Below are 111,454 nucleotides of genomic sequence, written 5' to 3'. Positions count from 1 at the left end.
CTATTCGGACAAGGACGTGTTCCTGCGCGAGCTCGTGTCCAATGCGGCCGATGCCTGCGAGAAGCTGCGCTACGAGGCCATCGCCTCCCCGGCCCTGCTCGGCGACGACCCGCAACCGCGGATCACGCTGGCCCTCGATCCCGACAATCGCCGCCTGACGGTCGAGGACAACGGCATCGGCATGAGCCTTGCCGACATGGTGGAAGCGCTCGGCACCATCGCCCGCTCGGGCACCAAGGCCTTCATGGAACGCATCGAGGCCAGCAAGAGCGGCGACGGCGCGCAGCTGATCGGACAGTTCGGCGTCGGCTTCTATTCGGTCTTCATGGTGGCCGACAAGGTGGACGTCGTCTCGCGCCGGGCCGGCACGGAGGAAGCCGCCATCTGGTCGTCGGACGGCAAGGGCTCCTATACGGTCGGCCATGTCGATCTCGCGGAGGCACCCGCCCGCGGCACCCGGGTCGTGCTGCACCTGATGGAGGACGCCAAGGCCTATGCCGAGCGGGCGACGCTGGAGCGCATCGTCAAGGCGCAGTCCGGCCACGTGCCGGTGCCGATCTCCATCCTGGACAAGCCGGGCGCGGAACCGGCCGAGATCGCCGACGGCGCCGCGCTCTGGACCAAGCCGAAGTCCGAGATCAGCGAAGACGACTATGCCGATTTCTACCGCAGCGTCGCCGGCCAGTTCGACAAGCCGGCCCTGACGCTGCACTACCGTGCCGAAGGCCGGCACGAATATTCCGTGCTCGCCTTCGTGCCCGGCTCCAAGCCGTTCGATCTCTTCGACCCCGACCGGCATGGCCGGATGAAGCTCTACGTGAAGCGCGTCTTCATCACCGACGAGGCCGAACTTCTGCCGCGCTACCTGCGCTTCGTGCGCGGCCTGGTGGATTCGGCCGATCTGCCGCTCAACGTCTCGCGCGAGATGATCCAGGAAAGCGCCATTCTCGGCGCGATCAAGAAAGGCGTCACGCATCGTGTCCTGTCGGAACTCGACAAGCTCGCCAGCAACGACGCGGACAGCTATGCCACGATCTGGGAGACGTTCGGTCCGGTCCTGAAGGAGGGCCTCTACGAGGATTTCGAGCGCCGCGAGACGCTGCTCGGCCTCGCCCGCTTCAAGACCACCGCCGCCGGCGGCGGCTGGCGTTCGCTGAAGGACTATGTCGAGGCGCTGAAGCAGAACCAGACCGCGATCTACTACGTCACCGGCTCCGATCTCGAGCGGCTGGCCGCCTCGCCGCAACTCGAAGGCTTCCGCGCGCGCGGCATCGAGGTGCTGCTGCTGCCCGACCAGGTCGACAGCTTCTGGGTGACCGCCGGCATCGACTATCAGGGCAAGCCCTTCAAGTCGGTCACCCAGGGCGCAACCGACCTTCAGCTGATCCCGCTCGCGGAGGGTGAGACCGCGCCGTCCCCGCAGGCGAGCGAGGCGGTCACCGCCTTCATCGCCTTCGTCAAGCAGACGCTGGGCGACGAGGTCTCCGATGTCCGGGCCTCCGACCGCCTGACCGAGAGCGCGGTCTGCCTGGTGGCGCCCGATCACGGCATGGACCGGCAGCTGGAAAAGCTGCTGGCTGGAGCGGGCCGGATCCCTTCCGCCGCCAAGCCGGTGCTCGAGATCAATCCGGGCCACGATCTCGTGGTCAGGCTCGCGGCGCTCGGCGAGGACGAGGCGGCCTTCCGCGAGGACGCAGCGCGCCTGCTGCTCGACGAGGCCCAGATTCTCGACGGCGAGCGGCCGATCGACGCCAAGGCCTTTTCCGGCCGCCTCGGACGCCTCATCGCCCGCGGCCTCAAGCCCTCGGCCTGACGCCCGGGCCAGTGGCCTGATCCAGGATCAGGCCGGCCCGATCATGCGGTACTTGGCGATGCCGGAGGGCAATTGCTCGGCGACGAACAGATTGCCCTCCCCGTCGCCCCACAGGCCGTGGGGATAGACCGAAAAGGCCCGCATCGCGCCTTTCACCCGCCCGTTGCCGTCGAGCCTGACGATGCGCGGCGTCTGGTCGGAGACGAAGAGGTCGCCGCCGGCGCTGCCCCAGATGTCCATCGGCTTGGTGAAGCCGGTCCAGACCGCCAGGAGATCGCCGCCGCGGCCGAACACCTGGATGCGGCTGTTGTCGCGGTCGAGCACCAGAACCCTGTCGTCTGCGGTGACCCAGATGCCGTGCGGACAGGCGAACTCGCCCGGCGCGGCTCCCGGCGCGCCCCAGCTCGCGATCAGCGCGCCGTCGGGCGTGAAACGATGCACCCGGGCATTGCCGTACCCATCGGTGACGTAGATTTCGCCGTCGGACGCGACCGCGATATCCGTCGGATGGTTGAACGGAGCGCCCCAGGAGGGATGATCGAACCGGCCGAGCTCCAGCGTGATCCCGCCCTGCGCGTCGAAGCGCAGCACCTGATGAGCGTCGAACGAGGTGATGAACAGATTGCCGTCGGCATCCAGCGCGACGCCATGCACGCTCGGCAATTGCGGATGGTGCCATGACGTCTCGAGCCGGCCGTCCGGAGCGAAGACCAGGACCGCCGGCGCGCTGCGCTGGACGACCACCACCCGGCCGTCGCGCCGCACGGCGAGCTGACTGATCGGCCCGAATTCGGCCCCGGCGGGCAGCTTCGCCCAATCGCGCTCGACGGCATAGCGAACGACACCGTCGGTCGTCATCAGGATCCGCGTCATCGCGCTGCCTCCGGCGGGTCGACGTCCAGCGGCCCTCCCCCGCGCGCGGGAAAGGGCCTTTTTGCATTCCGGAACCGGCGCCGCACCCTATTCGCTGAGATGCGCCCGATAGGTCTCGCGGGCCACGGCCAGCATCGTCAGGGTAATGGCGAGCGCCGCCACGACATAGAGCGAAATGGCCGTGGTCGTGCCGTAGCGCTGGAACAGCGTCGCGATGATCAGCGGCGCGAAGCCGCCGCCGACGACACCGGCGAAGGTATAGGCGAGCGAGGCGCCGCTATAGCGGACATGGGTTGGGAACTGCTCGACGATGAAGGCCGCCTGCGGACCGTACATCGCCGCGTGGAAGAGGAGGCCGACCGTCGCGCCGAGCACGATCATCAGCGGCTCGCGGGTGTCGAGCAGCACGAAGAAGGCGAAGGCCCAGACGACGCCGCCCAGCGCACCGAAGGCATAGACCGGACGCCGGCCGATCTTGTCGGACAGCAGCCCGAACAGCGGCACGGCCAGGGCGTTGAAGCCGGCCCCGACCAGCACGGCGGTCAGCGCCAGCGAGCGCGGCAGGTTCAGCACCTGGGTGACATAGGTCAGGATGAACACGACGACGAGCGCATAGAGCACGTCCGAGCCGATGCGCACGCCGCCGGCCACGACGAGCCGGCGCCAGTGCTGGCCCAGCACCTCGCCGATCGGCGCCTCGGCCTTGGTATTGTGCTCCTCCATCTCCTTGAACATCGGCGTCTCCTCGACACCGCGCCGGATCCAGAGGCCGAAAATGACGAGCACGACGCTCAGGATGAAGGGAATGCGCCAGCCCCAGGCCAGGAAGTCCTGATCCGACAGCGACAGCGTCACCAGCGCGATGACGGCGGTGGCGATCAGCGTGCCCGCCGACGGGCCCATCTGCGTGAACGAGGCGTTGAGGCCGCGCCGGTCCTGGCGGCCGTGCTCCACCGACAGCAGCACGGCGCCGGCCCATTCGCCGCCGAGCGCGACGCCCTGAACGAAGCGCAGCAGCACGAGCAGGATCGGGCTGGCGATGCCGATGGTCTCATAGGTCGGCAGCAGGCCCATGAGCAGCGTGGTCACGCCCATCAGGACGAGGGTCGCGACCAGCACGAAACGGCGGCCGAGCTTGTCGCCGAGATGGCCGAACAGCACGCCGCCGAAGGGGCGCGAGACATAGCCGACGGCATAGGTGGAAAAGGCCAGGATGATGCCGACCAGCGGGTCGAACGAGGGAAAGAAGACCTTGTTGAAGATAAGAGCCGCCATCGTGTTGTAGATGGTGAACTCGTACCATTCGAGCGTGGTGCCGATCAGGCTGGCCGACGCCAGCTTGCGCATGTCGGGACTTTCGGCGGGCGTATGGCTGGCGGTCGTGGCCGTCATCTGGTTTTTCCCCTTGCTGGATTGGCGCAATGCCTGTTGAACGCCCGGGCCGGGACGGCGGCGCCGTCGCGGCCCGATATCTGTCGAAGAACCGCCCGTCAGCGCGCCAGCGCGGCTTCGACCGCGGCGGCGATGGCGAGAAGGCTGCGGTCGGAGCCGCGCCGCCCCATCAGCATCAGCCCGGCCGGCAGGCCACCGGTCGCCATCGGCAGCGAGATCGCGGGGCAGTCGAAGAGATTGGCGACGCGCGGATTGCGCAGGACGAGGCCGTTCACGCGGTGGAAGGCGGTATCGTCGAGCACCTCCGCGATCGGCGGGGCCGTCACCGGCACCGTCGGCAGCACGAAGACCGTGCCGGCGGCCATGCCGGCGGCAACATCGCCGACCAGGCGCTCGCGCAGCCTGACCATGCGGACATAGTCAGGAGCGGCCTTGCCGGCGCCGGCCTCGATCCGGGCCCGGGTCTTCGGGTCGACGCGATCGAGGCTGCCGACGCCCCGTTCGCGCAAGGTCGCGGCCAGTTCGATCGCGGTGAAGGCGCCGATCGCATCGATCTCCGCCAGGCGGTCGAGCTCGGCTTCGAGCCCGCCCTCCGCGATCGTCATGCCGGCCGCGCGCAGGCGGCTGAGCGCCGTCTCGAAGGCCTCCGCGACCACCGGCTCCGTGTCGGCGAACAGCCGGCCGCGCGGCACGACGAGCCGCACCGCCGCGGCCGGAACCGGGGCCAGTCCATATGCGCTCTCACCCGCGAGAACGGCGTCGGCCAGGGCGCAATCGGCCACATTGCCGGCGATCGCGCCGACCACGTCGAGCGTCGACGACAGGGAAAACGCGCCCGACGTCGGCACGCGGCCGGCGGTGGGCTTGAAGCCGACCGCTCCGGACAGCGCCGCGGGAATGCGCAGCGAGCCGCCGGTATCGGAGCCGATCGCGATGTCGCTCGTGCCATCGACCACGGAGACCACGGCACCGGTGGACGAGCCGCCCGCAACGCGCCCCGGAGCGCGCGGGTTGTCGACATTGCCGTCATGCGGATTGAGGCCGACGGCCGAGAAGGCGAACTCCGTCATCACGGTCTTGCCGACGATGACGGCGCCGGCCTGTTTCAGCCGCGCGATCACCGGAGCGTCGGCCGCGGCCGGCGGCTGATCCCTCAGGACGGCAGAGCCGGCCGCGGTCGTCTCGCCGGCAATGTCGAAGAGATCCTTGACCGACAGGATGCGACCGTCGAGCGGGCCGAGCCCCGCCCCTTCGGCCCGGCGCCGATCGCTGGCAAGGGCCGCGGCCCGCGCCGCGTCCGGATAGAGGCGGGTGAAGGCCGAGACCTTGTCCCGCCCACCGGCTGCGATGCGGTCAAGGACCTGATCGAGCCGCGACGCGGCGGCCGGACGGGTGGTGGCAGGCGCGGAAGCGGTCGACGTCATGGCACCTCGCCTCAGGCCGCACGCTGCGGAATTTCGCTCGATTGCAGGCGCCACATCATCTGCAGCGTCGCGATCTCGCCGGCCGCGATGCCGAGTTCGCCGGCGACCGCCTCCGCGGCGGCCGTCACCGCAGCCTCCGACGTGCCCTCGACGAGCAGCATGGGATCGAGCAGGCGGTTCTCGGCCGGCTCGGCCGGCAGCGGCGTCGAGAGCGCGGCGTCGGGCTCCAGGAGGCGCGTGGCGATGACGCCGTCCCGGCCGGCAGCGGTGCGGCCGAGATCGGCAAGCGTCGCGAGATCAGCGCCCTGCGGCAGGCGGCCGAGCCTGATGATGGCGAGCCAGGTACCGGCGCCGATGCCGCTTTCGACCGTGATCGCGCAGACGCGACGCATGGCATCGCTCATGCGGCCGAAATTGGTCACCGACCAGGGCGTCTGGTGGGCGAAGGCCTGCTTGTATTCCGGGCTGGTGAACACGCCGAGATCGTCGGTACGGTAGAGGCCGAGATATTTGCGCGGCGCCTTGCTGGCAATATAGCGCGCGCCGACCACAAATCCCTTGATCGCAATACGTTCCTCGACGTGTTCGCGGTCGTACCACTTGTTGAAGTCGGCCTCGTGCAACGGATCGATATTGGTCCAGACGAACAGAAGCCCCGGGCAATTCGACTGATCGGCCATTCCCATCCTCGCTAGACTGGCAAAGTTGGGCCGTCATATCGATGTCACGGCAGCCAGCGGTCAAACGGGTTATTTTGATGGCCGGCGATAGATTTTTCTGCGTCAGCCCCCCGTCGGCGGCACCGCCATCGGCGCGCCGACGCGCTCGGCGAAAGCCAGCGCCGTCTCGTAGGCGAGCGCGGCGACCACCTCCGAAGCGCGGTTGGTCGGGTCGATCCGGTGGCTCACCACCAGCCGCAGCGGCCCGAGATTGGCCGAACAGGGGATGATCGCCAGGCGCCCATCGGCAAGTTCCTCGCGGATCGCAGCGAGCGGCAGCACGGCAGCGCCGAAGCCGGCCGTCGCGAGGCGGATGATCGCGGCGATCGAGCTAATGCAATGGATCGTCTTGGGCGTCACGTCTTCGCGCCGGCAGGTGTCGAGCAGCGCAAGATGCGGCTGCGACCCGCGCGTCATGGCGATCAGCGGCTGCTCGGCCAGCTCGGCCAGCGTCAGGACGCGACGGCCGGCCTGTCCGCCGCCCGGGCCGACCCAGCCCATCGGCATCAGGCCGATCTCGCGGTTGCGCACGGATTCGTCCAGGATCGCATCGGTCTGGATCGCGACGTCGGTCTGGCCGCGCCGCAGATCCTCGTGCAGCCGATGGGTCGGCTCGGCCGTGAGCTGGATCTCCAGGCCGCCATGCCGGCGCTTCAGCTCGTCGAGGAAATCGATCAGCCAGGTATGGACGATGGTCTCGACCACCCCGATGCGCAGCGTGCCCGTGAGCTCCGATCCCGTCCGCACCGCCGTCTGCATGTCCCGGCCGATTTCCAGCATGCGCTCGGCATAGGGCAGCAGCACCCGCCCGGCGGCGGTCAGCTTCAGCTCGCGCGGATCACGATCGAACAGCTTCTGGCCGAAATCCTCCTCGAGCGAGGCGATGCGGCTCGAAATCGCCGCCTGCGTCAGGTTCAGCCGATCGGCCGCTCCGCGAAAGCTGCCAAGCCGCGCCACCCAGACGAAGGCTTCGAGAAAGCGTGTGTTCAATGATCGGCCTCTCCGCCCTGCCCCAATGCTCCAAGTCCCCTCAACGTCGCGCGCACGGCCTCGTCGAGCGGCGTCCGCGGTTCGTCGCCGAGCAATGCCCTGAGCCGCGCATTGTCCAGGCGCACCGGCTCCTGCCAGAGATAGCGCATTTCGCGCAACTCGCGGAACAGCGGCACGACCGGCGATGCGAGCGCCGCCAGCCACCAGGGGAAGGCCGAGACGCGCGGAGCCGGGACGCCGGCGGCCCGCCCGATCGCCGCCACCATGGCGCGCCCGTCGGCATCCCAATGACCATCCATATGGTAGCAGGCGAAATCGGCAAGCTCCGCCTCGCGCTCGACCAGCCGGATCATCGTTTCCGCGACATCGGGCAGATAGGCCCATTGATGGCCGGTGCCGGGCCGGCCCGGATAGGTGATGCGGGTCACGCGGCGGCCGGGCTTCACCAGACCCTGCGAGAACCAATTGTTGGCCGCACGCGGCCCGAAGAAGTCGCCAGCCCGCACGACCAGCGTCCTGACGCCGTCGCCGGCGGCCACCTTCAGGCGCCGCTCCATCTCCACCCGCACCCTGCCCTTGCGCGTTAGCGGATTCTGCGGCGCGTCCTCGGCGATGGGCCGGCGATAGGCGTCGGCACCGTAGTTGTAGACCGTACCCGGCAGCAGGATGCGAGCGCCCGAGGCGCGCGCCGCGGCGATGCTGCTGTCCAGCATCGGCAGGACCAGTTCCTCCCAGCGCCGATAGCCCGGCGGATTGACCGCATGAACGATCAGGGCGGCGCCTTCGGCGGCGGCGATCACGTCGGCGGGCCGCATCGCGTCGCCCTGCACCCAGGCAAGGCCCGGCTCGGCCTGGCGCGCCGCGCTGCGATTGAGCGCCTTCACCTGCCAGCCGCGCGCGGCGAGTCGGCGCGCGACTTCGCCGCCGATGCCGCCGGTCGCGCCGAGAACCAGTGCCGTCTCTGTCCGCGTCATGTCGATCTCCTTGGTCAAGCACGGTCGGAGGATCGATCGCCACGGGTCAAAAGAAAATTGGCTAAATGAGTGCAGACGATATACATGAATGTATGACTACGACCGCCCCCGACTGGGATCTCTACCGGAGCCTGCTCGCCGTGCTGGACGAAGGCTCCCTCTCCGGCGCAGCCCGCGCACTGGGCCTGACGCAGCCAACCATCGGCCGGCACGTCGACGCCCTCGAAACCGCGCTCGGGCTCGAACTGTTCACCCGTTCCCAGCAGGGCTTGCAGCCGACCGATGCGGCGCTGCAGCTGCGGCCCTATGCCGAAAGCCTCGCCGCCACGGCAGCGGCGCTGGTGCGCGCCGCCTCAGGCGAGCGCGAGGCCGTGCGCGGCGTCGTCCGGATCGCGGCGAGCGAAATGATCGGAATCGAGGTTCTGCCCGCCATCCTGACACCCTTGCGCGAGCGCCATCCCGAACTCGTCTTCGAGCTCGCCCTGTCGAGCGCGGTCGAGGACCTGATCCGCCGCGAGGCCGATATCGCCGTGCGCATGGTCGGGCCGACGCAGGAGGCACTGGTCGCCAGGCGGATCGGCGAGATCAAGGTCGGGCTGCATGCCAGCCGCCATTACATTGCGCGGGCCGGACGGCCCGAACGGATCGAGGATCTCGCGCGGCACACGCTCATCGGCTTCGACAGGGAGACGCCGGCGATCCGCAGCATGCGCCGGCGCGTCAGCGGCTTCGACCGGATGATGTTCGCGCTGCGCGCCGACAGCGACCTCGCCCAGCTCGCCATGATCCGCGCCGGCTACGGCATCGGCGGCTGCCAGATCGGCATAGCCCGGCGTGATCCGGATCTCGTGCCGCTGCTGCCGGATGCCTTCATGCTCGGCCTCGACACATGGGTGGCCATGCACGAGGACCTGCGATCGAGCCGACGCTGCCGGATCGTGTTCGACGCCCTGGTCGATGGCCTGAACGCCTATCTCGCCTGGCAGAATGCCTCATGAGGCTGCCTCGAGACGCCGCCGCAGCTCCGCCTTGGCGATCTTCTCGAGCGTTGCGCGCGGCATGTCGTCGACAAGATGAACCTCGCGCGGCACCTTGAAGTCGGCGAGCACCGCCCGGCAGGCCGCCAGCACCTCGTCGGCAAAGCCGGGGCGTGCCGCCGCGGCGCCGCCCTGCGGGATGATGAAGACGACGGGCACCTCGTCCAGCATCGGGTGCTTCTTGGCGACGACGGCGGTCTCGACCACCCCCGGCACGGTCATCACCACCTGCTCGATCTCGGAGGCCGCGACATTCTCGCCGCCGACCTTGAGCATGTCCTTGTCGCGATCGGCGAAGCGGATGAAACCGTTCTCGAGCCGGGTCACCCGGTCGCCGGTGATGAAATAGCCGGCCTCATCGAAGCTTTCGCGCATCGCCTTGGCGTTGTGCAGATATTCGGCGAACAGCGAGAGCCCGCGAATGCCACGGATCAGGAGGTGGCCGGTCTCCCCGACCGCCGTCGGCGCACCACCGTCGTCGACGATCCGGATCTGATATTCGGGGGCCGGCCGGCCGATGGCCATCGGCGTGTTGGGCTGGTGCAACTCGCCGACGATGCCGTGGGTGATGGTTTCGGTCATGCCCCACCAGCCGATGGTGCGCACACCGAACAGCGCGTCGGTGGGCGGCGAGGAGACGGCGCTGCCCCACAGCCGGAAGCTGTGGCGCTCGGGGATGTCCCGCTCCATCAGCGCGCGGACGCAGAACGGCACCACCGAGGTCCAGGTGCAGCGATGGGCCGCCGCCACGCTCCAGAACCGGCTTGCCGAGAAGCGCGGCTGGATCACGGCGGTCGCCCCGACCCAGAGTGCGGCCAGCACCGAATAGGCCTGGGCATTGGTATGGAACAGCGGCAGATGGACGAGATGCACGTCGTCCGGCCGCAGGTCCTCGTGCGCGGCATTGATCTTGGCGCCCCAGAGCGCATTGGCATGCGTCCACAACACCGCCTTCGGGCGCGCCGTCGTGCCCGACGTGTACTGGACGCTGCAGGGGTGCAGCGGGTCGGCCGGCCGCCGCGGCCGGTCGGCCGGGTCGGCGAACAACGCCTCAAGGCGCTCGCCGCGCGCCGCGCCCTGGCCGGCCGCCGGCGCGACGCCGCCATCGTGGCCGGTGACCGCGATCCAGCGCAGCCCCGGACAGGCCGAGGCGACGAGCCCTGCATAGGCGGGCTGCGTGATGGCCGCGACCGCCTGCGAATGTTCGGCGAAATAGGCGACTTCCGCGGGCGCCGAGCGGGTGTTGGTCGTCACCGCCACCGCGCCGAGCTCGACGAGCGCATACCAGGCGAGCAGCGCCTCGATGCAATTGTCGAGATGAATGAGCACGAAGTCGCCCGGGCGGACGCCGCGGCGCGCGAGGCCCGCGGCGAGCGCGCCGACCCGGTCGTGAAACTCACCATAGCTCCAGGATCGGGCCGGAGCGTCAAAGGGCGCCCAGATCAGGAACGGATGATCCCGTCGTGTCTCCGCGCGCATGCGCAGCAGCCAGGGCACGTCGAGGCCGGCAAACGGAATCACCTGACCTGTCACCATGTCCGGGGCTGGCATTGTGGACGCTCCTCTCGCAGTGCCGGCGTCGGGCGCGCCGGCTTCCTGGGCGAAGTTTCGCGCGTGGCGGCGGCCTTGCAAAGACCGCCAGTCCGCCGATCGCCCGACGCCGCCGACAAGCACGCCGACGCCGCCTTGCCGTAACGGCAGAGCGGCCTGCCTCGCCCCGCAGGGCTGGCGACTTGATCGTGGCGATGACGGACGCCATCTCTTTAGCCGGGCTAGCGGAATTGGGGTTGGAACAAGCCGATCATGACCGAGCGCATCCATGACAATGTCGAGGCGAAACGCTTCGAGCTCCATGTCGGCGGCGACATCGTCTTCGCCAATTACCGGCGCGATCCGGGATCGATCGTCATCCTGCATGTCGAGGCCCCCGTGCCTCTGCGCGGCACCGGCGCCGCCGGTCGCCTGATGGAAGGCATCGTCGCCCTCGCCGCGGCCGAAGGGCGCGACGTGGTTCCGCTCTGCTCCTATGCCTCGGCCTGGATGCGGCGCCATCGACCTGGCTGACTGCGTTGAAATGCCGCTGCCGCGCGGAGGGGCTTGCCGGCGCGGCCCGGTTCGGCCATGCAGCGCTCGCTGAGGCTGCGATTTCCGCTCCGTCCGCGCGCGGGCCTTGGGCCTTGGAGGCGCCCATCCGGGCCCCGCTCCCTGGGGCCGTGCCACCGGCGCCGGGCGAATGTCGGGTTCACGACCCGAGGCATGATCGCCGTCCGTGCCCGAGGAGCCCGCGCCCTGGCCAAGAGTCCCGAGAAACAGAACATTTCGCTCGGCATCATCATGATGCTGACCGGGTTCTTCCTGTTCGCCGCCAATGACACGCTGGGCAAATGGCTGCTCGGCACGTTCACGGTCGGGCAGATCATGCTCGCCCGGTCGGTGGTCGGCCTCGCCATCATCCTGCCGCTGATCGTCCGCGGCGGCCTGCTGCCGCTGCGCACCCAGCCCAAGCCCTGGCTGCAGGTCCTGCGCGGCGTCCTGGCGATGCTGGAGGCCTCGCTGTTCTTCTGGGCCTTGACCGACCTGCCGCTGGCCAGCGTCATGACCTATTACCTCGCCGGGCCGATCTACGTGACGGCGCTGTCGCCCTGGCTGCTCGGCGAACATGTCGGCTGGCGCCGCTGGAGCGCGGTCGGCGTCGGCTTTTTCGGCGTGGTCCTGGCGCTGTCTCCCACCGATGCGAGCCTGTCCTTCGGCGCGCTCTGCGCTCTCGCCGGCAGCTTCAGCTATGCCTGCTTCATGGTCGCCACGCGCAAGCTCGCGGGGACGAGCAACGCGGTGCTGATGGGCTGGCAACTGGTCGCAGCCCTGGGCTTCGGCGTGACCATGGTGGCCTGGCAGGGCTGGACGCCGCCCGGCCCCTTCGATGCGACGTTGCTCGTCGTGCTCGGCCTCGGCTCGCTGGCCGGCAACCTCTGCGTCAACCTCGCCCTGAAGCTCGCGCCCGCATCGGTTGTCGTTCCCTATCAATATACACTGATAGTCTGGGGCATTCTGTTCGGTTATCTGGTCTTCGGCGAGGTTTCCGACATGAAGACGCTGGCCGGAGCCGCGATCATCGTCGGCGCCGGCCTGTTCATCTTCTTGCGCGAGCAGCAATTACAGCGCCAGAAGAGGGCAGAAGCGGCTCGCGAACATTGCTGATATCGCGGAGAGAGTGCGACGTCTTGATGACGGTCGGAAGAATCGGGTTCACAATCTCACCCCGATGAGCTAGAGACTCCGCCGTCCATCTCGTAGCGGCGTCGTGTCATGGGTTTTGCCAACAACCAGATCACCGGGCCCGCCATGCTTGTCTGGGGCGGCTTCATCGTAGCCTTGATGGCATCCTTGTGGATGTGGGCCTGAGTCCGGCCCTGATCGGCCCGGCTCAAGGCCGCGCCATCTGAAACAGCCCCCCGGGGCGCGAATACCAGCCACTGCCATGCATGCGGCCGATAAGGCCGAGCGAGGGCGTGTCGATATGGCCGCGCGCGGCGTCGAGCACGAGCCGATCGGCAACATGCGCGCACAGGACCTGCCCGATGACGGTCATCTGCCGCGGGCCAGTCACGACGGAGGCCAGATTGCGGCATTCGAGCGCAACCGGGCTGTCGGCGATGCGAGGAGGCCGCACCTGCGCCGATGGAACCGTGCCGAGGCCGGCCAGTGCCAGCTCGTCGACCTCCGGGTCGAGATCCGCGCAGGTTGCGTTCATCGCCTCCGCCATGCTCTCGGGCACGAGCTGAACCACGAACTCGCCAGTCGCCAGGATATTTGCGGCGGTGTCCTTCAGGCCGCGCCGCGGATGGCGCAGCAGGCCGAGGGCGACCGTCGGCGGCTCGTGCCCCATGACATTGAAGAAGCTGAACGGCGCCGCATTGGCGATGCCGTCGGGCGAGCAGGTGGTGACCCAGGCGATCGGCCGCGGCGTCACCGTGGCGGTCAGGATCTTGTAGCCGATCTCGGCCGGGAGTTCCGTCAGGTCGAACAGCATGGACGCAGTCAGCTCCCGGCTTGCGGATCGCCGAGCGTCGAGACCGCCGGCCTCGGCCTGTCGTCGACGGTCAGGCTGAAGATGTCAGGCCGGGCATAGTGGCCGACCACGTCGAAATCGAACTTGCCGCGCGCGACCTCGCCAAGGTCGATATCGGCGTAGAGGATGGTCTCGCCGGTGAAATCGGGTCCGGCCAGCACGCCGCCGAGCGGATCGACGATGGCGCTGCCGCCGCGCATCAGAACGGTGTCAGGATCATCGCCGAGCGCGCATTCGTGCCCGGCGGGGAAGGCGCCGCGGCGGATGTGCTGGCAGGCGGTCAGCACGAAGCAGCGGCCCTCCAGGGCGATGTGGCGCATCGACGGCAGCCAGGTGTCGCGGTCGTCGGCGGTCGGCGCGCAATAGATGCTGATGCCCTGGCTGAACATGTGCATGCGCAGCATGGGCATGTAGTTCTCCCAGCAGATCACCGCGCCAATCCGGCCGAGCGAGGTTTTGAAAACGGGCATGGTCGAACCGTCTCCGAACCCCCAGATCAGCCGTTCGCCGGCGGTCGGCATCAGTTTGCGGTGCTTGCCGATCAGGCCTGCCGCGCCATCGAAAAACAGGACGGTGCAGTGAAGCGTGCCGCCGTCGCGCTCGATGCAGCCGATGACGGCGAACAGGCCGGTGGTGGCGGTGGCCGCGGCGATCGCCGCGACTTCCGGCCCGTCGAGGTCGATCGCCTGCTCGAAATAGCGGCGGAACGCATCCCGCCCCTCGGGCTTGCGCATGCCGATCGGCGCGCCGAACGAGGCGCCCTTCGGATAACCACCAAGGAAGGCTTCCGGAAAGACGATCAGTCGCGCACCCGCCCCCGCCGCCTCTTCGATCAGCCGCGCGGCCTTGGTTGCGGACGCCATGGCATCGTCGGGGCAGGACGCTGCCTGGGCCACCGCCGCCTTGTAGCGGACAACGCTCACGGTCATCCCTCCCGGTCCAGCTGCGGGCGGTTCGGCAGGACGAGCGTGCCGATGATCAGGGTGACCGATGTGATCACGACCGGGTACCAGAGGCCGGCAAAGACATCGCCGACCGCCAGCGACAGATAGGTTGCGAAGAACGGCAGGAAGCCACCGAAAATCCCGGCGCCGATATGATAGGGGAAGGATAGCGCGGTGTAGCGGATATTGGCCGGGAAGACTTCGACCAGGAACGAGGCGACCGGACCATAGACCATGGCGGCAATGACGGTCATCGCCACCAGGAGCAGCACGATGAGGGTGGATGAAACCCGTGCCGGATCCGCCGCCGCCGGATAGCCCGCCTCGGCGAGAGCCTTGCGGTAGCCAGCGGGATCGAAGCCTGCGACCGTCTTGCCCTGCACCGAAATCGCCACGGCTTCGCCGGCCAGCGGCGGCCCGTAGCTGAAATTGATGCCGCTGGCGATCAGCAGCTTCTTGGCCTGGACGCAGGGCTTGGCGTGATCGCGGTGCGTGTTGAGCAGAGAGGCGGCCAGCCCGAAGCTGCAGGCGTCGCTGCGGCTGTCGGCATGCACGGTGACGGGGGCGCCGGAGGTCGCGGCGACGAGCTGCGGATTGCCCGCCTCCATGAGCATGGCGAACATCGGCCGGTAGCACAGCGCGGCCAGCAGCAGGCCCGCCATCATCAGCCATTTCCGGCCGAGCCGGTCCGAGAGCCAGCCGAAGAAGATGAAGCTGGGCGCGCCGATCAGGAGGCCCACCGCCATCAGCAGATAGGACGTCTGCAGATCGATCTTCACCACCTGCTGCATGAAGATCATCACGTAGAACTGGCCGGTGAAATAGGACGCGCCCATGCCGGCGGTGACGCCGAACAGCGCGATCAGGATCAGGCGCAGACTGGACCAGCGGCCGAACGTGTCGGCGATCGGACTCTTCGACAGCCGCCGCTCGGCCTTCATCCGCGCGAAGACCGGCGATTCGTGCAGCTTCGCCCGCACATAGATCGAGAAAGCCAACATGGCGATCGAAACGATGAACGGGATGCGCCAGCCCCAGGCCTTGAACGCGCTCTCCGACATGAGGGCCTGCGTGCACAGGATCACGACGATCGACAGCGCCAGCCCGATCGAGGAGGTGATCTGGATCCAGCCGGTCAGGAGACCGCGGCGGTCGGGACGCGAATGCTCGGCCACATAGATGACGGCACCGCCATATTCGCCGCCGACGGCAAGTCCCTGCACCAGCCGGAGGATCAGGAGCGAGATCCAGGCGGCATGGCCGACGGAGGCATAGCTCGGCAGGAAGCCGATCAGCGCCGTGCTGCCTCCCATCATCACGATGGTGATGAGGAAGGTGTATTTGCGGCCGACCATGTCGCCGATCCGGCCGAACAGGATCGCGCCGATCGGCCGGATGACGAAGCCCGCGGCGAGCGCGCCGAGCGAGGCGAGCAGCGCAGCGGTCGGATTGTCGGGCGGGAACAGCACCGAGCTCATGAACACGGCCAGCGAGCCGTAGATGAAGAAATCATACCACTCGAAAACGGTACCGAGCGTCGAGGCCAGAACGACCTGCCGCTCCTCCGAGCGCGTGAAATCCTGCGCCGTTGCCGGCCTGATCGTGGCGTCCATCGGCCATCCCCTCGTTGCGGCTCAAGCGTGCGTGTCGGCGCGAGAGCTCGTCATTCTCTATGATCAAAAACATATGATATTGTCAAATTCACTGCCGCTTGAAATCGACGCGGCGAATGCCCAAGCTCGCGGCAGCGTCGCAGCGGCGGCATGAAGCACTTGATTCCAAAGGACATTCGGTGAACGCTTCTGGTAAGGATGCAAGTCGCGGCAGGCCTCCCCGGCAGGCCGCTGCCCAGGCTGAAAGCCCGCCGGCTGCCCGCGCGACCGCCAAGGCGGCGCCTGCGGACCGGCCGGGCCGGCGCGGCATCCAGTCGATCGAGATCGGCTTCAGGATTCTGGACTACCTGCTCACGGCGCTGCGTCCGGTGCCGCTCAAGATGATCGCCGCGGGGACCGGCATGTCGGCCGCCAATGTCCACTATTATCTCGTGAGCTTTCAGGCCGTCGGCATCGTGCGGCAGGAAACCGATACCGGCTGCTATGCCCTTGGCCCCTACGCGCTCAAGCTCGGCATGGCGGCGATCGAACAGTTCGACGTGTTCACCGCCGCCCGGCCGGTCATGGCGGAGCTCGCGACGTCCATCGGTCACACGGTCTTTCTCGGGGTCTGGGGCAATCGCGGCCCGACCATCGTCTACCGCGTCGAAGGTGGCGCCAGCCGGCCGATCATCGAGCTGCGCGTCGGCAGCGTGCTGACTCTGCTGCGCTCCGCTCTCGGCCGCAATTTCCTGGCCCATCTGCCGCCCGACCTCACCCGCCCGATGCTGGCGCAGGAACTCGCCGAAGGCCCCCCCAATGGGCGCGGGCCGAAGGCCGACGACACGCCCGACAGCCCGGCAGAGGTGGCGGAGATGACGGCCGCCATCCGGCGCAACGGCATCAGCCGCTGCCGCGACGCGCTCCTGGCCAACTTCACCTCGCTTTCGGCTCCGATCTTCGACCAGACCGGCTTCATGATCGCCGCGATCACGCTGATGGGGCCGATCGGCGTGCTCGACGACGACCTCGCCGGATCGACCGCGCAGGCCCTGCGCGATCAGGCGCGCGCCATCTCGGCCATAGCCGGCTGGACGCCTGGCTAGGCGCGCGCCGGGCAAGGCATCCCTCGCCGTCCCGCCGGATCGAGGGCGAAGCGGGGCGCTGCGCCGCCAGCCGCATGGACGGCGCGGTCAGGCGGCCGGCGCCAGGCCTGCCTCCGGCCGGCTCGCGGCCTTCAGACCAAACAAGGGCCTCAGCCGGGCGCTGCGGCGCGCAATCTCGTAGGTCAGCACGCAGGCGACCACCGTGGCTGAGACGATGATCGCGGCCTCGGCGGCCGCCGGCAGCCGCCACGACGCGACGGCATAAGCGACGGCGATGATCACGGTCTGGTGGATGATGTAATAGGGGAAGACCGCTTCGGTCAGATAGCGCCGCGCGGCCGAATCCCGCCGGGGCAGCCAGCGTCGCCCGAAACCGAGCACCGCCACGATCGCGCACCATTGCTGGATTCCGAAAGCCGCCCGCTGGCCGGCCGGCAGCCAGTCGGACGCGAGGCCGTTCTGGCGGGCGAGATAGGCTCCGACATAAAGGCCGTAGCCGAGCATCGCGACGGTCAGTGCGCGCCAACGCCAGTCCTCGATCGCCTGCCAGAGGAACACCGAGCGTGCGATCAGGAACCCCACCAGGAACAGCGCAAAATAGGCTGCGTGCGCATACCAGTCGTCGAACAGCGCATGCGTCTCCGGAAACCGAGGAAACAGCACGATCCGGCAGAGCGCGAGCAGCAGGGCCGGCCAGACGAGAAGGCCAATGCCCGACATAGCTCGCTCCAGAAGCGGCTGCAGGCGCTCGACCAGCCGGGGAACCAGCGCGAGGATGGCGGCGAGCAGCATGGTGTAGGTCCACAGATAGAGCACGAACCAAAGGTGGTTCCAGGTCGGCAGGATGATGCACCGGCGCTGGTCGGTCAGCGCGCAGAACGGGTGCGGCAGGCCGAGATAGTCGGCGACATAGAAGTCCCAGAAACTGCCGCGATAACCGAAACTGTCGACGACCTGCAGATAGGACTGGGGCGGCACGACGACCAGCATGCCGAAGGCGAGCGGCACGAGCAGGCGCCACGACCTCAGCCGGGCGAGCCGGCCGGGCGTCAGGCGGCCGATCATGAAGGCGGTCGCGCAGCCGGAGACGAGAAAGAGCAGGCCGAGCCGCCAGGGGTTGAGCGCCAGCATCAGCGGCTCGATCGACGGCACGATCGACGGGCTCTTCACATGGAAGCCCCAGCTCACGTAGAGCATGCCGACATGATAGAGGATGAGGAGGCCGAAGGCCGCGATGCGGATCCAGTCGAGATCGATGCGCCGCTCCGCCGGCGCTGCTGTCGTTGCAGCCATGATGCCTGATCCTGTTGTCGCCGCGGAGCTCGAACCGCCCGCCTGCGGCCATGCCGCCGCATCGCCGCGCCATCGTCCAGATGGCGCGGGATCGATGGCCTTTGCCGCGGGACGGATGGAAGCGCGCAGGGATGAGCGGGGGTGATGGCGTGACGAACGGCAATGTCGAGCCGCCTCCGCCCGCGACGGCCCCGCGCCTCGCGCCCTGGAAGATCTACACGCTGATCGGCGCCGTTCTCGCGGGGGTCGCCATGGTCAACGGGCTCTCGGCCGTCGCCGATGCCGCACGTGTCGGCGGGCGGACCACGCCGCTGCCGGTCGTGCTGTTCTGGGAATTGTCCAGCGTCGCCGTCGTCTTCGCGCTCGCGCCGCTGATCCGCCGGGGCGCCGCGCAGGTCCGCGGCAGCGGCACCGCGCTGCTCGGCGGACTGGCGGTCAATCTTGCGCTGATCCTTCTGTTCTCGGCCCTGCACATTGCCGGCATGGTTCTGCTGCGCAAGCTCGGCCATGCCGCGGCCGGCCTCGGCCCCTACGGCTTCGACGCATCGTTCGCGACGCTCGTCTACGAGGTCCGCAAGGACGCGCTGACCTATCTGCTGCTCGCAGCGACCTTCTGGCTCAACGACAATGCGCCGGCACCGCCGCCCTCGCCGCCCCTGGCGGTGGCCGAACCGGGCCCTGCGGCCGACCCCGGCTTCTGGCTGCGCGACGGCGCCTCGGCGACGCGGATCGATCCCGCCGCGATCGTCTGGGTGCAGTCGGCCGGGAACTACGTGGAATATTGCCTTGCCGACGGCCGGCGGCACCTGATCCGCGCGACCCTGCGTGCCGAGGAGCAGCGGCTCCTGCCCTACGGCATCGTCCGGGTTCATCGCACGCGCCTGGTCAACCCCGCGCGGGTCGCCCGCATCGAGATGCGCCCGTCAGGCGATGCCGAGCTGACCCTTGATACCGGCGAGACCATTGCCGCGAGCCGCCGTTTCGGCATCGGCGACAGCCTGAGACAGGCGGCGCAGGGCGGTCGGGAAGGCTGATCCGCGCTGCGGCATTCCGCCACTTGACCTTACGTCACCTGTGTGCAGGATCCGCCACGGCGACATCAACCTTTGGAATGAGCGGCGGCGACGTCCGGCTGCGAGGATTTCATCATGGCATCAGGGTCTATTGTGCGGGCCGGTCTGCTGGCCACCCTGGCCTGTCTTGCGACAGTGCCGGCATTCGCTCAATCCGGCATCAAGACCTTCGGGGATTGGGTCGTCGGCTGCGACAACACCAAATCCTGCCGCGCGATCGGCACGCTCGCAGGCGAGAGCGAGGTCGGCTCCTACCTGGTGATCGACCGGTCCGCCGGCCCCGACGCAGCGCCGCGGCTGCGCTTCGTTCTCGACAATACGCCCGTCGGCAACGGCCAGGGGCTGACGCTGGTCGTCGGCAGCGAACCGCCGGTGCAGCTCCCCGGCACGGCGTTCCGTGCCATCGAGCAGGAATTCGACGACCGCCCGGAAGCTTTCGAGCTGGTCGAGCCGGCGGCAGTCGCGAGGACGCTCGCCGCCATGACGAAAGGCGGCTCGCTGCGGTTCGGCGTCAACGCCCCCCGCGCCAGCGCCCCTGCCGTGTCGCTCGCCGGCCTTGCCGATGCGCTGCGCCACATGGACGAGGTCCAGGGCCGCATCGACGGCGCGACGGCGCTCGTCGCGCGCGGCAGCAGGCCGGCCTCCGCCGTGCCCGCCGCGCCGGCGACGCCGACGCTCGCGGTCACCATTCCGGATCCGAGCCGTCGCGCTCCCACCACCGTGCCGCGCGCGCTGCTGGAGCGCCATGCCCGCGAGACCAGTGACGATTGTGATACCGGCAGCCGCCGGCCACCGAACCGCATCGTCAGGCTGTCGAACACGACGGTGCTCTACCAGATCGGCTGCTGGCAGGCGGCCGCCCAGGCCGGCTCGATGTTCTATCTTGCGACCGATGGCCAGGGCGGCAGTGCGCGTCGGGTGGACTTCGAAACACTCGACGCCGAGACTGGCCGTTTCGGCCCGCCGATCCAGGCTCTGACCGAGCCGAGCGGCCTTGAGGAAATGAGCGCGGCCACCCTCTCCTCGGTGCACAAGGACCGCGGCGCCGGTGACTGCGGCACGACGGCGAGCTGGGTCTGGACCGCACGTGGCTTCCGGCTCAGTGCCTATGCCACCATGCCGCTCTGCAAGGGGATTACCCGCGAGGACTGGATCACGCTCTGGCGCACCGATCCGCAGTGACCTGAGGTCACCGCGGCTGCGGGGCAGCGGCGCCGACCCGCACGATCACCTCGCGCGGGATGGCATAGTCCCTGATGGCATCGTCGTGCCGGCGAAAGCCGCAGAGCTCGCGCTGCACGAAATAGCCGAACACGGCATCGGCCGCGGCCTGGACCAGTTGCGCCCGTTCTTCCGCTTCGCCGTCGAAGGCGCGCAATGCGGCAAGGCTGGCCGCGACCGCGCGGCCTGCCCGGCCGAGCGACGAAGCCTGTTCGGCCAGGATTTCGTGGGCGAGCGCGGCATCGACCGTATCCGCCGAATGCTGCGACAGCCGGACACGCGAAGACTGCACTATCAAGGACCGCTCCATGTCGTCTCGGTGCTGCCAGCCAAGCAGCCGCAGAAAGATCTGGCAAGGCCGGCGCGGCTTGACAGGCTGCCGGTCCGGCGCGTCACTCATCGGCAAGCTTGCCGCGTCTAGCGTTCGCCCTTTGGTCAGGACGTGCCGATCATGCCAGGTTCGCACCGGAATCACCGCCCAGCCAGCCTGTCCCGCGCCGAGCGCGCCGCCTCCGGCAAGGCGCTCCGCAAGCAGGTCCCGCGCGAGAGTCACGCAGATTTGACGCTGGCACCGGGGCGCGATCCCGCCGCGCTGCTCGCCGCCGTCGACGCCAGCCGGATCGCGGCGCTGCTGCCGATACGCTATGAACGGATGCTCGCCTCGCCCTTCACCTTCTTGCGCGGTGCGGCCTCGGTGATGGCCGCAGACCTTGCCGGCATGCCCGTGCCCGGCATCGCCGTACAGGCCTGCGGCGACTGCCATCTTTTGAATTTCGGCGCCTTCGGCACCCCCGAAGGCCGCATTCTGTTCGACATCAACGACTTCGATGAAACGCTCGGCGGCATCGACTTCACCGTCGACCTTAAGCGCCTGGTGGCCAGCGTCGCGGTCGCGGCCCTCGATGCCGGCTATCCGAAGAAGAAGGCCCGCGCCTTTGCCGCAGCCACCGCCCAGGCCTATTGCGACCACATCCGCGCGCTTGCCGGGCTGTCGCCCCTCGCGATCTGGCACAGCCGGATCGACCTCGCCCGCGAGGCCGAGCGGATCGCCGAGGACAAGCTGCGCGAAGCCCTGCTCAAGACCATCGTCAAGGCGAAGAAGACGCTGGCTCAGGACGACAATTTCCCGCACCTCGCCAAGACCAAGGGCAATGTCTGCCGTATCGAGGATCGCCCGCCCCTGATCTACCACCTCGATGCGGCCCGGATACGCTCCCATGGTGTCGACAGCCGCGACGTGCTGTCGCTCTACCAGGCCAACCTGCCGCCCGACCGGCAGGTGCTGCTGACCCGCTTCCGGCTCGAAGACCTGGCGTTCAAGGTGGTCGGCGTCGGCAGCGTCGGCACCTTCTGTGCCATCGGCCTCTACATGACCGGCGACGGCGAGCCGCTGTTCCTGCAGATCAAGGAAGCCCAGGCCTCCGTGCTGGAGCGGTTCCGCCCGGGCGGCAGCGGGATCCGTGATCAGGGGCGTCGCGTGGTCGAGGGCCAGCGGGTCATGCAGGCGGCGAGCGATGCTTTCCTCGGCAGCGTCGAGGACCCGGCCTCGGGCCGGCATTTCTATGTCCGCCAGCTGAAGAACCGTCGCCTCGGCTCGGTCGGGGAACTCCTGGAGGGCAATGCCCTGCTCGAATATGCCCTGCTGTGCGGCCGGACACTTGCGCGCGCCCATGCGCGGTCGGGCGATCCCGCGGTCATTGCCGGCTACGTCGGAAGATCGGGCGTCTTCGAGGATGCGCTTGCCGCTTTCTCGCTCGCCTATGCCGACCAGACAGCGGCCGACCACGCGGCACTCAAGCATGCCCGCCCGGCCGCGCGCCGCCGGCCGCGCCGCCAGGCCTGAGCGGCGTTTCCGCGAGTCCCTGCAGGACTTTGCGGGCCGATCTCGACAATCCGATTCCGGTCGCTCATCGGATGGTTGAAGCCGGCAATCATTCGGCAGCACGTGCGATATGCGCCGCGGCTTCCTCCATCAGCCAGTCGCGGAAGGCGACGATGGCCGTCCGCTCGGCCGCAGCCTCCGGGCAGACGACGTAGTACTGATAGGGCCCGGGGACTTCGTGCGGGAACGGCCGCACCAGGCGTCCAGCGTCGAGATAGTCGCCGATCAGCACGCTGGTGGCGAGGGCGACGCCCTGCCCCGACGCCGCCGCCTGGAGCGACAGGAAGGTGTGCGAGAATTGCGGGCCCCTGCTGCCATCGACGCCCTTCACGCCGACCCGCTCCAGCCAGCGTGGCCAGGTGATGTGGTCGGGCATGCCCTCCTGCGGCTCCTGGATCAACGTGTGATGGGCAAGGTCCGCCGGCTCGCGCAGCGGCCGAACCGGATCGTTGACGAGCGCAGCGCTGCACACCGGGAAGAAGCTCTCCCGCATCAGAAGGTCGCTGCGCAGGCCCGGATAGACGCCGCCGCCGAGGCGGATCGCGACATCGACATCCTCGCGGGCGAAATCGGTCAATCCATGCGAGACCGACACACGGACGTCGAGCGCAGGATGACGCGCCTTGAAGCGGCCGAGGCGGGGAATGAGCCAGCTCGCGGCAAGGCTCGGCACCGTGGCGACCGTGAGGATATTGCCGGCATCCGGCCGTAGCGCCCGCAGGGTGGCTTCGTTCAACTGGTCCAGCACCTGCGTGACCGCGAAGGCATAACGCTCCCCTGCAGCCGTCAGCGCCACCCCCTTGCTGGGCAGCCGGACGAACAGAGGCCGCTGCAGCCAGGTCTCCAGCGTCTTGATCTGCTGGCCGACGGCGCTTGCCGTCACGGCGATTTCGTCGCCCGCCTTCTCGAAATTCAGGTGGCGTGCCGCGGCCTCGAAGGCGCGCAGGGCATTGAGCGGGGGTAAATGGCGGCGGGTCATGGCGTGGCCAAGTTTTTCTTGGGCGTGAGCGAAGAAGTTCTCATTTGATCGAGAGAGCCGCAAGACCCATATTTTGTATCGACAAATGAACGATGAGGACCGGTGCCATGAGCATGGTTTCAGCCACAGACGGGCTTCACCATTTTGACCCCGGATCAGCCCGACGGGAAAGCCCGCTCCTGCCGCTCGTCCTGCGGGTCGAAGCCTGGCTCGCGCGGCGGCGAACGGCACGCGCGCTCTATGCTCTCGACGAGCGCGCACTGTCCGATATCGGACTGTCGCGTGCCGATGTCGAGGCGGTCAACGCCAGAACCGGGCAGATCAATCCGATCCCCTCGATGTGACGGGATCGTCGGCCCCGGAACGAGCTTGCCGGCCGTGCCGCAAGTTCGTGCGCTGGCTGAGACGACAGCGTCACCACGCTGATGCATTGACGGAGGCGATCCCGGCCTCCGCCCGGCTGCGAAGCCGATGTTCCCGCGATGGCGGCGGCCTGAACCGAAGGTCCGCCATGCCCAATTCCACCGCGTCCAAGCCCGCCCTCCGCAAGCTCCCGTTCGCCGCCCTTGTCGCCATGCTGCTTGCGCTCCCATTCGGGACGGACAGCGCCGCCGCGAAGGATTTCCAGCTCGGCGCGCCCGTCGTCGCGACCATCAGCCTGCCGGATGCCTGGTCGCCGAACGTCACCGAGCGAGGCGTGGAGGCGACGACCGCCGATGACGAGATCTATGTGGCGGTCAACGTCGCGAGCGCCCGCAATGTCGAGGATGCGATGAAGCAGGCCCTCGCCTACCTCGTCTCCCAGGGTGTCGAGATCGATCCATCGACGCAGCGCCAGCGTGAGATGACCATCAACGGCATGCCCACCCTGTTTCTCGGCTATAGCGGCAAGGATTCAGAGGGCGAGCAGGCCGAGATCAGCGTCGGCATCCTGATCGCCAATCCGGAAACTGTGCTGATCCTCAGCTATTGGGGCTCGAAGGACGGCGAGAAGACCTATGCCAGCGAGCTCGGCGCGATCCTGCAGAGCCTGACCAAGGTCCAGTAGGGCCGGTCAGGGATAGAGACCGAAATTGTCCCAATCGCTTTCCGGGATCTGGGCGCCGATCGTATAGCTGAGCGACAGCACATGCATGCGGTCGGGCGTCGCCTGGCATTCGAACGTCACCTGATACCACTGGCCGCCGCTGCGGAAGGCGCCGCCGACGCTGTCCAGCGTATCGCCGGTGAGGCGCGGCTCGGCGCGCGCAGCCGCCAGCACCTTGTCGGGCCGGTAGGGGCTGCTGTCGGCCCGAATGCGCTGCATGACGGCGATGTCGCAAACCTGCTCCAGCCGGGTCCCCGGCTCGAGCCGCCGGAGCGACGCTTCCAGCCGCGCATCGGCGGCACAGACGCCCGGCAGCGCCAGGACGGCCCCGGCGAGGGCAAGCAACCACGCCTTCATGCTCAACGATTCCTCAACCATTGCGGTGGCCGGGTTGTAACAAGCCGATCACGGCGTCATCAAGGCAGACGATCGCCATCCGGCCCTGCTGCCAGCGCAGGGCCGGCGAGCGCCGGAAAAGGCGCACCGGCGGGCCCTTCCGGCATGGCCCGGAACCGCCGCGGCGAACAGCCGAAGGCATGGCGGAAATCGCGCGCGAAATGCGCGCTGTCGGCAAAGCCCGCATCGATCGCGATCTCGGTGATCCGGCGCCGGCTGTTGGTCAGCAGCCAGCGGCCATATTCCAGCCTGAGCCGGCGCTGGAAAGCCGCCGGGCCGATGCCGAGCCAGGACTGGAACAGCCGTTCCAGTTGGCGCGGGCCGAGCCCGACATAACGCGCGATCGCCGCGACCGGCGGCGGATTGTCGAGCCGCTGCTCGATGAACTGCGCGGCCTGCCGGACGCGGATATCGGCGATGCCGTCGAGCTGGGCGTAGAAATGCGGCTGCGGCACGCCGGCGGGGCGCATGTCCTGCAGCATCATGTGGCGCATCGCCTGCTGCGCCTTGTCGCGGCCGCAGTGCCGCGCGATCAGATAGAGCCCGAGATCGATCGCCGCCGTCGAGCCGGCGCAGGTGATCAGGTCGCCCTCGTCGATGAACAGCCGGTCGACCGCCGCATCGAGGTCGGGAAACCGCTCGCCGAAGGCATCCAGCACGTTCCAGTGGACGCAGACCTTGCGGTCGCCGATCAGCCCGGCCTGGGCGATCGCGAAGGTGCCGGTGCAGATGCCCAGCAGGCGCACGCCGCGACGCGCCGCGGCCCTGAGATAGTCGCCGAGCACCGGCGAAAGCCGGTCGTTGAGATAGTCGTTGCCGCCGCAGACGGCGAGATAGTCGAACTCGGCGGGATCGGTGAGATCGGCATTCGGGGTGACCGACACGCCGCAGCTCGAGCTGCGCGGACCGCCGCCGACCGTCATCACCGTCCAGGCGACATGCACCTGCCGGCTCCGCCCGCCATGATCGGCGGCGAGCCTCAGCGCGTCGATCAGTCCCGAAAAGGCGGCCAGGGTGAACTGGTCGAGCAGGACGAAGCCGATGCGCAGCGGGGCGCGGGCGGGCGCCGCGGGTGGCGACACTCCCGCGCCGGTCGCAAGGCCGATGTCGATGATCTCGGTCATGTCGCGAATATTCTACTTTCAGGCTCGTTCGTTCTAGTGAAATCCGTCCCCCGGCGCGATGCTGGCGTCAACAAGGCCGCCAAGCCGGACAGAGGAGAACGATCATGACGGTATCCAGGCGTGTCGTGCTGACGGGTCTCGCTGCCAGCGCCTTGGCGGCCCCGGCGATCGCCCAGAAGCCGACCTCGATCACCGTCGCCTGGTATGGCGGCAATTGGGGCGATGCCTTCCGCACCTGCGTCGCGGAGCCCTTCACCAAGGCGACCGGCATCGCCGTCAACGCGGAAATCGGCACCTCGACCGTCACGCTCGCCAAGCTGCAGCAGCAGAAGGCCGCGCCGACGATCGACGTCGCCTGGCTCGACGGCGGCATCAGCGAGCTGGCCGAAGCCGCCGGCGTGCTCGACCGGCTCGATCCCGCCGGCCTCAAAAATCTCGGCGACGTCGCGCCGGAGGCGATCTATCGCAACGGGTCGGACATCTACGCGGTCGGCGGCGGCTACTACTCCCTGGGCCTTGCCTACAATACGCAGAAGGTGCGCACGGCGCCGACGTCCTGGAACGACCTCTGGAAAAGCGAGTTCGAGGACGCCGTCACCATCCCGTCGCCGGCCAATTCCGCCGGCGTGCCCTTCCTGATGTTCCTGTCGAAGATCTGGGGAATGCCGGCCGGCGACCTCGCGCCGACCTTCCGCCGGATCAAGGAACTCAAGGCCGCCCTGTTCTTCGATTCCTCGGGTGCCGCGACCAATGCCTACCAGAGCGGCGAAGCCATTATCGGCGCGCACTTCAACGTCGGCGCCTGGGACCTTGCCGACAAGGGCCTGCCGATCGGCTTCGTGGTGCCGAAGGAAGGCGTCTGGGCGACCGATGCCCGGCTGCACCTGGTCAAGGGCACGGCGAAGAGCGAGGCCGCACGCCTGTTCATCGACCATGCCCTCACCGCCGAGGCGGCCGCGGGCCTTGCCGACAAGCTCTATCTCGGCCCCGCCGTCCGCAACGTGACGGTCAAGCCGGACACTGCCCCCAAGCTGCCCTGGGGCGAACGCGGATCGGTGGCCGACCTGCAGCTGTTCGACTGGACCATGATCAACGCCGAGCGCGCCCGGATCGTCGACCAGTGGAATCGCGAAATCGCGCGTCGCTAGGCTCGATCCATCATGACCGCTCCCCTGCTCGAGATCAGCGGGCTCGCCAAGCATTTCGGCCGACAGCCCGCGCTGACCGATATCGCGCTCGATGTCGCGGAAGGCGAATTTGTCGCCCTGCTCGGCCCCTCCGGCTGCGGCAAGACCACGCTGCTGCGCTGCATTGCCGGCTTCCTCGTGCCCGAGGCCGGCGCGATCCGCATCGGCGGCGAGGACATCACCCGCCTGCCGCCGTATCGCCGGCCGCTCAACACCGTGTTCCAGAACTACGCGCTGTTCCCCCACATGAGCGTCGCCGACAATGTCGCCTACGGCCCGCGCCGCCGCGGCGTCGCCAGGACCGTCGCCCAGGCCGAGGCTGCGACGGCGCTCGAGCTGGTCGGGCTCGCCGGTTTCGGGGCGCGTTACCCGCGCGAGCTGTCCGGCGGCCAGCAGCAGCGCGTGGCGCTCGCCCGCGCCATCGTCAACAAGCCGAAGCTGCTCCTGCTCGACGAGCCCCTCAGCGCGCTCGACCTGAAGCTGCGCAAGCGCGTACAGATCGAGCTGAAGCAGTTGCAGGCCCGGCTCGGCATCGCCTTCGTCTTCGTCACCCACGACCAGGACGAGGCCCTGACCATGGCCGACCGGATCGTGGTGATGAACCGCGGCCGGATCGAGCAGGCGGGACCGGGCCAGGAGATCTATCGCGCCCCTTGCACCCGTTTCGTCGCCGACTTCATCGGCGAGGCCAACCTCATTCCGGCCAGATCCCTGCCCGACGGACGCATCGCCCTGTCGCTCGGCGGCATCACGCTTCCGGCGCCCGCCACGCCGATCGCGGAACCGGTCGCGGTCCTGCGCCCGGAGGCGATCCGCCTTCTGCCGGCAGCCCCCGGAGAAGGGTTCGCCGCGGTTCCGGCCATCGTCGAGGAGTTGATCCATGTCGGCAGCCATGTGCTGGTCACGCTGCGAGCCGGCGAGACGGTGCTGACCTGCCGCATCGGCGGACAGGTACCGCCGCACATGGCCAAGGGCGCAAGCGTCGTCGCGGCGTTCCGGCCCGACGACCTCCATCTCGTGGCGGGATGACATCCATGGCCGCTTCGACCCGCACCGCGGCTCTGCTGATCGGCCTGCCGCTCGCCTTCTTCGCCGCGTTCTTCCTGGCGCCGATGGCGGTCATCGCCATTGCCAGCCTGACCAATCCCGCCGGTGATATCTCCGCCGCCAACTACGCCCGCATTCTGCTGGATCGCTATCACTGGGACGTTCTCTGGGTCACGTTCCGGATCGGCGCGCTGACCACCGTCGTGTCCGTGCTGATCGGCTATCCGCTCGCCTGGTATCTCGTCCGCATCGTGCGCTGGCCGCTCTGGCGCCGGCTCTGCGTGATCCTCCTGGTCGTGCCGCTGTTCACCAGCAACATCGTCCGCTCCTTCGGCTGGATGGTGCTGCTCGGCCGCAACGGCCTCGTCAATGACAGCCTGGTCGCGACCGGCCTGATCGAGCGGCCGATGCGCTTCATAGGCACCGAGCTCGGCATCCTCATCGGCCTCGTCTACATCCTGCTGCCGTTCATCGTCATTGCCGTCGGCAATGCGCTCGCCAAGGTCGATCCATCGCTGGAACAGGCCGCGGCCGATCTCGGCGCGACGCCCGCCGGCACGTTCTGGACGGTCACCTTCCCGTTGAGCCTGCCCGGCCTCGTCTCCGGCGCGGTCATGGTCTTCATGATGGCGGTCAGCGCCTATGTGACGCCCGCGCTCCTCAGCGGCGGCCGCGTTACCGTGTTCTCGATGCTGATCTTCCAGCAATACAGCTCGGTCTTCGATTTCCACTATGGCGGCGCGCTCAGCATCACCATGCTGGTGATGACCCTCGCCCTCGTCGCCCTTGCCGGCCGCATCGGCCAGACACGGGGAGCCTGACATGATCACGCTCGCCGTCCGCCTCATCTCCTATGCGACGCTCACCTATCTCGTACTGCCGCTCGCCGTCATCGTCGGCGCTTCGCTGACATCGAGCAGCTTCCTCGCCTTCCCGCCGCAGGGGCTGACGCTCGCCTGGTATGGCCGGATGCTGGGCGATCCGAGCTACGTCGCGGCCTTCGCCACCAGCACGCTGCTCGCGGCGGTGGCGACCGCGCTCGCCATCCTCATGGCCGTGCCGGCGGCGCTCGCCATCGCGCGCCACGCCTTTCCCGGCCAGCGCATCATTTCCGCCATTCTCATGTCGCCGCTGATCCTGCCGCATGTCGTGCTCGGCGCCGCGCTGCTCCAGTACGGCGCGGCGATCGGCCTGACCCGCAGCTTCGCCGCGCTGCTGGTCGGCCACGTCGTGATCATCGTGCCTTTCGTGCTGCGCGCGGTGCTGCCCCAGCTTACCGACGACCAGCGCAGCCTGGAGGAGGCCTCCGCCGACCTCGGCGCCGGTCCGGTCGCGACCTTCTTCCTGGTCACGCTGCCGCAGATCCGCAGCGGCATCGTCAGCGGCGCGATCTTCGCCTTCATCGCCTCCTGGATCAATGTCGAGCTCAGCATCTTCAACACCACCGCCGAGCTGCAGACGATCCCCGTCAAGCTGTTCAACTACGTCCAGTACACGATCGACCCGACCATTGCCGCCGTCTCGTCGATCACCATTCTCGTCGCGGCCATCACCATCATCGCCATCGACCTGATCTTCGGCCTCGACGTTCTCTCCGAGCGCCGCTGAGACCTGCCGAACCCCCAAGGAGCCCGAGCCATGCGCCAGCAGGATGTCTTCGACGTCGTCTATACCCATACCGAGGGTGAACCCCTCTGCATCATCCACAGCGGCATCCCCTATCCGCCGGGTTCCTCGATCCTGGAAAAGCGCCGGTTCCTTGAAGAGAACTACGACTGGCTGCGCCGGGCCCTCATGCGCGAGCCGCGCGGCCATCGCGACATGTTCGGCGTGTTCCTCACGCCGCCCTCCGGCCCCGATTTCGATGCCGGCCTCATCTATATCGACGGCACCCAGTATTCGCACATGTGCGGCCACGGCACGATCGCAGTCGGCATGGCAATGGTCGCCCTCGGCCTCGTCCGCCGCGGCGAGAACGGCCGCACGACCATCCGTTTCGAGACGACCGCCGGCCCGGTGACGGCCGAGGTCGCCCATGACGACGCACAGGTGCACTGGACGCGCTTCGAAAACGTGCCCGCCTATGTCGCGGCCCAGGACGTGCCGCTCGAACTGCCCGAGGTCGGTCCGCTGAAGGCCGACATCGTCTGGGGCGGCAACTATTTCGGCATCATCGACCTGCGCGGCTCCTCGCTCAGGATCGCGCCGGAGAACGGCTCGGAGCTGTCGCGCCTCGGCATCATGGCGCGCGAGCAGCTGCGGCAGAAGGTGGCCATCCAGCACCCCGCCTCGGCCCATATCAACAACTTCAACTTCGTCACCTTCTGGCACGAGCCGACGATCGAGGGCGCCTTCTACAAGAACGTCCATGTCTTCTCGGCCGGTCAGCTCGACCGCTCGCCCGGCGGCACCGGCACCAGCGCGATGATGGCGATGTACGAGGCCCGCGGCCTGCTGGCGATCAACCAGCCGATCCGATCCGAGGGGCTGCTTGGCAGCGGCACCTTCGAGGGCTGCCTGATCGGCGAGACCGATCTCAACGGCACCCGCGCCGTCCGCCCGACGGTGAAGGGCACGGCCGGCCTGCTCGGCACGGCCCGCTGGGTGATCGACCGCAACGATCCGGTCGGCGCCGGCTTCCTGGTCGCCTGACCCCCCGGCACGCCGGCGGGCCAAAACCGGCCCGCCCGCACCGGCTCCGGCATCGGGTCATTCCCGATACGCATGACCCGATGCCGGAAGATCGCTTTCCGTCGCCATGGCCCGTGGATAAGCGCTAGGGTCCGACAGGATCCGTCCGCCCTGGTGATGCGAGGAACGCCTCATGACCCTTGAAGCCGTATCGACACAACCCGCCGGCAGCCTCGCGCAGGAGACTGCCGACATCCTCGCCTCGTTCGGCGTCGCCGCCACGGCCTATACGTCGGGCGATCGCCTCGTGCGCTCGCCGCTCACGGGTGAAACCATCGCGCGGGTCAAGGACACGACGCCAGCCGAGGCGAAGGCCGCGATCGCCGAAGCACATCAGGCCTTTCTCGCCTGGCGCGCGGTACCGGCGCCGCGCCGCGGCGAATTCGTTCGCCTCATCGGCGAGGCGCTGCGCCAGCACAAGGAGGCGCTCGGCCGGCTGGTGACCATCGAAGTCGGCAAGATCGTGTCCGAAGGCCTCGGCGAGGTCCAGGAGATGATCGACATCTGCGATTTCGCCGTCGGCCTGTCGCGTCAGCTCTACGGCCTCACCATGGGCAGCGAGCGGCCCGACCATCGCCTGATGGAGCAGTGGCACCCGGTGGGCCCGGTCGGCGTCATCTCGGCCTTCAACTTCCCCGTCGCCGTCTGGTCCTGGAACGCGGCGCTCGCCTTCGTCTGCGGCGACAGCGTCATCTGGAAGCCTTCCGAAAAGACGCCGCTCACCGCCATCGCCGTGACCGCCCTGGTGCGCCGCGTCGCCGACGCCTTCGACGGCGCCCCCACGGGCCTGGCGCCGCTCATCGTCGGCGGCCGCGACATCGGCGAGATCCTGGTCGACGACAGGCGCGTGCCGGTCGTCTCGGCCACCGGCTCCACGGCCATGGGCCGCATCGTCGGCCAGCGTGTCGCGGCCCGCTTCGGCCGGGCGATTCTCGAGCTCGGCGGCAACAATGCCTCCATCGTCTGCCCCTCGGCCGATCTCGATCTCGCGCTGCGCGCCATCGCCTTCGGCGCCATGGGCACGGCCGGCCAACGCTGCACCACGCTGCGCCGCCTGATCGTGCACGAAAGCGTCTACGACAAGCTCGTGCCCCGGCTGCGCCAGGTCTATGCCAATGTCTCGATCGGCAATCCGATCGAAAGCGACGCCCTGGTCGGCCCGCTGATCGACGAGGCCGCCTTCAACGCCATGCAGACGGCGCTGGATGCCGCCCGCGGCATCGGCGCGACAATCCAGGGCGGCGAGCGCCAGACGATCGCCGGCGCGGCCGCCGCCTACTATGTCCGCCCCGCCCTCGTCGAAGCGCCGGCGCAGACGGGCCCGGTGGTCGAGGAAACCTTCGCGCCGATCCTCTACGTGCTCAAATATTCCGATTTCGAGGAGGCGATCCGCCTGCAGAACGACGTGCCCCAGGGCCTGTCGTCGTCGATCTTTACCACCGACATGCGCGAGGCCGACCGGTTCCTGTCCGCCATGGGCTCGGACTGCGGCATCGCCAACGTCAATATGGGCTCGTCGGGCGCCGAGATCGGCGGCGCCTTCGGCGGCGAGAAGGAGACCGGCGGCGGCCGCGAATCCGGCTCGGACGCCTGGAAGGCCTATATGCGGCGCATGACCAGCGCGGTGAACTATGGCCGCGCCATGCCGCTCGCCCAGGGCGTCAAGTTCGACATCGATTGAATCATGCGGAAGGTGCCCGGCGGCCATGCCGCCGGGACCTGAGGGTCTTCGCCCTTACCAGGCGCCCTCGCCCGGCCGGCTCGCATAGCGGTCGACCTGATAGGGCTGGCGCGCGAGCCCGACGCAGAAGGCACCGACCGCGTCCTGCAGCTTCTCGGCGAGGATCCGCATCGGCTCGTTGGCCGCGGCCAGGCGCTCGCGTGCCGCTTCCGCCTTGGCGGCCAACGCCTTGATGTCGACGGTGGTCAGCCGCCGGTTCTCGACGACGAACCGGCCGCCGATCATGACGCTGTGCACGGCGTTGCCGTCCTCGACATGGATGATCTGGTTGACCGTGCGGTTGTGCGGCAGCCAATTGATATGGTCGAGGTCGACAAAGACGAGATCGGCCTTGTAGCCGACCGCGATCCGGCCGATCTTGCCCTCGAAGCCGAGCGCGCGGGCGCCGCCCTCGGTCGCCGCGCTCAGCGCTTCCGGCGTGGTCACCCAGCGCCCATGGTCGGGGCCGCGCACCTTCGAGGCGAGCGAGGCCAGGCGTGCCGCCTCGTACATGTTCTGGTTGTCGGCCGAATTGGACCCGTCCGTTCCGATCGCGACATTGACACCGGCTTCGAGCATGCCGCGCATGTCGGCGATGCCGCTGCCAAGACGCATGTTGCTGCCGGGATTGTGCGCGACGGACGCGCCCTTGTCGGCCAGCCGGCGCATGTCGTCCGGATCGAGCCAGACGCCGTGCGCTACGGTGAACTGCGGACCGACGAGGCCGAGCGCGTCGATATGGGCGGTGATCGTGCGGCCATAGCGCTTCATGGCCGCGAGGGCCTGGATCTTCGATTCGGCGACATGGCTGTGCAGGCCGAGACCGAAGCGGCGCGCGCAGTCGCGGCAGGCGCCGAGGAAATCATCGGAACAGTGCAGCGGAATGGTCGGCGCCAACGCCAGCTTGAGCTTGTCGCCGTCCACCCCATCACCGCGCATGAAGGCCTCGATGTCGCGCAGGGTCGCCTCGTAGGGCTGCAGCCGCATCTTGTCGACGGCGGCCTTGAGGCTTTCCGGCAAGGCCTCGTAGAGGCCGGGAATGGCCTGGTAGAGCGAGAGGTCGGCGACCATCGGCGCAATGGTCGCGCGCATGCCGACGTCGCCATAGGCCCGCGCCACCGCCGCCATGCCCTCGACGCTCGGCGCGGGCACCTCGAAGAACAGGTCGTAGCAGGCCGTCGCGCCCTTCAGCACCATCTCGGCGGCATTGAGGCTGGCGCTGAGATATTTGTCCTCGAGGCTGCGATTGCCGCTGATCCAGGGACCGGCGGCGAGCAGCAGTTCCAGCGACCAGCGGTCGCCCATGGCCTTGGCCAGCGTGCCATGGCCGTGCGTATGGGCGTTGACGAGGCCGGCGTGGATCAGCCGGCTCGTCGCGTCGACCGCCAGCGCCTCCTCCGGCGCCGCCATGCCGCGCGGCCCGATCTCGCGGATCGTGTCGCCCTCGATCAGGATGTCGAGCGGCTCGGCCTGGCTTGCGCCGGGACGCAGCACAAGCGCGTTGCGGATCACCTGATGGCGTCGGTCTTGAGACATGATGGAGGTCCTGTCGATGGCTGATGCACGGCGGTGCGGCCCGCCCCGGCGATGCGCATGCCGGCAAGGCGGGCCTTCGGTGCGCCGAGCGGATCACGATGCGCCCGGCGCGGGCAAGCTCAGGTGCGCGGCTCCTCCGCCGCGGCCCAGGGGAAGAACACCCGCTCGACGACGACGATCGCCTGGAACAGCACGATGCCGAGGATCGCGAGGATGAGCATGGCGCCGAAGGCGACCGGCACCTTGAAGAAGGCGGTGGCCGAGGTGATGAGATAGCCGAGCCCGCGCTCGGCGGCGACGAACTCGCCGACCACCGCGCCGACCACCGACAGCGCGATGGCGACCTTCAATCCGGAGAACAGGAAGGGAATCGAATAGGGCAAGCGGATGCGGGTCAGTTCCTGCAGCTTGGTGGCGCGGCATGAGCGCGACAGCTCGACCAGTTCCGACGGCACCGCCATCAGGCCGGCCGTGATCGAGATGACCAGCGGGAAGAAGGCGACGAGGAAGGTGACGATCACCCGCGGCAGTTCGTTCGGGCCGAGAATGACCACCAGGATCGGCGCGATCGCCACTTTCGGCACGGACTGGGTCAGCACCAGCAGCGGGTAGATCGCGTCAGCGAAGAGGCGCGAGGAGGCGATCAGCACGGCGAGCGGCAGGCTGACCGCGATCGACAGGAGAAAGCCGTAGAGAATGGTGCGCAGCGTCGCCAGCGTGTGATCACCGACCACCCAGCCCATGGCGGCGGTGTCCTCGACGATCCGGCTCGGCGCCGGCAGGAGATATTCGGGCACGTCGAAGAGCCGGCAGCCGGCCTCCCAGATCAGCATCAGCACGACCAGGGCGATCAGCGGAACGGTGAATTCGCGGGTCGAATTGAGCCAGCGGCGAAGGTCAGTGCTGGACATCGAACTGCGCCCCCTGGTCGCCGAAGATGAGATTGCGGATGCGCTCGGCACAGCGCTGGAACTCGGGATGGCCGGCGAGCGCGAAATTGCGCGGGCGCGGCAGGTCGACGTCGATGATCTCGGCGATCCGGCCCGGCCGCGGCGACATCACCACGACGCGATCGGCGAGGATCACGGCCTCGGGGATCGAATGCGTCACGAACAGGATGGTCTTCGGGCTGGCGGCCCAGATGCGCAGGAGCTCGATCGTCATCACCTCGCGCGTCAGGGCGTCGAGCGCACCGAATGGCTCGTCCATGAGCAGGACGGACGGGTTGTGCACCAGCGCCCGGCAGATCGCCGCCCGCTGCTGCATGCCGCCCGACAACTGCTTCGGCCGGCGGTCGGCGAAGTCGGCAATGCCGGCGACCTGCAGGAGGTCGCGCGCCCGCTGCCGCGCGGCCTCGTCGTCCCGCTTCATGATGCTGGAGGGGAACATGACGTTCTCGAAGATCGTCGCCCAGGGCAGCAGGGTCGGCGCCTGGAACACGATGCCGGTGTCCTGGCGGGGCGCCACGACCGTTTCGCCGTCGATCCGGATGCTGCCTTCGGACGGCGGAATGAGCCCGGAGACGAGGCGCAGCAAGGTCGACTTGCCGCAGCCCGACGGGCCGACCAGGGTGACGATCTCGCGGTCGCGAATGGTCAGATTGATGCCGTCGAGCGCGCGCAATCCGCCCGCGCCGACCGGGCCGAAAACCTGGCCCGCATTGTCGATTTCGATCATGGAGGGTCCTTGCGCCCTGCCCCGGCATCGGCCGGGGCCCGGGCGGCGATTGTCAGGGATTGGCGGGCAGGAGGCTCATGTCGACCGCAGTGCGCGGATTGAGCTGCGCGTCGAGGCCCTGGGCGCTCGCCACCACCTCGTAGGTCTTGTTCAGCCGCTCGTCGCTGATGCCGCCGAGCCCGACCGCCGCGGAATGATCGGTGAAGATGAAGCCGAGCGTGGCATTGAGGCTGCCGAGGCAATCGTCGAGCGCGACCTCAGGGACCATGCGCACATGCGCCTCGCAGGTCGCCTGCGGATTGGCCCGGGCGGCGGTCCAGGCCTCGCGTGTCGCCTTCAGGAAGTTGCGCAGCATGTCCGGCCGGTTCCGGATGGTCGCCTCGGTCGCGTGGAACGACAGGGAATAGATCGAGAAGCCTGCCTCGACGAAGGGCAGGAAGGCAAGCTCGCGCCCGGCCCGCATGGCCTGCTTGTTCTGGTAGTAGAAGTTGGTCGAATAGAACGGCGCCGCATCGATACGCCCGCTGATCAGGAGCGCCGCCATGGAGGAGCCGTCCACCGTCACCCATTCGATCTTGTTGGGATCGGTATGGGCGGCCGCGGCAACCGCCGGGAAATAGAGCCGATGGCTGTTGCCCGGCGTGATGCCGATGCGCCGGCCTTCGAGCCCGGCAAAGCTGGTAATGCCGGAATCCTTGCGCACGAACAGCGAATGCGGCGAATGGGCATAGACGGCGGCGATCATCTTGACCGGCATGTTGCCGCGCTGGCGCGCCGTGAACAGGGCGGAAATGTCGGCCATGCCGATATCGGCGGCGCCGCCGGCGAGCTTGGTCAGCGTGTCGCCCGAACCGTTGCCGCGGGTGATCCTGAGCTCGATGCCGTTGCGCTGGTAGATGCCCGACGCAATGCCCGCGTAATAGGGGGCGTAGTCGCCGGTCGGGATCCAGTCGAGCATCAGCGAAACGCGCTCGGCGGCGCCTGCCGGTGCCCCCGCCGCCAGCGCCAGGCTCGCCGACAGAGCGAGGATGGATGTCTTGATGGCCCGCATATTGCCCTCCTTGAGCGTTCCCAGCCGGACGCTGGCGCCAAGGTGGGCGTAAAATCAAATACCAAATTCGGCGCGACCTATAATGCCGCGTTATGCCCCCGCTTCCCCGCCCCGGCCTGCGCCCCGCCAACGCCGCCGCGCGGCCCCCGCCATCCGCGTCAGGGCGATCCGACAGCCATCGATGATTCCGCGAGCAGGTCCTTCAGATAGCCGACGAAGGCGCGTGCGACGCGTGACAGCGGCTCCACCCGCGCGGTCAGGAGATGCACCCGCGTGGTGGTCTTCGGCACCAGAGGCCGCGACTGGATATTGGGCCAGGCCGCGTCCATCAGCACGAAATCGTCGACGATCGCGATGCCGGCGCCGGCCTGCACCAGGCTGCAGGCATTGGGGGTGAACCGCACCTGGGTGTTGACGCGGATCGGCCGCGTGGTGGTCGACAGAACGCGGCTGACGATCATGCCGTAGGGCGTCTGCGGGCCATAGCTGATGATCGGATAGGCCGCGAGGTCGGACGGCTTGATGACCCGCTTGCCGCCGAGCGGATGGTCGGCCGGGAAGATCACCTGGAGCCGGCCCTCCCCGATCGATTCGGAGGTCACGGTCGGCTCGTCTACGGCAATGGAGGTGACAGCGAGGTCGACCCGGTTGCTGCCGACCTTGGCGATCAGCTCGGAGAGCGTGAGGATCTCGAGCTCGATGCGGACCTCGGGATAACGCGCGCGAAAGCGCGCGATCGCCTTGGGTACCAGGACATGGCCGACGCTCGGGCTCGCCACCATGCGCACCGAGCCGGTGCCGCCGTGCCGCAGCTCGTCGGCCAGCTCGTTGACCCGCACCACGCCCTGATGGACCTGGTCGACCTCGGCGAACAGCCGGCGCGCCTCGGGCGTCGGCTGGACGCGGCCCTTCACGCGCTCGAACAGCGCAAGGCCGAGGCGGTCCTCGGTATAGGCAAGCAATCGGCTGATCGCCGGCTGCGACACGGCGAGAAGCCGCGCCGCGCCGCTGACCGAGCCGGTCACCATGACGGCACGGAACACCTCGATCTGCCGAAGATTCATCGTCATGGGCATAACCTCGAATTATAGATGGTCCGAGAATTAGCATGTCTTGATCTCGATGCCATGCCGCTATGGTCGCGGCCGAAGCCGAACCGTCGCCCGGTCCGGATGTGGCAGCGAGCAGATACCTCATGAGCGATTTCGACCTCGTCCTGCGCGGCAATGTCGTGCTGGCAGACCGCATCATCGACAATGGTCATGTCGCGATCCGCGACGGCAAGGTGGCGCTGGTCGGCGCCGGGGCGCCGCCGGCGGCGCGACGCAGCGAAGATTTCCGTGGGCAGTGGATCATGCCCGGCGTCATCGACGGGCAGGTCCATTCCGGCAGCCAGGAAGGCCAGGAAGGCATCGGCATGGCCTCGCGGGCCGCCGCTGCCGGCGGCATCACGGTCATGGTCGACATGCCGTATGACGAGCCCGAGCCGGTCACCACCCGCCGCCATTTCGAGGCCAAGCGCCAGGTGGTGGAGCGCGAGGCGCAGGTCGACGTCGCGCTCTACGCCACCATCGCCGTCGAGGACGGCCTTGGCGCCATTCCCGGCCTGATCGAAGCCGGCGCCTGCGCGTTCAAGTTCTCGACCTTCGAGGCCAATCCGACCCGCTTCCCGCGCATCGCCGACGATACGCTGTTCGAGGCGTTCCGCCGGATCGCGCCGAGCGGCCTCCTCTGCGGCGTGCACAACCAGGACCAGGCGATGACGCAGGCGAACATCGCCCGCCTCGTGGCTGCCGGCGATACCGGCTGGGACGCCTTCGGCCGCGCCCACACGCCCCTGATCGAGAATCTCGCGACCGCGCGGATCTACGAGCTCGGCGCGGAGACCGGCGCCCGCGCCCATGCCGTGCACGTCTCCACCGCGCGCGGCTTCGAGATCTGCAACATGTACCGGCAGGCAGGCCACAAGGCGACGATCGAAACCTGCGTCCAGTATCTGATGATGAACGAGGAGGATCATGTCCGCCGCTTCGGCGCCCGCGCCAAGCACTATCCGCCGATCCGCCCGAGGGCCGAGATGGAGCGGCTCTGGACCTACATCGCCCGCGGCGACTGCGATTTCGTCTCCTCCGATCATGTGTCCTGGGGCCTGGAGAAGAAGGGCAATCCCAACATCTTCGCCAACAATTCCGGCGGTCCCGGCCTCGAAACCCTGCTGCCGGCGCTGTGGACCGGCTGCGCCGAGCGCGGCATCTCCCCCTCCACGGTGGTGAAGCTCCTGTGCGAAGGCCCCGCCAGGGCCTTCCTGCTCGCCGACAAGGGCCGCATCGCGCCGGGGGCGGATGCCGACATCGTCGTGCTGGAGCCCGGCAGTTTCGCCTTCGACCCCTCGCGCAGCCTGTCGGCCGTGCGATGGTCGTCGTTCGAGGGCCATGTTTTTTCGGTGCGCGTCGCCGCCACCTACTTGCGCGGTGCGCTCGCCTTTGATGGCAATGCCATGTGCAACAAGCCCGGCGACGGACGGTTCGTCCCGCCCGCCCCGGCAGGAAGCGAACAGCATGGCCATTGACCGCGACCGACTGTGGCGCCGCATCGAGGCGCTCTCCGCCATCACCGAGCCCGACAGGCCGTGGACCCGGCGCTCCTTCACCCCGCGCTTCCTGGAAGGCCGGGAGTGGCTCGCGGCCGAGTTCGCCGCGGCCGGCCTCGATGTCTCGATCGATGCGGCCGGCAATCTCGTCGGCCTCCTCGCCGGCAGGGATGCGAGCCGCGATCCGATCATGATTGGATCGCATTCCGACACGGTCCCCTCGGGCGGCCGGTTCGACGGCATTCTCGGCGTGGTCGCCGCGCTCGAAACCGCCCAGGACCTCATCGAGCGGGGCGAGCGGCTGGCCCATCCCCTGAAGGTGGTGGATTTCCTGGCCGAGGAGCCGAGCGAATTCGGCCTCTCCTGCATCGGCAGCCGCGCCTTCGCCGGCAAGCTCACGCCGGACATGCTGGCGCTCAAGCGTCCGGACGGCCTGACGCTCAGGGAGGGCCTCGTGATGGTCGGCGGCCGCCCCGACGAACTCGGCGCGGTGCCGAAGACGGCCGCCTATGTCGAAGTCCATATCGAGCAGGGCCGGATCCTGGAAAGCGCGGGCACGGATATCGGCATCGTCACAGACATTGTCGGCATCCGGCGCGAACGCATCACCGTCACCGGCCGGGCGGATCATTCCGGCACGACGCCGATGGCCTATCGCCGCGACGCCCTGGTGGGTGCGGCGCGCATCATCGAAACGGTCCACGCCAAGGCGCACGGCCTGAAAGGGCGCAACCAGCCCGTCGTCGGCACGATCGGCCACATGACCGTCAGCCCCAACGCCGCCAATGCGGTTCCGGGCGAAGCCGTCCTGTCGCTCGAGGTCCGCTCGGCGGACGAGGAGGCGGTCGTCCGATTCGGCGCCGACCTCGTGGAGGCGGTGCGCGAGCGGATGGACGAACTCGGCCTCAGCGTCAGCCGCGAGCTCGTCTCGCATGTGGCACCGACGGCCTGTGCCGGCCTCGTCCAGCAGGCGATCGCCGATGCCAGCAGCCGCACCGGCCATTCCAGCCAGCCGATCGCCAGCGGCGCGGGCCATGACGGCGTGTTCGTCGCGGCCACCGGTCCGGTCGGCATGATCTTCATTCCCTGCCGCGACGGCCGCAGCCACGCGCCCGAGGAATGGGCCGAGCCCGGACAGGTCGAGGCCGGTGCCCGCGTGCTGGCCGCAACCGTCAGCCTCATCGACGAGAGGCTTTCCGCCTCCCCGCCTCATCCCGCCTCCTGATCGAGGAACCCAGCTCCGATGTCCCGCATCATCACCGTCGCCGCCGCCCAGCTCGGTCCCAATCAGAAGGCCGACAGCCGCGCCGCCATTGTCGGGCGGATGATCGCCCTGATGGAGGAGGCCCATGGCAAGGGCGCGACCTTCATCGTCTATCCGGAACTGGCGCTGACCACATTCTTCCCGCGCTGGTACGCCGAGGACCGTGCCGAGATGGACCAGTGGTTCGAGCGCGCCATGCCCGGGCCAGACACGCAGCCGCTGTTCGACCGGGCCAGGACGCTCGGCATGGCCATGAGCTTCGGCTATGCCGAGCTGACGCCCGAGGGCCGGCACTTCAACACCTCGATCCTGGTCGACCGGAGCGGCCGGATCGTCGCCAAGTACCGCAAGATCCACCTGCCCGGCCACGTCGACTACGACCCCGAGCGGTCGCACCAGCACCTCGAAAAGCGCTATTTCGAGCCCGGCGATCTCGGCTTCCCGGTCTGGGAGTTCGAGGGCGGCCGCGTCGGCATGGCGATCTGCAACGACCGCCGCTGGCCGGAAACCTACCGGGTCATGGGCCTGCAGGGCGTCGAGATGGTCGTGCTCGGCTTCAACACGCCTTCCGCCAATTCCCAGCGTGCCAGCGAAAGCATGGCCGACCGGATGTTCCATCACCGCCTGTCGTGCCAGGCCGGAGCCTACCAGAACGCGACCTTCGTGGTGGCAGTCGCAAAAGCCGGGACCGAGGACGGTCACCACCTGACCGGCGGAACGCTGGTGGTCGATCCGAACGGCCGGCTTCTCGGCGAACTCGACCACGAGGCGGACGGCGTCCTGGTGGTCGCCTGCGACCTCGACGAAACCCGCTTCGGCAAAGAGACGATCTTCGACTTCGCCCGGCACCGGCGGGTCGAGCATTACGGCCTGATCCTCGAACGGACCGGACCCGGCGCACCGCTCGGCCGGCCCGAACAGCCGGCCTGATCGTCTGCGGCTCATGACACGGGCGGCGGCAGCGCCGCCCGCAAGCTTCGACCGGCACCGAACCATCACCCGCCGGCAGCATGCGATCCTGGCTTCGTTCCCGCTTCAACGAGGCCATGCCATGACCGTCACCGTCTTCATCCGCTACCAGATCGATCCGTTCAAGCGCGAGGCCTTCGAGGCCTACGCGCGCAACTGGCTCAGGATCATCCCGCGCGTCGGAGCCGATCTCCTCGGCTACTGGATGCCGCACGAGGGCACCAACAACATCGCCTTCGCACTGATGTCGTTCGAGAGCCTCGCGGCCTACGAAAACTACCGGACGCGCCTGCGGACCGACGAGGAGGCGCGGGGCAATTTCGAGATGGCCGAGCGCGAGCGATTCATCCTGTCGGAAGAGCGCACCTTCCTGCGTCAGGTCGCCTGACGCGCTTGCGCGCCGCAAGACCTCAGCTCGCCCGCATCAGGCGACGTGTCGCGACTTGCGCGCGATCGCCCCGCCGACGTCCGGCAAGGGACAGAGATCGCCGCAATCGGCAATACCCGGCAGCAGGTAGCGCAGGCAGCAGACCTTGCGCTGCCTGACGGGCGCGCCGCCCTCGCAGGGATAGCGCACCGCATCGAACAGCGGATTGGGCCGGCCGGCCGCATCGCTGCGGCTCGCCAGCAGCGCCCGCCCCTCGCCGAGCGGCGCCGGGAGGGCGCGCCCGGCAGCCTGCTGCAGGGTCCATTCGAAGATCGCGCCGGCATTGGTCCACAGGAGGCGCCGCGAGACGCCGAAATGGCGGACGAGCGTATCGATCACCGGTGCGACATGGCCGTCGAGCAGGCGCGTGAAACGGGCCGTCGCGTCCACCCCGAACGGCCGTCCCTCGCCGGCAAGAACCATCGCCGCCGGGCGGCCCGCGCCGTCGAGCGCCAGAGCGGTCGCGTCGAGGTCGACCGGCAGGTCGCGATCGAGAACGAGAATGGCGGCCACCGTCGGGATGACCGTCACGGCGAACTGCCACTGCGTCCACATCGAGATCAGCGCCCGCCTTTCGCCGCCCGGATAGTTGGCGGCGAAGCGCTCGAGCAGGGCCTCGACGGTCCCCGCCTCACGCAGCGCGCGGCCGGCGACCGGTCCGGCATGCTGGCCGGGCAGCGCGAGCATGGCGGCATAGGGGCCGAGCGTGCCGGTGAAGCACGGCGCGAGCGAAGCGATCACGGGACCGGCCGCACTGCGGCGGCCGGCCGGCTCAGCACGGCGACGGCGGGAACGGCGACCACGGCAAGCCCGGCCGCGAGCGCAAAGCAGGTGCCGTAACCCCAACGCTGCGCGATCCATCCGGCACCGACGCCGCCCGCCATGCTGACGAGCGCGTCCATGCATTGCAGCAAGGTGAAGTCGACGCCCGCCTGCCGCGGATCGGCAAGAGCCATGAAACGCGCATAGAGCGCCACGAAGCCGAGGGCCATGATGCCGGAGGAGCTCGCAAGGGCGCAGGCGACAAGCCAGGATTGCGGCAGGCCACGCAGGGCGGCGAAGGCAAGGCCGGCGAGAGCGAGAGCCTGCAGCACGAGCGCCAGGACCATGACGCGGCGGGCGCCCCACAGCCGCACCAGCGCGCCGCCGAGCAGCGCACAGCCGAAACCGACCGCCAGCCCGCCGAGGCCGTTGACGAGACCGAGCGACCCGAGATCGAGGCCGGCATCGACAAGGAACGGCCCGAGCATGCTGACGCCCCATTTCTGGGTCGTGACGAAGACCGCCGCGAGCAGCAGTCCGGCACGCATGTCGCGCCGGCCGAGCGCCTCCTTGAGCGAGGGCGCGCGTGTCGAACTGCCCGCCGAGACGGCCGGCGCGGCCATCAGGAACGGCAGCGCCAGCACCAGGAGCAGCGCTGCCATGGCGAGTGAAGCCGAGCGCCATCCGGACCGCTCGACCAGCACCAGGAACAGGCCGGAGCCGATGGCAGCGCCGAGATAGGCGCCACCGACCTGCGCAGCATTGCCCCAGCCATGGTGGCGCTCCGACAGCGCCTCGACCGCATGCCCGTCGCAGGCGATGTCGACGGTCGCGGCAGCAAAGGCGATCAGCACGAAAATGCCGATGAGGACGACGAGATTGCCGAGGCCCGCAAGGCCCGTCGCAGCCAGGCCGAGAGCCGACAGGAGCCCACCGACCAGGACGATCGAACGCGAGCGGCTGTAGCCCGTCGGCGGCGAGCGATAGCGCTCGACCGCCGGAGCCCACAGGAACTTGAGCACCCAGGGCAGCACCGCCAGATAGGTCAGGCCGATATGATCCAGCGGCAGCCCCTGCTCGCGCAGCACGCTCGGCAGGGCCATGAAGGTCATGCCGCCGATCACGCTCTGGCCGACGTAGAGCCCGCCGACCGCCACGACGACCGCCGCGGGCGATGCGAGGTCGCGCCGCTCGCCTGAGCGGGTTTCGACGCCGCTCACCAGCGGTAACGCAGGCTGGCGATGACCTTGCGCCCCTCGTCGAAATAGCAGAACCCGACGGTGCAGGTCTGCCGCATCTCGTTCAGCAGGTTGGTCGCGTTGACCTGCAGCCGCAGGCCGCGCCATTGCGGATTGAGGTTCTCGAGGTCGTAGCGGATCGAGGCGTCGATCAGGGTGCGCGGCTTGTTGTCCAGCACCGGGCGGTTCAGGTTGTCGCCGAGGCTCGAGCCGACATAACGCACGCCGAGCCCAAGCCCCAGTCCGCGCGCCGGGCCGTCCTGGACGGTATAGTTCAGCCAGGCCGACGCCATGTGATAGGGCACGCTGGAAAGCCGGTTGCCGACCGTCTCCGGCGTCAGCTTCAGAATGCGCGCATCGTTGTAGGAATAGGACGCCTGGAAGCTCAGGCCATTGGCGAGGGAGGCGATGCCCTCGAGCTCGAAGCCCTGCGAGCGCAGGTCGAGCTGGACCTGCCGGTTGATGCCCTGCACGACCTCGTAGACGACGGCGTTCTCCTGGCGGATGCTGAAGACGGCGGCGCGCAGCGACATGTTGCGGCCCGGCAGGTCGTATTTGACGCCGGCCTCGACCTGTTCGCCGGTCGTCGGCACGGCGACGCCGCCGGAGAGGACGGCGCCAGGATTGGGCGTGAACGAGGTGCCGTAGGAAATGTAGGGGGCAAGGCCGGAATCGGCGACGTAGCTCAGCGCCGCACGGCCGGAAAACTTGCCATCCTCGCGCGCATAGTCGGTGACGCCGGCGGCGGGAAAGCCCCGGGCGAACCGGCTCGACAGCCAGTCGTAGCGGCCGCCGAGGGTGAGCCGCCAGTTCCGCCAGCTCAACTGGTCCTGCGCATAGATGCCGGTCATCGTCTGGGTCTGGCGGACGCGCGAGGCGAAGTCGGGATCGACGCCGATCGTCCCGCCATAGCCCTCCCGGCTCTGGTAGGTCAGATAGGTGACGTCGACGCCGGTGAGCAGCTTGTGGTCGATCTCGCCGGTGCGCAGGCGCGTCTCCAGGCTGGTATCGACGACCAGGCCGGAATTCTCCTCGCGCGTCAGGCCGGGCGAGCCGGCGAAGACATATTGCTGATTGTTGCTGAGCTGCGAATAGCGCAGCCGCTGGCGCAGCGTGAAGGTCTCGTTGAACCGATGATCGAGCTCGTAGCCGATGCGCCACTGGTCCTGCCGGAACGCGTTGTAGCGCCCGTCGCCACCGAAGACCCGCGTGGCGCCGATCGACTTGGAGGTGACGACGCCGTTGCGATCGACGTAGGGCGCATAGGCATTGATGTAGGCCGCCGTGCCGCCCGTGGTCGAGTTCATATACTCGCTGAGGAAGGTCAGGGTCGTCGCCTCCGTCGGCCGCCAGGTGAAGGCGGGCGCGATGAAGACGCGGTTGTCCTTGACCGCGCCGATCACCGTATCGGCGTCGCGCACGAGGCCGGTCAGACGGTAGAGGAAACGCTCGTCGCCATTGACCGGACCCGACAGGTCGAAGCTGCCCTGAAGGCGACCGAACGAGCCGGTCTGCACCTCGACCTCGCGGAAGGGCGTCGCGGTCGGTCGCTTGCTGATCAGGTCGACGATGCCGGCCGAGCTGCTCGCGCCGTAGAGCGAGGCGGTCGGGCCGCGGAGGATCGAGATCGCTTCGAGGCCGTAGGGTTCGAGGCGGAACAGGCCGTTGGGACTGTTGATCTGCCTCAGGCCGTCGCGGAACACGCCGGTATTGGTGACATCGATGCCGCGGATCGTGAACGCGTCGTAGCGCGGGTCGAAGCCATAGGTGCCGACCCGCGCGCCCGGCGTGAAGGCCAGGGCCTCGAGCAGCGATTGGGGCCTGCGGTCGTCGAGCTGCGCCTGGGTGACGGTCGAGATCGACATCGGCGTTTCGAGCAGCGGCGTGTCGGTCTTGGTGGCGCTGCGCCCCGACGTGGCGACATAGCCGTCGGTCGTGACGACGCCGCGCTGGCCGGCCGCCTGGCCGTCGATGACGATCTCGTCGAGCGTGGTGGTGGACGTGTTCTGCTGGGCCGATGCGGCCGAGACGGCGAGAATGCTGGACGCGGCCAGCAGGACGATACGAATTCTCACAAGCGCGAATCCACACAATCTGCAATTCGCGCCTGCTATCAGCGCGCCAGATCGGCGGTCAACGACGCTAGTTTACAGTATTTTTAAACAATCACCCGGCTGTGTTGCATGATTATCCAGTTTGACCTACACACATCATTCTTAGTTCAATTATAAAGTAGGCGGTTACGTAGCGGCCTTCTGCATATTCTGGCCGCGGCTGGCAAGCCCTGGCGCGGAACGAGCCGGCCGCAGTCCGGCGGCGGCCACTGTCGAAGTCCCTTTCCTCGGCCGCAGGATCGCGGCGCCGCACGTCAGCCTTGCAGTTCCGGCAGGGCTCCAACCGAGGCGAATGCCACCGCAAACCGGTCAGGCCGCCGGTCCGGCCTTCGCCGCCTCGAAGCGCGGCGATGCGGCGAGCAGGCGCTGCGTATAGGCATGGCCGGGATGGTCGAAGATCGTGTCGCGCGGCCCCTGCTCGACTATGCGCCCGGCGCTCATCACCACCACCCGGTCGGCGATCTCCTCGACCGCGGCGAGATCGTGGCTGACGAACAGGCAGGCAAAGCCGTAGTCCTGCTGCAGCTTGCGGAACAGGGCCAGGATCTGCTTCTGGATGGTCATGTCGAGCGCCGAGATCGGCTCGTCGGCGACGATGAAGGCCGGCCTGCGGATCAGCGCCCGGGCGATCGCCACGCGTTGGCGCTGGCCGCCCGAGAGCTGGTGCGGGTAGCGGCCGGCAAAATCACCGAGCCCGACATCGTCGAGCATCGCCGCGATCCGCCGCTCCTTCTCGCGCCGGTCGAGGCCCGGCACCAGCCTGAGCGGCTCGCCGACGATGGCGCCGATGGTCATGCGCGGGTCGAGTGACGAATAGGGATCCTGGAACACGATCTGGCAGGCGAGCCGGAACGGCAGCAGCGCACTGCCCTGCCGGTGCGTGACGTCCTCGCCGCGGAACAGGATCCGGCCCCCGCTCGTGTCGACGAGACGCAGCACGGCCCTGCCGAGCGTCGTCTTGCCCGATCCGGAACCGCCGACCAGCGCCACCGTCTCGCCCGCATGGATGGCGAGATCCACCGCATCGACCGCGCGCACGGCACGCCTGGCGCGCACCAGGCCGCCGGCCCCGCCGAAGGTGACAGAGACCCCTTCGGCCCGGATCAGCGGCTCGCCGCCCGTCGCGATCGTCCGCGCAGCGCCCCGGCGCGGCAGCGCCTCCACCAGGGCGCGCGTATAGTCGTGCCGGGGCGCGCGCAGCAGCGCCTGCGCCACTCCCTCCTCGACGATCCGGCCCTGCCGCATGACGATGGCGCGATCGGCATAACGCGCGACGAGGCCGAGATTGTGCGTGATGAGCATGACCGCCGTGCCGTATTCGCGCGTCAGTTCCACCATGAGGTCGAGCACGTCGGCCTGCGACAGCGTGTCGAGGGCGGTGGTCGGCTCGTCGGCGATCAGGAGCTTGGGCCGCAGCAGCATGACGCTGGCCAGCATGATGCGCTGGCGCATGCCGCCGGAGAATTCGTGCGGATAGGCGTCGAGGCAGGCTTCGGGATCGGCAATGCCGACCCGCCGCAGCATGGCGATGCAGGCCGCGCGGATCGCCTCCGCCGACAAGTCGGTATGGATCTCGAGCGCCTCGGCCATCTGCCGGCCGATGCTGATGGCCGGGTTGAGCGAGACCATCGGCTCCTGGAACACCATGCCGATCAGCGCGCCGCGCACCGACCGCCATTGGCCCGGCGTCAATCCGCCGAGCGGCCGGCCGGCGAAGCTGATTGACCCGCCGACCTGCCTGAGGCCCGACGGCAGGAGACCGATCGCGGCGCGGCCCGTGGCCGTCTTGCCCGATCCGGATTCGCCGACCACGGCGAGGATCTCGCCGGGCCGGATGTCGAACGAGATGCCGTCGACGGCGGTGATGCGGCCGCCGGCGGCGACCGTCAGGTCGCGGATCGACAGGAGGTTCGGCTCGGCCACGGCGGGCGTTGCGTCGGGCCGGGCGACGGCGGCAAGGGATGTCATCGGCCGAGCGTCCTTGGATCGAGCGCATCGCGCAGCGCGTCGCCGAGCAGATTGGTGCCGAGCAGGCTGAGCGCGATCATGACGCCGGGAATGATGGCCAGATGCGGCGAGGTTTCCATGTAGGGGCGCGCGGCCGAGAGCATGTTGCCCCAGGTCGGCGCCGGCGGCGGCACGCCGAGCCCCAGAAAGGACAGCGCGCTTTCGGCCAGGATGACCCAGCCGCACATGGACGTGGCCAGCACGATCAGCGGCGACACCGTATGCGGCAGCACGTGGCGGACGAGCGTATAGGCCTCGCCATTGCCGAGCGCGCGCGAGGCCTCGACGAATTCACGCTCGCGGATGGAAAGGACCTGGCCGCGCACCACGCGGGCGACCGTCGGCGTATAGGCGAGGCCGAGGGCGGCTACGATGCCCCATTGCGAGGGGCCGATCACCGCGAGCAGGCCGAGCGCCAGGAGAATGCCGGGAAAGGCCAGGAGCGTGTCGTTGGCCATCATCAGCACGCGGTCGAGCCAGCCGCGGAAGAAGCCGGAAACGATGCCGATGGTGACGCCGAGCACCAGCGCCACGGCGACGGTCGCGAGCGCGACGGTCAGGCTCGTCTGCGCGCCGGCCATCAGCCGGGACAGGAGATCGCGGCCGAACTCGTCGGTGCCGAGCAGGTAATGCGCGGAGGGCGCCTGCAGGCGCGCCCGGATGTTGACGCGCACCGGGTTGTAGGGGGTCCAGAAGGCGGCGAGCGCCGCAATGGAGGCGAGCGCCGCCATGAGCACGCCGCCGATGACGAAGTTCAACCGGTAGCGCATCACGCCTCCGCCGCCACGCGAGGATCGAACAGGGGATAGGCAAGGTCGACGGCGAGATTGACCAGCACATAGATGGTGGCGATGAACAGCATCACGCCCTGCACCACCGGATAGTCGCGCTGGAAGATGGCATCGACCATCAGCCGGCCGAGGCCCGGCAAGGTGAACACCGTCTCGATGACGGCGATGCCGCCAAGCAGGTTGCCAAGCACGATGCCGATCAGCGTCAGCGTCGGCGCGAAGGCGTTCGGCAGCGCATGGCGCGCCAGGACCTTGGCTTCCGAGACGCCCTTTGCGCGGGCGTGGGAAATATAGTCGAGGTTCAGGACGTCGATGGTCGCGGCGCGCGCCATGCGCGTCAGCACGCCGATCTCGATCAGCACGAGGGTGAGAATCGGCAGGACGATGAAGCTCAACGCCTTCACCGGACTTTCCGAGAAGGGCACATAGCCGACGATCGGCAGCCATTGCAGCCAGACGCCGAAGACGAGCAGCAGGATCAGGCCGAGCCAGAAGCTCGGCAGCGACAGCATCAGCGTCGACAGCGCGGTGATGCCGAGGTCGGCCGCCGAATTCTGCTTCCAGGCGGCGATCATGCCGAGCGGCACAGCGACGAGCGTCGCGGCGCCGACCGCCACCAGCACGATCTGCGCGGTCAGCGCGAAGCGGCCGAGGATCAGCGGCAGCACCGGTTCGTTGCTGGTGATCGACACGCCGAGATCGCCGGTGAGCGCCCTGCCGCACCAGATCAGGAACTGGAGCGCGACCGGCTGGTCGAGCCCCATCGACCGGCGCAGGTCGGCGATCGTCTGGGCATCGGCGGTATCGCCGAGCATGAGCTGGGCGGGATCGCCCGGCACCATGCGGATGAGCACGAAGACCGTCAGAGCGACCAGGAGGAGTGTCGGCAGGGTCAGGACGAGGCGGCGCAGAATATAGCCCGGCAAGCGGCACCTCCTTCACATCGCGCGCGCCGCCTTCCGATGGCGGCGAGGTGGATGTTTCATCTTCACATCAAAAAACACAAGAACCTGTCCTTGCTCTCGTCCATCTTCAACGATAATGATTTTCGTGTCGACAAAAAACATGAGATCGCGATGGCCACCCCCGCCCCCCTGATCGAAGTCCACGGCACGTCCAGCGAGCGCGGCCAGCAATATGGCGAGGCGGCGCGGGACCGGATCAGGCTCGGCATCGGTCATTATCAGGCCCAGCTTGGCCTTTCGGCTCTCACCGAGGCCGACATTCACGCCCTGGTGCATCGCTTCCTGCCGGTCATCGCCGCGTTCGACGGCGACTACATCCCGGAAATGCAGGGCATTGCGCGTGGTGCCGGCGTGGCCTTCGAGGACATCGTGATGCTCAACGCGCGCACCGAGATCCTCAAGCTCGGCCTCAAGCAGGGCCGGCCGGCGGCCGACGACGACATGGAATGCACCGGCCTGGTGGTGACCGGCGAGGCCGCCGCCGACGGCCGCCTGATCCATGCCCAGAACTGGGACTGGAAGGTGGAATGCGCGGAGACCGCCGTCGTCCTGAAGATCCGGCGCGACGAAGGGCCGGATATCCTGACCTTTACCGAAGCCGGCGGCCTTGCCCGCTCCGGCTTCAACGCCGCCGGCATCGCCATCACCGCCAACTACCTGCAGTCGGACCGCGACTACCGGCAGACCGGCGTGCCGCTCGCCCTGATCCGCCGCAAGGTGCTGCAGCAGGACAATCTCGCCCATGCCATGCACGCGGTCTATGCGACGCCGAAATCGGCATCGAACAACATGATCGTCAGCCATCCTGCGGGGATCGTCATCGACTTCGAATGCGCCCCCGACGAAACGTTCCAGGTGCATCCCGACGGCGGCATTCTCGCCCATGCCAATCACTGGCAGAGCCCGGTGGCGCTGTCGAAGCTGAAGGATACCGGCATCGCGGCGACGCCGGATTCGCTCTATCGCGACCTGCGCGTCCGCAGCCTGCTGGTTCCGCACCGCGGCCGGATCACCTGCGACACGGTCAAGGCGGCACTGTTCGACGACTTCCAGTCACCACGCGCGGTCTGCCGCCCGCCCTGCCTGACGCTGGCCGGCACGATGACCGCGACCGTCGCGATGGTGCTGATGACGCCGGCACTCGGCACCATGGAGGTTGCCATGCTGCCGGCCTCCGACCGGACCTTCACGCGCTATCAGCTCGCCATGGACGCGGCCGCCTTTCAGGGCACGGCCGAGGGGCAGGCGCTGCGCGCGGCCGAGTGAGTTCCGGCCTCGCGGACGGCCAAGCAAAAGGCCCGGTCACCCGGGCCTTTCGCATGACCTGCTGGTGCCGGCGGCCCTCCGCTCAGGCGAGCGCCCTCACCGCGCCGCGGATCGTCTCGAAGATGCGGTCGATCTCGGCATCGGACACGATCAGCGGCGGCGACAGGACGAGCGCGTCGCCGGCGGTGCGGACCAGCACGCCCGCCTCGTAGCAGATGTTGCCTGCGGCCAGGCTCCGCCCGCCGGGCTCGCCCTCCTTCGGCGCGATCTCGATCGCGGCGAGCAGGCCGATATTCCTGACATCGACGATATGCGGCTCGCCGTTGAGGGAATGGGCCTGCTCCTCCCAGCGCTTCGCCACACGGGCGCAATTGTCGAAGATGCCCTGCCCTTCATAGACGTCGATCGTGGCGATCGCCGCCGCGCAGGCCAGCGGATGGCCGGAATAGGTATAGCCGTGCATCAGCTCGACCGCCGCTTCCGGCCCCTGCATGAAGGCATCGTAGACCTTCTCCGAGGCGATCACGCCGCCCATCGGCACGGCGCCGTTGGTCATGCCCTTGGCGCAGGTGATGATGTCGGGCGTGACGCCGAGCATGCTGGAACCGAAGGGCGTGCCGAGGCGGCCGAAGCCGGTAATGACCTCGTCGAAGATCAGGAGGATGCCGTATTTGTCGCAGATGTCGCGCAGGCGCTCGAGATAGCCGACAGGCGGCGGCAGCACGCCGCCGGAGCCGGTGACGGGCTCGACGATGACGGCCGCGATCGTCGAGGGGTCGTTGATCTGGGCGATGTTCTCCAGTTCGTCGGCAAGATGCGCGCCCCAGGCCGGCCGGCCGCGCGAGAAGGCCTGATGCTCGCGCGAATAGGTGTGCGGCAGATGCGCGACATCGGCCAGCAGAGGACCGAAATCGCGCCGATGCCGGCCGATGCCCGCCACCGAGAGGCCGCCGAACCCCATGCCGTGATAGCCCTTGGCACGGCCGACAAGCCGGGTGCGGTGCCCTTCGCCGCGCGCGCGATGATAGGCGCGCGCGATCTTCAGCGCGGTATCGACCGCCTCGGAGCCGGAATTGACGAAGAAGACGCGGTCGAGCCCTTCAGGCGTCAGCGCGGCGATCCGCTCGGCGGCCTTGAAGGCGAGCGGATGGCTCATCTGGAACGAGGAGACATAGTCCAGGTGACCGGCCTGCTCGCGGATCGCGTCGGTGATGCGCTGCTGGCCATGGCCGGCATTGACGCACCACAGGCCCGCCATGGCATCCAGCAGCCGCCGCCCGTCGGCGGCGGTGTAATACATGCCCTTGGCTTCGACGATGAGCCGGGGATTGGCCTTGAACGACCGGTTGGCCGTGAACGGCATCCAATAGGGCTCGAGCGCCTCGCGGCTGAGATTCATCTGGGGAACGATCGTCATGGCAACACCCGCGCGTCGGTCGCACGGCGGGCGGCGCGCCATGCGAGATGGTCGACATCATCGCCACGCGACGATGCCCTGGTGACGCTGCGCCGGCGCGGCCCGCCGGCACAGCCCCGCGCCACACCCGCGGCACGTATCTGCACTATGGATTTACAAAAGACATTGAGCAAGAGGCCGCGCGGATAAATTGTGGCGCGCAGCACCTGCGGTGGCCGCGCCACGCAGCGGGATCAACGCGGGCCGAGGCTGACCGTGCGCGCAAGATCCAGATGCTGGCGCAGCAGCGCGGCCGCCACCTCGACCTCGCCGGCCTCGAGCCGGCCGATAATCTCGAGGTGCTGCTGGCACGAGACCTTCACCCGCTCGGGACCGTAGCGCCATTCGTAGTTGGTGTAGCGCCTGAGCCGCGTCTGCTGCTGGAGCGCCAGAAGCAGGTAGCGATTCCCGGAAGCAGCGATCAGGCCTTCGTGGAAATCGGCATTCATCTCGAACAGCGAGACGCTCAGCCCCTCGCTCCAGGTCCGCGCGAGCATGTCCTCGTGGCGCCGCCGCATCTCGGCAAGCCAGGCCCGGTCGACGCGCGCTCCGCATTCGAGCAGCGAGGCCGGCTCGATGATGCGGCGGAACGCGTAGCTTTCGGAAATCGCCGCGGGATCGTTGACCGGCGAGAACAGCCAGCCGTGGCCGGGCAGGCGCTCGACCATGCCGACCTCCGCGAGCTTGTTGAGGATGCGCAGCAGAAGCGGCCGGCCGAGCCCGTAGCGCCGCATCAGGTCGGCCTCGGAGATCTGCGGTGGCAACGCGCCGGACAACCGGTCACGTGCCATGCGCGCGCACCAGATGTCGACCTCCGATCCGGCGGCCGCGAACTCCTTGTCGGCCAGCCCGTCGACCGGCCTGGCCAGCGCGTAGCCGCCGGTCGGCAGCGCGCCCAGGACGCCGCGGTCCGCCAGATGGCGCAGGGCGGCGCGAACCGGCGTGCGCGAGACCTGCAGGCGCCGCGCGAGTGCCGCCTCCATCAGCCTGTGCCCCGGCTCCAGTCCGTCCTGCCGGACCAGGTCGAGAATGCGCGGCAGGAGGTCGCGCTGCAGCCGGCTCGGCGCGTCGGCGGGCTCCTGCACGGCCTCGGGGTTGCGCCGCCGGCCGGCAGCCGTGTCGGCCGTGGCCTTGGCGGAACGGAGAGAGGTGGACGGCGACGGATTCTTCTGGCGCGGCATGGCGGGACTGTAGAAATCGAAAAGCGCGACGCCAAGCGCGAACCGGCGCGGCATCGCGGTGGTTTCCAATCGGCCGGCGCGGCGCAGCGGGATCCGGAAACGCACCGACCTGCAGCAGCCTCGACGGCTTTTTTCACATCCACCCTGTATCATACGTTGACAAAAAACAACTCATCGGCCTCCATTGCCGGGAGATCGAGGTTTGCCATGCCATCTGCCGCCGCTGCCGCCCGTCCCTTGCAATCCACCGCCGGGCGCCCGTCCGGCGAGCTATGGGCGCTGGAGGCGGCCGAGCTCGCTGCGCTCATACGCGCAGGGGTCGTTTCGAGCCGGGAGGCCGTCGCGTCCTGCCTGGCCCGCATGGACGCCGTCAACGGAGCGCTCAATGCGGTGGTGCGCCGCTTCGACGCGGAAGCCCTCGCCGAGGCCGACCATGCCGATCAGGCGCGGCGTGCCGGGGCCGCGCTCGGCCCCCTGCACGGCGTTCCCGCGACGATCAAGGTCAATATCGATCAGCGCGGCCATCCGACGGACGGCGGCGTCGAGGCCTATCGCGACCTGATCGCGACGGTCGACAATCCCGTCGTCGCCAATCTGCGCGCGGCCGGCGCGATCATCGTCGGGCGGACCAACACGCCCTGCTATTCGATGCGCTGGCACACGGACAACGCGCTGCACGGCGCAACGGTCAATCCCTGGAACGCGGCGATCACGCCGGGAGGATCGTCGGGCGGCGCCGGCGCGGCCGTGGCGAGCGGAATGGGACCGATCGCGCACGGCAACGACATAGCCGGCTCGGTGCGCTATCCGGCCTATTGCTGCGGCGTCTTCGGCCTGCGGCCGACCTATGGCAGGGTCCCCTCCAGCAATGCGACGGCCACGGGGCTCGCGCCGATCGCCTCCCAGCTTATGGCGGTCCAGGGTCCCCTCACCCGCTCGATGCGCGACATGCGGCTCGCCTTCGACGCCATGGCGAAACCGAGCCCGCGCGATCCGCGCACGCTGGTGCCGGCGCCGCAGCCTCAGCCGGCGCATCCGCTCAAGATCGCCCTGGTGCCGCAGCCCGCCGGTCTCACGGTCGATCCGGCGGTCGCCGCGGCGGTGCGGGAGGCCGGACGGCGGCTGGAAGCGGCCGGCTGCCATGTCGAGGAGATCGAGCCGCCGCGGCTTCGCGAACTCGGCGATCTCTGGGCCAAGCTGTCCATGGCCGACGTGATGGCGGGGCTCCAGCCGCTGATCGACTCGAAAGGCGACGAAGGCATCCGCCGCGCCATCGCCCTGTGGAACGAGGTGCTGCCGCGCTACGGCGCCGAGGACGTCCTGGTCGCGCTCGGGGAACGCTCCGCCGCCCTGCGGGACTGGCAGATGTTCTTCGAGACCTATCCGGCCGTCGTCATGCCGGTCTCGGCCGCATTGCCCTTCGAGGTCGGCTTCGACGTCAAGGACGCCGCCGAGACCGCGCGGGTGCTGGCGGCGCAGGGACCGATGATGGCGATCTCGGTGCTCGGCCTGCCCGGCCTCTCGGTGCCCATGGGGCTCGCCGCCGGCGTGCCCAACGGCGTGCAGGTCGTCGCCGGCCGCTACCGCGAGGACCTCTGCTTTGCCGTCGGCGAGATCATTGCCGCCCACGACGCCCCGGTCACCGCCATCGACCCGCAAGGATACCGGTCATGACAACCATGCCCCGCCGGCCGCACGGCAAGATCCTGTCGTCCTACGATTTCGGCCGGACGACCTTCTATGCGAGCCAGATGGACCCGCGCTTCTCCTACTGCGCCTATGTGCCGATCGACTATGCCGAGGAAGGCGAGGAGGAGCATCCGCTGGTCGTCGTCGTGCACGGCACGCTGCGCGATGCCGCGGGCTGCCGCGACGGTTTCGCGGCCTTTGCCGAAGCCCATCGCTGCATCGTCCTGGCCCCGCTGTTCCCGGCCGGCATCACCTCGCCGACCGACGTCAATTCCTACAAGCTCACGGTTCCCGGCGCGATCCGCTACGACCTCATCCTCCTCGCCATGGTCGACGAGATGCGCCAACGCTACCGCATCGCCGGCGATCGTTTCGCGCTCTGCGGCTTCTCCGGCGGGGGCCACTTCTCCCACCGCTTCCTCTATCTGCACCCCGAGCGCCTCAGCGCCGTCTCCATCGGGGCGCCCGGCCTCGTAACCCTGCTCGACCTCGACTACGACTACTGGGTCGGCGTCCGCAATTTCGAGACGATCTGGCGCAAGCCGCTCGACATCGCCGCGATCCGCGCGCTGCCGATCCAGATGGTGATCGGCGGCGCCGACACGGAGACCTGGGAGATCACGATCCAGCCGTCCAATCCGGCCTGGCGCATCGACTGGGAGCTGGCCGGCCGTGACCGGCAGCAGCGCATGCTCGCCCTCAAGGCGAGCTTCCAGAATTTCGGCATCGCCGTCCGCCACGACATCGTGCCCGATGTCGGCCATCGCTACGACGGCCTCATGCCGGCGGTTCAGGATTTCTTCGGTGCGGCGCTGACCGCCGGCCGGCGGCCGCCCGCCGCGCTTTCGTCTTGAAGGAGGGCCATTCCATGAGAGCCGCCATCGTCCGCGCCGGCCTCGCCGGCCTCGCCCTCGCCGCGCTGCCGCTCGCTCCCGTCGCGCAGGGACAGGCGCCGTCGCGCCTCGTCGTCGGCCTCAGCGCCGACATCCGCAGCCTCGAGCCCGGCGTCAACAGGGACTCCAACACCGACACAGTCATCCACCAGATCTTCGAAGGCCTCGTCGCCTACAGGCGCGACCTGAGCGTCGGGCCCGCCCTTGCCGATTCCTGGGAGATCTCCGACGAAGGCAGGACCTATACGTTCAAGCTGCGCGACGGCGCCACATTCCACAACGGCAAGCCGGTCACCTCGGCCGAAGTCAAATGGATGTGGGAACGGCTGATCGGCGCCTCCACCTGGGGCTGCCGCGTCGTCTTCGACGGCCGCTCGGGCGCGCGCGTCACCAGCGTCGAGGCCCCGGATCCGAAGACCGTCGTGTTCCGTCTCGACCGGCCGAGCGCCCTGTTCCTCAAGCAGCTCGCCAACCTCCAGTGCCACATCGTCGCGGCCCATCCCGACAGCGTCGACGCCGAAGGCAGGTGGACGACCCCGATCGGCTCCGGGCCGCTGCGGCTCAAGGAATGGCGGCGCGCCGAATATGTCCTGCTCGAGAAGGTCGCCGACTATCGGCCGAGCCGCGCACCGGCCAGCGGCTTTGCCGGCGCCCGCACCATGCTGGTCGACCAGGTCCAGTTCCGCGTCATCCCCGATGCCAGCGCCCGCGAGGCGGCCCTGGTGACCGGCGCCGTCGACATCGTCCACCAGATCGAGCCGCAGCAGATCGAGACGTTGCGCCAGCGAGGCATGCAGGTCTCCTCGGTACCGGGCCTCGCCTGGGCGGTGCTGCTCCTGCAGACCGACGATCCGCTCCTGTCCAACGTCAAGATCCGGCAGGCCATTGCCCACGCTCTCGATCTGAAGCAGATCGCCGAGGCCCGCAATCTCGGCCTGGCCGAGGCCAATCCGTCCGCGGTCAGCGACGCGACCGCCTTCTTCACACCGCATTTCACGCAGTGGCCGGCCTATGATCCGGCCCGCGCCCAGGCGCTGCTTCGCGAGGCCGGCTACAAGGGCGAGCCGCTGCGCCTGCAGACCAACCGGCAATATGCCGCGATGTACCAGAACGCCGTCATGATGGAGGCCATGCTGACCGCCGCCGGCTTCAAGGTGCAGCTCGACGTCGTCGACTGGGCGACGCAGCTGTCAAACTACCTCAACGGCCGGTTCCAGATGCAGTCGTTCAGCTTCTCGCCACGCTTCGACCCCGGCCTGCTCTACGCGACCTTCATTGCCGACAAGGCCGCGATCAAGACCGCGCAATATGGCGACGCGGAAGCGATCCGCCTGCTGGCGGAGAGCGAGCGGCTCAGCGACGACGCCGCGCGCGGCCGCATCTTCGCGCAGCTGCACGACCGGCTCCGGGCCGACGTGCCGATCATTCCGCTCTATTTCAGCCCGAATATCGAGGCCGTGCATCCGCGGGTGCAGGGCTATGCGCCCTGGCCCGCGAGCCAGCCGATCACCTGGGGCGTTTCGAAGCGCTGAGCCGCGGCGCGGTTCAGTCCACGCTTTCGGCGGCCGGCAGCAGGCCCGGCCAATAGGCGCCGTCGGGCGTGGGCCGGCGACCGAAAATGGCCTGGCCAACCCGCACGACGGTCGCGCCTTCGGCGATCGCCCATTCGTAGTCGCCCGACATGCCCATCGACAATTCGTCGAGGCGAATGCCCTGGGGAGCGGTCTCGCGCAGGCGGTCGCGCAGGCCGCGCAGCAGCCGGAAGCAGGCCCTGACCTGGACCTCGTCCTGCGTGAACACGGCGAGCGTCATTAGCCCGCGCGGCCTCAGGCTGGCGAAGGCCGGCAGTTCGGCGACGAAGCGCGCGACATCGTCGGGAGCGAGCCCATATTTGCTCGCCTCGCCGGAGGTGTTGACCTGCACGAAGACGTCGAGGCCGCGTCCCTCGGCCTGCAGCCGCTCGTCGAGCGCCGCCGCAACCTTGAGGCTGTCGAGCGCCTGGAACTCCGACGCGAAACGCGCGACATATTTCACCTTGTTCGTCTGCAGGTGTCCGATCACGCTCCAGTTCACCGGCAGGTCGGCGAGCGCCTCCGCCTTCAGCCTTGCCTCCTGCACCTTGTTCTCGCCAAAGGTGGTGATGCCGGCTTCGACCGCCGCCCGCACGGCCGGGATCGCCACGGTCTTGCTGACCGGCAGCAACCGAACCGCGTGCGCCGGGCGCCCGGCCGCCGCGCAGGCGGCGTCGATGCGCGCCCTGACGGCGGCAAGATTGGCGCGGATCTCGGCGACGGGCGCGGCATCGGCACGGTCTGGACGCGGAGGAAAGGTCATGCTGGCAGCGCCCTCGAAACTCGTCTTCCGGTATCGATCGCGCGGGGCTCCGCCCGATCGCAGACCAAGCCTAGCGGAAGTGATCCCGCGCCGGTCGATGGCCGCGCGCTCGCCTGCCCTGCCTTCAGCGAATTGGCCTTGCAGCGACCGGCCAAGCAGTCCTTTCGCAAGGCCGTCGCAAGCGCCAGACTGGCGCGGCACCCGAGATCCCAGCATGCCGCCTGCCCGCGCGACCCGAGCTTCATGACCCCTGCCGCCGATACCGCACAGCGCCGCGACATTTCGCGCGCGACTGCGCTCGCCCTGTTCGCCGTGGTGATCTTCGCCTGGGGTCTCAACTGGCCGGTGACCAAACTCATCGTCGCCGAGGTGACGCCGCTCTGGACGGTGGCGATCCGCACCGCGATCGCCTGCGCCGTGCTGTTTGTCGTGCTCAAGCTCAGCGGCCAGTTCATCGTGCCCGCGCGCGGCGACGTGCCCGTCATCATCGCCATCGGCTTGTTCCACATGGTCGCCTTCTCCGCCCTGATGGCCGCCGGCCTCAAATACGTGCCGGCCGGCCGATCGGTGGTGCTCGGCTATACGACGCCGCTTTGGGTGACGCCCGGTGCCTGGCTGTTGCTTGGCGAGACGCTGCCGGCCCGCCGGCTTGCCGGCATCGTCATCGGCCTGTGCGGGCTGCTCCTGCTGTTCAATCCTGCCGGCTTCGACTGGAGCGACCGCCCGGCCCTGGTCGGCAATGGCCTGCTGCTGCTGTCGGCCCTGTCCTGGTCGGTCAGCATTCTCTATGTGCGCGCCCATCGCTGGATCGCGACGCCGTTCCAGCTCACCTTCTGGCAGACCCTGCTCGCAACAATCGTCCTGACCGTGCTCGCATCGATCTTCGAACCGCTGCCTCACCCGCATTGGAGCGCGCCGCTCGTCCTCGCCTTCGCCTATAATGTGCTGATCGGCACCGTCCTCGGCTTCTGGGCCATGGCGGTGGTCAACCGCAGCGTGCCGGCCACCACCACCGCACTCGGCATTCTCGGCACGCCCATCGTCGGCATCGCCGGTTCGGCGCTCGCCCTCGGCGAAACCATCGACCTCACCCTGATCGTCGCCACCGCGCTGATCCTCGCGGGCGTCGCTGTCGGCACCACCAGCCGGGCCTGACACGGCGGGCATCGCCCCGAACGAAATGCACCCTGCGGGAACGGCCGGCGTCGCCCGTCGTTCCACCTCTTGTGGCGGCCTGTGTGGTTGCCGCGGCCGTGCCGACCTGGCCGCCCCGTGCGGGGCGCCATCGGGCCTGACCGCCCTGACAACACCGACACGACAAGGAGAGTGCATCGTGAAGCTCGACCCTCCCCGTATCGAACAGGCTCTGAGCCAATTCCCGGCCCAGCAGGTGCCGGAGGATCATCCGGTGATCCCGCAGTTCAACCGGCTGTTCGGCGACCATACCTTCTTCATCGACGCCGACGGCCTCGCCATCGTCGAGCCGAACGGGCGCGACGAGGGCGGCGCCGAGACCGGCCGCATCGTCAAGCTGGCGAGCTGGGTCGACGACCGGCGTACGCTGGCCCCGCACGATCGCGAGTTCACCGAGGTCGTGGTGATCTTCAGCAAGGCGGCTTGAGCGCCACCCGGACAAGAGCACCGCCGCGCGGCCATGCCATCGCGGCGGTGCTCAGCTCATGCGGGCTGCCGGGCACCGACTATGCCTGTTCACCGCCGACGACCGGGAGGTCAGCGGCGTGCCCCCGCTTCCCGACACCTTCAGGTCGTGCTGCGCGCCGCCCCGCTGGGCCGGCTCTGTCGAGGCCGAAGCGGTCGACGCGAATGTGGACGCGGTCAGCCCGGGCGCCGGCGCCGCTCATCTGCCGCCGACGGACATTCCGGGCATTGGCCGCTTCGCCATGGTCGGCAGCCCGCAAGGCGGCGGCTTTGCGCTGTTCACCCCGCAGGTCCGCCACAGTGCGCGCCACCCTGCCGACGGGACCGGCCATGTCGGCGGGCACGAGCTCTGCTCGGCCGACTGGCAAAGCGCCCCCGCCTTCTACGGCCCTTCGGCGGGGACAAGGGCCATGCGGTCGATATCGGACCGATCGGCACCTATCAGCTGTTCACGACCGGCGATGTGCCGATCGCCGGCATGTTCAACCAGCCTGACGGCCATCGCGCGCCGTTCTGGCTCTATTTCGACGTCGCCGGCATCGACGCGGGCGCGGCGCCTCAAGGAGGCCGGCGGCCAGGTCCTGAACGGCCCCCTGCAGGTGCCTGGTGGTGACCGGATCGTCCAGCTCCGCAACCCGCAGGGCGCCATGTTCGCGCTGGGCGGCTGGCGCCCCTAGAACCGCCTGGCGTGCGACCGGCTCGGGGTTGATCTTGTTGCGCGTCCAAATTTGGACTATATCTGGATCCGGACATGGAGATCATCATGCCGGCCAGTGCCCTGCCGTCCCTGCCACAGATCCCGCCGGGTCCGCATCGGCTCGATGCCAAGCGGTTCGATACGGCCGGCCGCCGGCGTCTCAGCGCGCCGGGCCTGCGCACCTTTCTCGCCATCAGCGACCTCTGGGGGCTGACCGAGGAGCAGCGCCGCCTGATCCTGGGCCTGCCTTCGCGTTCGACCTATCACCACTGGGCGAAAGCCGCGCGCGAGCACCGGGACATCACGCTGGACGTCGACGTGCTCCTGCGCATCTCCGCCGTGCTCGGCATCCATCAGGCGCTCGGCGTCCTGTTTGCCCGCGAAGCCGACCAGATCGCCTGGCTGCGCGGACCGCACCGGGCCCTGGTGTTCGGCGGCCGGCCGCCGCTCGATCTCGTGACCAGCGGCACGCAGGACGGCCTGCTCACCGTGCGCCGGTTTCTCGATGCCGCCCGCGGCGGCCTCTACATGCCGCCGGGCAGCATCGACGAGGGTTTCCAGCCCTACCGCGATGCGGACATCGTCTTTTCGTGACCGACCGTCATGCCGCGGCGCCGGCCCCCTGCCATCGCCTGATCCCCTCGCAGTTTCCCCCCATCGGCCTGTTCGACACGGTGGCGACACCGGCAGACCTCGTCGCCGTGATGGAGCTTGCCGGCTGGACCAACGACCGGCTGGTCGCCGAGCGCCTGGCGCGGCTGCCCGAACACGAATGGGTGCACGACCGGCCGAATTCCAGCGTGATCATGGCCTCGTTCCTGCACGTCGCCCCCGGCGGCATGCGCTTCAACGGGCCGGAACTCGGCGCCTGGTATGCGGCCGCCAGCCTGACCACGGCCGTGGCCGAGGTTGCCCATCACCTCCGGCGCGAGACGGTGGCGCGCGGCCTCGACGGCACGAGCCGGCACTACCGGGCCTATTCCTGCCGGCTCGCCGGCTCCTATCTCGACCTGCGCGGTGAACAGGCCGCAAGGCCCGAGGTCTATGCCTCGGCAAGCTACGGCGCGAGCCAGGTTCTGGGCGAGGCCGTGCGCGCGGCCGGCGGCGCCGGCATCATCTACGACAGCCTGCGCCATGTCGGCGGCACCAATGTCGCCGCCCACAGGCCCCGCAACATCACCGAGGTGATGCAGGCCGGCCATTACGAGATAACGGTAATGGCTGGTGCGCGGCGCATCGAGGTGACAACACTGGCGCCCTGAGCGTCGGGAGGCGGCATGCCGTCACAAGGATTGAACGTCATCGTCTTTGGCGCGACGGGCGAGGTCGGCCGTCGGCTGCTGGCGCGCGGCCTTGCCCATGGCCATCACGTCACCGCCTTCGTGCGCAGCGGCCAGAAGCTGCTGCAGCAATGGCAAGGCGTACTGCCCGAGGGCGTGCGCGTCGCCGAGGGCGACGCTCTCGATCCGGCCGCGGTCGCGGCCGCGATCGAAGGGCATGCCGCCGTGGTGAACGCTGCCGGGCACGCGAGCGAGCCCGAGCGCCTGCAGCGTATCTGCCGGACCATCGTCACGGCGGCCGAAGAGGTCCTGCCGGCGCCGTGCCGCGTCTGGCTGTTCGGCGGCGCGGCCGTTCTCGACATTCCCGGTACGCCCTATACCGGCGTCGACCTGCCCGGCATGCCCGACATCTACCGGGTCCACAAACGCAACTGGGATCTGCTGCGTCGCTCGACGACCGACTGGTCGCTGATGTGCCCGGGCCCGATGGTCCCGGCGCACGACGACCGCCTCCACGACGCCTTGCGCATCTCCACCGACACCTTGCCCTATCCGCTCGGCCCCTGGACCCGCTTCGCGCCGCGCCTGGCCCTTGCCCTGTCGATGCGCGCCCATCTCGGCGAGATCACCGTGCCCTACGAGGATGTCGCCGATGTCGTCATGCGCCATCTCGCGCCGTCAGGCCCCTATGCGCGAAAGCGCGTCGGCGTCGCACTTCCCGTGGGCATGCGCCTCGGCAAGGCCGGCTGGCGGCCGGGCCAGCGCGGCGCGGACGGCTGAACGACGCGCGGATACAGCTTCCGCACCACGCCTTCCGCCTCCCGGCACCATGGCAGAAAAGGTGGGAACAATGTCATTGCCGCCATGAATGGCATGCTGCGATATCCTCGCTCATGACGACCGTTTCCGCCCGCCCGCCTATGCCGCGGCATGTGCTGATCCTTGCCCTCGCCCCGGCCCAGTTGCTGGATGTCGCAGGCCCCGCCGAGGTTTTCGCCCAGGCCGGCCGGCTCGCCGCGATGGCAGCCGGCGGCAGCGGCCAGGCCGGGACCGTCGCGCCGCTCTATACGATCGAACTCGCCGACGCCGATGGCGCCGCAGCGGCCGTGGCGACCAGTGCCGGCATCGCGCTCGCCTGCGGCCGCCGCCTCGCGGAGCTGCTCGCGGACGAGCGTCCGCTCGACACCCTGCTGATCTGCGGCGGCGAAGGCGCCCGCACACGCCATGCCGAACCTGATGTCGCCGCGGCGGTTCGCACCCTCGCCGGCCGGGCGCGACGGGTTGCCTCGGTCTGCACCGGGGCCTTCGTTCTCGCCGCCGCGGGACTGCTCGACGGCCGCCGGGCGACCACCCATTGGCGCTGGTGCGACAGACTCGCGCGCGACTATCCCACCGTAAGGGTGGAGCGGGAGCCGATCTTTGTCGAAGACCGCAACCTCTGGACCTCGGCGGGCATCACCGCCGGCATGGACATGACGCTCGCCATGGTCGAAGCGGACCATGGCCATGGCCTGGCGCTCGCCATTGCGCGCGAACTTGTCCTGTTCTTGCGTCGCCCGGGCGATCAGAGCCAGTTCAGCGCGACGCTCAAGGCGCAGTCGGCCTCGCGCAACTCCCTGCGCGACCTCATCGCCTGGATGACGGACAATCTGCACCGGCGGCTCGGCGTCGACGACCTCGCCGCGCGCGCCGGCTTCAGCCCGCGCCAGTTCGCACGGGTCTTCCAGCGCGAATGCGGAGTGCCGCCCGGCCGCATGGTCGATCTCATGCGCCTCGAAGCGGCGCGACGACGCCTGGAAGGCGCCGAGCAGGGACTGTCCTCGATCGCCGCCGCCTGCGGTTTCGGCGGCGAAGAGGCGATGCGCCGCGCCTTCCTTCGCCATCTCGGCACATCGCCCGGCGCCTATCGCGAGCGCTTCCGCAGCCGCACCGCGACAACGATCCTGCCGCACTGAAGGCAGCCATGACCAGCACGACAAGCAGGAGGACTCCGCCCATGATCCCAGCCGACCGACACCTGACGATCGGATCGTTCATCTTCGAAGAGCTCGACCAGATCGACCTGACCGGTCCGTTCGAGGTGCTCTCACGCATCCCGAACGCGACCTACCGGATCTATGCCAAGACCACCGGCACGCTGCGCGACATCAGCGGCCTCAAGCTGGCGGCGGACGCGCCGATCGGCGACGCGCCGCAACTCGACGTGCTGCACATTGCCGGCGGCTATGGCCAGGAAGCGCTGATGCACGACGAGGAGGTGCTCGGCTGGATCCGCGGCCAGGCGGAAGGCGCGCTCTGCGTCTTCTCGGTCTGCACGGGCGCACTTCTGTGCGGCGCCGCAGGCCTTCTCAGGGGACGGCGCGCGACCACCCATTGGTCGGCCCATCATCTCCTGCCGCTGTTCGGGGCGATCCCGGTCGACGAACGCGTCGTGGTCGACGGCAATCTCGTCTGCGCCGCCGGCGTCACCGCCGGCATCGACGGCGCGCTGCGTGTCGCCGCCGACCTCAGGGGCGAGGAGGCCGCCCAGCTGATCCAGCTCTACATGGCCTATGCACCGGAGCCGCCGTTCAACGCCGGTACCCCGGAAAGCGCCCCGGCCGCCGTGCTCGAGCGCGCGCGCGCCTTCGCAGCCGACATCACCCGCCGCCGCGAGGCGACCGCGCGAACGGTCGGCGCGCGCCTCGGCATCCTGCCGGCCGCCTGAGCGTGCCGCCGGCCCCGGCAGCCAAGACGAGTCCAAGGCGTCGCAGCGCGGCGAACCAAACGCGGCTGGCACCGCCCGGCCCGCCGCCTCGCCTCAATCGACGCGCAGGCCGGCCGCCTTGATGACCTCCGCCCAGCGCGGGATCTCCTTCTCCACACGCGCGCGCAGGACCTCGGGCCCCTTCATCGTGGACGACGCGCCCATCTGCTGAAGCTTGGCGACAAAGGTCGGATCCTCGCCCATCTTGACCAGTTCCGCGGTCAGCCGCGCGGCGACCGGCTCCGGCAGGCTCCTGGGCGCGATCATGCCCGACCATGACGTGACGTCGAAATCGGCAATGCCGCTCTCGATCATCGTCGGCACTTCGGGCAGGCCCGGCCAGCGCCGGCCGGTCGACACCGCCAGCGGTCGGATCTGCTTGCCCTCGATCTGGCCGATGATGGTGGGCAGGTTGTCGAACATCATGTCGATGCGCCCGGCGATCAGGTCCTGCACCGCGACGGCGCCCGTCCGATAGGGCACGTGCAGAAGTTCGAGGCCGGTCTTGCGGGAAAACAGCTCGGTGCCGAGATGCGCGGTCGTGCCGATTCCGGGCGTCCCATAGCTCACCTTGGCGCTGCCGCGCTGCTTGGCCCAGGCGATGAACTCCTGGACATTGCTCACCGGGCTCGCAAGGTTGACCACGAAGATATTGGGGATCTCGAAGAGATCAGCGAGATAGGTGAAATCGGTCCGGGGATTGAAGGGCAGGCGCGCATAGAGCGCCGTATGGGCCGACATCGGGCCGATGGTCGCGACGCCGATCGTATAGCCGTCGGATTCGGCCCGCGCGACGACATCGACGCCCACATTGCCGGCAGCCCCCGGCCGGTTCTCGATGACCACCGGCTGGCCGAGCGCGGCCGACAGCCGCTCGCCGATGACCCGTGCCAGAACGTCCTGGGAACCCCCTGGTGGAAACGGCACCACGATCCTGAGCGGCCGGTTGGGAAAGTCCGACTGCGCAGAGGCGCGGCTGAGGGCAGGCAGGCTGAGCGCGCCACCAAGGGCGGCGAGCACGGAACGACGGCTGGGCATGGGGCTTCCTCACTGGCGATCTGATGAGCGGTCTTTTCGCCTGCTCTGGCTGCCGCTTGGCGGCGAGCATGGCCGAGGCGCGGCTTGCCGCGCAAGAGGCGGGCAATGCGACAGAAATGCCATGCCCTGACGCCGGACGCCGCCGGGTCGCGCGGCAGGCTGGCATGGCGAGGCGGCCGCGCCACGCGCCGGCGACAGCGAGAGATCCGCCAGCCCCGCATCGTTCAAAAAAAATTCTGCGGCCGTGTCGGTCTGTGTCATCCCCCTTCGTTGTGAGGTCAGAGCGATGGTTCAGAGCCGGCCACGACGGCCCGGCCGCCAGGCTTCAGAAACGGGAGAATCGAGATGCGCTTCATGGTGATCGTCAAGGCGACCAAGGAGTCCGAAGCCGGCGAGATGCCGAGCGAGCAGCTGCTGACGGAAATGGGGAATTACAACGAGGAGCTGGTCAAGGCCGGCGTCATGCTGGCGGGCGAAGGCCTGCACCCGAGCTCCAAGGGGGTCCGTGTGCGTTTTTCGGGCAAGAACCGCACGGTCATCGACGGCCCCTTCGCCGAAACCAAGGAACTCATCGCAGGCTTCTGGATCATGCAGTGCAAGTCGCGCGAGGAGGTGATCGAATGGGTCAGGCGCTGCCCCAACCCGCATGACGGCGAATCCGAAATCGAGATCCGCCAGATCTTCGAAGCCGAGGATTTCGGCGCCGAATTCACCCCCGAGCTGCGCGAGCAGGAAGAGCGTCTGCGCACCGAAGCCGCTCGTTACGCCAACAAGGCCTGATTGCCACCTTTCGGCCGGGGCCCGGACGTCGCGTCATCGCGGCGCGATGCCGGCATGGCCGGCAGCGGCCGGGCTTAAGCTCCAGAAATAGGACAATGCAATGCGTTTCATGGTCATCGTCAAAGCCGACAAGAATACCGAAGCCGGCGTCATGCCCACCGAGCAGATGCTCGCCGACATGGGCAACTACAACGAGGAACTGGTCAAGGCCGGCGTCATGCTGGCGGGCGAAGGCCTGCATCCAAGCTCCAAGGGCGCGCGCGTGCGCTTCTCCGGCCCCAGCCGTACCGTGATCGATGGGCCGTTCGCCGAAACCAAGGAGCTGATTGCCGGCTTCTGGATCCTGCGCTGCCAGTCCTGGGACGAGGTGATCGCATGGGTCAAGCGCTGCCCGATGCCGCCCGAGAACGACGTGGAGCTCGAAATCCGGCAGATTTTCGAGGAGGAGGATTTCGGCGCCGAGTTCACGCCCGAGCTGCGCGAACAGGAACGGCGCGTCTGGGCCGAGGCGGCGCGCAACGCCAAGCAAGACCTGAGGTGACCTTTCGGCGCGCGCCTGGACGCGGCCGCTTGCCCTCGGCAGGCGGAACTGGTCTGATCCGCGCCCGTGACGGCAAGCGATACTCATCAGACGGTCGAAGCGATCTGGCGGATCGAGGCGGCGCGCCTCATTGCCGGGCTCGCCCGGGTCGTCCGTGACGTCGGACTTGCCGAAGAACTCGCCCAGGACGCGCTCGTCACGGCACTCGAGCGCTGGCCGGACACCGGGGTACCGGAAAAGCCCGGGGCCTGGCTGATGGCCACCGCCCGCAACCGGGCGATCGACCGGATCAGGCGCGACAAGCTGTTCGCCAGCAAGCAGACCGAGATCATCCGGGAGATCGAGGACCAGCTCGAAACCGCCGTGCCGGATCCGGACGCGGCGCTCGACGACGATGTCGGCGACAACCTGCTGAGCCTGATCTTCACCGCCTGCCATCCGGTCCTGGCGCAGGAGGCGCAGCTCGCCCTCACCCTGCGGCTGATGGGCGGACTGACGACCGCCGAGATCGCGCGCGCCTTCCTGGTGAGCGAGCCGACGATGAGCCAGCGGATCGTCCGGGCGAAGCGGACCCTGTCGGAGGCGAACGTCCCCTTCGAAGTGCCGCGCGGCCGCGACCGGGCGAAGCGGCTCGCCTCCGTCCTGCAGGTCATCTACCTGATCTTCAACGAAGGCTACGCGGCAACCGCAGGCGACGACTGGATGCGCCCGCAGCTCTGCGAGGAGGCGATGCGGCTCGGCCGTGTCCTCGTCGGGCTCGTCCCCGGCGAGCCGGAAGCCCACGGCCTCATCGCCCTGCTGGAGCTGCAGGCGTCCCGGCTCGGCGCACGTACCGGCCCCTCCGGGGAGGCGATCCTGCTGCTCGACCAGGACAGGAGCCGGTGGGACCAGCTGCTGATCCGCCGCGGCCTTGCTGCCCTCGCCCGCGCCGAGGGGCTTGGCGGGGCCGACGGTCCCTATGCGCTGCAGGCGGCGATCGCCGCCTGCCACGCCCGCGCGCGCAGCGCCGGCGAAACCGACTGGCGGCGCATTGCCGGCTTCTACGACCGCCTCGACGAGGTCGTCGGCACGCCCGTGATCGCGCTCAACCGGGCCGTGGCCCATGCCATGGCCTTCGGGCCGGCGGCGGGACTTGCCCTGGCCGACACGCTCGCGGACGAGCCGGCCCTCAAGAACTATCATCTCCTGCCCGGCGTCCGGGGCGACCTCCTGTTCAAGCTCGGCCGGTTCGACGAAGCCCGGACGGCCTTCGAGCGGGCCGCCGCGCTGACGCGCAACGCCCGGGAACGCGAGGTCCTGCTCGGCCGGGCGGCGGAGAGCGCCGCGCGGCCGTGACAGCCGCGACCACGCCGCTCAGCCGCTGTTGCGCAGGCCCGCGGAAATGCCGTTGATCGTGAGCTGCACGCCGCGCAGTACCTGTTCGTCCGCGCCTTCGGCCCGATGCAGCTTCAGGAGCTCGACCTGGACGTGGTTGAGCGGATCGAGATAGGGAAAGCGGTGGCGGATCGAGCGCTCCAGGAGAGGATTGCCCTGCAGCAGCCGCTCGTGCCCCATGATCGCGAGCAGCGCATCGATCGACATCTGCCATTCCGCGCGAATGCGCGAGAAGATGGTCCTGCGCAGTGCCTCGTCCGGCACCAGCTCGGCATAACGCGAGGCGACCGCGATGCTGCTCTTGGCCAGCACCATGTCCATGTTCGACAGGAGCATGCGGAAGAAGGGCCACTCGCGGTAGAGCTCGCGGAAGAAGCCGATGCCCTTGTCGGGATGCGCCGCGACCCAGGCGGCGATCGCGCTGCCGAAGCCGTACCAGCCCGGCAGCATCAGGCGGCATTGCGCCCAGCTGAACACCCAGGGAATGGCCCGGAGATCCTCGATCCGCCGGGTCTTGCCGCGCGAGGCGGGCCGGCTGCCGATATTCAGCGTGGCGATTTCGGAAATGACCGTCGAGGCCCAGAAATAGTCCTCAAAGCCCTCGGTCTCGTAGACGAGCCCGCGATAGGCCGCATAGGCGGAAGCCGACAATTCCTCCATCGCGGCGAGATAGGCTTCGTTCGGCGCATTGACCTGCGGCTGGATGAGGCTCGCCTCCAGGGTCGCGGCGGCCAGGATCTCGAGATTGCCGCGACCGACCTCGGCGTTCGAATATTTCGAGGAGATGATCTCGCCCTGCTCGGTGATGCGGATCTGGCCGTTCACCGCCCCGCCCGGCTGCGCCAGGATGGCGTCGTAGCTCGGTCCGCCGCCGCGCCCCACCGAGCCGCCGCGGCCATGGAACAGCCTGAGCCGGACGCCGTGGCGGGAGAACACCTCCATGAGGCGGATCTCGGCCTTGTAGAGCTCCCAGCCCGAGGTGACGAAACCGCCGTCCTTGTTGCTGTCGGAATAGCCGAGCATGACCTCCTGCAGGCCGCCGCGGCTGTCGACGAGCCGGCGATAGGCCGGCAGCGACAGGAGCCGGTCCATGATCGCGGCGCAGTGGCGCAAATCGTCGATCGTCTCGAACAGCGGCACGATGTTGAGATGGCTGGTTCCGGCAGCGTCGATCAGGCCGGCCTCCTTCAGCAGGACCGCGATCTCGAGAAGATCGGAGGCCCCCTCTGTCATGGAGACGATGCTCTGCTGGATGGACGAGCGTCCGAACACCCGGTGCGCCTCAGCGGCGGCGCGCAGCACGTCGAGCTCGCCCCGCGTCTCCTCGCCATAGACGAGGAAAGGCGAGGCCAGCGGCCGGGGATTGACGAGCTCCGCGGCCAGAAGCGCGATGCGCTCGTCCTCGCCGAGCTTCGCATAGCCCGTGCCGGGCGCCGCCGCCTCCAGAAGCTCGGCGACGGTCCGCTCGTGGACCGCGGAGTTCTGGCGCATGTCGAGGCTCGCGAGATGGAAGCCGAAACAGTCGACGGCCCGCCTGAGATGCCGCAGCCGCCCGCGCGCCACGACCGCGGAACGGTTGGCCTTCAGCGAGCGGTCGAGGACATCGAGATCGGCGGCGAAATCGGCGGCGGCGGCATAGGGCTCGGCCGCGCCGACCGGTGTGCGGCCGAGCTCCTGGCCGTCCAGTGCGACCGCGGTCGCGGCGAGGCGGGCATAGATGCCCGATACCGCCAGCCGGTATGGCTCGCCGCGCCGGTGTGGCGAGGTGTCCGGCGAGCGGGCGGCAAGCGCGGTCAGATCCGCATCGACATCGACGAGCTGGGCGGCGAGCGAGAGTTCGGCGCCCAGTTCATGCAGTTCGTGCAGATAGAAACGCAGGACCTGGACGCTCTGCATGCGCAGCGCCGCACGCATCACCTCGGCCGTGACGAAGGGATTGCCGTCGCGGTCGCCGCCGATCCAGCTTCCCATCCGCAGGAACGAGGCAAGGCCCTCTTCTTCCTCGCCCGCAACCTCGGCCGCCAGGCTGTCCTCGAGCCGGTTGTGCAGCCGCGGCACCTCCTTCAGGAAGGTGTAGCCGTAGAAGGACAGGCCATTCGCGACCTCGTCCAGCACGGTAAGCTTGGTCCGGCGCAGAAGATTGGTCTGCCACAGGGTCAGCACGGCGCGGCGCAGCTGCTCCTCATCCGCCGCCACCTCGTCGGGCGTCAGGCGCGTGCGCTCGGCGCGGTCGAGCAGCGCGGCGATCTCCATTTCACGGTCGATCGTGCTCTTGCGCCGCACCTCGGTCGGGTGCGCCGTCAGCACGGGACTGACCTGCGCGCTGCCGAAGAAGCGCCGCAACGCGTCCCGGCCGATGCCGGCGGCGGCGGCACGCTCGAGTGCCTTGGCGAGCGTGCCGGCTGCCGGCGGCGCCCCCGCGAGCGCCTGCTGGCGCCGGTGGCGGATGTTGTTCTGGTCCTCGGCGATATTGGCGAGATGCGAGAAATAGCTGAACGCGCGCACGATCAGCACGGTCTCCGGCGTCGACATGCCGTCGAGGATCGCTTCCAGCTCGCGCCGCGCCGGCTCGTCCTCGTCGCGGTGGAAGCGGATCGAGGTCTGGCGGATCCGCTCGACGAGATCGAAAACCGCCTCGCCCTCCTGGTCTCGGACCGTGTCACCAAGAATGCGGCCGAGAAGACGGATATCGGTCCGCAGGCGCGCATCCGCGTCTTCCGCGGCGGTCAGCCCCTGGTCGCGCTGAATGGTATCGTCCGTCTCGAAAGCCATGGATCCGCGCCGCTCCTGAAATTTGCGGGCATCCTTCCAGCGGCCGCGCTGCAGCGCAAGAGAATTGCGGGCGCTGCAATATCGCCCGGTCCGTCCTATCGTGCCGGCCCATCCGGTTTCCTGGATGGGCCCGATTTTCTTGGGCCGGCCATGTCGGCTCGGGTCATACTCGTTCGTCTTGCATCACAACAGGGACACCCCATGCAGTACGCGATCCTTTGCTACAATGACGAAAAAGTCGTCGGCTCCTGGACCAAGGAAGAAGACGACGCCGTGATGGCGCGCCTTTCGGTCGTCCATGACAAGCTGGAGAGCCAGGGACGGCTCGGCCCGACGGCCCGGCTGCTGCCGACGACCGCGGCGACCACCTTCCGCAAGGAACCGCCACTGGTGATCGACGGCCCCTTCGCGGAGACCAAGGAACAGTTGCTTGGATTCTATCTCGTCGACTGCGCCTCGCTCGAAGAGGCGCTCGACGTCGCCCGGGATCTCGCCCGCGCCAATCCGGGCACCGGCTCCTACGAAATCCGCCCAGTTTCCATCTTCCTGCCCGGGAGCGGCAAGACGTGACCGACATTCGCTGGATCGACCAGGCCCTGACCTCCAACCGCCCGCGTGTTCTCGGGGCGTTGCTGCGCTACTTCCGCGATCTCGACACCGCCGAGGAGGCCTTTCAGGAGGCCTGCCTCCGGGCGCTGCGGACCTGGCCGCAGAACGGGCCGCCGCGCGATCCCGCGGCCTGGTTGATCCTGGTCGGCCGCAATGTCGCGCTCGACGTCCGCCGGCGGCAGAAGCGCCAGCAGCCCCTGCCCGACGAACAGGACATTTCCGACCTCGACGATGCCGAGGATACGCTCGCCGAACGGCTGGACGGCTCGCATTACCGCGACGATATCCTGCGCCTGCTGTTCATCTGCTGCCATCCGGATCTGCCGGCGACGCAGCAGATCGCGGTGGCGCTGAGGATCGTCTGCGGCCTGACGGTGAGGCAGATCGCCCGCGCCTTCCTGGTCGGTGAGAGCGCCATGGAGCAGCGCATCACGCGGGCCAAGGCCCGCATCGGCACCGCCAACGTCCCCTTCGAAACACCGGGCGCGACGGAGCGTTCGGAGCGGCTCGCCGCCGTGGCGGCGATGATCTACCTCATCTTCAACGAAGGCTATTCGGCTGCCGACAGCAAGGAGCTCACCCGCCGCGCCCTGTGCGACGAGGCGATCCGGCTCGGCCGCCTGCTCATCGGCCTGTTCCCGGCAGAACCCGAGATCCAGGGCCTGACCGCGCTCATGCTGCTGCAGCACTCGCGCACGCCCGCCCGCTTCGACAAGGAGGGTGCCATCGTGCTGCTGGAAGCACAGGACCGCACCCTCTGGGACAAGGTCATGATCACCGAGGGGCTGGCGCTGATCGACAAGGCCATGCGCCATCGCCAGCCCGGCGCCTATCAGGTCCAGGCGGCGATCGCCGCCTTGCATGCCCGCGCGGCGCGCCCCGAGGATACCGACTGGTCGGGCATCGACGCGCTCTATGCAACGCTCGAACGGATGCAGCCCTCGCCCGTCATTTCGCTCAACCGGGCGGTGGCCGTGTCGAAGCTGAAGGGACCGGAGGCCGGGCTCGCCATGATCGAGCCACTGGCGCCGCGGCTGTCGGGCTATTTCTACTTTTTCGGCCTGAAGGGCGCGTTCCTGCGCCAGCTCGGCCGTTTCGCCGAGGCTCGGATCGCGTTCGACCAGGCCATTGCGCTCGCCACCACGGCCCCCGAAGCGGCGCATATCCGAATGCATCTCGACCAGTTGCAGGAAGAAGCCGGGGCGGCAAGGCCTTCCGGCACGGAGGCGTGACGCGGCGGCGGCAATTTTCGTCGCAGCCGGTGTCGGGACCGCCGCCCCGGCGGCGTCCTTGGAAGAGACCATCGGATCAGCCGATCCGGCGGCAGCCCAACCGCCAAAGGAACACCCGGCCATGACCAGCCAAACCCTCGCCCCCTCCTTCTCGATCCGCCGGCCGGCCATGGCCGGCACGCTCGCCAATCCGCGCCTGATGACCGCCGCCGGCCGCGCCATGAGCGGCCTTGCCATGGCCTTCCTGGCCTTCGACACGACGATCAAGCTCCTGAAGATCGAGCCGGTTGTCACCGCCTTCGCCGCGCTCGGCTATGATCCCGCCGTCGCCCGGCCGATCGGCGTCGTCATCCTCGCCTGCCTGGTGCTCTATGCCATCCCGCGCACGGCCGTGCTCGGTGCCGTGCTGACCACCGGCCTGCTGGGCGGGGCGATGGCGAGCCATGTGCGCATCGACAGCCCGCTTTTCACCCACACGCTGTTCAGCGTCTATCTCGGGCTGCTGGTCTGGGGCGGCCTGTGGCTGCGCGACCCGCGCCTGCGTGCGCTGTTTCCGGTTCGCCGCTAAGCTGGATCCGTTCACGCGGGAGATGCGCATGTCGACCACGGTCCTGATCCTGCTCCTCCTCGTCCTCGTCGTCGCCGCGGTGCTCGCCTATGCTGCGACGCGACCGGACGGCTTCCGCATCGCGCGCAGCACGACGATCGCCGCGCCGCCCGAGACGATCTATCGGCTGATCGAGGATTTCAGCCGGTGGGTTGCCTGGTCGCCCTACGAAGGCCGCGATCCCGACATGAAACGCAGCCGCAGCGGCGCGCCGACGGGAGTGGGCGCGGTCTATGCCTGGCAAGGCAACAGACATGTCGGCCAGGGCCGCATGGAAATCGTCGAGGCCGAGCCGCCGAGGCGCCTCGTCATCCAGCTCGACTTCATCAAGCCGTTCGAGGCGCGCAACACGGCGGAGTTCACGCTCGAACCGGCCGGCAATGGCACGAAAGTGACCTGGGCGATGACCGGCAAGTCGCCTTTCACGATGCGGCTCATGGGTCTCGTCATGAACATGGACAGGATGATCGGCAGGGATTTCGAGGCTGGCCTCGCCAGCATGAAAAGCGCCGCGGAGGCCTGAGGCCATGGTGGAGGACGATCCGGTCGTCCGCTTCGCGCGGGACTTCTCGGGCAACGATACCGCGCTGGTCGAGCGCGTACGAGGCTTCCTGGCGCAGCCGCCGGCCGCCAAGGAAGACGTCGGCTTCTACGGCGTCGCCGATTTCGCGCCGCGCACGCGGTGTTTTCTCGGCGCGGTCAACCTGCTGGATCTCGCCGGCCATCTGCAGTCGGTCGAGGACAAATATACCTTCGAGATCCTGCATCGCTGGCGCAGCGAGGGGCTGGTGGATCCGGCCGCATTCCCTCGCGAGGCCGATACGGTGTTCGGCACGATCCTGGACGAGGCGCGGATCGCCGCCGCCCTCGCGGATGCCGAAAGCCGGGCTGCGTTTCGCGATGCCGTCTGGCCGATCTACGCGACGGCGACACGCCAGCTCGAGAGCCAGATCAACGCGCGTGGGCGCACGCTCCTTTCGGTCGATGCGACGCCGGGCGATACCCTGTTCTTTGCGCTCGTGGACGATGCGACGGCGCAGCGCTGGCGCGACACGGCGCTGAGCGAAGAGGCGGGCTATCGCGCCGGCGTCAGATCAGTCATGTGGGACCGCTTCTGGCCGCATCTGCTGTCCTCGCTCGGCCAGGCAACGATCGAGGACTTCTCGCGCTTTCCGCCTGGCGTCGACGTCCGCTCCGACACGATCCCGTTCGCCCCCTGAACAGGCCGGGCGGCCGCGCCGGGGTTCAGCGCTCGGCCAGACGCTCACTGCGCCGGGCGATCACGGCCTGTTCCAGGTCGATGTCCTCGAGCACCTCGCGCAGCACCTCGTCGTCCAGCCGGTCGGCGTCGCGCTCGGCGATCAATGCCTGGCGCTGCTCGGCCAGCACGCTCCGCGCGATCGCCAGGATCTTGTCGCGGTGATCGGCACGGCGCGGCGCGCTGCCGGCCGGCAGGTCACCGTCATGTTCCTCTGCCGCGCGCCGCGCCCGTCGGAGCATCTGCGTCGCCAGGCGTATGTCGGTTTCGGGACTGGCTTTCTCGCGCAGTTCGGCGATGACCGAGACGGTCGTCGCGTCGATCACGCGGCGGGCATGCGCCATTTGCGCCCTGGCATAGTCGGCCTCGCGCGGATCACCGAGGGCGAGGCGGCCGATCAGCCAGGGCAAGGTCATGCCCTGCAGGAGCAAGGTGCCGATCGCCACCGTGAAGGCGACGGGCAGGATGATCTCGCGGCCGACGAGCGGCTCGCCCGCCGCCGTGAGAAGGGGCGTACCGGCCGCGGCGGCCAGCGTCACGACGCCGCGCATGCCGGTCCATGACAGGACGAGGTTTTCGCGCCAGCTGAGCGGCGCGGTGCGCGGTTCCTTGCCGCGGCGCGCGAGCTTGCGGGCCAGCAGCCGATGGCGCGCGCGCGCCAGCAGGGCCGTCGCCATGACCCAGGCGATGCGTGTGCCGATGACGACGGCGAGCACAAGGATGGCCGCCAGCGACACCTTGGCGAGATCGAAACCGCTCGCCCGCGCCGCCTCGATCGCGAACGGCAATTGCAGCCCCATATAGGCGAAGGCAAACGCCTCCAGCAGCGCGTCGATGACCCGCCAGACCTCGCGCTCCTGAATGCGGCCGGCAAAGGCGAGATCGGTGGCGTTGTGGCCGAGCGTGAAGCCGGCGAAGACCACCGCCATGACGCCGGAAGCGTGCAGTTCTTCGGCGAGGCCATAGGCGGCGAAAGGCACGATGATGGCGAGCGCCGTGATCAGCGTCGGATTTTCGAGCCGCTTGCGGATGCGATGGACGACGAGGCCGAGCACGATGCCGACCGCCGTGCCGAGGCCGGCCGCATAGAGAAAATAGAGCGCCACGCTGTCGATGAAGCTGTGGCGGCCGGTCGCCGCCGCCACCGCGACGCTGAACAGGGTCAGCGCTGCGGCGTCGTTGATCAGGCTTTCGCCCTTCAGGATGGTCATCAGGCGGCGCGGCAGGCCAAGCTTGCGGCCGATCGATACGGCGCTGACGGCGTCCGGCGGAGCCACCACCGCGCCGAGGATGAAGGCGATGGGCAGCGACAGCGCCGGCAGTGCCCAGCCGAGCGCGAAGCCGGCCGCGGCCGTGGTGACCACGACGAGAACGACGCCGAGATTGAGGATCGAGCCGATGCGCCGGATGAAGCTGGCGAAGGAAAAGTCGACGGCCGCCGAATAGAGCAAGGGCGGCAGGACCAGGCCCAGAATGACGTGCGGCGCCAGCTCGGCGCGTGGCAGGCCCGGAATGAAGGAGGCGAGCACGCCGACCGCGGCCAGCAGCAGCGGCGGCTGGATGCCGCGCTTCTCCGCCAGGATCGTCAGCGCGATCGCAGCGATCATGACGGCGAGAATATGCGAGCCTGCCATGCGCCCGGACCTTTTCCCTGGATCGTCAGCCCATCATTGAGGTGGCGGCAAGCTCGCCGCAATGGCACCGAGCCCGCCGAGCGCGAAGCGGGCAATGTGCTCGGCCATGGCCTCGCGTGCGCCCTCTCCCTCGATGATGGCGGGGAACATCCGGGCCACCACGGTCCGGTCGCCGATCAGCAGCATCAGCACCGGCGCCATGATGCTGATGCAGCAGCGGGCCACCGCCGGATTGTCCGCCGGCAGGCCGAGCAACTCGCCGATCAGCCCGATCAACAGGTTCTTCTTCGGCAGCAGCTCGCGCTCGCGCAGCATCTCGAACATGGCCGATGGCGCCAGCACCTCGCGGCTCAGCACGCGCAGCGGCCAGGATGCGCGGTCGGGAGACATGACGGCCGCGATGACGATGCCGATGAGACGCCTCAGCTTGTCCTCCGGCCTGCCGTCACCCTTGGCGACCGCCGCCAGGACGTCATAGGCGACGAGGCGCCGGTGCGCCTCCACCAGCACTTCGCCGTAAAGCTGGTCGATGCCGCCGTAATAGTAGTTCACCGCCGCCGAATTGGCTCCGGCGCGCTCGGCGATCTCCTTGCCCGTGGCGCGGTCGACGCCCTTCGTGGCGAAGACCTCGCCGGCCACTTCCAGGATCTGCTGGCGCGTCGCCGCGCCGTCGTCGCGCCGCCCGCGCGGCCGTCGGCGCAGCTTCGTATCGTCGGTCATGGATACAGGATAGACCGGCCCTTCCGCTAAATCAAATTGCAAATTAAAATCAGAATTTGACAAACAGCCTGATTTCCGCGCAAGGTCGAGCGATGAGCGTGATCACACCAGCCCGCATCGCCATCCTCGTCGTCGTCGCTGCCGGCGCTGCCGCCGGGTGGTGGTACTGGAAGCGGCCGGCGGGCGAAGCCGAGTTCCGCCTCTACGGCAATGTCGATTTCCGCCAGGTGTCGCTGCCTTTCAACGGCAGCGACCGGATCAGGGAGATCCTGGTCGAGGAAGGCGCAGCCGTCCGCGAAGGACAGATCCTCGCCCGGCTCGACAATGCGAGGCTGAAGGCCCAGCTCGAACAGGCCGAGGCGGCCGTCGCCGCCCAGCGTGCCGTGGTCGAGCGCCTGCGCAACGGCAGCCGGCCGGAGGAGATCGCGCAGGCCCGCGCCAACCTCGAATCGGCCAAGGCCGAAGCCGCCAATGCGCGCGGCCAGTATCAGCGCCGCAAGGTGCTTGCCGACCGCGCGGCCGCAAGCCAGCAGGACCTCGACAGCGCGGAAGCGGCTGCAGTCGTCGCCGACGCCCGCGTCGAGGTCAATCGCCGGGCGCTGGAGCTGGTCGTCGCCGGACCGCGCCGCGAGGACATCGACCAGGCGCAGGCGCAGCTCGACGGCAACATCGCGCAGCTCGCGCTCGTGCGCCGCCAGTTCAACGACACCGAGCTCGCCTCGCCGATCGACGGCATCGTCCGCTCACGGCTGATGGAAGCGGGCGAGATGGCCTCCCCCACCCGCCCGGTCTTCTCGCTCGCGCGGATCAGCCAGAAATGGGTGCGCACCTACGTCTCCGAGGTGCGGCTCGGTCAGATCCGTTCAGGCATGCGTGTCGAGATCCTCACCGACAGCTTTCCAGGGCGACCGTTCGGCGGCTGGATCGGCTTCATTTCGCCGGTCGCCGAGTTCACGCCCAAGACGGTGCAGACCGAAGATCTGCGCACCAGCCTCGTCTATGAGGTCAGGGCCTTCGTCGAGGACCCGCAGGACGAATTGCGGCTGGGCATGCCGGCGACCGTCCGGCTGCTGGAAGGCCAGTCGGCTCCCGCGAGCCAGGCCCCCGCAAGCCCGGCCGCGCCGGCGAGGCAGCCGTGACAGCCCCGGCCGGCGCAACCGCATCGTCGCCGGCGCCGCAGGTCCTCGCCCGCGAGCTTGCAAAAAGCTTCCGGCGCGAAACCGGCGAAACGGTCAGGGCGCTGGCCGGCGTTTCGTTCGCGGCGCAACCCGGCAGCCTGACCGCCCTGGTCGGCCCGGACGGCGCCGGCAAGACGACGCTCATCCGCCTGATCGCCGGGCTCATGAGGCCCGATGCGGGAACCTTGACGGTGATCGGCACCGACGTCGCTGCCGATCCCCAGGCGGTGCAGGACCGGATCGGCTACATGCCGCAGAAATTCGGCCTCTACGAAGACCTCACCGTGCAGGAGAACCTCGACCTCTATGCCGACCTGCATGGGGTCGGCGAGGCTGCGCGCCGGGAGGCCTATCCGCGCCTGATGGCCATGACGAATCTCGGCCGGTTCACCGCGCGCCCCGCAGGCAAGCTCTCGGGCGGCATGAAGCAGAAGCTCGGTCTCGCCTGCACGCTGGTCCGGGCGCCCGAACTCCTGCTGCTCGACGAGCCGACCGTCGGCGTCGATCCGCTGTCGCGCCGCGAATTGTGGGAGATCGTCACCCGCCTGGTGCGCGACGATGGCCTGACCGTCATCGTCAGCACGTCCTATCTCGACGAAGCCGCCTTCTGCGATCATGCGGTCGTCATGCACGCCGGTGCGGTGCTGGCGCAGGGCACGCCCGACGAGATCACCGCGCGGGCCGACGGCACCACCTTCCGCGTGCCGCCGCCGCAGGGCATGACCGCGCGCTCGCTGCAGGCCCGCCTCTTCGTGCAGCCGGGCGTCGTCGATGCCGTACCCGAAGCCGGCGAGGTCAGGATCGTCCGGGCCGAGCCCGGCGCGACACCGCTGAACCTCGAGGGGGTGCCGCTGCGGCTCGAACCGGTGACGGCGCGTTTCGAAGACGGCTTCATGCATCTTTTCAACGCCGCCGCCGGGCGCAGCGGCGCGGCCCATGTCATGGAGCTGGAGCAGCGGCGCGAGACGGCCGACGGGCCGGCCGTCGAGGTGAAGGACCTGACCCGCCGCTTCGGCGACTTCGTCGCGGTCAATGCCGTCAGCTTCAAGGTCGGCCGCGGCGAGATCTATGGCCTGCTCGGCCCCAACGGCGCCGGCAAGAGCACGACCTTCCGGATGCTGTGCGGGCTCCTGCCGGCCTCCGGCGGCACGCTGCGCGTCGCCGGCCGGGATCTGCGCTCGGCCCGTGCCGAGGCGCGGCGACGCCTTGGCTACGTCGCCCAGAAATTCTCGCTCTACGGCGACCTCAGCGTCGACGAGAACCTCGATTTCTTCGCAAGCGCCTACAGCCTGAGGGGCGGCCGCAAGGCGCGGCGCATCGCCTGGGCCAAGGATCAGTTCGAGCTCGGCCCGTTCGAGCGCCTGCCGAGCGGGCAATTGCCCGGAGGGTTCAAGCAGCGCCTGGCCATGGCCGCCGCGCTGCTGCATGAACCCGACATCCTGTTTCTCGACGAGGCGACGAGCGGCGCCGACCCCCTCGCCCGCCGCGAATTCTGGGGCCGGATCACCGCCCTGTCCGAGCAGGGCGTGACGGTCATCGTCACGACCCATTTCATGGAGGAAGCGGAATATTGCGACCGCATCATCATCATGGATGCGGGCGAGGCCCTGGCCGAGGGCACCCCGGCTGAGATCCGCGGCCGCGCGCGGCGCGCCGACGGCAGCGAACCGACCATGGAGGATGCCTTCATTGCGGTGGTCGAGGCGGCGCGCGAAACCCGCGCGCGGCGCGCCGAACGGAGCGCGGCATGAACGCCGCCTCCGACAATCGCCCGCGGCTCGCCGCCATCAAGCGGATGGCGGCGCTGGTGCGCAAGGAAACCTACCAGGTGTTCCGCGATCCGAGCAGCATCGCCATCGGCATCGTCATGCCGATGATCCTGCTCGTCCTGTTCGGCTACGGCCTGTCGTTCGATCTCAAGAACCTGCCGATCGCCGTCGTCATCGAGGAGAGCTCGGCCGAGGCGAGCGAGGTGACGTCGGGCTTCCGCCTGTCGGACTATTTCAGCGCCCGGCCGGTGAAGACCATGGCCGAGGCCGAACGGCTCATGCTGACCCGCGAGGTCAGCGCCATCGTCCGCGTCCCGCCCGATTTCGCCCGCGACCTCGGCCGCGGCCAGGCCGAGCTGCAGGTGCTCGTGCACGGGACCGACGCCAATACGGCGCGCATCGCGCTTGCCTATGCCCAAGGCGCGGTCGCGAGCTGGCAGGCGCGCGAAGCGGCGCGCGGCAACGGCCAGACCGTCGCCAACATCGCCATCGACAGCCGGATCTGGTTCAACGAAGCCAATAACAGCAGCTATTTCCTGGTCCCCGGCCTGATCGTGCTGGTCATGACCCTGATCGGCGCCCTGATGACCGCGCTCGTCGTCGCCCGCGAATGGGAACGCGGCACGTTCGAAGCGCTGTTCGTCACGCCGGTCCGGCCGATTGAGATCCTGGTCGGCAAGACGGTGCCCTATTTCGTGCTCGGCATGGCCGGGCTGGCGCTGTGCGTCATCGGCGCGCGCCTCCTGTTCGGCGTGCCGCTGCGCGGCTCGCTCGCCATCCTGGTGATCGTCTCCATGCTCTATCTCCTGGTGGCGCTCGGCATCGGCCTGCTCATCTCGTCGGTTACGCGCAGCCAGTTCGTGGCGAGCCAGATCACCATGATCGTCACCTTCCTGCCGGCGATGATGCTGTCGGGCTTCCTGTTCGACATTGCGAGCACGCCCTGGCCGATCCAGGTCATCACCCACGTCTTCCCCGCCCGCTATTTCGTCAGCCTGCTGCAGACCCTGTTCCTCGCCGGTGACATCTGGAGCGTGATCTGGCCGAACACGGCCGTCCTGGCGGTCATGGCGGCGGTGCTGATGGGGCTTTCGGTGCGCGCCACCCGCAAGGAACTGAGGTGATCCGATGATCGACACCCTGTTCCGCATCCTCGCCCTGTTCCGAAAGGAGCTGCTGGCGATGCTGAAGGACCCGAAAAGCCGCATCGTTCTGGTCGTGCCGCCGATCCTGCAATGCCTGATCTTCGGTTATGCCGCGACCTACGACCTCAACCATGTGCCCTATGCGCTCGTCGATCTCGACCGCAGCCCGTCCTCGCACGCCTTCGCCGCCCGGCTCGACGGGTCCGGCGTCTTCGTCAGGGTCGCGACGCTCACCCGGCCCGACGACGCGGCGCCGCTGATCGACGACCGGCGCGCGCTGCTGGTGGTGACCATCGGCAGGGACTTCGAGAAGAACCTGTCGGCGGGTTTCGCCGCGCCGCTGCAGGTCATCGCCGACGGCCGCAATTCCAACACGGCCGGCACCGCCCAGGGCTATCTCGCCACGATCGCGCAGGGCTTTGCCGACGATTGGCGTGCCGCGCGCGGGCTGCCGGGCCCGCCCCTCAAGCTCACCACCCGCGCCTGGTTCAATCCAAGCCTGGAGACGCGCTGGAACATGATCCCGTCGCTGATCGGCGTGATCACCATGATGATGACCATGATGCTGACCGCGATGTCGGTGGCGCGCGAGCGGGAGGCCGGCACGTTCGACCAGTTGCTGGTGACGCCGTTCCGCCCGACCGAGATCATGATCGGCAAGGCCGTGCCGTCCATGCTGGTCGGCCTCAGCCAGTCGACAACCATTCTCCTGGTCGCCCAGCTCTGGTTCCAGATCCCCTTCGCCGGATCCTACCTCATGCTCTATTGCGGTCTCGCCCTGTTCCTGGCTGCGGCGGTCGGCATCGGCCTGTTCGTCTCCTCGATCGCGGCCAACATGCAGCAGGCGATGATCATGTCCTTCGTGCTGATCATGCCGTTCATGCTGCTGTCGGGACTGACCGCGCCGATCGCGAACATGCCGGCCGTGCTGCAATATTTCACGCTCATCAATCCACTGCGCTACGCCATCAGCATCGCACATCAGGTCTATCTGGAAGATGCCGGCCCGCGGCAGCTCGCGCCCGAGCTGATGGCGCTCGCGGCGATTGCCGCGGTCACCATGCCGATCTCCGCCTGGATGTTCCGCAACCGGCTGACCTGAGGACGCGCGTCAATGCCGCTTCCCCTGCCCCGATCCGCCTCGGTGGCCGGGGTTGAAGACCCGGCGGTGCGCAGCGCATCGCCGGGTCGCCCGGGCGCCGACTACCCTGCCGTCGCCGGCGCGTTCATGGCCCAGAGAATGCCGAATGGGTCGCGCACCTGGCCATAGCGATCACCCCAGAACATCAGCTCCACCGGCAGCACCACCTCGGCGCCGGCATCGACGGCCCGCCGCCACCAGGCATCGATGTCGTCGACGACAAGCTGCATGGTGAATCCCTCGGGCCTGACCCGCGGATGGCCATGCTCGGGATAGGGATCGCACAGCATGACGGACGAGCCGTTGACATAGAGATGGGCGTGCATGGTGCGCCCCTGGTCGTCGACCGGCACCATGAAGGCGAGCTCCGCTCCGAAGGCCCGCCTGTAGAAATCGATCGCCTGCACCACGCCGTCGACCTGCAGATAGGCGACGAGGCCGCCGCGAACGGGAGGCGCCGGCGGCAACTTCTCGGGCAGCGTCGTCATCATGTCCTGGTCCATGGTCGGTTTTCCTCTCGCTCCCGGGCTGCCGGGCTGGCCCAAGGACGTACCGGCCCCACCATTTTCGACAGGCGCACAAGAATTTTTTCGCCGGGGCGGCATGGCGCTGCGGCGCATCCGGAACCAGGCGATCGCTTCGAGCCAATTTCCTGCCTGGCGGGTAGCCGCTTCGCCACCGCGCGGCCCGAGATTTGCCGGTTTACGCCGTCCGAACCGTCCGAGGGAAGGGCTCGCTCCCGCAAGCCGGATTGCGGCAAGCATTTGCTCAATGCCGCGCAGCAGCGTTGCTCTGCCTCGACTAATGGATCTTGTCGATCAGCTCAAAAAGACCGCGCGGCGAGCTCTTTGGTGCGGAGTTCACAAGAGGGCCGAGATGACGGCACGCGCATCATCATTCAGTTTCGGGATCGCTTGATCGAGTGCGTTTCGCCAGGCCGGGCCGCGTTCACGGGCTTCGTCCAGAATGACCTTGAAATGGTCGATGCTGCCGTTCGCATTCATCGCTTCGATGATTTCGCCAGCCTGCAGGACATCCTTCCGCGCTTTGGCGGAACTGGGCATATCCTTCAATCTGCGCGTGGAAATGATCAGCTTGTGAACCGCAAAGCGTGCCGGATCCGGCACGCGCACCGCAATGCCTGGTCCATGCAGGACGACAGATCGCACCGGGGCCCAGATGAGGAAGTCGAGGAATCTCAGCGGCTCACCGGCGGCGCCCGTCAGTGCTGGCATCGAGACAGGTCTTCCGATCTGCTCGTCGCTTCCACGATGTGCAGCGAGGATGTCGAGGCGGAATCCGGTCTTGTTGGCAAATGCCGTGGATGTCGTTGGGTCGTTGATATGAGGGACCGGAGCGAAGGTCGGATCGACGGCGGCAAGAATGTCCTTGATGGGCGGGGTGCGATCTTCGACGGCGATCAAGATCGATGGGAATTGCGCGCTGTCGACGTCGCCCGTCATAGCGCCGGCATGACTGATCCGACACCTGAGGACGGCGGGATAGGTTTGGAACGCGGCTGTACCGACGAGAACCGCGCGGAGACGAAAGACACCCGCCTTGGCAAGAGCCTCGATAACGCGCCCCATAATGATCGGCGGGCGGGGCAGCCCGGCGCCGATCAAGGCATTCACCAGCGAAGCGCTTTCTTTTCGACTGGCCTTGATGTCGCGGAAGTTCTGAACGCGCTTTTGGATTGCGAGATCATCGGCAGGACCGACATAGGTGCTGCTACGCTTGTTCTTTTCGCCGGCCTCACCAGGCCTATACCCCTGGTAATAATAATACTCGCGAGCCCCTTCGCGGCTCTGAACCTTGCGTTTTACAAACGTGCCGTTTTCCGGGAAATCGTCGCTGAACTGCTGATTTTGAACCTGCTCGGCCAATTGCGCATAGAGTGTATCTTCAGCGAGGGAGAGTAGTCTGATCATCTGGCCGGCCGCCGTCGGTACATGCAAGAGCAAATTTTGCGTGTATCAGTCCATACATGCAAATATGACTTTTGCATGTAACGCACCGTCAAATGGCGCGCCGGTGAGCTGTTCTTCCGATCGGCCGCTGCCCGGCGGACGCGGCGCTGGTAAGATGGCGGCATGGACCAGGAGGCAGGCGCCGAGGCACGGCAGCGCAAGGTGATCCATATCGACATGGATGCCTTCTATGCCTCGGTGGAACAGCGCGACAATCCCGAGCTGCGCGGCAAGCCCGTGGCAGTCGGTGGCGCGCGCGAGCGTGGTGTCGTCGCGGCGGCGAGCTACGAGGCGCGCACCTTCGGCGTCCGCTCGGCCATGCCGTCGGTCACTGCGCGGCGCAAATGTCCCGATCTCATCTTCGTCAAGCCGCGCTTCGAGGTCTACCGCGAGATCTCCCATCAGATCCGCGCGATCTTCGCGGACTATACGCCGCTGATCGAACCGCTGGCGCTGGACGAAGCCTATCTCGACGTGACGGACAACCTGAAGGGCCTGCCGAGCGCGACCGCCGTGGCCGAGGACATCCGCGCGCGCATCCGCGCCGAAACCGGGCTCACCGCCTCGGCAGGCGTCTCCTACAACAAGTTTCTCGCCAAGCTCGCCTCCGACCACCGGAAACCCGACGGGCTCTTCGTGATCACCCCGAGAATGGGACCGGCCTTCGTCGAAGCCCTGCCGGTGGCGAAGTTCCACGGCATCGGCCCGGCCACCTCGGCCAAGATGAACCGTCTCGGCATCCACACCGGCCTCGATCTGAAGGCGCAGTCTCTGGCCTTTCTGCAGCATCATTTCGGCAAGTCCGGCGCCTATTACCATGCGATTTCGCGCGCCATCGACGAGCGCGCGGTGCGGCCCGACCGCATTCGCAAGTCGGTCGGCGGCGAGAACACCTTCTTCGACAATCTCCATGACCGGGCGGCCATGCGGGAGGCGCTGGCCGCCATCATCGACAAGGTCTGGCGGCATTGCGAAAAGGCCAATGTCCGCGGCCGGACGGTGACGCTGAAGCTGCGCTATCAGGATTTCGAGCAGCTCACCCGCAGCCGGTCGCTGCACCACGTGGTGGCGAGCCGCGAGGAACTCGAACGGATCAGCTTCGATCTGCTGGACGGCCTTTTTCCGATGGCCAAGGGCGTCCGCCTGCTGGGCGTCACCCTGTCCTCGCTCGAGGACGAGACCGACGCGGGATCGCGCGGCCAGATGCAGCTCGCGCTCTGACCCTTGCGGTCAGGCCGCGACGTGGGCCGCGCCACCGGACGCCCGCGGCAAGACCTGGACGGCGGCCAGCAGTTCGTCGCCGTCGATCGGCTTGTGCAGGATGGTCGCACCGCTCGCCGACACCTCGCGCAGCCTCTCGGGCGAGGTATCGCCCGTCACGATGATGGTCGGGATGCGGCGTCCGAGCGCCGTTGCAAGCTTCATCGCCGCGCCGATGCCGGTTTCGTCGCCGGCGAGCCGATAGTCGGCGATGATCAGATCCGGTGGGACCGCGCCACCGGCCGCAGCCTCCCGATAGGCGTGCTCGGCCGCCGCCGCCGTGCCGCCGGCATAGACGTGATGCCCCGCCACCGTCAGCAGCCGGACCAGGGCATCGCGCACGTCGGGCTCGTCCTCCACCACCAGAATGCCGCACGCCACCGCCTCGGCCGGACGCTCGGCGGCGGGCAAGGCGGGCGAGGCCGTCCGCGCCAGGGGCACGGTGATCGAGAACATCGAGCCGCGCGCGGGCTGCGACACCAGCTTCAAGGGATGGCCGAGCAGTTCCGCCGTGCGCCGCACGATGGCAAGGCCGAGGCCGAGGCCCTGGGCCCGGTCACGGGCGGGATTGTGCAGTTGCACGAACTCCTCGAACACCGTCTGCTGCTGGTCGGGCGCGATGCCGAGCCCGGTATCCCAGACCTGGATCTCGACATTGTCGCCACGCCGCCGGCAGCCGAGCAGCACCCCGCCATGCGCCGTATAGCGAAAGGCGTTCGACAGGAGATTGCTGAGAATGCGCTTCAGCATCATCGGGTCGCTGTCGACCGTCACGTCGCGGCCGACGACGCGCCAGCCGAGGCCGCGCTGGCGCGCCTCGGCATCGAACTCGCCGTCGAGGTCGCGGAACAGCTGGCCGAGATTGACCGGCTCGCGAACCGCCGTCACGACGCCGGCGTCGAGTTTCGAGATGTCGAGCAGGCCGTTCAGGAGCCCGCCGAGGCTACCGACGATGGCGCGCGCCCGCCCGGCGAGGCCGACCGCCTCGCCCTGGGGCACGGCGCCCCGCTTGCCGAGCATGGCAAGCGTCGAGACGATGAGGCTGAGGGCATGGATCGGCTGCCGCAGGTCGTGACTGGCGGCTGCGAGAAAGCGCGTCTTGGACCTGTCGGCGCTCCGCGCGCGGTCCCGCTCCTCCTTGAGATGCTCGACCAGCCTCTCGTTCTCGAGCCGCAAGGTGATCGTCTCGCGCAACATCCGGTAGGTGATGCGGCAATAGTAGAAATTGATCGTCACCAGCGAGGCGAGCAGGAACAGGAAGGCGCCCGCCATGTCGCTGCCGCTGGTGATGCAGGCGAGAGCGACCGGAATGACCGTCGCAAGGATCGAGCCCATCAGCGCCGGCGGAAAGGCCGAGAGCGAGGGGACCGTGCCGCAGACGAGACCGGTCAGCACGATGACCGTGAACGACAGCAGAACCGGCTCGTCGGGCAGGAAGCCGACCCAGCCGAGCCAGCCCCACAGAAGCCCCGAGATCCAGGAGAAGGCGGCCGCAAGCCAGGCCCAGCCCATGAGCGCCCCGCCCCGCCGCGGGCGGGCGAAGAAACGGCGCGACGCGACGAGGCGCGCGGCGGTAAGCAGATAAAGTGCGCCCGCCCAGGCTAGAAGCCAGCTCGTTGCGACACCGCGCCGCAACACATAGATCGCCGCCATCGAAATAACGATGTTGGAAATCACCACACCGTAGGAATTACGGTAAAGAAGTTCGACCAGCTCCCGGCGAATCTTGTCGTCCTGCACGGCGGCGCTCATAGCCAAGTCCATAGGGTGCGGCAGCCATCACGAAACGTTACTTGTCGGGACGGCGCACTGTTTTGCACAATCAGACCTATAGAGAATCGACATTGTTTCATAGCGTCAGTGCCATATGACCCGCATGCTCACAGCCATTCTCGCCGATGACCATGCCATCGTGCGCGAGGGCCTGAAGCTCCTCATCTCGGCGATCGACGGGGTCTCGGTGATCGGCGAGGCGGCCGATGGCGATGCACTGACCAAGCTGCTGCGGGTCACCCACGCCGACCTCCTCGTCCTCGATCTCGGCATGCCCGGCGTCGCCGGTATCCAGGCGATCCCCGACATCAAGGCCGCGGCGCCGCGCATGAAGATCCTGGTGCTGACGGCCAATGTCGAGCCGCGCACCGTGCGCGCGGCGCTCGCGGCGGGCGCGTCTGGCTATCTGACCAAGGATGGCGAGCCGGAGGAGTTCGCCGATGCCGTCGCCGCGCTCCAGCGCGGCGAAACCTATCTTGCCCGCACCATACGCTTCGCCATCGGCGACGGGAGCTGCGGCGAACCGCCGCCCGACAGCCGGACCGTCGTATCGCCGATCCCGCTGACGCGGCGTGAACGGCAGGTGCTTTCGCTCATCGCCCAGGGCATGACGGCGCGCGCCATGGCCGAGCGGCTCGGCATCAGCCCGCTGACGGCCCGCAAGCATCGGGAAAACCTGATGGGCAAGCTCAATCTGCACAGCGCGGCGGAGCTTGCCGCCTATGCGGTCCGCCTCGGCCTGCCGACGGGCTGACCCCTCCTCCCGGCGAAGGGCCTAGCGCCCGACGCAGCCAAGTAAAGCTGCGGCCCGCGCAACCATGCCATGCAGCCCTTCCGGCCCGGACGCATGGACGCCGGCGGCGCGCTGGTGCCTAATCACGCCGCTTCGCCTCCGCTGGAGCGGGCCTGATCCGGACAAGACGGCAGCAGCCGCGCGGAACCGCTCCACCGGCCTGTTGTGTTGGACTTTTCGTCTCGCGGGAGAGGGACGTCATGGGTCAGACCAACCGGGCGCTGAAAGCGCTCGCCTTCGCTGCTCCGCTCGCGGCCCTGCTCGTGCTCTGGGCCGCGGTCATACCGCTGTTCGCCGTCTCGCCGCAGATCTTTCCCGATATCGTCTCGGTCGCACGCGCCGGATGGGACAGCCTCGCCGACGGATCGCTCGTGCAGCATGTCGGCGCGAGCCTTGCCCGCGTCGCGGTCGGCACGGTTCTCGCCATCCTGGTCGGCGTGCCGCTCGGCATCGCCATGGGCGTCAGCCGCGGCATCTCGGCCTTCCTGACCCCGCTCCTGCGCTTCTTCTCCGTGCTGGCGGGCATTGCCTGGATCCCGATCGCGACGCTCTGGTTCGGCTACGGTTTCGGCGCCATCGTCTTCGTCATCTTCAACGCGGTCTTTTTCGTCGTCACCTACAATACGCTGCTCGGCGTCTCGACCATTCCGATGCCGCTGCGCCATGCCGCGGCCTCGCTTGGCGCGCGCCCTCTCGCGCTCGTCACCGACGTGCTGGTGCCGGGCGCCCTGCCCAATATCGTCACCGGCATCCGCACGGGACTGGGCTTCGCCTGGCGCGGCCTGATCGCCGCCGAGATGATCGCCACCAATGTCGGCCTCGGCTACATGCTGTTCGTGGCGCGCGACTTCTATCGCACCGAAGTCATCGTCTTCGGCATGGTCATCATCGGCCTCATCTGGCTGGCCATCGACCGGCTGATCCTCGCGCCGCTCGAACGCACGACCATCGAGCGCTGGGGCATGGTGCGCCCGGCATGAACGCGCTGCTCAGGACCTATGGCGCCTATGTCAGGACGACCCATCGCTTCCCGGTGCTGCAGACCATCGTGCCGTTCATCCCGGTCGTGGTCCTGTGGGCCGGCATCGCCGAGTCCGGCCTCTTCCCGCGCGCCTTCTTCCCCGGTCCCGCAGACGTCATCCGCTCGTTCGGCGATCTCGTCTACAAGGGCATACTGCCGGACTATCTGGCCGACAGCGTCGGCCGCCTGATCGTCGGCGCCGGCATCGGCATGGCGCTGGCCATTCCGCTCGGCCTGCTGGTCGGCCTCAACGCCCGTGCCCATGCCGTGCTGTCGCCACCGCTCCTGTTCTTCCAGGCGATCGGCGACATCGCCTGGCTGCCGATCCTGATCATCTGGTTCGGTTTCGGCTTCACCACCATGACCTTCGTCATCGTCTACACCGTGCTGTTTCCCGTGGTGATCAGCACCGTGCTCGGCGTGCGCTCGGTGCGCCAGGACCTGATCCGCGCCGCGCAGTGCCTCGGCGCCTCGCCCCCGCGCATCCTCCTCGAGGTGATCCTGCCCGGCGCCCTGCCGAACATCGTCACGGGCCTGCGCAACGGGCTCGGCTACGGCTGGCGCGCGCTGATCGCCGCGGAAATGATCGTCGGCACGAGCGGCATCGGCTTCCTGATGTTCGATGCCCGCCGGGCCGGCTCGGTGGTCGAGATCGTGCTCGGCATGATCGTGCTGGGCATCCTCTGGTACATCGTCGATGCCTGGGTGCTGGCCCCCATCGAACGCATGACCGGGCAGCGCTGGGGACTGGTCACGCGATGAAGACGCTCAGCCTCAAATCCCTGTCGAAGACCTATTTCGACGCCTATGCCGGCACCCAAGTCACCGCCGTCCGCGACGTCAGCCTCGACATTGCCGAAGGCGAGTTCGTCGCGATCGTCGGGCCGTCCGGCTGCGGCAAGTCGACCATCCTCAACATGATCGCCGGCTTCATTCCGGCAAGCGGCGGCGAGATCCTGGTCGGCGGCCGGCTGGTCAAGGGACCTGGGCCCGACCGGGGCGTGGTGTTCCAGTCCTTCGCCCTGTTTCCATGGAAGACGGTCATCGACAATGTCGGCTTCGGGCCGAAAATGCGCGGCGTGCCGAAGGCCGAACGCGACGCCATCGCGCGTGAATACCTGGCCCTGGCCGGCCTGACCGAGGCCGCCGGACGCTATCCGAACGAACTTTCGGGCGGCATGCAGCAGCGTGTCGGTGTCGTCAGGGCGCTCGCCAACGAGCCCGACGTCCTGCTGATGGACGAGCCCTTCGCCAGCGTCGACGCACAGACCCGGATGACCTTGCAGGAGGAGCTCACCCGGATCTGGCAGGAGCGCCGGCCGACCGTGCTGTTCATCACCCACGACGTCGCCGAGGCGGTGTTCCTGGCGAGCCGCGTCATCGTCCTGTCGAGAGGCACGGTGAAAGCCGAGGTCGAGATCGACCTGCCCCGCCCCAGGACCTGGGACAGCCTCGCGCACGACAACGGGTTCAAGGACCTTTCCGCCGAGATCCTCGGCCTGGTGAGGACGGCATGACCCTCGTCCGCGCCGCCCTCGCCTCGACCAGGCTGCGCATCCTCGTTGCGCTCGGCCTCCTCTATCTTGCCTGGCAGGCGTGGCTTGTGATCGCGGCGCCGGCCAAGATCGCCGACGGCTTTCCGGATCGCGCGCGGGTCAACGCGCTGATCACGCTGCCCTTTCCGCCCGAGCGCTTCCACATCCAGCTGTTCCAGCGCCACGGCCGCGTGTCGGGCACCGACGGCAATACGGTGGAGTTGCGCGGCATTGCCCGGGGCGACCTGACCGCCATCGCCCGGCTCTATTGGGTCAGGCGGATCGAACCATTGAGGGAGGGAGCATCATGATCACGCGCAGAACCATGGTGACCGGGGCGCTCGCCGCGCCCGGCCTCGCCGCAGCCGGCGCCAAGGCGCAGACGATGACCAAGCTCAAGGCCGGCATGGTCACCGGCATCGACCAGATCGGCCTGCCGATCGCGCTGGAGCGCGGCTTCTTCGAAAAGGCCGATCTCGACGTCGCCATCGCACGTCCCTATGCCACCGGCGTCGATGCGCTGAATGCGCTGCAGGCCGGCGAAAGCGAGATCGTGCAAGTCGGCGTTCCCATGATTGGCGCCGTGCTGCGCGGCATGGACCTCGTCGCGCTCGGCAATTACAGCGGCAATGCGACCCAGCGCGGCTCCGACGCCACCATGGCGCTGATCGCGCGCGACGGCTCGGGCATCGACAAGGCCAATCTGGCGAGCCTGAAGGGCAAGCGGATCGCCGCCTCGTTCGGCACCATCAACCACCTCTACATTCTCGCCCTGCTGGAAAAGGCCGGCCTCGCCCCATCCGACGTGACGCTGGTGAACACACCGCCGCCGGACATGACGGTCGCCCTGCTCGCCCGTGGCATCGACGCCTTCTCAGGCTGGGATCCCTGGCCGATCGTCGCGCTGAAGGATGTGCCGGGGTCCTATGAGGTGGCGCGCGGCGGCAACGTCATCGCCTATGTCGGATTCAACGTGGCCCTGCGTCCGTGGATCGAGCGGAACGGCCCGACGATCGAAAAGTTTCTGGCGGCGGTCGCCGAGGCGGACCAGTGGATGCGCAAGAATCCCAAGGCCGCGGCCCAGGTCGCCACCCGCTGGATTCCCGGCCTCAAGGCCGACATCGCCGAGGCGGCCATGGAGTTCAACATCCAGCAGGCCGACCGACGCCTTTCGGCCAACAATTACCGGGCCCTGTGGAGCGCGGTGGACCGTCTGCACCGCCTCGGCTTCGTGCGCGCCACCTTCGACGTCAACAAGCACTTCGAGCCGCGCCACATCCTCAAGGTCATGGCCGACAAGCCGGCGCTGTTCGCCGACCTGCCACCGATCCCCGCCGATGCCGCCATCGGGCCAGGTTTCGTCTTCGCCCCCTGAGGCCCGTCCGGTCAGCGCTTGTTCCAGAAGTCCATCAGCCGGGCGAGGATCGGCCGGGTCAGCTTGTTGTCGCTGCCGGCAACCGCGATGATGGCGATGCCGCGCTGCGGCAGGCAATAGATGGTGGCGAGCTCGTTCGAGGGCGTCGTGCCGAACACCGATGCCGGCGCGTCCGGCATCGCGGCGAGGCCGGCTTGCGCGATCACGGCGCGGCCGAGCGCACGGCACCCGTCGAGAGTCGCGCCTGCTCGCAGTTCGACCTCGTTCATGCTGATGCCGGTCGCTCCCACCGCGCCTGGAAACGCCAGGACCAAACCGAAGCCCAGGACTGCCGCAAGCTTGCCCATTGCGCTTCCCCCCGCGAGGCCATGCTGCCCCGGTCGATATGACGCAACGGAAACTTGGCTGCAAGAAGGCCGCAGCTCAGGCGAGGCGTCTTGCCTTCAGCCAGAGGAACAGTGGCATGCGCATGGACTGGCGAAAGGCGACATGCCCGTCGACCGGCGTCGGCAGCGGCTCGCGCAGCGCCGAGATGGCAAGCCCGGCCTGCTCCAGCGCCCCGGCATAGACCTCGAGCGGCTGCGACCAGCCGGCAAAGGCCATGGTCAAGCCATCGCGCGTCTCGCTGCCCTCGAACCGCTCGCGGCCGTAATAGGAGCCTTCGACGATGAACGGCGCGTCCGGCTGAGCGCCGGCGAAGCGCCCGCGGTCGCGGAACGGATGGACGAGCGAGATCAGCACCGTCCCGCCCGGGGCCAGCACGCGCGCCATTTCGGTGACTGCGCCCGGCATGTCCTCGACATCCATCAGCACGTTGTAGGCAACGACGAGATCGAAGCTGCCCGCCGCGAAGGGCAGGTCGGCGGCCGGCGCCACCGCATAACGATCTGCCGAATTCGCCGCGCGCGCCGCCTCGACCAGCGCGGCGACCGCATCGGTCGCGGTGACGTGGTGGCCGAGCTCCCTCAGGAGGCGGGATACCCTGCCCTCACCGCAACCGACTTCAAGCGCCCGTGCCGCGCCCCGGCCGACAAAGGCGCTCAGCGCGTCACGATAGTACCAGAAAGCATCATGGCCCGGCCTCCGCGCCCATTCGGTCCAGGCAGCGGCGACGCTGGCCCAATGGGCGCTGTCGGGTGGTTCAGTCATGCAGCCCTCCTGCCGGATCGGGCGCAGAGGGATAGACCATTGCCGCTGCCGCCGATAGTCCGCGGTCAATGCCCGGCCGGCTCGTAGGTCAGGATCACCGCGCCGGTGTCGAGCGCCCGGTTCTCGACAAGCGTCAGCGCACGTCGCTCATAACCGCCCTTGAACAGGGCATTGCCCGCTCCGAAGAGCTGCGGCACCACCAGAAGCCGATACCGATCGACGAGACCGAGCCGCATGAAGGTCGCGGCGATGCCGGCGCCGCCAAACATCATGAGATCCTTGCCCGGCTGCCGTTTCAGCGCGGCCACCTCGCCGACGATGTTGTCGGTCACCACCCGGCTGTTGCTCCAGGTCACCGTGCGCGGCGCGCGTGAAAAGACCACTTTCGGCAGGCTGTTCATCGCCTTCGCGACATCGCGCTGCGCCGGCGGCGTTGCCGGGTCTGCCTCCGCGGCCGGCCAGTAGCTCGCCATGAAATCGAAGCAGACGCGGCCGAACAGCAGGCCGCCGGCATGGGCGATCGCATGGCCCGCCCAGAACCGGTCGAGGTCCTCCGACCAGGCCGGTGGAACGAACTCTCCGTTCGGCGCCTCGATGAAACCGTCGAGGCTGATCATCATCGATAGAACGACCTTGCGCATCGATATCTCCTCATGGCCCGGGCGGTCGACGCGCCGAAGACGGCGGTCCCCGCAAACCGCTTGTAATTTGCAAGCAATTGCCCCCTAGTCCAACCAGTGCGATAATGCAAGCGGTTTTGGATAATGCGCGGAGAGAACCATGGACGATGCCCACAGGTCCGGTTGCCCGATCAATCTCTCGCTCGAGATCTTCGGGGACAAATGGAGCCTGCTGGTCATCCGAGACATCATCTTCGGCAACCGCCGGCACTTCCGCGAGCTGATGCGTTCGGAGGAAGGCATCTCCTCCAACATCCTGGCCGACCGCCTGAAGATGCTGGTCGAGATGGGCATGCTGACCAAGTCCGACGATCCCAGCCACAAGCAGAAGGCGCTCTACAGCCTGACGGAGATGGCGATCAGCACCTTGCCGATCCTCGCCAATCTCGCCGCCTGGGGCCGGCGCTGGCTGCCGGTCAGCGAGGAACTGAGCATCAGAGCCCAATTGATCGAGGAAGGCGGCCCGGAACTCTGGGAGCGGTTCATGGCGGAACTGCGCGAGGAACATCTCGGCATTCCGCTGGCGGACGGCCCGCACTCGCCCACCGTGCGGGAGACATTGCAGGCAGCCTATCTGGAAGTGGTGGCGCGCCGGGCCGCGGCCGAACCCGCGACGCCCGCGCGCAAGGCCTCCTGAGCCAGGGCTTTTTCGCTCAGTCGAAGGTCACGACGACCGGTTGATGGTCGGATGCCCTGGTCGCGAGATCATAGTCGATCGAGGCAAGCCGACCGGCGACGTCGCCGGTCGCGAACACGAAATCGCAGCAGTGGGGCGCGCCGTAGGTCTGGTCATAGAGGCAGAACGACGGCGGGTGAGCCTCGTTCGGGTGGGCCTTGCGCCAGAGGTCGACGAGGGCCGGCGTGCCATCGTCGAACGGCGCCTCGAGACGTGCCTTCGAGGGATCGTCGGGTTTCATGTTGAAATCGCCGCACAGGATGGCCGAGGCGACGACCGGTTGGGGCGAGAACGGCGCGATGCCGCCTGCGAGCGGCGGCCGGGCGGTCCGCGCGGCGGTGTCGGCATGGATGGCGCGGATGCTCTCCACTTGCGCGGCGCGCAGCACGGTGTGGGAATATTCGAGATGCGTGGTCATCACGCGCACCGGGCCGAAGGGCGCGTCGATCATCGCATCGATCATCAGTCGCGGCATGGATCGCGCCTCGGCCGCCTTCCAGGCCAGCGTATGGCGGAACACCTGGCCGACCGGCAGGCGCGACAGCAGCGCATTGCCGAAACGGCGCCGGCCGCCGGCGCCATCAGGCACGTCGACGGCGGCGCCTTCGATCAGCGTATAGCCGGGCAGAAGATCGGCGAAGGCGGCGAACTGGTTCTCGCCGGCGCTGCCTTCGAGGTCGGGATAGTTGTCCGCCACCTCCTGCAGGCACAGCACGTCGAAGTCGGCGAGCGCGCGGGCATGCGCGACGATCCGCCCGAGGTCGAAGCGGCCGTCGACGCCGAGTCCCCACTGGATGTTCCAGGTGACGAGTTTCATCGCAATGTCTCCGGCGGACGGAAAGCCTTCATCACGGCGCCTACTTGATGCCGGCGCGCATGAAGCTCTGGACGAACTGGCGCTGGAACAGCAGGAAGCCGACGAGCAGCGGCGCGGCGGTGAGCAACGTCGCCGCGCAGATGATCGACCAGTCGACCCCCTGGTCGGTCGACGAGAAGACCTGCAGGCCGACGGTTAGCGGCCGTGCCTCCACCGAATTGGTGACGATCAGCGGCCAGAGGAAATTGTTCCAGTGATAGCTGACCGATACCAGGCCATAGGCGACATAGACCGGCCTGCCGAGCGGCACATAGACCCGCCAGAGCACCTGCAGGGGCGTCGCCCCCTCCACTCGCGCGGCGTCGTCGAGCTCGCGCGGCACGGTCTTGAAGGTCTGCCGCAGCAGGAAGATGCCGAAGGCGGAGGCCATGTAGGGCAGGCCGATGGCGGGGATGGAATCGAGAATGCCGATCCGGCTCATGGTCCGGTAATTCTCGACGATCAGCACGTCCGGCATGATCATGAGCTGGGCGAGGACAAGCGCGAAGACGAGCCCCTGGCCCGGGAATTCGTAACGCGCGAAGGCATAGGCCGCGAGCGTGCACAGGACGAGCTGGCAGGCGAGGATCAGCGTCACCAGGACAAAGGTGTTGAGGAAATAGCGGCCGAACGGCGCGGCGTCCCAGGCGCGCACGAAATTGCTCAGCGTCAGCGGCGCGAACAGCGCGAAGCGCGTCGAGAATTCCGGCGGATGGAAGGCGGTCCAGACCGCATAGGCGAGCGGCGCGATCCAGAGGATGGCGAGGAGCCAGCAGCCCGCCGTCTCCAGGATGCGGGCGAGGCCGCGCGGCGCATAGACATCGTTCATGACCGCACCCCCGTCATCGGTAGTGCACCCGCCGCTCGATAAGGCCGTATTGGACGAGTGCGATCAGCGCGAGCAGGGCGAGCAGCACGACGGTCAGCGCCGCGGCATAGCCGGTGTCCCAGAAGCTGAAGCCGACCTGGTAGATGTAATAGAGCAGCAGCGCGGTGGCATTATCCGGCCCGCCGCGCGTCATGACGAAGATATGGTCGATCGTGCGGAACGCGCCGATCACCGCATTGACCAGCACGAACAGCGTGGTCGGCATCAGGAGTGGAAACTGGATGCGCCGGAAGTAGGTCCAGCGCGAGGCTCCCTCCAGCGCCGCCGCCTCGGCAAGGCTCGGCGAGATCGTCTGCAGCGCGGCGAGATAGAAGATCATGAAGAAGCCGGCCTCCTTCCAGACCGCCACCACCGTCACCGCAAACAGCGCGGTGTCCTTGGAGCCGAGCCAGTTGGGCGAGACGATGCCGAACGTGCCGAGGATCTGTGCCAGCAGGCCATATTGCGGCGTGTAGAAGAACAGCCAGATATTGGCGACCGCGATCATCGGCAGCACGGTGGGCGTGAAATAAGCCATGCGTGCCAGCGTTCGTCCGGCGATCCGGTCGTTGACCCAGACCGCCATCAGAAGCGCCAGCGCGATCGACACCGGAATGGTGCCGATCGCGAACCAGACATTGTTGACCATGGCCTGCCAGAACACCGGGTCGGTCAGCATCTGCTCGAAATTGCCGCCCCCGATGAAACGCGTGGGACGACGCGGCCGCGGTGTCGAGTAGAAGCTCTCGATGATGGTGGCGACTGCCGGCCAATGGGTGAACGCCACCAGCAGGGCCAGCGACGGCCCCAGCATCAGCCAGGCATGGATCCAGGCGCGCTTCGGCGCAGTCGTCATGTCGCCGTCCGGTTCAGCGGTAGCTTCTCAGGATCCGCTCGGCTTCCGCCTGGGCATCCTTCATGGCGGCCTCCGGCGCCTTGGTGCCGGTGAGCGCCGCCTGCAGGCCGTCGTTCAGCGCCTTGGTGACCCGCTGGTTCTCGTGCGTCGACAGTTCCGCGACGGCGAACTCCAGCTGGTCGCGCGCGACCGCGGCGGCCGGGAAGCCCTGGACATAGTCCTTCATGACCTGCGTCTCCCAGGCATCCTTGCGGGTCGCGACATAGCCGGTGTCGATGCCCCATTTGGCGGCGCGCTCCGGCGTCGTGATCCACTGGATGAACTTGAACGCGGCTTCCTGCTCGGCGCGCGACGCCTTCTTCGACAGGTAGAAATTGCCGCCGCCGGTCGGGCTGCCCCGCCGCTTGCCGGCCGGCAGCATGCCGACCCCGAAGGGAAACTTGGCATTGGCGCGGACGCTGGTGAGATTGCCCGTCGTCGTCCACATCATGGCGCATTTGCGCTCGAAGAAATCGCGCGGCGTGGTGCCCCATTCGACGATCCCCGTCGGATGGACCTTGTGCTTGCGGGAGAGGTCGACCCAGTATTGCAGCGCCTCGATCACGCCCGGCGCGTCGAAGCTCGTGCGATTGCCGGCGCTGTTCATCAGGATGGCGCCGGCCTGGGTCGTCAGCCCCTGGAACAGCCAGTAGGGAAAGCCGGAAGCCGGGATCTGCAGGCCCCACTGGCTGGTGTTGGCGCCGTCGCGCTTGGTCAGCTTCTCGGCAAAGGCCACCTGCTCGGCCCAGGTTGCCGGCGGCTTTTCCGGATCGAGGCCGGCCTCCTTGAAGGCGTCCTTGTTCCAGTAGAGCACGACGGTCGAGCGCTGGAACGGAATGCCCCAGGTCTTGCCCTCGGTCTGGCTGTTTTCCATGAACCCAGGGAAGAAGCTCTTGAGCCAGGCGCGGTCCGCATCGGTGCGGATGAAGTCGTCAAAGGGCACGATCGCCTCTTCGTCGATCAGGGTGAACATGTCGGTCGACAGCAGCACCGAGGTCACCGGCGGCGTGCCGCTCTTATGCGCGGTCAGCGCCTTGACGATCGTTTCCTGATAGGTGCCGGCATAGATCGGCTTCAGCGCGATTGCAGGATTTTCCTTTTCGAAATCGGCAGCATAGCTGTCGATCAGCCGGGTGATCGGCCCGCCAACCGCGACCGGATAGAAAAACGACACCTCGGTGCGTCCTTGCGCGAGCACCGGCGCGGCGAGGCTGGCAGTGGCGGCCGCGGCCGCGCCCTTGAGAACGGCGCGGCGATCGACGATGCGGGTCATGATCTTCCCCTCACAAGAGTTTGTTTGCCGGCGAGCTTATCCGGATTTTCGCGGCCGGCCAGGTGTCACGCGATCCGACGACCGCTCACCGTGTCGAAATGGTGGGTGTCGGCGAGGTTCCAGTCGAGGCGAACATCGTCGCCTTCACCGAGCCCGGCCTTGCCGGGCACCCGCACAAGGCAGTTCGCCTGGTCCGCTCCGGCACCGACGCGGACATCGACGAGACTGTCGGCGCCGAGATATTCAACCGCCGTGACAGTGCCGTGAATGCCGGCCTCGCCGAGACGGATATGTTCCGGCCTGATGCCCAGCGACACGCTCGCCGCGTCGTGGGTCGCCGGCGCGAACCGTTTTCCCTCGCCGCCGAGCAGCGCGAGCGGCACCACGTTCATCGGCGGCGTGCCGACGAAGCGGGCCGTGAAGACGGTCGCCGGCCGGCCGTAGAGCTCGTCGGGCGTGCCATATTGCTCGACACGGCCCTGCCGCATCAGCACGATCCGGTCGGCCATGGTCATGGCCTCGACCTGGTCGTGGGTGACATAGATCATGGTCACGCCCAGCCGGCGCTGCAGGCCACGGATCTCCCGGCGCATGTCGAGGCGCAACTGCGCGTCGAGGTTCGACAGAGGTTCGTCCATCAGGCAGACCGGCGTCTGAGCCACGATCGCCCGGCCGAGCGCGACCCGCTGCTGCTGGCCTCCCGACAATTGCGACGGCTTGCGGTCGAGCAGCGCGGCGAGGCCAAGCATGTCGGCCGCGCGCTTCAGCCGGTCGCTGCGCTCGGCTTTCGGCACCTTGCGCACTTCGAGGCCGAACAGGATGTTCTGGGCGACGGTCAGGTGCGGAAACAGCGCGTAGCTCTGGAACACCATCGAGACGCCGCGCTCGGCAGGCCCGGCATGCGTCACGTCGCGGGCAGCGATATGGATGGTTCCCGCCGTCGATTGCTCAAGCCCGGCGATCAACCTGAGGGTCGTCGACTTGCCGCAGCCCGACGGGCCGAGCAGCGCGACAAGATGCCCGGGCGCGACCGAAAAGGACACGTCGTTCACCGCCGTCTGGCCGTTGAAGGCTTTGGTGACCCCCTGCAACTCGACCTCGGCCACGGCGCCTCCTGGATTCGCTGGACGAAAGGGTAGCGGACGGTAAAGCATTTTTTCCCGGCCCGGGTATCGTTCACGCACAGAAAATTCTCTCGCCCCTCAGCTCGCGATCCATCGCGACGCCTGCGGACGGCGCCGGGCGAGCAGCAGGAGCAGGACGAGCGCCGTCGTCGAGCAAAGCGCGGCAAGGCCCAGCACGGCATTGGCGCCCACGGCGGTGAGCAGGCCGGCGAGCAGCGGCGGCGCGAGCGCCGAGATCAGGTTGAGCGGCAGGGAGATGTGCGCGACTGCCTCGGCATAGGCCGCCCTGTCGTAGAAGGCGAGCGGAATGGTGGCGCGGGCGACCGCGAGCGCGCCACTGCCGAGACCGTAGATGAGGATGAAGGCTGCGATGGACCAGGCGGAGCCACCACCGAACATCATCACCGCCATCGCGACCGGCAGCGCGACACCGGCAACGAGGCCAGTGGTGACACCGTCCCAGCGTCCGCCGCCGACGAGGTCGAGCGCGCGCGCAGAGATCTGGACGAGGCCGAGCGTCGAGCCGAAGGCAATGGCCTGTGTCGCCGTCAACCCCTGCGCCTTGAGCAGCTCGATCAGAATGGCGGCGAAACCGAAGGTGACGAAGGCATTCAGCGCAATGCCGGCAACGATCAGGAAAAAGGTCTGGCGATCGCGGATGACGGATGCCGGCTTCGCGCCTCCGGTCGCGGCGATTCCGCCCATCGCGTCGGCCGGCCGCCGCGGCAGGCCGAAAGCATAGAGCGGAAGGCAGGCGAGGATCATGGCGGCGGCATAGACGAGGCTGGTCGCCCGCCAGCCTGCCGCATCGGCGAGAATCGCCGTCGTCGGCCAGAAGATGCTGCTCGACAGGCCAGTGATCACCATCAGCGCGCCGATCGCGCTCTTCGACTGCGGACCGGCAATCTCGTTGAGCGCGACATAGGCCGAGGTCGTCAGCATGGCCGCACCGGCCGTGCCGAGGACGGCCCATGCAGCGAAGTAGACGATTGGCTCCCGCGCCAGCGCCAGCATGACGAAACCTGGAGCGGCCAGCGCCGCCCCGCTCATCATCATCAGGCGCGCGCCGAACCGCGGCAGCGCCTTGGCAAGAACCGGCGCCCACAGGCCCATCACCACATAGAGCACCGAGCTGCCGGCAAAGACGGTGGCAAGATCGATCCCGAGGTCGGCGGCGATCTGACGTCCGACAATGGCAGGCAGACCGACCGTGCCCCAGCCGATCACCTGCGCGAGCGCAAGCACGGCCAGGGCACGAAGAACGGGCGCATCGAAACCACGGAACGGCACGTCGGACTATCCGGCTGCAAAAAAGCTGCTTTAGCCGGCAACCGGTGTCGATCCGATGACACCGGTCAACCGACCGCCGGTCCCCGCACCTGCAGCGCGAAGGCGATGCTGAGCGCGGCCGTGCCGGCGACGGCGGCAAGTGTTCGGACGTGGTTCCAGAAGGTCCAGTCGACGAGGTAGCGCTGCCAGAAGGCTTCGGCTTCGGCGCCGGCCGGATCGAGCGCCTCCAGGGCATTGTTCAGCGGCACATTGAAGGCCATCGTGACGATGAAGGTGCCGAACACATAGAGGAGGCAGCCGGCGATCAGCCAGAGGCTGCCGGGTTCCGACCAGCGGAACAGCGCCGTCAGCGCCAGCAGGCCGCCGACCACCGCCGTGCCGGCAAAAATGCCGAGGAAGCCCGGGTTGAGCACGACGATGTTGATGGAACGCATCGCCGCCAGGCCGGCGCCCGGCGAAATGCGCGCCAGCGCCGGCATGACGAAGTTCGAGAAGGCAAAAAAGACCCCGCCGATCAGGCCGCTGCCGAGGGCGGTGGCAAGGGTGAGGCTCAGCACCATGCGATCAATCATCGGAATGCCTCCAGCGTGACGGGGTGGGCCTGACAAAAATATGAGCACTACTCACATTTGCAAATGTGATAAATCCTCATATTCTTGACGTCAAGCCCTGCGCGGAGATTTTGCATCGTGACCGACCTTCCCTCCCCGACGGCCGCCGCCGCGCCGCTGCGGCGACGGCCGAGCCAGGCGCGCAGCAAGGAGCGGGTGGAACGGATCCTGACGGTTGCGCGGGAACTGATCGCCACCCGCGGCAGCGAGGCGCTGCGCATGGCCGAAGTCGCCGATGCCGCGGGGATCTCGATCGGCTCGCTCTATCAGTATTTTCCGGACAAGGCGGCGATCATCCGCACGCTGGCCGAGCGGTACAATCTGCAGGAGCAGGCCTGCATTCAGGCCGCGCTCGATGCGGTGCGCGACCCGGCGGGGCTGCGCCGGGCCCTCGCCGGACTCGTCGACGACTATTATGCGCTGTTCCAGGCCGAGCCCGCGATGCGCGACATCTGGTCGGGCACGCAAGCCGATCCGAGCCTGCGCGACATCGATCTGGCCGCGACCCGCCTGCTCGGCGACATGCTGGCGGCGGCGCTCATCCGCCTCCAGCCCGAGGCCGATGCGGAGGAGCTGCGCATATCGGCCTTCCTGACCATGCACATGGCCGGCGCCACCGTCCGGCTCGCCATCGCCCTCGAACGATCCGAAGGCGACGCGCTGATCGCAGCCCTCAAACGGATGATGATGCGGGAACTGCTGCCGGTCTGAGCGGCAGCAGCCGGTCAGCTCCTGAGGATCGCCTCGACGGTCTCCTGCACGTCGAGCGCCTCGGAGAGGGTTGCCAGGTGATGCGGCTCGCCGCGCACCAGGCGTGCGACGCCCTCGAGCTGGTGCTTGAGCGTCAGCGGCCGCATCTTGTCGTTCGGCAGCGCCGCGGGATCGCGCTGCCAGTTGCCGTCGGGACCGCGGCGCTCGGCGACCGACCAGTCGCAGAGGCGGACCGCACCGGCCTCGCCCTCCAGCATCCAGATATTGTGGTCGTCCTTGGCGGTCGTGCCGACGCTGCCGGCGAGCGTGACCGGCACGTCTCCGGCGCGCAGCTGCGCGCTGATGCGGCGCTCCGCCTTGCCGGCCTCGGGAAAGGCTGCCTCGGCCTTCAGGCCGTTCAGTGGTCCGACGAGGCGGCGCGAGAGAAACAGGAAATGGGAGACCACCTCGCGGGTGAAGCCCCCCTCCGCCGGCCGATCCAGCCAGCCTGCCGCATCGACCTGCCAGGACCGTGGCCAGGTTGCAAAGGCGACGTCGATCGTGACGCCCGTGATGCGGCCGACAGCCCCCTCGCCGATCCACCGCCGCACCGTCGCGACCGCCGGCGAGGAAGCGAAGGGAAAGTTGACGGCGCCGCGCCCACCAGCCTCCGCGACGAAGGCCCGCGCCGCAGCGACGTCGACGGCGAGCGGCTTTTCGCAGAACACCGTCTTGCCGGCAGCAAGCGCCGCCCGCGCATGACCAAGATGCGAGGCCGGCGGCGACGCGACATAGACGCAGTCCGCGGCGGCCACCACCGCCGCGGCATCGGCAAGGCGCGGCACCGCCGGCAGCGCGGCTTCCATGCGCGCCATCGCCGCCGCGGACGGGTCCCAGATACCGGCCGCGGTGACGAGCTCCGCCGGCTGGTCGAGAATCGCGCGCAGGAGGCGCTCGCCCATGATGCCGGCGCCGATGATTCCGATGGATACGCTCATGTCGCACACTTTCCTTTGGACAGGACGCCCTGACGCGCCGGGGGGCGATGTCAGGGCAATTGGCTGAGCAGGGCCGGCCCCTCGCCCGGCGTGATCAGCGTCGGCCACTGGTTCGATCCGAACGGCACGAGCGGCGGCAGGAACGGCGTCATGCCCCGCTTCGTCGCCTCCGCGGCGATGGCGGCCCGGGCATCGCCGCCCATCAGCTCATAGTCCATGACGGCTGCATTGCCGAAGAACAATGCGCCGACCGTGCGGTCGCCGACGATGCGGGTGAGCGATTGCAGCATGTCCTCCGGCGTCGTGGTGAACGAGATCGTCTCGATCAGCATCAGCCGCGTATTGATGGCCTGCGGGCCGAAATATTGCGCCAGCACGGCGTAGAGGATGTTGTTCTGGCGCGCGACATAGATCGTGTTGCTGGCGGCATAGGCCTTGTCCCAGTCGGCGCCGAGCATCGCCTTCCAGCCGGCGACCACCTCCATCCAATGGGCAACCTGCGTCTGAGCGGCCCAGGCGATGACCTTCTTCAGACGCGGGCCCTGCTCCGCCGTGAAGGCCTTCACCACGTCGTAGGCGACATGGCCCCTGGCGAAGCAGGCATCGATGAAGGCAATGTTGGCTGCCAGCAGCTCGCGCACCGCCGGACGCCAGTCCTCGCGCATGCCGGTGGCGTCGAGTCCGTCGAGGGCGGCCTGCAACCGTGCCCGAAAGGCCGCCATGGGCGCGCGCCAGGACTGATCGGCGGGCTTGTCGATATGGGGCGCCGCCATGACCGGCAGGACCATCGTGCTGTGGCCGACCGACTTGAGAAGCTGGTAGACGATCGGCACGGACGGCGCCTCGACCGGCGCCATGCCCGGCCGGTAGAGGATGAAGCGGCCGCCGGCCCCGGTGAACAGCGCCAGGATCACCGGGTGCTGGGCGAGAATGTTGGAGCGGAACACCTTCGACGCGTCGTCGTAGAGCCCGAACATGGCCCGGTTCAGGTCCAGCACGTTGCCGCGCGCGGTCGCGGCCGCGTCGGGCCGCTCGCCGCCGACGACGATGCCCATATAGGACGGCAGCTCTGCGGCGCCCGACGGCACGGCCGACGCCATCAGCGCGGCGCCAAGAAGGGCGGCGCCAAGAAGGGCGACGCCAAGAAGGGCGGCGCCGGCTCGGCGCGCCCGGGAACCCGTTGTCATTGAATGCCCCTCCCCCAAAAGGCACGGCCGCGGCAAGCGATTCGGCCGAGCTCCTTTTCTAGCACGGGACCTAGCGGGGCGCGCCGCCCGGCGCCCGCTAGCCGCCGCCGAAGAAGAAGACGACACGCAGGAGATGGGTGTAGTCCGCCTCGGCCACCATCATGGCGACGAAGACCAGGATGGCGACCGGTGGCACCAGGATCGCATAGGACAGGGCGAGGCGCTCCCAGGCCATATGCATGAAGATCGCGACGATGAGGCCCGCCTTCAGCACCATGAAGATGAGGATCAAGGTCCAGCGCAGGTAGCCCTGCACGTGGAAATAGTCGACCGCATAGGAGCCGGCGGACAGGACGAAGAGCCAGCCCCAGACCACCAGATAGAGCTTGATCGGGTGGTGCTGGCCCTGCGCCTCCGTGGTGGCCGGGCGCGCCGCGTGGGGAGCGCCCGCATCGAGCGCCGTGTCATGTCCTCCGGTCAAGGGCTGCGTCGTCATGGCGTGCTCACCACAAATAGAAGAAGGCGAAGATGAAGACCCACACGAGATCGACGAAATGCCAGTAGAGGCCGGTGATCTCGACGATCTCGTAGTGACCGCGGCGGCTCGTGAAAAAACCGCGCCGCCCCGTGTCGTAATCGCCGCGCCAGACCTTGCGCGCGACGATCAGCAGGAAGATCACGCCGATCGTGACATGGGTGCCATGGAAGCCGGTGATCATGAAGAAGGTCGAGCCGAACTGCGCGGCGCCCCATGGATTTTCCCAGGGACGGACGCCTTCGGAAATGAGCTTGGTCCATTCGAAGGCCTGCATGCCGACGAAGGTCGCGCCAAAGACCGCGGTGACCACCAGCATGAGCGCCGTCTTCACCCGGTCCCGGCGGTAACCGAAATTGACCGCCATCGCCATGGTTCCGCTCGATGAGATCAAGACGAAGGTCATGATCGCGATCAGGATCAGCGGCACCTCCTGCCCGCCGATATGCAGCGCGAAGACCTGGCTCGGATTGGGCCAGGGCACGGTCGTCGACATGCGGGCAGTCATGTAGGACAGCAGGAAGCAGCCGAAGATGAAGGTGTCGCTCAGGAGGAAGATCCACATCATGGCCTTGCCCCAGGAGACGCCCTTGAAGGCGCGCTGGTCGGAGGCCCAGTCCGCAGCGAAACCGCGCCAGCCGTCCGGCCGCGGCGCCAAGGCCCCTGCCTGATGCGTCGATGCCATCGTCGTATCGTCCATCCCCAGATCCTTTCGCAGGTCCGGTCTTTCGAAGGCTGCAGGCCGCGGGCCCGGCTCAGCCGAGCAGCGGCCTGCACATGGCTATGAGGTCGTCGACCCAGCGCATCAGCAAGGCGAACAGGATGAACCAGATGACGAGGAGGAAATGCCAGTAGATCGCGCAGAGATCGACGCTGAGCCGCAAGGCGCGGGCATCGTCGGAGCGCCAGGCGCGGCGGGTCGTCGCCCCGAGCGCGGCGAGCCCGCCGAGGAGGTGCAGGCCGTGCAGCGCGGTCAGGAGATAGAAGAAGGTGTTGGCCGGATTGGCGGCAAGCCAGTAGCCGGCAGCCGACAGCTGGCGCCAGGCCAGGACCTGCCCGACGAGGAAACCTGCGGCCGCGACGCCTCCCGTCAGCAGCGCGGAGCGCAGGTCCCTGATATTGCCCTCGCCCGCCGCGACATGCGCCCAATGCAGCGCGAGGCTGGAGAGGACGATGAGGCCGGTATTGACGAAGAGCACCGGCGGCACCGGCAGCGCGCGCCAGTCCGCGCCGGCGTCCCGGCGCATCAGATAGGCGCTGATCAGCATGGCGAAGAGCACGCCGACCACGGCCAGGAACAGGCCGAGGCCGAGCTTTGCCGCCGGCACCTGGGACGCCTCGGTGCGGCCATAGCCGGTCACCGCCCCTTCTTCGAGCCACGGCTTCGACATCAGCCGCTGGTGTGACAGCCACCAGCCGGCGACCGCCGCGAGCACGGCGAGGAAGATGATGGTGACGCTCACCGATGGCCTCCCTCGGCGGCAAGGCCCAGCGGCGGCTGGTTCTGCGGAATGAAGTCCGCGGGGGCGCCGGGCACGCTGTAGTCATAGGCCCAGCGATAGACGACCGGCAGCTCCTTGCCCCAGTTGCCATGGCCCGGCGGGGTCTCAGGCGTCTGCCATTCGAGCGTCGTCGCGCGCCAGGGATTGGACCCCGCCTCGCGGCCGCGGAACAGGCTCCAGATCATGTTGAACACGAACAGGAGCTGGGCGAAGCCGACCACCAGCGCCATCACAGATATGAAGGCGTTGAGACTGTGGGCGCTGTCGGGCACGAAGGACATCTGAGTGATGTCGTGATAACGCCGGGGCATGCCGACCAGCCCCAGATAGTGCATCGGGAAGAAGATCGCGTAGGCGCCGAGGAAGGTGACCCAGAAATGAACCTTGCCGAGCGCATCGTTGAACATGCGGCCGGTGATCTTCGGGTACCAGTGATAGATCGCACCGAACACCACCATGATTGGCGCGACGCCCATCACCATGTGGAAATGGGCCACGACGAACATGGTGTCCGACAGGGGCACGTCGACCACCACATTGCCGAGGAACAGGCCGGTGAGGCCGCCATTGACGAAGGTGACGATGAAGCCGAGCGCGAACAGCATCGGCACCGTCAGGTGGATGTCGCCGCGCCACAGCGTCAGCACCCAGTTATAGACCTTGATCGCGGTCGGCACGGCGATGATCAGCGTCGTGGTGGCGAAGAAGAAGCCGAAATAGGGATGCATGCCGCTGACGTACATGTGGTGCGCCCAGACGATGAAGCTGAGCGCGCCGATGCCGACAATGGCCCAGACCATCATGCGGTAGCCGAAAATGTTCTTGCGGGCATGGGTGGCGATGAGGTCGGAGACCATGCCGAAGGCCGGCAGGGCGACGATGTAGACCTCCGGATGGCCGAAGAACCAGAACAGGTGCTGGAACAGGATCGGACTGCCGCCGCGATGGGCCATGCGCTCGCCCATGGAGATGAGCGAGGGCATGAAGAAGGAGGTGCCGAGCAGCCGGTCGAAGAGCAGCATGACGGAAGCGACGAACAGCGCCGGAAAGGCGAGCAGCGCCATGATCGTTGCGGTGAAGATGCCCCAGACGGTGAGCGGCAGGCGCATCAGCGTCATGCCGCGGGTGCGCGCCTGCAGCACGGTGACGACATAGTTCAGCCCGCCCATGGTGAAGCCGATGATGAACAGGATGAGCGAGACGAGCATGAGGACGATGCCCGCCTCCTGGCCCGGCGTGCCGCCGGTGATCGCCTGCGGCGGATAGAGGGTCCAGCCGGCACCGGTCGGTCCGCCCGGCGCGAAGAAGCTCGCCACCAGCACCAGCACCGCCAGCAGATAGATCCAGTAGCTCAACATGTTGGCGTAGGGGAACACCATGTCCCGGGCGCCGACCATGAGCGGGATGAGGTAGTTGCCGAAGCCGCCGAGGAACAGGGCGGTCAGGAGATACACCACCATGATCATGCCGTGCATGGTGATGAACTGCAGATACATGTTGGGATCGATGAACGAGAACAGCCCGGGGAAACCGAGCTGCAGCCGCATCAGCCAGGACAGCACCAGGGCCACCAGGCCAATTGCCATGGCGGTCAGCGAATACTGGATGGCGATCACCTTGGCGTCCTGGGAGAAGACGTATTTCGTCAGCCAGCTGTGGGGATGGTAGAGGTCGACCTCTGGAACTTCGGCTGGCGGCACGGCGCTCGATGCGCCCTCGCCGATCGGAATGTCGGTCATGGCCATGCGCTCCGCTCTGGCTGCGCGCCCGGTCCATTGCCCCGGACCGGGCCCCATCGCTGCACTGCACGCCCGTGGTCGCCGCGCTCAGCGGCCGGCGCCGTCTCCAGCCGCCGTCCGCCCCGCCGCCGCCGTCCGCGACCGCGCGGTCATTTCGGCAAAGGTCGTCTGGCCGGCCCGCCAGCGCTCATAGGCCTGGGCGCTCTCGACAATCACCTTGCCGCGCATCTGCGAATGGGCGAGCCCGCAAAGTTCCGCGCACAGCACGTCGAACTCGCCGGCGCGGGTCGGCGTGAACCAGAAATAGGTCACCGAGCCCGGGATCATGTCCATCTTGGCGCGGAATTCCGGCACATAGAAATTGTGCAGGACGTCGATCGACCGCAGCAGCACCTTGACCGGCCGGCCCAGCGGCAGGTGCAGGTCGCCACCGTCGACCACGACATCGTCGCGGCCGTTGGGATCGTTGGGATTGATGCCGAGCGGATTGTCCGGCCCGATGAACTGCACATCGGTGGTGCCGAGCTTGCCGTCATTGCCCGGCAGGCGATAGGCCCAGCGCCATTGCTGGCCCATCACCTCGACCTGGGCCGCATCGGCCGGCACGGAGATGAACTGGTGCCAGACGAACAGGCCCGGAACCAGCATGGCGGCGACGCCGATCGCCGTCACCACCGTGAGCCAGCTTTCCAGCTTGCGGTTTTCCGGCTCGTAGTCGGCCTTGCGCCCGTCGACATGGCGAAAGCGGAAGATGCAATAGGCCATGAAGGCGACGACCGCGAAGAACACGACGCCGGTGATCCAGAAGGTCGCGATCAGCGTGTGGTCGATATAGCTCCAGTTGGACGCGATCGGCGTCCACCACCACGGGCTCAACAGGTGGAACACCACGGAGCCGACGGCCACCAGCAGCAAGAGGATCGCAGTAGGCATCGCCCATCCATCCTTGGCCCGAGGCTGCGGATTTCATGTCACGGACGTCATGCGCATCTGCGGCGATGGCGGGCGCGCTGCGAGCCATCGTCGTATGTCCTCGACCGCCTCTGTCGGGCCGACAGGCCTCCTGCCATGGACGCAAAAAGACCTTCTTGCCGGTCGCGTCATCGAGCGCAGGTCGAAACGATTGGATGATGATACCCGAAGACGTCGAATGTCAATCGATTCCACTATCCTGGCAGCGACTTGGCGCCATGCGGACAACGCAGGCGCGAATACTGAGCGACACCACACGCATCATACCGCAGTACCGTTTTTGCGGTTGCGAAAGCATGCCGCCCCAGCTAGGAGGGGCGGCGAATGCAGCCGTCCCCGCTCGACGATCGGACGGCCTCCCGACCCGTCATGACCAAGTCACGCGCATGGCGGACGTGTCCTCCCCGATCACCACAACCATCCCGGAGACCCATCAGCGTGAGACCGATTTTTGCCTCGCTCGTCGCCCTTTCCCTGTCCTTCGGCAGTGCCGTCGCCCTCGCCGAGGGCAGCGCGGGCCGCGTCATCAACACGCCGAACGCACAGGCGAGCACGCCGGTCGGCGTCACGCTGGTCGTCAAGAAGATCACGGTCGGCGAGGACGCGACCGTCGTCAATCTCGTCGCTTCGTTCGACAGCCGGGTGACCGGCCGGGTCGACCTGAACCGCGAAAACGCCGTGCTGGTCTATGGCGAGAACCAGCGGCTGCACCTGCGCCAGCCCGCCGACAACCGCGACCTGACGATTCAGAACGGCCGCAGCATGGTCGGCGACCTGGTCTTTCCCGGCCAGATCCCGGCCGGCACCGAGCGCGTCACGCTGATCTTCAACGAGGGCAATACCAATGACGATATCACGGCGCCCGGCGTGACGATCGAGGTGCCGCTCGCCGGTGGCCGCTGATGTGGCGCCTTTCCTGCGCGGCGCTGGTCGCCGCCGCCCTTGCGCTGCCGTCGCCGCCGGCCCATGCCCTCGAGGTGGAACGTTCCGCCACGCCGATCGGTGAACGCCCGTCCGCGCTCGGCGAAACCTCGCTCGGCTCCAGCCGCTGGAGCCCGGCCTCGCTGCCGGCGTCGACCTTCGTGCCCAGGACGGAAGGCGGTTCCCTGTCCTCGTCGGGCGGAGGCACCCTACCGTCTTCGGCGGGCGGCTCGTCGTTCCGCCTCGACGAAGTGCCGAGCCGGCTGCGCGAGCGCACGCGCACCCTGCTCGGCGAGTTCGGCGCCCGTGACGAGGCCGACGGACGGATCCGCATCACCCTGCTCGGCGATGTTCTCTTCGATTTCGACAAGTCGGAGGTCCGGCCCGACGCGCGGCCGGTGCTCAACCGGCTGGCCGAGTTGCTTGCCGGCTATCGGCAGGCGGCGGTGGCGATCGAAGGCCATACCGACGCCAAGGGCGACGACGACTACAATCAGGCGCTTTCGGAGCGGCGGGCTGCGGCGGTCAAGGCCTATCTCGCGCAGCGCAATGCCGGCGCTGCGCGACTGAGCACGCGGGGTTTCGGCGAGAGCCGGCCCGTCGCGCCCAACACCACGCCCGACGGCGCCGACGACCCGGAGGGTCGGCAACGCAACCGGCGGGTGGAATTCGTCATCGGCCCCGGCACGCGCTGACGACGGCGGCACGAGGCGGCGGAGCTGACGCCCCGTCGCCCGA

At 68.2% G+C, this 111,454-nt stretch carries 108 protein-coding genes (1 of these 108 cut by a window edge); 55 read left to right on the top strand and 53 right to left on the bottom strand.

Features of this window, described 5'->3' with window-relative positions; translation table 11 throughout:
- A protein-coding gene (gene htpG / locus OZ671_RS09065) for a molecular chaperone HtpG (RefSeq protein ID WP_268860456.1) crosses the window boundary here: on the top strand, window positions 1-1,813 show its 3' portion. Its footprint begins 86 nt before the window's first position; 1,813 of the gene's 1,899 nt are visible here — the last part of the coding sequence; its start codon lies off the left edge, out of view; the stop codon is at window positions 1,811-1,813.
- 27 nt (window positions 1,814-1,840) lie between these two features.
- Here htpG and OZ671_RS09060 read toward each other — a convergent pair whose 3' ends face one another.
- The 6 genes from OZ671_RS09060 to OZ671_RS09035 all read right to left on the bottom strand — a co-directional run bounded on the left by OZ671_RS09060 (window position 1,841) and on the right by OZ671_RS09035 (window position 8,185).
- Complete coding sequence (locus OZ671_RS09060) at window positions 1,841-2,686, bottom strand: 6-bladed beta-propeller (protein WP_268860455.1); 846 nt, start codon at window positions 2,684-2,686, stop codon at window positions 1,841-1,843.
- Window positions 2,687-2,773: 87 nt separating this feature from the next.
- Window positions 2,774-4,078: an MFS transporter gene (locus OZ671_RS09055; RefSeq protein ID WP_268860454.1), complete on the bottom strand. Its 1,305-nt coding sequence runs from the start codon at window positions 4,076-4,078 to the stop codon at window positions 2,774-2,776.
- Window positions 4,079-4,176: 98 nt separating this feature from the next.
- Window positions 4,177-5,502 (bottom strand): amidase, encoded by a 1,326-nt coding sequence (locus tag OZ671_RS09050; protein ID WP_268860453.1) that lies wholly within the window; start codon window positions 5,500-5,502, stop codon window positions 4,177-4,179.
- An 11-nt stretch (window positions 5,503-5,513) separates the two neighbouring features.
- The gene (locus tag OZ671_RS09045; protein WP_268860452.1) at window positions 5,514-6,182 is read right to left on the bottom strand and encodes a DUF4286 family protein; all 669 of its coding nucleotides are present in this window, start codon (window positions 6,180-6,182) and stop codon (window positions 5,514-5,516) included.
- 102 nt (window positions 6,183-6,284) lie between these two features.
- The gene (locus OZ671_RS09040) at window positions 6,285-7,211 is read right to left on the bottom strand and encodes a LysR family transcriptional regulator (RefSeq protein ID WP_268860451.1); all 927 of its coding nucleotides are present in this window, start codon (window positions 7,209-7,211) and stop codon (window positions 6,285-6,287) included.
- On the bottom strand, window positions 7,208-8,185 hold the full coding sequence (locus tag OZ671_RS09035) for an NAD-dependent epimerase/dehydratase family protein (protein WP_268860450.1): 978 nt from the start codon (window positions 8,183-8,185) through the stop codon (window positions 7,208-7,210). The genes OZ671_RS09040 and OZ671_RS09035 overlap by 4 nt, the downstream gene beginning before the upstream one ends.
- 92 nt (window positions 8,186-8,277) lie before the next feature.
- On the opposite strand from OZ671_RS09035, the gene OZ671_RS09030 reads away from it, so the two are divergent.
- Window positions 8,278-9,183, top strand: coding sequence for a LysR family transcriptional regulator (locus OZ671_RS09030; protein WP_268860449.1), 906 nt, complete (start codon window positions 8,278-8,280; stop codon window positions 9,181-9,183).
- On the opposite strand, the gene OZ671_RS09025 is transcribed toward OZ671_RS09030, so the two are convergent.
- Window positions 9,178-10,773 carry an AMP-binding protein gene (locus OZ671_RS09025; protein WP_268860448.1) on the bottom strand — a complete coding sequence of 532 codons (1,596 nt, stop codon included), beginning with the start codon at window positions 10,771-10,773 and terminating at the stop codon, window positions 9,178-9,180. The genes OZ671_RS09030 and OZ671_RS09025 overlap by 6 nt on opposite strands.
- Window positions 10,774-11,025: 252 nt before the next feature.
- On the opposite strand from OZ671_RS09025, the gene OZ671_RS09020 reads away from it, so the two are divergent.
- Both OZ671_RS09020 and OZ671_RS09015 read left to right on the top strand, forming a co-directional pair.
- Entirely contained in the window at window positions 11,026-11,286 is a 261-nt protein-coding gene (locus OZ671_RS09020) for a GNAT family N-acetyltransferase (RefSeq protein WP_268860447.1), read from the top strand.
- A 192-nt stretch (window positions 11,287-11,478) separates the two neighbouring features.
- The gene (locus OZ671_RS09015) at window positions 11,479-12,420 is read left to right on the top strand and encodes a DMT family transporter (RefSeq protein ID WP_268860446.1); all 942 of its coding nucleotides are present in this window, start codon (window positions 11,479-11,481) and stop codon (window positions 12,418-12,420) included.
- A gap of 226 nt (window positions 12,421-12,646) precedes the next feature.
- Here OZ671_RS09015 and OZ671_RS09010 read toward each other — a convergent pair whose 3' ends face one another.
- The 3 genes from OZ671_RS09010 to OZ671_RS09000 are packed head-to-tail and all read right to left on the bottom strand — an operon-like array spanning window position 12,647 to window position 15,848.
- Window positions 12,647-13,252 (bottom strand): flavin reductase family protein, encoded by a 606-nt coding sequence (locus OZ671_RS09010; protein WP_268860445.1) that lies wholly within the window; start codon window positions 13,250-13,252, stop codon window positions 12,647-12,649.
- An 8-nt stretch (window positions 13,253-13,260) separates the two neighbouring features.
- On the bottom strand, window positions 13,261-14,220 hold the full coding sequence (locus tag OZ671_RS09005) for a carbon-nitrogen hydrolase family protein (protein WP_268860444.1): 960 nt from the start codon (window positions 14,218-14,220) through the stop codon (window positions 13,261-13,263).
- A complete protein-coding gene (locus OZ671_RS09000) occupies window positions 14,217-15,848 on the bottom strand; it encodes an MFS transporter (RefSeq protein WP_268860443.1) in 1,632 nt (543 codons plus the stop codon). Before OZ671_RS09000 ends, OZ671_RS09005 begins: the two co-directional genes overlap by 4 nt.
- A 179-nt stretch (window positions 15,849-16,027) precedes the next feature.
- Here OZ671_RS09000 and OZ671_RS08995 point away from each other — a divergent pair, with 179 nt between their 5' ends.
- The gene (locus OZ671_RS08995) at window positions 16,028-16,933 is read left to right on the top strand and encodes an IclR family transcriptional regulator (RefSeq protein ID WP_268860442.1); all 906 of its coding nucleotides are present in this window, start codon (window positions 16,028-16,030) and stop codon (window positions 16,931-16,933) included.
- Between the two features lie 87 nt (window positions 16,934-17,020).
- On the opposite strand, the gene OZ671_RS08990 is transcribed toward OZ671_RS08995, so the two are convergent.
- Window positions 17,021-18,226, bottom strand: a complete 1,206-nt coding sequence (locus tag OZ671_RS08990; protein WP_268860441.1) for an acyltransferase family protein — start codon at window positions 18,224-18,226, stop codon at window positions 17,021-17,023.
- Between the two features lie 131 nt (window positions 18,227-18,357).
- Here OZ671_RS08990 and OZ671_RS08985 point away from each other — a divergent pair, with 131 nt between their 5' ends.
- Together OZ671_RS08985 and OZ671_RS08980 are read left to right on the top strand one after the other, a co-directional pair.
- A complete protein-coding gene (locus OZ671_RS08985) occupies window positions 18,358-19,260 on the top strand; it encodes a LytTR family DNA-binding domain-containing protein (protein WP_268860440.1) in 903 nt (300 codons plus the stop codon).
- A 114-nt stretch (window positions 19,261-19,374) separates the two neighbouring features.
- Window positions 19,375-20,481: a DUF1176 domain-containing protein gene (locus OZ671_RS08980; RefSeq protein ID WP_268860439.1), complete on the top strand. Its 1,107-nt coding sequence runs from the start codon at window positions 19,375-19,377 to the stop codon at window positions 20,479-20,481.
- Between the two features lie 7 nt (window positions 20,482-20,488).
- Here the strand turns inward: OZ671_RS08980 and OZ671_RS31950 are convergent, their stop codons facing one another.
- Window positions 20,489-21,073 (bottom strand): DUF6665 family protein, encoded by a 585-nt coding sequence (locus tag OZ671_RS31950; RefSeq protein ID WP_328286349.1) that lies wholly within the window; start codon window positions 21,071-21,073, stop codon window positions 20,489-20,491.
- Window positions 21,074-21,079: 6 nt separating this feature from the next.
- Between OZ671_RS31950 and OZ671_RS08970 the strand changes: the two genes are divergently transcribed.
- The gene (locus tag OZ671_RS08970; RefSeq protein WP_268860438.1) at window positions 21,080-22,363 is read left to right on the top strand and encodes a DUF2252 domain-containing protein; all 1,284 of its coding nucleotides are present in this window, start codon (window positions 21,080-21,082) and stop codon (window positions 22,361-22,363) included.
- Window positions 22,364-22,451: 88 nt separating this feature from the next.
- Here the strand turns inward: OZ671_RS08970 and gcvA are convergent, their stop codons facing one another.
- Complete coding sequence (gcvA, locus tag OZ671_RS08965) at window positions 22,452-23,381, bottom strand: transcriptional regulator GcvA (RefSeq protein ID WP_268860437.1); 930 nt, start codon at window positions 23,379-23,381, stop codon at window positions 22,452-22,454.
- 107 nt (window positions 23,382-23,488) lie between these two features.
- On the opposite strand from gcvA, the gene OZ671_RS08960 reads away from it, so the two are divergent.
- Together OZ671_RS08960 and OZ671_RS08955 are read left to right on the top strand one after the other, a co-directional pair.
- On the top strand, window positions 23,489-23,725 hold the full coding sequence (locus OZ671_RS08960; RefSeq protein ID WP_268860436.1) for a DUF1127 domain-containing protein: 237 nt from the start codon (window positions 23,489-23,491) through the stop codon (window positions 23,723-23,725).
- Between the two features lie 167 nt (window positions 23,726-23,892).
- Window positions 23,893-24,429 (top strand): hypothetical protein, encoded by a 537-nt coding sequence (locus OZ671_RS08955; protein ID WP_268860435.1) that lies wholly within the window; start codon window positions 23,893-23,895, stop codon window positions 24,427-24,429.
- A gap of 6 nt (window positions 24,430-24,435) precedes the next feature.
- Here the strand turns inward: OZ671_RS08955 and OZ671_RS08950 are convergent, their stop codons facing one another.
- Window positions 24,436-24,825, bottom strand: a complete 390-nt coding sequence (locus OZ671_RS08950) for a DUF930 domain-containing protein (protein WP_268860434.1) — start codon at window positions 24,823-24,825, stop codon at window positions 24,436-24,438.
- Window positions 24,826-24,884: 59 nt separating this feature from the next.
- On the bottom strand, window positions 24,885-25,988 hold the full coding sequence (locus OZ671_RS08945) for a GlxA family transcriptional regulator (protein ID WP_268860433.1): 1,104 nt from the start codon (window positions 25,986-25,988) through the stop codon (window positions 24,885-24,887).
- Window positions 25,989-26,092: 104 nt separating this feature from the next.
- On the opposite strand from OZ671_RS08945, the gene OZ671_RS08940 reads away from it, so the two are divergent.
- The 6 genes from OZ671_RS08940 to amaB all read left to right on the top strand — a co-directional run bounded on the left by OZ671_RS08940 (window position 26,093) and on the right by amaB (window position 32,594).
- Window positions 26,093-27,136: an ABC transporter substrate-binding protein gene (locus OZ671_RS08940; RefSeq protein WP_268860432.1), complete on the top strand. Its 1,044-nt coding sequence runs from the start codon at window positions 26,093-26,095 to the stop codon at window positions 27,134-27,136.
- A 12-nt stretch (window positions 27,137-27,148) separates the two neighbouring features.
- The gene (locus OZ671_RS08935) at window positions 27,149-28,204 is read left to right on the top strand and encodes an ABC transporter ATP-binding protein (protein WP_268860431.1); all 1,056 of its coding nucleotides are present in this window, start codon (window positions 27,149-27,151) and stop codon (window positions 28,202-28,204) included.
- 5 nt (window positions 28,205-28,209) lie between these two features.
- A complete protein-coding gene (locus OZ671_RS08930; protein ID WP_268860430.1) occupies window positions 28,210-29,043 on the top strand; it encodes an ABC transporter permease in 834 nt (277 codons plus the stop codon).
- 1 nt (window position 29,044) lies between these two features.
- Complete coding sequence (locus OZ671_RS08925) at window positions 29,045-29,830, top strand: ABC transporter permease (RefSeq protein ID WP_268860429.1); 786 nt, start codon at window positions 29,045-29,047, stop codon at window positions 29,828-29,830.
- 30 nt (window positions 29,831-29,860) lie between these two features.
- The gene (locus OZ671_RS08920) at window positions 29,861-30,874 is read left to right on the top strand and encodes a proline racemase family protein (protein ID WP_268860428.1); all 1,014 of its coding nucleotides are present in this window, start codon (window positions 29,861-29,863) and stop codon (window positions 30,872-30,874) included.
- Between the two features lie 172 nt (window positions 30,875-31,046).
- Window positions 31,047-32,594 carry an L-piperidine-6-carboxylate dehydrogenase gene (gene amaB, locus OZ671_RS08915; protein ID WP_268860427.1) on the top strand — a complete coding sequence of 516 codons (1,548 nt, stop codon included), beginning with the start codon at window positions 31,047-31,049 and terminating at the stop codon, window positions 32,592-32,594.
- Between the two features lie 54 nt (window positions 32,595-32,648).
- On the opposite strand, the gene OZ671_RS08910 is transcribed toward amaB, so the two are convergent.
- The 5 genes from OZ671_RS08910 to OZ671_RS08890 all read right to left on the bottom strand — a co-directional run bounded on the left by OZ671_RS08910 (window position 32,649) and on the right by OZ671_RS08890 (window position 37,967).
- Window positions 32,649-34,169, bottom strand: coding sequence for an amidohydrolase family protein (locus tag OZ671_RS08910; RefSeq protein WP_268860426.1), 1,521 nt, complete (start codon window positions 34,167-34,169; stop codon window positions 32,649-32,651).
- A 119-nt stretch (window positions 34,170-34,288) separates the two neighbouring features.
- The gene (locus OZ671_RS08905) at window positions 34,289-35,080 is read right to left on the bottom strand and encodes an ABC transporter permease (protein WP_268860425.1); all 792 of its coding nucleotides are present in this window, start codon (window positions 35,078-35,080) and stop codon (window positions 34,289-34,291) included.
- Entirely contained in the window at window positions 35,067-35,846 is a 780-nt protein-coding gene (locus OZ671_RS08900) for an ABC transporter ATP-binding protein (RefSeq protein ID WP_268860424.1), read from the bottom strand. Before OZ671_RS08900 ends, OZ671_RS08905 begins: the two co-directional genes overlap by 14 nt.
- Window positions 35,847-35,898: 52 nt before the next feature.
- Window positions 35,899-36,897, bottom strand: a complete 999-nt coding sequence (locus tag OZ671_RS08895; protein ID WP_268860423.1) for an ABC transporter substrate-binding protein — start codon at window positions 36,895-36,897, stop codon at window positions 35,899-35,901.
- Between the two features lie 158 nt (window positions 36,898-37,055).
- Complete coding sequence (locus OZ671_RS08890; RefSeq protein WP_268860422.1) at window positions 37,056-37,967, bottom strand: LysR family transcriptional regulator; 912 nt, start codon at window positions 37,965-37,967, stop codon at window positions 37,056-37,058.
- A gap of 125 nt (window positions 37,968-38,092) precedes the next feature.
- On the opposite strand from OZ671_RS08890, the gene OZ671_RS08885 reads away from it, so the two are divergent.
- From OZ671_RS08885 to OZ671_RS08870, 4 genes are all read left to right on the top strand, one after another.
- Window positions 38,093-39,466 (top strand): dihydroorotase, encoded by a 1,374-nt coding sequence (locus OZ671_RS08885; protein ID WP_268860421.1) that lies wholly within the window; start codon window positions 38,093-38,095, stop codon window positions 39,464-39,466.
- Window positions 39,456-40,712, top strand: coding sequence for a Zn-dependent hydrolase (locus OZ671_RS08880; protein WP_268860420.1), 1,257 nt, complete (start codon window positions 39,456-39,458; stop codon window positions 40,710-40,712). The genes OZ671_RS08885 and OZ671_RS08880 overlap by 11 nt, the downstream gene beginning before the upstream one ends.
- An 18-nt stretch (window positions 40,713-40,730) precedes the next feature.
- Window positions 40,731-41,681 carry an N-carbamoyl-D-amino-acid hydrolase gene (locus OZ671_RS08875; protein WP_038311319.1) on the top strand — a complete coding sequence of 317 codons (951 nt, stop codon included), beginning with the start codon at window positions 40,731-40,733 and terminating at the stop codon, window positions 41,679-41,681.
- 121 nt (window positions 41,682-41,802) lie between these two features.
- Complete coding sequence (locus tag OZ671_RS08870) at window positions 41,803-42,108, top strand: NIPSNAP family protein (protein ID WP_268860419.1); 306 nt, start codon at window positions 41,803-41,805, stop codon at window positions 42,106-42,108.
- 36 nt (window positions 42,109-42,144) lie between these two features.
- Here the strand turns inward: OZ671_RS08870 and fhuF are convergent, their stop codons facing one another.
- From fhuF to OZ671_RS08840, 6 genes are all read right to left on the bottom strand, one after another.
- Window positions 42,145-42,888, bottom strand: a complete 744-nt coding sequence (gene fhuF / locus OZ671_RS08865; RefSeq protein ID WP_268860418.1) for a siderophore-iron reductase FhuF — start codon at window positions 42,886-42,888, stop codon at window positions 42,145-42,147.
- Window positions 42,885-44,129, bottom strand: coding sequence for an MFS transporter (locus OZ671_RS08860; RefSeq protein ID WP_268860417.1), 1,245 nt, complete (start codon window positions 44,127-44,129; stop codon window positions 42,885-42,887). Before OZ671_RS08860 ends, fhuF begins: the two co-directional genes overlap by 4 nt.
- A complete protein-coding gene (locus tag OZ671_RS08855) occupies window positions 44,126-46,222 on the bottom strand; it encodes a TonB-dependent siderophore receptor (protein ID WP_268860416.1) in 2,097 nt (698 codons plus the stop codon). Before OZ671_RS08855 ends, OZ671_RS08860 begins: the two co-directional genes overlap by 4 nt.
- A 348-nt stretch (window positions 46,223-46,570) precedes the next feature.
- Window positions 46,571-48,229, bottom strand: a complete 1,659-nt coding sequence (locus OZ671_RS08850) for an ABC transporter ATP-binding protein (RefSeq protein ID WP_268860415.1) — start codon at window positions 48,227-48,229, stop codon at window positions 46,571-46,573.
- Window positions 48,226-49,041, bottom strand: coding sequence for an ABC transporter permease (locus tag OZ671_RS08845; protein ID WP_268860414.1), 816 nt, complete (start codon window positions 49,039-49,041; stop codon window positions 48,226-48,228). Before OZ671_RS08845 ends, OZ671_RS08850 begins: the two co-directional genes overlap by 4 nt.
- Window positions 49,038-49,985, bottom strand: a complete 948-nt coding sequence (locus OZ671_RS08840) for an ABC transporter permease (protein WP_268860413.1) — start codon at window positions 49,983-49,985, stop codon at window positions 49,038-49,040. Before OZ671_RS08840 ends, OZ671_RS08845 begins: the two co-directional genes overlap by 4 nt.
- 150 nt (window positions 49,986-50,135) lie before the next feature.
- On the opposite strand from OZ671_RS08840, the gene OZ671_RS08835 reads away from it, so the two are divergent.
- Window positions 50,136-51,290: a C45 family autoproteolytic acyltransferase/hydolase gene (locus OZ671_RS08835; RefSeq protein ID WP_268860412.1), complete on the top strand. Its 1,155-nt coding sequence runs from the start codon at window positions 50,136-50,138 to the stop codon at window positions 51,288-51,290.
- Window positions 51,291-51,372: 82 nt separating this feature from the next.
- Here OZ671_RS08835 and OZ671_RS08830 read toward each other — a convergent pair whose 3' ends face one another.
- Together OZ671_RS08830 and OZ671_RS08825 are read right to left on the bottom strand one after the other, a co-directional pair.
- Window positions 51,373-52,707 (bottom strand): aspartate aminotransferase family protein, encoded by a 1,335-nt coding sequence (locus OZ671_RS08830; protein ID WP_268860411.1) that lies wholly within the window; start codon window positions 52,705-52,707, stop codon window positions 51,373-51,375.
- Between the two features lie 233 nt (window positions 52,708-52,940).
- The gene (locus tag OZ671_RS08825; protein WP_268860410.1) at window positions 52,941-53,981 is read right to left on the bottom strand and encodes a GntR family transcriptional regulator; all 1,041 of its coding nucleotides are present in this window, start codon (window positions 53,979-53,981) and stop codon (window positions 52,941-52,943) included.
- A gap of 153 nt (window positions 53,982-54,134) precedes the next feature.
- On the opposite strand from OZ671_RS08825, the gene OZ671_RS08820 reads away from it, so the two are divergent.
- Genes OZ671_RS08820 through OZ671_RS08810 form a run of 3 tightly spaced genes read left to right on the top strand, consistent with a single transcriptional unit; the run spans window position 54,135 to window position 58,041 of the window.
- Window positions 54,135-55,601, top strand: coding sequence for an amidase (locus tag OZ671_RS08820; RefSeq protein WP_268860409.1), 1,467 nt, complete (start codon window positions 54,135-54,137; stop codon window positions 55,599-55,601).
- Entirely contained in the window at window positions 55,598-56,470 is an 873-nt protein-coding gene (locus OZ671_RS08815) for an alpha/beta hydrolase (protein ID WP_268860408.1), read from the top strand. Before OZ671_RS08820 ends, OZ671_RS08815 begins: the two co-directional genes overlap by 4 nt.
- 14 nt (window positions 56,471-56,484) lie before the next feature.
- Complete coding sequence (locus OZ671_RS08810; RefSeq protein WP_268860407.1) at window positions 56,485-58,041, top strand: ABC transporter substrate-binding protein; 1,557 nt, start codon at window positions 56,485-56,487, stop codon at window positions 58,039-58,041.
- Between the two features lie 13 nt (window positions 58,042-58,054).
- Here the strand turns inward: OZ671_RS08810 and OZ671_RS08805 are convergent, their stop codons facing one another.
- Window positions 58,055-58,843: a YggS family pyridoxal phosphate-dependent enzyme gene (locus OZ671_RS08805; protein WP_268860406.1), complete on the bottom strand. Its 789-nt coding sequence runs from the start codon at window positions 58,841-58,843 to the stop codon at window positions 58,055-58,057.
- A gap of 243 nt (window positions 58,844-59,086) precedes the next feature.
- Here OZ671_RS08805 and OZ671_RS08800 point away from each other — a divergent pair, with 243 nt between their 5' ends.
- From OZ671_RS08800 to OZ671_RS08765, 8 genes are all read left to right on the top strand, one after another.
- Complete coding sequence (locus OZ671_RS08800) at window positions 59,087-59,998, top strand: DMT family transporter (RefSeq protein WP_268860405.1); 912 nt, start codon at window positions 59,087-59,089, stop codon at window positions 59,996-59,998.
- Between the two features lie 178 nt (window positions 59,999-60,176).
- The gene (locus tag OZ671_RS08795) at window positions 60,177-60,464 is read left to right on the top strand and encodes a hypothetical protein (RefSeq protein ID WP_268860404.1); all 288 of its coding nucleotides are present in this window, start codon (window positions 60,177-60,179) and stop codon (window positions 60,462-60,464) included.
- Window positions 60,465-60,522: 58 nt separating this feature from the next.
- Window positions 60,523-61,179, top strand: a complete 657-nt coding sequence (locus tag OZ671_RS08790) for a hypothetical protein (RefSeq protein ID WP_268860403.1) — start codon at window positions 60,523-60,525, stop codon at window positions 61,177-61,179.
- A 74-nt stretch (window positions 61,180-61,253) separates the two neighbouring features.
- Window positions 61,254-61,793, top strand: a complete 540-nt coding sequence (locus tag OZ671_RS08785) for an MbcA/ParS/Xre antitoxin family protein (RefSeq protein ID WP_268860402.1) — start codon at window positions 61,254-61,256, stop codon at window positions 61,791-61,793.
- Window positions 61,790-62,461 (top strand): RES family NAD+ phosphorylase, encoded by a 672-nt coding sequence (locus tag OZ671_RS08780; protein ID WP_268860401.1) that lies wholly within the window; start codon window positions 61,790-61,792, stop codon window positions 62,459-62,461. The genes OZ671_RS08785 and OZ671_RS08780 overlap by 4 nt, the downstream gene beginning before the upstream one ends.
- A 15-nt stretch (window positions 62,462-62,476) precedes the next feature.
- Complete coding sequence (locus tag OZ671_RS08775; protein ID WP_268860400.1) at window positions 62,477-63,259, top strand: NAD(P)-dependent oxidoreductase; 783 nt, start codon at window positions 62,477-62,479, stop codon at window positions 63,257-63,259.
- A 113-nt stretch (window positions 63,260-63,372) separates the two neighbouring features.
- Window positions 63,373-64,434 carry a GlxA family transcriptional regulator gene (locus OZ671_RS08770; protein ID WP_268860399.1) on the top strand — a complete coding sequence of 354 codons (1,062 nt, stop codon included), beginning with the start codon at window positions 63,373-63,375 and terminating at the stop codon, window positions 64,432-64,434.
- A 41-nt stretch (window positions 64,435-64,475) separates the two neighbouring features.
- Window positions 64,476-65,186 (top strand): DJ-1/PfpI family protein, encoded by a 711-nt coding sequence (locus tag OZ671_RS08765; RefSeq protein WP_268860398.1) that lies wholly within the window; start codon window positions 64,476-64,478, stop codon window positions 65,184-65,186.
- 93 nt (window positions 65,187-65,279) lie between these two features.
- Here OZ671_RS08765 and OZ671_RS08760 read toward each other — a convergent pair whose 3' ends face one another.
- Entirely contained in the window at window positions 65,280-66,263 is a 984-nt protein-coding gene (locus OZ671_RS08760) for a Bug family tripartite tricarboxylate transporter substrate binding protein (protein ID WP_268860397.1), read from the bottom strand.
- A gap of 345 nt (window positions 66,264-66,608) precedes the next feature.
- Here OZ671_RS08760 and OZ671_RS08755 point away from each other — a divergent pair, with 345 nt between their 5' ends.
- The 3 genes from OZ671_RS08755 (at window position 66,609) to OZ671_RS08745 (ending at window position 68,919) form a co-directional block, all read left to right on the top strand.
- Window positions 66,609-67,043, top strand: a complete 435-nt coding sequence (locus OZ671_RS08755; protein WP_268860396.1) for a YciI family protein — start codon at window positions 66,609-66,611, stop codon at window positions 67,041-67,043.
- Window positions 67,044-67,143: 100 nt separating this feature from the next.
- The gene (locus OZ671_RS08750) at window positions 67,144-67,584 is read left to right on the top strand and encodes a YciI family protein (RefSeq protein WP_268860395.1); all 441 of its coding nucleotides are present in this window, start codon (window positions 67,144-67,146) and stop codon (window positions 67,582-67,584) included.
- 66 nt (window positions 67,585-67,650) lie between these two features.
- On the top strand, window positions 67,651-68,919 hold the full coding sequence (locus OZ671_RS08745) for an RNA polymerase sigma factor (protein WP_268860394.1): 1,269 nt from the start codon (window positions 67,651-67,653) through the stop codon (window positions 68,917-68,919).
- Window positions 68,920-68,937: 18 nt separating this feature from the next.
- Here the strand turns inward: OZ671_RS08745 and ppc are convergent, their stop codons facing one another.
- The gene (gene ppc / locus OZ671_RS08740; protein ID WP_268860393.1) at window positions 68,938-71,730 is read right to left on the bottom strand and encodes a phosphoenolpyruvate carboxylase; all 2,793 of its coding nucleotides are present in this window, start codon (window positions 71,728-71,730) and stop codon (window positions 68,938-68,940) included.
- 201 nt (window positions 71,731-71,931) lie between these two features.
- Between ppc and OZ671_RS08735 the strand changes: the two genes are divergently transcribed.
- The 5 genes from OZ671_RS08735 to OZ671_RS08715 all read left to right on the top strand — a co-directional run bounded on the left by OZ671_RS08735 (window position 71,932) and on the right by OZ671_RS08715 (window position 75,398).
- Window positions 71,932-72,300, top strand: a complete 369-nt coding sequence (locus OZ671_RS08735; protein ID WP_038311253.1) for a YciI family protein — start codon at window positions 71,932-71,934, stop codon at window positions 72,298-72,300.
- Window positions 72,297-73,571, top strand: coding sequence for an RNA polymerase sigma factor (locus OZ671_RS08730; RefSeq protein ID WP_268860392.1), 1,275 nt, complete (start codon window positions 72,297-72,299; stop codon window positions 73,569-73,571). The genes OZ671_RS08735 and OZ671_RS08730 overlap by 4 nt, the downstream gene beginning before the upstream one ends.
- A 169-nt stretch (window positions 73,572-73,740) precedes the next feature.
- Window positions 73,741-74,139, top strand: a complete 399-nt coding sequence (locus OZ671_RS08725) for a DoxX family protein (protein WP_268860495.1) — start codon at window positions 73,741-73,743, stop codon at window positions 74,137-74,139.
- Between the two features lie 28 nt (window positions 74,140-74,167).
- Entirely contained in the window at window positions 74,168-74,701 is a 534-nt protein-coding gene (locus OZ671_RS08720) for an SRPBCC family protein (protein WP_268860391.1), read from the top strand.
- A 4-nt stretch (window positions 74,702-74,705) separates the two neighbouring features.
- Window positions 74,706-75,398, top strand: a complete 693-nt coding sequence (locus OZ671_RS08715) for a hypothetical protein (protein ID WP_268860390.1) — start codon at window positions 74,706-74,708, stop codon at window positions 75,396-75,398.
- 25 nt (window positions 75,399-75,423) lie between these two features.
- On the opposite strand, the gene OZ671_RS08710 is transcribed toward OZ671_RS08715, so the two are convergent.
- Together OZ671_RS08710 and OZ671_RS08705 are read right to left on the bottom strand one after the other, a co-directional pair.
- Window positions 75,424-77,070 carry a Na+/H+ antiporter gene (locus OZ671_RS08710; protein ID WP_268860389.1) on the bottom strand — a complete coding sequence of 549 codons (1,647 nt, stop codon included), beginning with the start codon at window positions 77,068-77,070 and terminating at the stop codon, window positions 75,424-75,426.
- Between the two features lie 33 nt (window positions 77,071-77,103).
- Window positions 77,104-77,790 (bottom strand): TetR/AcrR family transcriptional regulator, encoded by a 687-nt coding sequence (locus OZ671_RS08705; RefSeq protein WP_268860388.1) that lies wholly within the window; start codon window positions 77,788-77,790, stop codon window positions 77,104-77,106.
- Between the two features lie 98 nt (window positions 77,791-77,888).
- Between OZ671_RS08705 and OZ671_RS08700 the strand changes: the two genes are divergently transcribed.
- From OZ671_RS08700 to OZ671_RS08685, 4 genes are read left to right on the top strand one after another with little or no spacing between them, the layout of a single operon-like run.
- Window positions 77,889-78,929, top strand: a complete 1,041-nt coding sequence (locus OZ671_RS08700; protein ID WP_442957062.1) for an efflux RND transporter periplasmic adaptor subunit — start codon at window positions 77,889-77,891, stop codon at window positions 78,927-78,929.
- Window positions 78,926-80,719, top strand: coding sequence for an ATP-binding cassette domain-containing protein (locus OZ671_RS08695; protein WP_268860386.1), 1,794 nt, complete (start codon window positions 78,926-78,928; stop codon window positions 80,717-80,719). The genes OZ671_RS08700 and OZ671_RS08695 overlap by 4 nt, the downstream gene beginning before the upstream one ends.
- A complete protein-coding gene (locus OZ671_RS08690) occupies window positions 80,716-81,861 on the top strand; it encodes an ABC transporter permease (protein WP_268860385.1) in 1,146 nt (381 codons plus the stop codon). Before OZ671_RS08695 ends, OZ671_RS08690 begins: the two co-directional genes overlap by 4 nt.
- 4 nt (window positions 81,862-81,865) lie before the next feature.
- Window positions 81,866-82,984 carry an ABC transporter permease gene (locus OZ671_RS08685; RefSeq protein ID WP_268860384.1) on the top strand — a complete coding sequence of 373 codons (1,119 nt, stop codon included), beginning with the start codon at window positions 81,866-81,868 and terminating at the stop codon, window positions 82,982-82,984.
- A 101-nt stretch (window positions 82,985-83,085) separates the two neighbouring features.
- Here OZ671_RS08685 and OZ671_RS08680 read toward each other — a convergent pair whose 3' ends face one another.
- Together OZ671_RS08680 and OZ671_RS08675 are read right to left on the bottom strand one after the other, a co-directional pair.
- On the bottom strand, window positions 83,086-83,526 hold the full coding sequence (locus OZ671_RS08680; protein ID WP_268860383.1) for a VOC family protein: 441 nt from the start codon (window positions 83,524-83,526) through the stop codon (window positions 83,086-83,088).
- Between the two features lie 357 nt (window positions 83,527-83,883).
- Window positions 83,884-84,954, bottom strand: a complete 1,071-nt coding sequence (locus OZ671_RS08675) for a GSU2403 family nucleotidyltransferase fold protein (protein ID WP_268860382.1) — start codon at window positions 84,952-84,954, stop codon at window positions 83,884-83,886.
- Window positions 84,955-85,116: 162 nt separating this feature from the next.
- Between OZ671_RS08675 and dinB the strand changes: the two genes are divergently transcribed.
- The gene (gene dinB / locus OZ671_RS08670) at window positions 85,117-86,214 is read left to right on the top strand and encodes a DNA polymerase IV (RefSeq protein ID WP_268860381.1); all 1,098 of its coding nucleotides are present in this window, start codon (window positions 85,117-85,119) and stop codon (window positions 86,212-86,214) included.
- Window positions 86,215-86,223: 9 nt separating this feature from the next.
- On the opposite strand, the gene OZ671_RS08665 is transcribed toward dinB, so the two are convergent.
- Window positions 86,224-87,993, bottom strand: a complete 1,770-nt coding sequence (locus OZ671_RS08665; RefSeq protein ID WP_268860380.1) for a hybrid sensor histidine kinase/response regulator — start codon at window positions 87,991-87,993, stop codon at window positions 86,224-86,226.
- A gap of 136 nt (window positions 87,994-88,129) precedes the next feature.
- Between OZ671_RS08665 and OZ671_RS08660 the strand changes: the two genes are divergently transcribed.
- From OZ671_RS08660 to OZ671_RS08635, 6 genes are all read left to right on the top strand, one after another.
- Window positions 88,130-88,780 (top strand): response regulator, encoded by a 651-nt coding sequence (locus tag OZ671_RS08660; protein ID WP_268860379.1) that lies wholly within the window; start codon window positions 88,130-88,132, stop codon window positions 88,778-88,780.
- 239 nt (window positions 88,781-89,019) lie between these two features.
- The gene (locus OZ671_RS08655) at window positions 89,020-89,799 is read left to right on the top strand and encodes an ABC transporter permease (RefSeq protein ID WP_268860378.1); all 780 of its coding nucleotides are present in this window, start codon (window positions 89,020-89,022) and stop codon (window positions 89,797-89,799) included.
- Window positions 89,796-90,602, top strand: coding sequence for an ABC transporter permease (locus OZ671_RS08650; protein WP_268860377.1), 807 nt, complete (start codon window positions 89,796-89,798; stop codon window positions 90,600-90,602). Before OZ671_RS08655 ends, OZ671_RS08650 begins: the two co-directional genes overlap by 4 nt.
- A complete protein-coding gene (locus OZ671_RS08645) occupies window positions 90,599-91,357 on the top strand; it encodes an ABC transporter ATP-binding protein (RefSeq protein WP_268860376.1) in 759 nt (252 codons plus the stop codon). Before OZ671_RS08650 ends, OZ671_RS08645 begins: the two co-directional genes overlap by 4 nt.
- Window positions 91,354-91,686, top strand: a complete 333-nt coding sequence (locus OZ671_RS08640) for a hypothetical protein (RefSeq protein WP_038311233.1) — start codon at window positions 91,354-91,356, stop codon at window positions 91,684-91,686. Before OZ671_RS08645 ends, OZ671_RS08640 begins: the two co-directional genes overlap by 4 nt.
- The gene (locus OZ671_RS08635; protein WP_268860375.1) at window positions 91,683-92,750 is read left to right on the top strand and encodes an ABC transporter substrate-binding protein; all 1,068 of its coding nucleotides are present in this window, start codon (window positions 91,683-91,685) and stop codon (window positions 92,748-92,750) included. Before OZ671_RS08640 ends, OZ671_RS08635 begins: the two co-directional genes overlap by 4 nt.
- A gap of 11 nt (window positions 92,751-92,761) precedes the next feature.
- Here OZ671_RS08635 and OZ671_RS08630 read toward each other — a convergent pair whose 3' ends face one another.
- From OZ671_RS08630 to OZ671_RS08620, 3 genes are all read right to left on the bottom strand, one after another.
- The gene (locus OZ671_RS08630; protein WP_268860374.1) at window positions 92,762-93,019 is read right to left on the bottom strand and encodes a hypothetical protein; all 258 of its coding nucleotides are present in this window, start codon (window positions 93,017-93,019) and stop codon (window positions 92,762-92,764) included.
- Window positions 93,020-93,173: 154 nt separating this feature from the next.
- Window positions 93,174-93,899, bottom strand: coding sequence for a class I SAM-dependent methyltransferase (locus tag OZ671_RS08625; RefSeq protein ID WP_268860373.1), 726 nt, complete (start codon window positions 93,897-93,899; stop codon window positions 93,174-93,176).
- Between the two features lie 65 nt (window positions 93,900-93,964).
- Entirely contained in the window at window positions 93,965-94,540 is a 576-nt protein-coding gene (locus OZ671_RS08620; RefSeq protein ID WP_268860372.1) for a dihydrofolate reductase family protein, read from the bottom strand.
- Window positions 94,541-94,679: 139 nt separating this feature from the next.
- On the opposite strand from OZ671_RS08620, the gene OZ671_RS08615 reads away from it, so the two are divergent.
- Window positions 94,680-95,216 (top strand): winged helix-turn-helix transcriptional regulator, encoded by a 537-nt coding sequence (locus OZ671_RS08615; protein ID WP_268860371.1) that lies wholly within the window; start codon window positions 94,680-94,682, stop codon window positions 95,214-95,216.
- Between the two features lie 16 nt (window positions 95,217-95,232).
- Here the strand turns inward: OZ671_RS08615 and OZ671_RS08610 are convergent, their stop codons facing one another.
- The 7 genes from OZ671_RS08610 to OZ671_RS08580 form a co-directional block, all read right to left on the bottom strand.
- On the bottom strand, window positions 95,233-96,072 hold the full coding sequence (locus OZ671_RS08610; protein ID WP_268860370.1) for an endonuclease/exonuclease/phosphatase family protein: 840 nt from the start codon (window positions 96,070-96,072) through the stop codon (window positions 95,233-95,235).
- A 40-nt stretch (window positions 96,073-96,112) separates the two neighbouring features.
- Window positions 96,113-96,940, bottom strand: a complete 828-nt coding sequence (locus OZ671_RS08605) for a carbohydrate ABC transporter permease (RefSeq protein WP_268860369.1) — start codon at window positions 96,938-96,940, stop codon at window positions 96,113-96,115.
- A 13-nt stretch (window positions 96,941-96,953) separates the two neighbouring features.
- Window positions 96,954-97,835, bottom strand: coding sequence for a carbohydrate ABC transporter permease (locus OZ671_RS08600; protein WP_268860368.1), 882 nt, complete (start codon window positions 97,833-97,835; stop codon window positions 96,954-96,956).
- Between the two features lie 13 nt (window positions 97,836-97,848).
- Window positions 97,849-99,147: an ABC transporter substrate-binding protein gene (locus OZ671_RS08595; RefSeq protein ID WP_268860367.1), complete on the bottom strand. Its 1,299-nt coding sequence runs from the start codon at window positions 99,145-99,147 to the stop codon at window positions 97,849-97,851.
- Window positions 99,148-99,212: 65 nt separating this feature from the next.
- Window positions 99,213-100,253: an ABC transporter ATP-binding protein gene (locus OZ671_RS08590; protein ID WP_268860366.1), complete on the bottom strand. Its 1,041-nt coding sequence runs from the start codon at window positions 100,251-100,253 to the stop codon at window positions 99,213-99,215.
- Between the two features lie 96 nt (window positions 100,254-100,349).
- Window positions 100,350-101,561: an MFS transporter gene (locus OZ671_RS08585; RefSeq protein WP_268860365.1), complete on the bottom strand. Its 1,212-nt coding sequence runs from the start codon at window positions 101,559-101,561 to the stop codon at window positions 100,350-100,352.
- Window positions 101,562-101,626: 65 nt separating this feature from the next.
- Entirely contained in the window at window positions 101,627-102,133 is a 507-nt protein-coding gene (locus OZ671_RS08580) for an anthrone oxygenase family protein (protein ID WP_268860364.1), read from the bottom strand.
- 117 nt (window positions 102,134-102,250) lie between these two features.
- Here OZ671_RS08580 and OZ671_RS08575 point away from each other — a divergent pair, with 117 nt between their 5' ends.
- Window positions 102,251-102,883, top strand: a complete 633-nt coding sequence (locus OZ671_RS08575; RefSeq protein ID WP_268860363.1) for a TetR/AcrR family transcriptional regulator — start codon at window positions 102,251-102,253, stop codon at window positions 102,881-102,883.
- 14 nt (window positions 102,884-102,897) lie between these two features.
- Here OZ671_RS08575 and OZ671_RS08570 read toward each other — a convergent pair whose 3' ends face one another.
- The 7 genes from OZ671_RS08570 to OZ671_RS08540 form a co-directional block, all read right to left on the bottom strand.
- On the bottom strand, window positions 102,898-103,860 hold the full coding sequence (locus tag OZ671_RS08570) for a Gfo/Idh/MocA family protein (RefSeq protein WP_268860362.1): 963 nt from the start codon (window positions 103,858-103,860) through the stop codon (window positions 102,898-102,900).
- 50 nt (window positions 103,861-103,910) lie between these two features.
- Window positions 103,911-105,047, bottom strand: coding sequence for a hypothetical protein (locus tag OZ671_RS08565; RefSeq protein WP_268860361.1), 1,137 nt, complete (start codon window positions 105,045-105,047; stop codon window positions 103,911-103,913).
- A 97-nt stretch (window positions 105,048-105,144) separates the two neighbouring features.
- A complete protein-coding gene (locus tag OZ671_RS08560) occupies window positions 105,145-105,543 on the bottom strand; it encodes a cytochrome C oxidase subunit IV family protein (RefSeq protein WP_268860360.1) in 399 nt (132 codons plus the stop codon).
- Window positions 105,544-105,550: 7 nt separating this feature from the next.
- Complete coding sequence (locus OZ671_RS08555; RefSeq protein ID WP_038311204.1) at window positions 105,551-106,282, bottom strand: heme-copper oxidase subunit III family protein; 732 nt, start codon at window positions 106,280-106,282, stop codon at window positions 105,551-105,553.
- Window positions 106,283-106,337: 55 nt separating this feature from the next.
- A complete protein-coding gene (locus OZ671_RS08550; RefSeq protein WP_268860359.1) occupies window positions 106,338-107,045 on the bottom strand; it encodes a cytochrome c oxidase subunit 3 in 708 nt (235 codons plus the stop codon).
- The gene (gene ctaD / locus OZ671_RS08545) at window positions 107,042-108,823 is read right to left on the bottom strand and encodes a cytochrome c oxidase subunit I (RefSeq protein WP_268860358.1); all 1,782 of its coding nucleotides are present in this window, start codon (window positions 108,821-108,823) and stop codon (window positions 107,042-107,044) included. The genes OZ671_RS08550 and ctaD overlap by 4 nt, the downstream gene beginning before the upstream one ends.
- A gap of 87 nt (window positions 108,824-108,910) precedes the next feature.
- Window positions 108,911-109,756: a cytochrome c oxidase subunit II gene (locus tag OZ671_RS08540; RefSeq protein ID WP_268860357.1), complete on the bottom strand. Its 846-nt coding sequence runs from the start codon at window positions 109,754-109,756 to the stop codon at window positions 108,911-108,913.
- 477 nt (window positions 109,757-110,233) lie between these two features.
- Here OZ671_RS08540 and OZ671_RS08535 point away from each other — a divergent pair, with 477 nt between their 5' ends.
- Entirely contained in the window at window positions 110,234-110,698 is a 465-nt protein-coding gene (locus OZ671_RS08535) for a hypothetical protein (protein ID WP_268860356.1), read from the top strand.
- Complete coding sequence (locus OZ671_RS08530; RefSeq protein WP_268860355.1) at window positions 110,698-111,411, top strand: OmpA family protein; 714 nt, start codon at window positions 110,698-110,700, stop codon at window positions 111,409-111,411. The genes OZ671_RS08535 and OZ671_RS08530 overlap by 1 nt, the downstream gene beginning before the upstream one ends.
- Window positions 111,412-111,454: the final 43 nt, after the last annotated feature.

It is taken from the genome of Phreatobacter sp. AB_2022a, assembly GCF_026847585.1.
GTDB lineage: Bacteria > Pseudomonadota > Alphaproteobacteria > Rhizobiales > Phreatobacteraceae > Phreatobacter.
This window is presented reverse-complemented; position numbering and strand designations above follow the sequence as displayed.

What these genes read in the sequence shown, in the direction of transcription:
- OZ671_RS09035 (WP_268860450.1), bottom strand. Translation starts at nt 8,185, where the DNA reads ATGACGCGGACAGAGACGGCACTGGTTCTCGGCGCGACCGGCGGCATC.
- OZ671_RS08980 (WP_268860439.1), top strand. Translation starts at nt 19,375, where the DNA reads ATGGCATCAGGGTCTATTGTGCGGGCCGGTCTGCTGGCCACCCTGGCC.
- OZ671_RS08825 (WP_268860410.1), bottom strand. Translation starts at nt 53,981, where the DNA reads ATGCCGCGCCGGTTCGCGCTTGGCGTCGCGCTTTTCGATTTCTACAGT.
- OZ671_RS08985 (WP_268860440.1), top strand. Translation starts at nt 18,358, where the DNA reads ATGAGCGGGGGTGATGGCGTGACGAACGGCAATGTCGAGCCGCCTCCG.
- OZ671_RS08960 (WP_268860436.1), top strand. Translation starts at nt 23,489, where the DNA reads ATGAGCATGGTTTCAGCCACAGACGGGCTTCACCATTTTGACCCCGGA.
- OZ671_RS08930 (WP_268860430.1), top strand. Translation starts at nt 28,210, where the DNA reads ATGGCCGCTTCGACCCGCACCGCGGCTCTGCTGATCGGCCTGCCGCTC.
- OZ671_RS08990 (WP_268860441.1), bottom strand. Translation starts at nt 18,226, where the DNA reads ATGGCTGCAACGACAGCAGCGCCGGCGGAGCGGCGCATCGATCTCGAC.
- OZ671_RS08885 (WP_268860421.1), top strand. Translation starts at nt 38,093, where the DNA reads ATGAGCGATTTCGACCTCGTCCTGCGCGGCAATGTCGTGCTGGCAGAC.
- OZ671_RS08640 (WP_038311233.1), top strand. Translation starts at nt 91,354, where the DNA reads ATGACCCTCGTCCGCGCCGCCCTCGCCTCGACCAGGCTGCGCATCCTC.
- OZ671_RS08565 (WP_268860361.1), bottom strand. Translation starts at nt 105,047, where the DNA reads ATGACAACGGGTTCCCGGGCGCGCCGAGCCGGCGCCGCCCTTCTTGGC.
- OZ671_RS08850 (WP_268860415.1), bottom strand. Translation starts at nt 48,229, where the DNA reads ATGACATCCCTTGCCGCCGTCGCCCGGCCCGACGCAACGCCCGCCGTG.
- OZ671_RS08620 (WP_268860372.1), bottom strand. Translation starts at nt 94,540, where the DNA reads ATGCGCAAGGTCGTTCTATCGATGATGATCAGCCTCGACGGTTTCATC.
- dinB (WP_268860381.1), top strand. Translation starts at nt 85,117, where the DNA reads ATGGACCAGGAGGCAGGCGCCGAGGCACGGCAGCGCAAGGTGATCCAT.
- OZ671_RS08615 (WP_268860371.1), top strand. Translation starts at nt 94,680, where the DNA reads ATGGACGATGCCCACAGGTCCGGTTGCCCGATCAATCTCTCGCTCGAG.
- OZ671_RS08690 (WP_268860385.1), top strand. Translation starts at nt 80,716, where the DNA reads ATGAACGCCGCCTCCGACAATCGCCCGCGGCTCGCCGCCATCAAGCGG.
- OZ671_RS08815 (WP_268860408.1), top strand. Translation starts at nt 55,598, where the DNA reads ATGACAACCATGCCCCGCCGGCCGCACGGCAAGATCCTGTCGTCCTAC.
- OZ671_RS08645 (WP_268860376.1), top strand. Translation starts at nt 90,599, where the DNA reads ATGAAGACGCTCAGCCTCAAATCCCTGTCGAAGACCTATTTCGACGCC.
- OZ671_RS08925 (WP_268860429.1), top strand. Translation starts at nt 29,045, where the DNA reads ATGATCACGCTCGCCGTCCGCCTCATCTCCTATGCGACGCTCACCTAT.
- gcvA (WP_268860437.1), bottom strand. Translation starts at nt 23,381, where the DNA reads ATGACCCGCCGCCATTTACCCCCGCTCAATGCCCTGCGCGCCTTCGAG.
- OZ671_RS09000 (WP_268860443.1), bottom strand. Translation starts at nt 15,848, where the DNA reads ATGGACGCCACGATCAGGCCGGCAACGGCGCAGGATTTCACGCGCTCG.
- OZ671_RS08530 (WP_268860355.1), top strand. Translation starts at nt 110,698, where the DNA reads ATGTGGCGCCTTTCCTGCGCGGCGCTGGTCGCCGCCGCCCTTGCGCTG.
- OZ671_RS08895 (WP_268860423.1), bottom strand. Translation starts at nt 36,897, where the DNA reads ATGCGGGCCATCAAGACATCCATCCTCGCTCTGTCGGCGAGCCTGGCG.
- OZ671_RS08790 (WP_268860403.1), top strand. Translation starts at nt 60,523, where the DNA reads ATGCGGGCTGCCGGGCACCGACTATGCCTGTTCACCGCCGACGACCGG.
- OZ671_RS09025 (WP_268860448.1), bottom strand. Translation starts at nt 10,773, where the DNA reads ATGCCAGCCCCGGACATGGTGACAGGTCAGGTGATTCCGTTTGCCGGC.
- OZ671_RS08660 (WP_268860379.1), top strand. Translation starts at nt 88,130, where the DNA reads ATGCTCACAGCCATTCTCGCCGATGACCATGCCATCGTGCGCGAGGGC.
- OZ671_RS08940 (WP_268860432.1), top strand. Translation starts at nt 26,093, where the DNA reads ATGACGGTATCCAGGCGTGTCGTGCTGACGGGTCTCGCTGCCAGCGCC.
- OZ671_RS08785 (WP_268860402.1), top strand. Translation starts at nt 61,254, where the DNA reads ATGGAGATCATCATGCCGGCCAGTGCCCTGCCGTCCCTGCCACAGATC.
- OZ671_RS08800 (WP_268860405.1), top strand. Translation starts at nt 59,087, where the DNA reads ATGACCCCTGCCGCCGATACCGCACAGCGCCGCGACATTTCGCGCGCG.
- amaB (WP_268860427.1), top strand. Translation starts at nt 31,047, where the DNA reads ATGACCCTTGAAGCCGTATCGACACAACCCGCCGGCAGCCTCGCGCAG.
- OZ671_RS08635 (WP_268860375.1), top strand. Translation starts at nt 91,683, where the DNA reads ATGATCACGCGCAGAACCATGGTGACCGGGGCGCTCGCCGCGCCCGGC.
- OZ671_RS08755 (WP_268860396.1), top strand. Translation starts at nt 66,609, where the DNA reads ATGCGCTTCATGGTGATCGTCAAGGCGACCAAGGAGTCCGAAGCCGGC.
- OZ671_RS09030 (WP_268860449.1), top strand. Translation starts at nt 8,278, where the DNA reads ATGACTACGACCGCCCCCGACTGGGATCTCTACCGGAGCCTGCTCGCC.
- ppc (WP_268860393.1), bottom strand. Translation starts at nt 71,730, where the DNA reads ATGGCTTTCGAGACGGACGATACCATTCAGCGCGACCAGGGGCTGACC.
- OZ671_RS08880 (WP_268860420.1), top strand. Translation starts at nt 39,456, where the DNA reads ATGGCCATTGACCGCGACCGACTGTGGCGCCGCATCGAGGCGCTCTCC.
- OZ671_RS08920 (WP_268860428.1), top strand. Translation starts at nt 29,861, where the DNA reads ATGCGCCAGCAGGATGTCTTCGACGTCGTCTATACCCATACCGAGGGT.
- OZ671_RS08710 (WP_268860389.1), bottom strand. Translation starts at nt 77,070, where the DNA reads ATGGCAGGCTCGCATATTCTCGCCGTCATGATCGCTGCGATCGCGCTG.
- OZ671_RS08705 (WP_268860388.1), bottom strand. Translation starts at nt 77,790, where the DNA reads ATGACCGACGATACGAAGCTGCGCCGACGGCCGCGCGGGCGGCGCGAC.
- OZ671_RS08625 (WP_268860373.1), bottom strand. Translation starts at nt 93,899, where the DNA reads ATGACTGAACCACCCGACAGCGCCCATTGGGCCAGCGTCGCCGCTGCC.
- OZ671_RS08945 (WP_268860433.1), bottom strand. Translation starts at nt 25,988, where the DNA reads ATGACCGAGATCATCGACATCGGCCTTGCGACCGGCGCGGGAGTGTCG.
- OZ671_RS08905 (WP_268860425.1), bottom strand. Translation starts at nt 35,080, where the DNA reads ATGTCCAGCACTGACCTTCGCCGCTGGCTCAATTCGACCCGCGAATTC.
- OZ671_RS08725 (WP_268860495.1), top strand. Translation starts at nt 73,741, where the DNA reads ATGGCCGGCACGCTCGCCAATCCGCGCCTGATGACCGCCGCCGGCCGC.
- OZ671_RS08820 (WP_268860409.1), top strand. Translation starts at nt 54,135, where the DNA reads ATGCCATCTGCCGCCGCTGCCGCCCGTCCCTTGCAATCCACCGCCGGG.
- OZ671_RS08655 (WP_268860378.1), top strand. Translation starts at nt 89,020, where the DNA reads ATGGGTCAGACCAACCGGGCGCTGAAAGCGCTCGCCTTCGCTGCTCCG.
- OZ671_RS09015 (WP_268860446.1), top strand. Translation starts at nt 11,479, where the DNA reads ATGATCGCCGTCCGTGCCCGAGGAGCCCGCGCCCTGGCCAAGAGTCCC.
- OZ671_RS08890 (WP_268860422.1), bottom strand. Translation starts at nt 37,967, where the DNA reads ATGACGATGAATCTTCGGCAGATCGAGGTGTTCCGTGCCGTCATGGTG.
- OZ671_RS08830 (WP_268860411.1), bottom strand. Translation starts at nt 52,707, where the DNA reads ATGACGATCGTTCCCCAGATGAATCTCAGCCGCGAGGCGCTCGAGCCC.
- OZ671_RS08605 (WP_268860369.1), bottom strand. Translation starts at nt 96,940, where the DNA reads ATGAACGATGTCTATGCGCCGCGCGGCCTCGCCCGCATCCTGGAGACG.
- OZ671_RS08875 (WP_038311319.1), top strand. Translation starts at nt 40,731, where the DNA reads ATGTCCCGCATCATCACCGTCGCCGCCGCCCAGCTCGGTCCCAATCAG.
- OZ671_RS08735 (WP_038311253.1), top strand. Translation starts at nt 71,932, where the DNA reads ATGCAGTACGCGATCCTTTGCTACAATGACGAAAAAGTCGTCGGCTCC.
- OZ671_RS09005 (WP_268860444.1), bottom strand. Translation starts at nt 14,220, where the DNA reads ATGACCGTGAGCGTTGTCCGCTACAAGGCGGCGGTGGCCCAGGCAGCG.
- OZ671_RS08540 (WP_268860357.1), bottom strand. Translation starts at nt 109,756, where the DNA reads ATGCCTACTGCGATCCTCTTGCTGCTGGTGGCCGTCGGCTCCGTGGTG.
- OZ671_RS08835 (WP_268860412.1), top strand. Translation starts at nt 50,136, where the DNA reads ATGGCCACCCCCGCCCCCCTGATCGAAGTCCACGGCACGTCCAGCGAG.
- OZ671_RS08560 (WP_268860360.1), bottom strand. Translation starts at nt 105,543, where the DNA reads ATGACGACGCAGCCCTTGACCGGAGGACATGACACGGCGCTCGATGCG.
- OZ671_RS08955 (WP_268860435.1), top strand. Translation starts at nt 23,893, where the DNA reads ATGCCCAATTCCACCGCGTCCAAGCCCGCCCTCCGCAAGCTCCCGTTC.
- OZ671_RS08765 (WP_268860398.1), top strand. Translation starts at nt 64,476, where the DNA reads ATGATCCCAGCCGACCGACACCTGACGATCGGATCGTTCATCTTCGAA.
- OZ671_RS08715 (WP_268860390.1), top strand. Translation starts at nt 74,706, where the DNA reads ATGGTGGAGGACGATCCGGTCGTCCGCTTCGCGCGGGACTTCTCGGGC.
- OZ671_RS08870 (WP_268860419.1), top strand. Translation starts at nt 41,803, where the DNA reads ATGACCGTCACCGTCTTCATCCGCTACCAGATCGATCCGTTCAAGCGC.
- OZ671_RS08570 (WP_268860362.1), bottom strand. Translation starts at nt 103,860, where the DNA reads ATGAGCGTATCCATCGGAATCATCGGCGCCGGCATCATGGGCGAGCGC.
- OZ671_RS08650 (WP_268860377.1), top strand. Translation starts at nt 89,796, where the DNA reads ATGAACGCGCTGCTCAGGACCTATGGCGCCTATGTCAGGACGACCCAT.
- OZ671_RS08580 (WP_268860364.1), bottom strand. Translation starts at nt 102,133, where the DNA reads ATGATTGATCGCATGGTGCTGAGCCTCACCCTTGCCACCGCCCTCGGC.
- OZ671_RS08680 (WP_268860383.1), bottom strand. Translation starts at nt 83,526, where the DNA reads ATGGACCAGGACATGATGACGACGCTGCCCGAGAAGTTGCCGCCGGCG.
- OZ671_RS08555 (WP_038311204.1), bottom strand. Translation starts at nt 106,282, where the DNA reads ATGGACGATACGACGATGGCATCGACGCATCAGGCAGGGGCCTTGGCG.
- OZ671_RS08770 (WP_268860399.1), top strand. Translation starts at nt 63,373, where the DNA reads ATGACGACCGTTTCCGCCCGCCCGCCTATGCCGCGGCATGTGCTGATC.
- ctaD (WP_268860358.1), bottom strand. Translation starts at nt 108,823, where the DNA reads ATGACCGACATTCCGATCGGCGAGGGCGCATCGAGCGCCGTGCCGCCA.
- OZ671_RS08910 (WP_268860426.1), bottom strand. Translation starts at nt 34,169, where the DNA reads ATGTCTCAAGACCGACGCCATCAGGTGATCCGCAACGCGCTTGTGCTG.
- OZ671_RS08810 (WP_268860407.1), top strand. Translation starts at nt 56,485, where the DNA reads ATGAGAGCCGCCATCGTCCGCGCCGGCCTCGCCGGCCTCGCCCTCGCC.
- OZ671_RS09045 (WP_268860452.1), bottom strand. Translation starts at nt 6,182, where the DNA reads ATGGCCGATCAGTCGAATTGCCCGGGGCTTCTGTTCGTCTGGACCAAT.
- OZ671_RS08775 (WP_268860400.1), top strand. Translation starts at nt 62,477, where the DNA reads ATGCCGTCACAAGGATTGAACGTCATCGTCTTTGGCGCGACGGGCGAG.
- OZ671_RS08805 (WP_268860406.1), bottom strand. Translation starts at nt 58,843, where the DNA reads ATGACCTTTCCTCCGCGTCCAGACCGTGCCGATGCCGCGCCCGTCGCC.
- OZ671_RS08720 (WP_268860391.1), top strand. Translation starts at nt 74,168, where the DNA reads ATGTCGACCACGGTCCTGATCCTGCTCCTCCTCGTCCTCGTCGTCGCC.
- OZ671_RS09050 (WP_268860453.1), bottom strand. Translation starts at nt 5,502, where the DNA reads ATGACGTCGACCGCTTCCGCGCCTGCCACCACCCGTCCGGCCGCCGCG.
- OZ671_RS08935 (WP_268860431.1), top strand. Translation starts at nt 27,149, where the DNA reads ATGACCGCTCCCCTGCTCGAGATCAGCGGGCTCGCCAAGCATTTCGGC.
- OZ671_RS08675 (WP_268860382.1), bottom strand. Translation starts at nt 84,954, where the DNA reads ATGATCAGACTACTCTCCCTCGCTGAAGATACACTCTATGCGCAATTG.
- OZ671_RS08610 (WP_268860370.1), bottom strand. Translation starts at nt 96,072, where the DNA reads ATGAAACTCGTCACCTGGAACATCCAGTGGGGACTCGGCGTCGACGGC.
- OZ671_RS08595 (WP_268860367.1), bottom strand. Translation starts at nt 99,147, where the DNA reads ATGACCCGCATCGTCGATCGCCGCGCCGTTCTCAAGGGCGCGGCCGCG.
- OZ671_RS08760 (WP_268860397.1), bottom strand. Translation starts at nt 66,263, where the DNA reads ATGCCCAGCCGTCGTTCCGTGCTCGCCGCCCTTGGTGGCGCGCTCAGC.
- OZ671_RS09010 (WP_268860445.1), bottom strand. Translation starts at nt 13,252, where the DNA reads ATGCTGTTCGACCTGACGGAACTCCCGGCCGAGATCGGCTACAAGATC.
- OZ671_RS09060 (WP_268860455.1), bottom strand. Translation starts at nt 2,686, where the DNA reads ATGACGCGGATCCTGATGACGACCGACGGTGTCGTTCGCTATGCCGTC.
- OZ671_RS08685 (WP_268860384.1), top strand. Translation starts at nt 81,866, where the DNA reads ATGATCGACACCCTGTTCCGCATCCTCGCCCTGTTCCGAAAGGAGCTG.
- OZ671_RS08900 (WP_268860424.1), bottom strand. Translation starts at nt 35,846, where the DNA reads ATGATCGAAATCGACAATGCGGGCCAGGTTTTCGGCCCGGTCGGCGCG.
- OZ671_RS09020 (WP_268860447.1), top strand. Translation starts at nt 11,026, where the DNA reads ATGACCGAGCGCATCCATGACAATGTCGAGGCGAAACGCTTCGAGCTC.
- OZ671_RS08630 (WP_268860374.1), bottom strand. Translation starts at nt 93,019, where the DNA reads ATGAACGAGGTCGAACTGCGAGCAGGCGCGACTCTCGACGGGTGCCGT.
- OZ671_RS08950 (WP_268860434.1), bottom strand. Translation starts at nt 24,825, where the DNA reads ATGAAGGCGTGGTTGCTTGCCCTCGCCGGGGCCGTCCTGGCGCTGCCG.
- OZ671_RS08600 (WP_268860368.1), bottom strand. Translation starts at nt 97,835, where the DNA reads ATGACGACTGCGCCGAAGCGCGCCTGGATCCATGCCTGGCTGATGCTG.
- OZ671_RS09055 (WP_268860454.1), bottom strand. Translation starts at nt 4,078, where the DNA reads ATGACGGCCACGACCGCCAGCCATACGCCCGCCGAAAGTCCCGACATG.
- OZ671_RS08750 (WP_268860395.1), top strand. Translation starts at nt 67,144, where the DNA reads ATGCGTTTCATGGTCATCGTCAAAGCCGACAAGAATACCGAAGCCGGC.